Here is a 111210-nt window from a genome sequence, read left to right as displayed (position 1 = left end):
GTGTTCCAGGCAGGTCTGGTGATCGGTCCGGCGGTTGGCGGCGCACTGGTCGGTGCCGGCAGCGTCGTCGTCGCGTATGCCGTGGCGATGGCGCTCGCGCTCGGCGCGGCGCTGTCGGTGGTCTCGCTGCGTGTCACCGAACCGCCGCAGCAGATGCAGCGCGGGCCGATCTTCCGCAGCATCGGCGAAGGCATCCGTTTCGTCTTCAGCCACCAGGTGCTGCTGGGTGCACTCGCGCTCGACATGTTCGCGGTGCTGCTCGGCGGCGCGATTTCGCTGGCGCCGGCATTCATCCGCGACGTTCTGCATCGCGGCCCGGAAGCGCTCGGCATCCTGCGCGGCGCACCGGCGCTCGGTGCGGTGCTGGTCGGTCTGTATCTCGCGCGCCGTCCGCTGGAGAAGCACTCCGGCCGCATCCTTCTCGCATCCGTCGCCGGCTTCGGCTTGTGCATGATCGGCTTCGGCCTGTCGACGTCGTTCTGGCTGTCCGCCGCGATCCTGATGCTGTCGGGCATGTGCGACGGCGTGTCGGTGGTGCTTCGCTCGACCATCCTGCAGCTCGCGACGCCGGACGACATGCGCGGCCGCGTGTCGTCGATCAACGGCATCTTCATCGGCTCGTCGAACGAGCTGGGCGCGTTCTGGTCCGGCGCGATGGCGAGGATGATGGGGCTGGTGCCGTCCGTCGTATTCGGTGGCGTCATGACCATCGCGGTCGTCGCATCGACCGCCTGGCGTGCGCCCAAGCTGCGCCGGCTGGATCTTCGCGAGCTACGCTAGGCCCGGCGCCGCTCCCGGCGTCACGGGAGACGTGCAATGCGCATTCGACCGAAATGGCTTCGCCCGGTGGCGATCGTCGCCGTGATCTGGAACGTGCTCGGCTGCCTCGCATTCGCGGCGGATGCACGGCTGAAACCCGGCGACATCGCGCGTCTTCCGCTGGATCAGCAGCACTTCTATGCCATGCGCCCGGGCTGGTCGGTCATCGGCACCGCGGTGGCGGTGATCGCGGGCGTGCTCGGGTCGGTCGCACTCACGCAGCCGCATCGCATCGCGTGGCCACTGCTGCTGGCGTCGCTGATCGGCGTGATCGTGCAGGACGTGGGCCTCGTCATCGCATCCGGTGGCGCGCCGGCGATGCCTGCGCTCGCCATGCAAGGGCTGGTGCTGCTCATCGCCATCGCACTCGCCGGGCTCGCGCATCGTTATGCGGCCCACGCGCCGAACGACTGACGCGACGCCACAAATACGAAGCCCCGCACTCGGCGGGGCTTCGACATCAACGCTTGGACGGACGAATCAATCGCCCATCTGCTTCTGCAGGTGCTCCCAGCGCTCCTGCGCGTCGATCGTGCGCTCGGCGGTGAGACGCGCTTCGAGGCGATCGAGGCCGATTTCCTCGCCTGTATCGGCGCAGTAGCCGTAGTCGCCCGAATCGATGCGCTTGAGCGTGCTGTCGATCTTGCTGATCAGCTTGCGGTAGCGATCGCGCGTGCGCAGCTCGAGCGAGTTCTCGGTCTCGCGCGTGGCGCGCTCGGCCTCGTCGCCGACGTCACGAACTTCCTCGCGGAGGTTCTCGATCGTCTGCTTCGATTCCTCGACCAGATCGCCACGCCATGACAGCAGGCGCTGGCGGAAGTACTCGAGCTGCAGCGGGTTCATGTACTCCTCGTCCGACTTCGGCTTGTAGCCGTCCGGAACGATGGGCCGACCCGTGGATTCGTCGGTCTTGTACTCGGGCATGCGGCGCGTCGTATTCGACGTGGCGTTGCCCCGGTTGGCCGTCACGGCGACGGCGACCTTGCCACTGGATGGGCGCTCGACCACGGCGGGTGTCCCGCTCGTAGCTGCGGCGGGGGCCGCGGCGCTCTTCTTGTTTGCGTTCCTGCTCATCGACTCCACCTGCGGGGACGGACGCGCCGCGGCAACCGCGGCCGACGATGTCCCGTTCTTCAACGCGCCCGCCGCCGCACCGGTCTTCCCGGACTGCGTCGGACGTTCATTCGTGCCTTCCCGTGCAACTGCCTGCGCCGCGGGCTGCGCCACTGCAGGCTGCTTCGCCGGAACCGGCGCTTTTTTCGCAACCGCGGGCTTACGTGCTGCCGCTGCTTCGATCGCACGCGACGGAGCCGCGGTCTTCGATGCAGCCTTCTTGACCGGCGCCTTGGCGACCGGCGCAGCCTTCTTCACCGGTGCCGCCTTCTTCGCGGGCGCCGGCTTTGCCTTCGGTGCGGGCTTCGGCGGCGCCTTCTTGGCCACCACCTTCTTCGCTACAGCCTTCTTCGCAGCCGGCTTGGCCGCGGGTTTCGCAGCTTTTTTCGCAGCCGGCTTCGCTGCGGACTTCTTGGCCGGCGAGGCGGCCTTCTTCGCGGTTTTCTTTGTCGCCACGAGCGCCTGTCCTTCTTCCCTTGAGGCGGGAAAGCGCGCTGTTATACCCTGCCCGCGTCAGCGGCGGCAACCACACATGATGCGTGTTCGTACAGGGAGTTCGAGCGTGCTTCGACGCTGATTGCATGGGTGCCGCGATTACGCCCTGACAGCGAGCAACCGCGGCGATGTGGCCGCCATCATGGTGAGCCGGAGCATCAAGATTCCGTGATCGACCGCGCCCTTATCGCACTTCTGCGCGGATACAAGCGCTGGATCAGCCCGCTTCTCGGCCAGCGCTGCCGTTTCCATCCCACCTGTTCTGTGTACGCGATGGAGTCGATCGCACGCTTCGGCGCGCTTCGCGGCTCCTGGCTGGCCGCGCGACGCGTGCTCCGCTGCCATCCCTTCCATCCAGGCGGGCACGATCCGGTGCCGCCGCGATGACTCAGCCGCGATTGGGCAAGCCGCGCCGATGATCGATACCTCTCGTTCGCGGAGGTACACGATGGCGCGACGCGTCCTTATCGCTTCGATGATCACGTTGCTCGCGGCCTGCGCGGTGTCGCCGCGGAGCACGTCGGCGCCCGTCACCGCGACATCGCGCATTTCCATCGAATTGCCTGCGACCGCATCCCAGGGCGCGCTGGTGATCGGCCGCGCTCCCGCGAATGCGCACGTTCGATTCGCAGGACGCGACATTCGCGTCGCGCCCGACGGGCATTTCGCGCTCGGCATCGCGCGCGACGCCAGCGGCAGCATGCCGGTGTCGATCGACGTGCCCGGCTCGTCGCCCGAAACCATCGTCCTGCAGATCGTTCCCCGCGATTGGCCCATCGAGCACGTCAACGGCGTGCCGCCCGCGACGGTGAATCCGCCGCCGGCGATCGCCGCGCGCATCGAAGCCGAACAGGCGCGCGTGGCCGCGGTGCGTACGCGCGACGACGAACGCGTCGATTTCCTGCAGCGCTTCCAGTGGCCGGTGCAGGGCCGCATCAGCGGGCGTTTCGGCAATCAGCGTGTGTACAACGGCAGCGCCGGCGCGCCGCATTCGGGCATGGACATCGCAGCCGCGAGCGGAACGCCGGTGCATGCGCCGGCCGCAGGAACGATCACGTTCGTCGATCCCGACCTGTACCTCACCGGCGGCACCGTGGTGCTCGACCACGGCCACGGCGTGAGTTCGAACTTCCTGCATCTCTCGCGCATCGACGTACACGTCGGCGATCGCGTTGCGCAGGGCCAAGCCATCGGCGCCGTGGGATCGACCGGTCGCGCAACCGGCCCGCACCTGCACTGGGGCATGAACTGGTTCGACGTGCGGATCGATCCGCTGCTGCTGGTGGACGTGCCTGCGCAGTAGCGCGGTTCGGCTGCGTCGCCCGCCCAAAACGCGCCGAACGTCAGGCGCCGGCGCCCTCGCCGCTCACCGATGCCACGGCATCGTGCGCATGCAGGCTTTCGAAGTGCGACACGCGCGCATCGAATCGCACCACGTGCGGATCGTGCGCAAGCGCATGCGCGACGCGACGCGCGGCGTCCTCGCAGAACATCAGGTTGCGCGCGTTGAGCGCGGCGAAGGCCTGCTCGTCCTCACGCTTCACCGCGGTCTGCACCGGTGTACCGAGCGCGGATTCGACGCGTTCGATGAGGTCGACGATCGGCAACGACGCGACGCCGGGTGCAAGTCGAACACGCACCTCCGCGCGGCTGCGCTGTGCGTGTGGTGTTGCGACCAGCCCGTGCTCGGAACGCAGCCAGTCGCGCACCGATGCGGCGTCGACTGAGCCGTCCGCGCCGAACGTCTGCGCGAATGCTTCGGCCGTCATCTGCCGTGACAGCGCGGCGGAGGCCGGACAAGTCGACGAATAATCGATCTCGACGCCGAGGTCGATCGAGACATTTCCGTCGACGATGTCGGCCGTGACTTGGACCGGATACGCCTTCCAGCCCGCGTTCGCGCTGGAGAGGGCCGGGCGCAGCAGCAAGTGATCGAAGCGGATCGCGAGATGCGCGGAATGCGACAACGCGCCCTGCGTTTCGACCAGCGCTTGGAGAACTCGCGCCAAGCCATCCGGCGTCATTTCTTCCGCGGCGAACGCATGCTGCAGACGCAGGTAAAGGCGCGACATATGGATGCCGCGCGCATCGGGATCACGCAGGTCGACGAAGACATCGACCTTCGCGGGCACGGTCATCGTCTCGCCGGTCGCCGAACGCGTGCGCACCGGCAGCGCGATGCCCGCCATGCCCACGCGATCGAGCGCGCGCGCAGTGGCGGCGCGGTCGAGCGCTACATCGGGCATGACGCGGGGCTGGGTCATCGACGGGCCGTGCAATCCAGTGAAGTCACGCATTCTACCGACGCCGTGTTTCGCGCCCGGGACCGCCCGCGGAACGGTCCGTGGCGCGTCAGCCGCGTGCGCCGCGCCAACCCGCCCACAGGGCCGACCACGGCGAGAGCGGCGCTGCGGCACGCCCAGTGGCAAGTCGCGCGCGGGCCAGCGACAGCACGACGCCGCGCGACGGCGTGAGTCCGCGCAACGACGGCCCATCGGCAAGCAATGCGCTCGCCCAGCGGCCGGACGCATCATGCTGCGACGCGATGTCGGTCGGCACCGCCTCGCCGGGATGTCGGGCCAGCCGCGCATGAAGCCATGTCGCGATCACCGCATCCGGACGTGACGGCCCCAACAGCGACTGCTCGGCCGCCGCGATCGCATCCGCCAACGGTTGAAGTTGCTCGCGCGCCTCGACCATGTCGCGCGGACGAAAACGCGCACTGACCAGCGTCGGCAACGCCTGCGCGACGCCACTCCACGCACCGGCCTGCTTCTGCAGCACGGCGCCGAGCGGATGACGTCGGATGCCTTTCGACCATCCGGCGAGCTCGTCGATCCACCAATGCAGTTTCGCCTCGCCCGGGCGCGCGTCATCGCCACGCCACGCCGCTTCCTGCCATTCGAACTGCAGCGCCTGCCAGGCGTCGACGAGTTCACGCTGCGATGCCGGCACAAAGCGTTCGACCAGCGTCCACTCGGGCCACGCACCGCGCCATTTCGCGACGAACGCGGACGCATCGCCGGCGGGATGTGCGTCGACCTCGCTCACTGCGGCATCCACTTCGACGGGTCGAGCATGTCGCGCGGAGTGTCGAGCATGACGTCGCCCTGCCACGACACCGGGTCGTCCTCGTCGAGCCGATAACCCCACAGTGCGACGACCGATCGCATGCCGGCCGCACGCGCAGCCGCGATGTCGCGCTCGTCGTCGCCGACGTAAACGCAGTCGCCGATAGCGACACCCATTCGTTCCGCCGCGACGCGCAGCGGCAGCGGATCGGGCTTGCGGGCGGGGAGTGAATCGCCGCCGATCAATACGGCGCAGCGCGTGTCCCAACCCAGGATCGGCATCAGCGCGACCGCGAGTGATTCGGGCTTGTTGGTCACGATGCCCCAGCGCGACCCCGATGCTTCGATCGCGGCGAGCAGCTCTTCGACGCCGTCGAATGGCGGGCCGTGTAGGCCGAGCTCGCGACGGTAGTGTTCGAGGAACTCGGGAATCCACGTCTCGCGCGTCGCGGCGTCGATGTGCGGAAACGCGGCGCCGACCATCGCGCGCGCGCCCTTCGAAACATGCGGACGCAGCGCATCGAGCGCCATCGGCGGCTCGTCACGCGCGGCGCGCATCGCATTCACCGCCGCGAGCATGTCAGGCGCGCTGTCGAGCAGCGTGCCGTCGAGGTCGAAGAGCACGGCCTTCGGAAACCGGACGTCGCTCATCCGGGCTTGCGCGCGCTGACGATGTAGTTGATCTCGGTACGACGCGTAAGCCGCGCCGAATGCAGCATCGGCAGGTACATCAGGCCGCTGACGTCTTCGAGCTCCATGCCGGCTGCGCGCAGCCATGCACCCAGCTCCGACGGACGCACGAAATCGCGGTACTGGTGCGTGCCCTTGGGCAGCAGCCGCGCGACGTATTCCGCGCCGACGATGGCGAATGCGAATGCGGCGGGCGTGCGATTGATCGTCGATACGAACAGGCGGCCGCCCGGCTTCAGGGCGTCCGCACATGCACGGATCACCGCGGACGGATCGGGCACGTGCTCGATCATCTCCATGCAGGTCACCGCGTCGAACGTGGCGGGCGATGCCGCACCGACTTCCTCGACGGCCTGCACGCGATAGTCGACCGTCGCGCCGCTTTCCATCGCGTGCAGTCGCGCAACCTTGACCAACTCCGGCGCCAGGTCGATCGCGGTGACGTTCGCGCCGGCGATCGCCATCGCCTCGCTGAGCAGGCCCGCGCCGCAGCCGACGTCGAGCACGCTCGCGCCCGACAACGGCACGCGATCGGCCACGTATTGGAGACGCACCGGATTCAGCGCATGCAGCGGCTTCTGTGGGCCGTGCGGGTCCCACCAGCGCGCAGCGAGCGCGCCGAAGCGATCAAGTTCGGATTGACGGAAATTGCCGGCGGTCGAGGTGGTCATCAGGCGGTCCGGATCTGGCGGATGCGATCGCGCCACCGTCGCGCATTCGCGCGCAGTGCATCGCGGTCCATGTCGACGAGTTCGCGATCGCGCAGCTTGCGGCGGCCCGCGATCCACACATCGGTGACCTGATGGCGACCGGTCGCGTACACGAGCTGCGAGATCACGTGGTACAGCGGCTGGCTTTCGATGTCGTCGAGATCGATACAGACGAGGTCCGCCTGCTTGCCCGCGCGAAGCGAGCCGATCTTCGACCCGAGGCCGAGCGTGACCGCGCCGCCGAGCGTCGCGGCGCGCAATGCGCTGGCGGCGTCGAGCGCGGACGCGTCGTCGGCAACCGCCTTCGCGAGCAGCGCCGCGGTGCGCGTTTCACCCACCATGTCGAGATCGTTGTTACTCGCGCAGCCGTCGGTACCGAGACCGAACGTCACGCCGGCGCGCTGGAGCTTGCAGACCGGACAGAAGCCCGACGCAAGCTTGAGATTCGACTCGGGGCAATGCGCGACGCAGACGCCGCGCTCGGCGCACAGCGCGATTTCCTCATCCGTGAGCTGCGTCATGTGCACAGCGATCAGGCGGTCGTTGACCAGCCCGAGCCGATCGAGCCGCGCGAGCGGACGCATGCCGAACTGCGCGATCGAATCGCGGATTTCCTGCGCGGTCTCATGCGTGTGCAGATGGACGCGGACGTCGCGGTCGCGCGAGAAGTCGCGCACGCGTTCGAAGTTGGCGTCGTTCACCGTGTACGGCGCATGCGGCGCGATGGCGGTGCCGACGAGCGCATCGTCGCGCCACGCGGCGTGCACGTCCGCGGCCTTACCGAAGTATTCGTCGGACGTTTTCGCCCACGCGGTCGGAAAGTCGATCACAGGCAGGCCGACCAGCGCGCGGAAGCCGTAGCGCTTGTACGTCTCGGCCTGCACGTCGGGGAAGAAATAGTTCTCGTTGGCGCAGGTGGTGCCGCCGCGCAGCATCTCGGCGATCGCCAGCGACACGCCGTCGCGCACGAAGTCCGGACCGATGACCGCGCCTTCGACCGGCCAGATGTGGCCCTGCAGCCATTCCATCAGCGGCAGGTCGTCGGCGATGCCGCGCAGCAGCGTCATCGGGTTGTGCGTATGCGAATTGACGAGGCCGGGAAATCAGCGCGGCGTTCGGGCGCGACACGACTTCCTTCGGCGCGAATCGCTCGCGCATCTCCGTGCGCGGGCCGATGGCGACGATGCGGTCGCCTTCGATCGCGACGGCATGGTCGTCCCAGACTTCCGCATGCGGCTCGACCGGCACGACCCAGCCGGCTTCGATCAGGACATCGCAGGGTTGCTTGGCGTCCTCGCCCATCCCATCACCTCGTGTCGGTTGCCGAAGGCTAGCCGCTGACGCGTTACCGCTGCGAAAGCGCTGGCCCGATACAGAGAAGCCCGCGGCGGGCCGCGGGCTTCGTCATGACGGCGACCGGTCGCCCGGTCGCGCGTTGGTCACTTCACGCGGCTGACGTAGTCGCCCGAACGCGTGTCGACCTTGATGATCTCGTCCTGGTTCACGAACAGCGGCACGCGCACGACAGCGCCGGTTTCCAGCGTCGCCGGCTTGCCACCGCCGCCAGAGGTATCACCGCGCACGCCCGGGTCGGTCTCGGTGATCTTGAGCTCAACGAAGTTCGGCGGCTGCACCATGATCGGCGTGCCGTTCCACAGCGTGACCACGCACTCTTCCTCGCCCTTCAGCCACTTCTCCGCGCCGCCCATGCCGTTCTTGTCGGACTGGAACTGCTCGAAGGACTCCGGATTCATGAAGTGCCAGTACTCGCCGTCGGCGTAGAGGAACTGCATGTCGGTGTCGACGACGTCCGCCTGCTCGAGGTTGTCGGTCGCCTTCATCGTCATTTCGACGACGCGGCCGGACTTGATGCTGCGGTACTTGATGCGGGTGAAGGCCTGGCCCTTGCCCGGCTTGACGTACTCGGTCTCCGTGATGACGCACGGGTCGTTGTTGACCAGGATCTTCTGTCCGGTCTTGACGTCGTTCATGCCGAGGCTGGCCATGCAAAACTCCTGCGGATGCGGGCCGGGCCCCGTGGGCGCCAGCTAGAATGGGTCGGTGCCGGGACGCGGATGCGACCGGCGAATCGAGCAGATCAGCCCGCAATGATACCCGCTGCCCTCTCCCCGCCGCACGCGCCCCCGGCCGTGCGCTGGCAACAGCTCTGGCGCGACGCCGTGCGGGACCCGCGCGAGCTGCTCGCGATGGTCGGGCTGGACGAGCTCGCGACGGGAATGTCGGAGGCCGCGGCCGCGCAGTTCGCGCTGCGCGTGCCGCGCGGATTCGTCGCCCGCATGCGCCACGGCGACCCCAACGACCCCCTGCTCCGCCAGGTGCTTCCGCTCGATGCCGAGATGCAGCCATCCCCTGGCTTCGCGCTGGACGCCGTGGGCGATTCGCTGGCCCGCGCAGGCCAAGGCGTCATTCGCAAGTACCGCGGCCGCGCGCTGCTCGTCGCCACGGGCAGCTGCGCGATCAATTGCCGCTACTGCTTCCGACGCCATTTCCCGTACGGCGACGAGACCGCGGCGGCCGCGGGCTGGCGCGAGGCGGTCGCGCTGATCGCCGCCGATCCATCCATCGACGAGGTCATCCTGTCCGGCGGTGACCCGTGGTCGCTGTCGACGCCCAAGCTGGTCGAACTCACCGACACACTCGCGCCGATCCCGCACCTGCGCCGCCTGCGCGTGCATACCCGGCTCCCGGTGGTACTGCCCGAGCGCGTCGACGACGAGCTGGTCGCATGGCTCGGCGGCCTGCCCTGGCCGGTGACCGTCGTGCTGCACGCCAACCACGCCAACGAGTTCGACGCTTCGGTGGATGCGGCACTGGCCCGCCTGCGCGCCGTCGGCGTGACGCTGCTCAACCAGGCCGTGCTGCTGCGCGGGGTCAACGACTCGGTCGATGCGCTGGCCGACCTGTCCGAGCGCGGGTTCCGGGCCGGCGTGCTGCCCTATTACCTGCACCAACTCGACCGAGTCCAAGGCGCTGCGCACTTCGAGGTCGAGGACGACCGCGCCCGCGAGCTGCACCGAGCGCTGGCCGCGCGGCTGTCCGGCTATCTGGTGCCGCGGCTGGTCCGCGAAGTGGCCGGCGATCCCGGCAAGCGCCCGCTCTGAAAGTTTCGGCCGGACCGGCCGATGGGTAGATAGCCGTACGCCGAAGTACGCCTCTCCGTCACAATCCGGGCGGCCGGGGCACCATTCGTCGCCCGGGAACGACCGCTCGGGGATGACGCCGACACGGCCGGCATGTCATAAAAGAGCGCGACCGCCAGGAGATGCGAATGCAGTTCGGGAAAGACGCGGCCCTGCGACTTCTGATCGTCGACGACAGCGTGGAGGCGGCCGAGGCCGTCGTCAGCACGTTGCGCAACGCCGGCATCGCGGTCCGCCCGTCGCGGCCGGAGAACGCCGACGAGCTCGCGCACCAGGTCGGCCAGCAATCGCCGGACCTCGTCCTGCTCGATCGCAAGGCCAAGCTGGTCTCCGCCGACGCGGTGCTGCAGCAGGTCGCGACCAGCGGCAAGGATCTCCCCGTACTGCTGCTCGTGGACGAGATCGACGAGGCCGGCGTGCTGGAGGCCATGTCGCTCGGCGCCCGCGGCGTGGTGCTGCGTCGTCGCAACGACCACATCGTCAACATCGTGCAGACCGAGTGGTCGGACCTCGAAGCGCGACGCGCGCTGCGCAAGCTCGAATTCCAGGTGCGCGAAACCGAACGCCGCTGCGACTCGCTGATCGAGTCCTCGCGCGATCCGATCGCGTACATCCACGAAGGCATGCACATCCGGGCCAACTCGGCCTACCTCGAGATGTTCGGCTACGAGACCTTCGACGACGTCGAAGGCATGTCGCTGCTGGACATGATCGCGCCGTCTCACGTCGAAGCATTCAAGGCGCTGCTGAAGAAGCTGTCGAAGGGCGAAGCGCCGCCGCCGCGCGTGGAAGTCGAAGCGCGCACGCCCGACGGCAACCAGTTCGCCGCGGTCATGGAATTCACGCCGGCGATGTACGAGGGCGAGCACTGCCTGCAGCTGGTGCTGCGCCGCCAGGAGCTCGACCCCGATCTGCAGCGCGAAGTCGAAGAACTGCGCCAGCGCGACCAGGTCACCGGCCTGCTCAATCGCGCGACATTCCTGCGTGCACTGGAAGACGCGGTTGCAGACGCCGCGCAGAACTCCACGCACCACGGTTTCCTGCTGATCGAGCCCGACTACTACGCGAAGTTGCTGCAGGACATCGGCCTCGACGCCGCGGACGATCTCGTCGCCGCCTGCGCACGCCGACTGCGGGACAGCGTGCCGGAAGACGTCGTGCTCGCGCGTTTCGGTGAGCACCAGTTCGCGGCGCTGTCGCGCGGCGCGAACCACGAAGTCACGCAGATGCTGGCCGAGCGCGTGCGCAATGCGTTCTCCGAGCACGTGGTTGACGCGGGCAACCGTTCGCTCAACGCCACCATCAGCATCGGCGGCGTGCAGATCGGCGAGAAGATCGCCAGCGTCACCGCGGTGCTTGCACGTGCGACGCAGGGCATCCAGTCGTCGGTCGGCATGGGCGGCAATCGCTCGGAAATCTTCGACCCTGGCGCGGCCGATCGCGCCGAAGAAGAACGCGTTCAGGCGTGGGTGGATCGCATCCGCGATGCACTCGATTCCGACCGTTTCGCCATGGCCTACCAGCCGCTGGTGAGCCTGCACGGCGAGTCCGGCGAGATCTACGAGGCCTATCTGCGCATGAAGGGCGACCAGGGCGAGCTCGTCGCGCCGCTGGCCTTCCTGCAGATCGCCGAGGAGAACGGCCTGCTGTGGGAGATCGATCGCTGGGTCGTCGGCCGCGCGCTGGAGGTCATCGGCGAGCGTATCCGCGCCGGCAAACGCACGACGCTGCTGGTGAAGATCACCGAAAGCTCGCTGCAGGACGACAGCCTGCTCAAGCACATCGAGGAGCAGATTACGCGGCACGGTGCGGACGGTAGCCTCCTGGTCGTGCAGCTTCCCGAGTCCAAGGTGTTCACCAACCTGCGCGCGGCACAGGAGTTCCAGGCGCGTGCGGCGCGATCGGGTGTGCGCGTCGGCCTCGAGCATTTCGGTGCAGGCCTGAACTCGTTCCAGCTGCTCGCGCACTTCAATGCCGACTTCCTCAAGATCGACCGCACCTTCATGGAGAACCTCGGCACGAGCACGGAGTACCAGCAGCGCCTGCGCGACATCACCGACAAGGCACGCGCGCTCGGCAAGCGGACGATCGCGGAACACGTCCGCGACGCGCAGAGCATGAGCGTGCTGTTCGGCGCGGGCGTCGACTACGCGCAGGGCTTCTTCCTCGCCGGCGTCAGCACGACGATGGACTACGAGTTCGGTTGATCGACCGATCGTCCCGAAAAGAAAAGCCCGCCAATCGGCGGGCTTTTTCGTTGCAGCGATTGACGCTTAGCGCACGACGCGCACCGATGGTGTTTCCGCGGGCATGCGGCGCAGCGCTTCGATGCGCTCGGTCAGCGGCGGATGCGTCATGAACAGGCGGCGCAGGCCGTGCGCGACGTCGCCACTGATGCCGAACGCTTGCACCTGCTTGGGCAGCGTGGTCGCCCCGTAGGTGCGCGACAGCTTCTCGAGCGCGGCGATCATTTTGTCGCGACCGGCAAGGCGCGCACCGCCGGCGTCGGCACGGAATTCGCGATGGCGCGAGAACCACATCGCGATGACGCTCGCCAGCAACCCGAACACCATGTCGAGCACCATCACCGTCATGAAATAGCCGATGCCGCCATTGCGGTTGTTGCCGCCGAGATAGCCGTCGACGATGCGGCCGACCACGCGTGCCAGCACGATCACGAACGTATTGAGCACGCCCTGCACCAGCATCATCGTGACCATGTCACCGTTCGCGACGTGGCTGATTTCGTGGCCGAGCACTGCTTCGGCTTCGTCACGGTCCATGTTGCGCAGCAGGCCGGTCGACACGGCGACGAGCGCATCGTTGCGGCTCGGACCCGTCGCGAATGCGTTGATTTCCGGGCCGTCGTAGATCGCGACCTCCGGCATGCCGATGCCCGCGGCGTCGGCTTGGCGGCGCACGGTGTCAAGCAGCCAGCGTTCGGATTCGTTGCGTGGCTGTGCAATCACCTGCGCACCGGTGGTGCGCTTGGCGATCCATTTGGACATCATGAGCGAGATGAACGAGCCGCCGAATCCGAACAGCGTCGCCATGACGAGCAGGCCGCCACTGGTTTGCGGGTTCACGCCGAGGAGGCGCATGACCACGCTGAGCAGCAGCAGGACGGCGAGGTTGGTCGCGAGGAACAGGGTGATGCGCTTGAGCATGGCGTCGGGCGTCGAAAGATTGGCGTTGCGAGTTGTTGAACGTGGCGCGTGCACGGCCGCTTTTCAATCCCCGCGCGACGCATCGTGCAGCGACGCTTCATCCGCATGACGGGCAGCGGATATCGCGGTCGGTTCGCGCCCTCGCCGACCGGTGACCTGCACGCGGGCTCGTTGCTTGCCGCGCTCGGCAGTTGGCTGTTCGCTCGACGCGCCGATGGCCGCTGGCTGGTGCGCGTCGAGGACGTCGATACACCGCGCGAAGTGCCGGGCGCCGCGCAACGCCAGCTCGACGCCCTGAAAGCCTTCGGTCTGCACGCGGACGAGGCGGTCGAGTTCCAGAGCGATCGGTACGCGCTCTACCGCGCCGCGCTCGAGGATCTCGCCGACCGCGGCCTGGCGTTCCCGTGCTGGTGCAGCCGTAGCGACTTGGCTGCGTTCGGCGGCGTGCATCGTGCCTGCGTGCGTGCGCCCGACGCGCATCGCAGCCCCGCGGTCCGCCTGCGCGTCGCCGACGGAACGCGCGTTCGTTTCGACGACGACCTGCTCGGCCCGCAGGTGCAGGACGTCGACGTCGAGGTCGGCGATTTCGTGCTGTATCGCGCCGACGGGCTGTGGGCGTACCAACTCGCGGTGGTGGTCGACGACGCCGCGCAGAACATCACGCACATCGTACGCGGCGCCGATCTGCTCGATTCGACGCCGCGACAGATCCTGCTGCAGCGTGCGCTCGGCCTGTCGACGCCCGGCTACGCGCACCTGCCCGTCGTGCTCGACGACGAAGGCCGCAAGCTGTCGAAGTCGCTGGCGTCGAACCCGGTCAACCCGCGCGACCCGATGCCGGCGCTGCATCGCGCATGGCAGGCGCTCGGTCAGGTTGCACTGCAACATTCCAGCGATGACACGCCACGCGACTGGCTCGAACGCGCCGTTGCTGCGTTCGATCCCGCGAAAATCCCGCGCATCGCAACACGCGCTTAAAGCATTCGTGCCTAGAATCACGTGAGAGGCGCAGGTCGCGCCGGCACGGAGCAACTCATGCAAAGTCGCGTAGCACTCGTCACCGGCGGCACCGGTGGCATCGGAACGTCGATCATCGAAAGCCTCGCCAACAAGGGCCATCGGGTCGCCACCAACTACCGCGACGAGGCCAAGGCCCGCGCCTGGCAGCAGAAGCTGCGCGACAAGGGCATCGAAGTGTTCCTGGCGAAGGCCGACGTCGCGCATCCCGACCAGTGCGAAGCGATGGTGAGCGAGATCGAAGGCGCACTCGGCCCGGTCGAGATCGTCGTGAACAATGCCGGCATCACGCGCGACACGACCTTCCACAAGATGTCGTCGGCGCAGTGGAACGAAGTCATCGCGACGAACCTGGGCTCGGTGTTCAACGTCACGCGACCGGTCATCGACGGCATGCGCGCGCGCAAGTGGGGCCGCATCATCCAGATCAGCTCGATCAACGGGCAGAAGGGCCAGTACGGGCAGGCGAACTACGCGGCGTCGAAAGCCGGCATGCACGGCTTCACGATTTCGCTGGCGCAGGAGAACGCGCGCTTCGGCATCACCGTCAACACCGTCTCGCCCGGCTACATCGGCACCGACATGGTGATGGCCGTGCCGGAAGAGGTGCGCAACAAGATCATTCAGCAGATCCCGACGGGCCGCCTGGGCTCGCCCGAGGAGATCGCCTACGCGGTGTCGTTCTTCATTCCCGACGAAGCGGGCTGGATCACCGGCGCCAACCTGGCGGTGAACGGCGGGCAGTACATGGGCTGGTGACCGCCGCCGCTGAAGCGGTCAGCCCGTGCGGCGGGCCGCTCCGGCGTCGCGGTTGCGTGGCCTGCCGCACTGCGTCATTCTCGGGACATCCCGCTTTCCGGTGTTCCGCAGATGGCTTCTCCGCGCGTCATCAAGAAGTATCCGAACCGACGGCTCTACGACACGGAAATCTCGAGCTACATCACCATCGAGGACGTTCGCCAGCTCATCATCGACGGCGAAGAGTTCGAAGTACGCGACGCACGCTCCGGCGACGACCTCACCCGCCAGGTGCTGCTGCAGATCATCTCCGAGCACGAGCAGGACGGCGAACCGCTGCTCTCGACGCAGCTGCTCAGCCAGATCATCCGGTTCTACGGCGACTCGATGCAGGGCTTCATGGCCACGTACCTCGAGAAGTCGATGCAGGTCTTCCTCGACCAGCAACAGCAGTTCCGCACGCAGATGGGCGGCCTGCTCGGCCAGACGCCGTGGACGCTGATGAACCAGCTCACCGAGCGCAACCTGCAGATGTGGAAGGACTTCCAGCACAACCTCGCCGGCAGCATGGGCGCGCCGACCACGCGCAAGAGCGAGACGCAGAAGTAAAAACGGGCCGCGCGATGCGGCCTGTCGATCATTGCGGCGGATTCGCGCCGCAGAACTTCTTGTAGAACGCCTCCGCCTGCGGCATCAGCGCCTGCAGGTGGGCGATGCGGTTCTCGGGATCCGGATGCGTCGACGCGAATTCCGGCGGACGCTGGCCGCCACCGACCTGCTCCATGCGCTCCCACAGCGGAATCGCCTCGTGCGGGTTGAAGCACGCAGCCGCGGCGAGCATCAGGCCCACCTGGTCGGCCTGCGATTCGTGGTTTCGGCTGTACGGCAAGAGGAAGCCGTACTGCGCCCCGGCGCCCAGCGCGCCCATCACGGCACGCTGCTGATTCGGGTCCATGCCACCCAGCGCGGCGCCCGCGGCCATCTGGCCCATCTGCACCAGCTTCTGCTGCTCCATGCGCTGCGAACCATGACGCAGCAGCGCGTGCGCGATCTCGTGGCCCATCACCACCGCCATCGCGCTCTGGTTCTGTGTGACGGGCTGGAGCCCCGTGTAGACGGCGATCTTGCCGCCCGGCAGGCAGAACGCGTTCGCCTCGTCCGATTGGATGGCGACCGCCTGCCACTGGAAGCTCTTGTAGTTGTCCGGCGCCGCGGTGCCGTTCTGCTGCGCGAGGTCGTTGGTGACATCGGGCACGCGCTGGATCAGGCGCTGCGCGATGTCGCGGATCTGCTGGCTGAAAGGCGAGCTTTCCGGCAGCAGCGCGTTCTGCGCCTGCGCGTCGCCGACCACCTGCTGGAAGGCCTGGTCACCGAGCTGCACTTCCTCGTCGGTGGACGCGCCGTAGTGCGCGGTCTCGCCGGTGTACGGGTCTTTCTGCGCGCTGCCCATCCACGACACCGCGGCGTAGATCGCGAAGCCGAGCAGGATCACCCAGCGGATCGCGCCGAAGCCGAAGCCGCGGCGCTGCATGCCGGCACCCTGTCCCAACGGATCGATGCGCATCAATTGAACTCCCGATTGCGACGTCAGAGGTCGCGCACCACCCGGAAGCCGATGCGCGCGTTCGTGGTGTCGGCGTCCAGCCCGCTACGCCAGGCCGACCGCGTCTGTGCCGGTGCGCTGGCCCAGGAACCGCCGCGCAGCACGCGTTGCCTGCAGCCCGGGTTGAACCAGGCCCGCTGATCGCGTGGCGCGCGTCGGTAGCTGGAATGCCAGCAATCCGCCACCCACTCGCTGACATTGCCGGTTACGTCGTGAAGGTCGAATCGACCGGCCGCATACCGCGCGACCGGCGTCGGCCCCCAGGAGCCATCGGCGTAACCCGCGAACGCGTTCTGCCACGGGCGCCCTGTCGGCGATCGATCGCCCGCCCCGGTGTAGTTGCCTGACCGCGCCGGCGGCGTTCCGGCGCCCCACGGATACGGCGCCTGCGAGCCCGCACGTGCCACGTATTCGAATTCCGCTTCGCTCGGCAGCCGATAGCGATGACCCGTTTCCTCCGCGAGCCATTCCGCATACGCCGTCGCGTCCTTCGCGCTGACGTGCACGACGGGCAGGTCGTCGGTCGCCGGTCGGCCGAGATAATCCTGTTGCCAGTCCACGTTGCCGCGTCGCACGAAGTTGCCGCTGCGCAGGTCGTACACGATCGAATAACCGCGACGCGTCGAACGCGCGCGGTATTTGGTGGCGTCGACGAAACGACGGAATTGCCCGACGGTCACTTCCGTCATCGACACGGCGAGTCCGCGCTCGAAATGGATCGCACGCGTCGGGCGTTCCGCGTCGGTCGCGCCGCGCTCGCCGGGCGGCGCACCCATCGTGAAGTCGCCATAGGGAATGACGACCATCGTCGGCGAGCGGCCACCGCCCTGCAGGCCGTCGGTGAATCGCTGGCCGGGCTGGAAGAGTCCGTAGTGCACCGCGAAGTCGATGCGTCGACGCAGCTCCGCCGCGGTCGGATCGGCCGCGGGTGCGATGCGCAGGATGTGCGCGAGGAAACGTCGTGCAGTCTCGATGCCGTGCAATTCGGGCAGCGCCGCGATGCCGGCGTCGCGCAATTCGCCGATGCGCGCGGCGCGCTCGAACGCGATGCGCGCACGTGCTTCCGCGACGACGCCCGCCTGCGGTCGCACGCGACCGGCGAGCACCAGCCAGTGTTCGGCGCCCGCATAGTCCTCGCGCGACGCCGCATCTTCGGCGCGACGGATCAGCGCACTCTCCGCTGCGGCAAGGCCCTGTCGCGCGCGTGCATCGGTCGAACGCAGCGCGATTGCACGACGGAACCATGCGATCGCGCCGTCGTGGCCGTCCTCGCCGATGCGGCCCGCCGCGAGGTCCGCCTCGCCACGCTCGCTGTCGCGCTGTCCGTCTTCGACGCGATCGACCTGCTGCAGGAAGCGCTCGACGTCGGGCCGCTCGAGCGCCACGACGCGCAGCACCGAGGCCGCGTGCCGTATGCGCTGCAATGCATCGGGATCGTCATCGATGTCGGCCAGCGACTCGCGCGCCTGCAGCACCAGCCCGGTGATCGAATGATCGACACCGGCTTCGGCCCGCTCGCGCATCGGCGGGTAGTCGCGCAGCGCCATAAAGATGGGCAGCGAGGATGTGTCGTCATCGGCGAAACGACCTGCGGCCAACGCCGTGTCGGCCTGCTTCGCCAGCGCCTGCGCATTGCGACGATCGACCGCGATCTGCGCCGGTCGCCATGCCGGGAGTCGCGCATCGGCCTCGCCCACTGTGACGGTCGGCGCGCTGCGCGGCTTCGCCGGGCCGGCGTCGTGGTCGCCGTGGCAGCCGACGAGCAGCGCGGCGCCCATCGCGACACCTAGCGCGACGGCCTTCGCGAGCCTCGTCTGGGCCTTACTGCGCAAGTCGCCTCCTGCCTGCGGCCGCTGCCGCCGGGTCCACGGAAAGTAGGCTATTGTCGCCCGCTCCCGCAAACCCGGCACCCGTCTTGGCCCACTGGATCGACAGCCCCGACGCACTCCGCGCGCGCCTCGCTGCACCGCCCTCGCGCGTGGGCCTGGACACCGAATTCGTCCGCGAACGCACCTACTGGCCGAAGCTCGCGCTGGTGCAGATCGCATTGCCCACCGACGACGGTGGCATCGACATCCTGCTGGTCGACCCGCTCGTGCCGGGCATGAACGAAGCACTCGCGCCGCTGCTCGCCGACGAGTCGGTGCTGAAGATCATGCACAGCCCGAGCGAGGACCTGATCGCGCTGCGCGAGACCTGCGGTCAGGTGCCGCGCCCACTGTTCGATACCCAGGCCGCCGCAGCGCTTGCAGGCGTCGGCGCGGGCCTGGGCTACCAGAAGCTGGTCGCCGAGATCACCGGCGTCGCGCTGGAGAAAGGCGAGACGCGTTCGGACTGGATGCGTCGTCCGCTGTCGGCATCGCAGCTGCAGTACGCCGCGGAAGACGTCGCGCATCTGTTCGAACTGCACGACACGCTGGTCGGCAAGCTCGAAGCACTCGGCCGTCGCGAATGGCTCGGTGCCGACATGGCGCGCACCGTCGCGCTGGCGATCGAGGATCCGACCGACCCGTGGCCGCACGTATCGATGCGCAGCGCGCAGTTCCTGGACCGCGACGGACAGGCGCGCATGCTCCGGCTGCTGCGCTGGCGCGATGCGCACGCACGCGTCGCGGACCTCCCGCGCAGCTGGGTGCTCGACAACGAACTGGCCGCCGCCCTCGCCCGTCCCGAACCGACCGATCGCGACGTCATCGCCGAAACGATCCGCGCGCATCCCAAGGGCCCGCGCAAGCTGGTCGATGCGATCTGGAACGCGCTGGTGACGCCGCTGCCTGATGAAGCCGACGCGCCGGATGCCGCGCAGGCGGAGCGTCGCGACAAGAGCCGCATCAAGGCGATGCAGGACGCGGTGTCCAAGCGCGCGGCCGAACTTGGCGTCGCCGATGCCGTGCTTGCATCGCGCCGCATGCTGGAGCCGCTGCTGGATACGGGCGAGTGGCCGGAGTCGCTGCAAGGCTGGCGTCGCGAGCAGCTGGAACCGGCGCTGGCACCGCTGCTCGCCAAGCGCTGAGCGACCCATTTCGCGCATAAAAAAACGGCGCCCGAGGGCGCCGTTTCAGTTTCGTGGTGGAGCGGAGGGGGATCGAACCCCTGACCTTCGCGATGCGAACGCGACGCTCTCCCAGCTGAGCTACCGCCCCACGAAAGGACGCGCAGTGTAGCGGCACGGCGGCTGTCCTGCCAAGCGTGCAGCGGCCGTGCGGCCGTCGCGGCCTGTGATTACCGGCACAGTCCGCGTCCGTGCGAAAATCCGCCGCTTGGGCCCCGTAGCTCAGCTGGATAGAGCGTCCCCCTCCTAAGGGGAAGGTCGCACGTTCGAATCGTGTCGGGGCCGCCACAGGAACCCTCGCCGCCTTGCCGCGCCTGCAGCCGATGCCGACGTCCACGTCGCTCGGGCCGCATGCGTCGGCCGATCATGGAGCACCACGATGACCCATCCCGTCCTCACCGCCCTCGGCCTGACCGAGCTCGAATCCGGCACGTACATCGGCAGCGGCGAGTGGTCGACCACGCGCGACGCCGGCGTGCTCGAGTCCGTCAGCCCCGCCGACGGCAACGTGCTCGCGCGCGTGCAGGCGTCCTCGCAGGACGACTACGACACCATCGTCGAGCGTGCGCAGGCGGCGTTCAAGGTGTGGCGCACGGTGCCGGCGCCGCGTCGTGGCGAAGCGATCCGTCTGTGCTCCGACGCGCTGCGCGCGAACAAGGACGCGCTCGGCACGCTGGTCGCGCTGGAGATGGGCAAGTCGAAGGCCGAAGGCGACGGCGAAGTGCAGGAGATGATCGACATCGGCGACTTCTCCGTCGGCCTGTCGCGCCAGCTCTACGGCCTGACCATGCACTCCGAACGCCCGGGCCACCGCATGTACGAGCAGTGGCATCCGATCGGCATCGTCGGAATCATCTCGGCATTCAACTTCCCGGTCGCGGTGTGGGCGTGGAACGCGTTCGTCGCGGCCGTCTGCGGCGACATCTCGATCTGGAAGCCGTCGCCGAAGACGCCGCTTTCAGCGATCGCGTCCATGAAGATCTGCAACGACGCGCTGAAGGCCGGCGGCTTCCCGGACATCTTCTTCCTGTTCAACGACGCCGGCTCGGACCTCGCGCAGCAGTTCGTCGACGATTCGCGCGTCGCGCTGATCAGCTTCACCGGTTCGACCAAGGTCGGCCGCATGGTCGGCGAGCGCGTCGCGCGCCGCATGGGCCGTTCGCTGCTGGAACTCGGCGGCAACAACGCGATCATCGTCGACCCGACCGCCGAGCTGAAGCTCGCGATTCCCGCGATCGTCTTCGGGGCCGTCGGCACCGCGGGCCAGCGCTGCACCACAACGCGCCGCCTGTTCGTCCACGAGTCGATCTATGACGACGTGTTGGCCAAGCTCGTCACCGCGTACAAGCAGCTCGAGACCAAGATCGGCGACCCGACCGATCCGTCGAACCTGATGGGCCCGCTGAATTCGCGCGACGGCGTGCAGGCCTACCTCGACGCGATCGCCGCGGCGAAGGCCGCTGGCGGCACCATTGCAACGGGTGGCGCCGCGCTCGATCGTCCCGGCAACTTCGTGCTGCCGGCGATCGTCACCGGCCTGACGAATGACGCGGCGATCGTCCAGCACGAGACGTTCGCGCCGATCCTGTACGTCATGAAGTACTCCACACTGGATGAAGCGATCGAACTGCAGAACGCCGTGCCGCAGGGCCTGTCGTCGTCGATCTTCACCACCAACCTCAAGGCCGCCGAGCAGTTCCTGTCGGCATGGGGTTCGGACTGCGGCATCGCGAACGTCAACATCGGCACGTCCGGTGCGGAAATCGGCGGCGCGTTCGGTGGCGAGAAGGAAACCGGCGGCGGTCGCGAGTCGGGTTCGGACGCGTGGAAGGCGTACATGCGCCGCCAGACGAATACGATCAACAACTACTCCGACTCCATGCCGCTCGCGCAGGGCATCAAGTTCGACCTCTGAGGCCATCGCATGAGCTCGCAGTCGATCAATGCGCCGTCCAGCCAACTCGCGGTCGCGAGCCTGGTGCTCGGCCTGCTGTCGTGGGTGCTGATACCGGTGCTGGGCGGCTTCGGCGCGGTGATCTGCGGGCATATGGCGCGGCGCGATATTCGTGCCGCGCGCGGCGCGCTCGGCGGTGACGGGATGGCGGTCGCGGGCCTCGTGCTCGGCTACCTGCATCTCGTCGTACTGATCGTCGGCGTGATCATCGCGCTCGTGTTCTTCGGCGGCCTGCTCGCCATGCTGGCCCACTTCGCGCACTGATGTACGGCCTGCTGCGTCCCCTGCTGTTCCGGCTCGACGCCGAGACCGCGCATGGCATCGGGCTGCGCGGGCTCGACGCGCTGGAACAGGCGGGGCTGCTCGGCCTCGTCGCGCGACGTCCCGAGCAGTCGCCCTACCCGGTCAACGTGTTCGGTCTCGACTTCCCGAACCCGGTCGGACTCGCGGCGGGCCTCGACAAGAACGGCGAGCACATCGACGCATTGTTCGGGCTGGGGTTCGGTTTCGTCGAAGTTGGCACGGTGACGCCGCGTCCGCAGGCGGGCAATCCGAAGCCGCGTATGTTCCGCTTGCCGCAGCATCGCGGCATCGTCAATCGCCTCGGCTTCAACAACCTCGGCGTCGACGCGCTGGTGCGTAACGTCGAGGCACTGCGCAGTCGTCGCGGCATCCTCGGCATCAACATCGGCAAGAACAAGGACACGCCCAACGAGTCCGCGCAGGACGATTACCTGCACTGCCTCGAACGCGTCTATCCGCTCGCCGACTACATCACCATCAACATCTCGTCGCCGAATACCGCCGGCCTGCGCGAGCTGCAGGAAGAACAACAGCTGCGACGCCTGATCGGCACGCTGCGCGATGAGCAGGAGCGCCTCGGCGCGAAACACGGAAAACGCGTGCCGATGCTGGTGAAAGTTGCGCCGGATCTTTCGGACGACGACATCGAAGCGGCGGCGCGCGTGTTGGCGGACTTGCAGGTCGACGGTGTGATCGCGACCAATACGACGATCTCGCGCGAAGGCGTCGAGGACTCGCCGCATGCGGAGCAGACCGGTGGTCTGTCGGGTGCGCCGCTGATGCCGCAGGCGACCTACGTGCTGCGTCGGCTTCGAACGCGTATGCCCGAGTCGATCCCGCTGATGGGCGTGGGCGGCATTCTGTCCGGCGCCGACGCAGTCGCAAAGATGGCGGCGGGCGCGAGCCTGGTGCAGTGCTACACGGGCTTCATCTATCGCGGGCCGATCCTCGTGCGCGAATGCGTCGCCGCGATCCGCCGCCGCAAGGAAGCGCCGAGCCGCGGGCACATGCCGCCGACATGACCGATCCGATCCCCGGCGTGCGCATCACGCGCGACGCTGATCTGCGCAAGCTCAATACCTTCGGCGTCGACGCACGCGCGCCTTGGCTCGTCGAAGTCGACGACGCCTCGCGCCTCGCGGACGTCTTCGCAGACATTCCTTTGTCCGGCACGACGCCGCTGGTGCTCGGCGGTGGCAGCAACGTGCTGTTCGTCGGCGCACCGAGCGAGCCCGTGCTGCGGCTTACCGGCACGCGCATCCGCCTGATCGACGACGACGGCACGACCGTCCGCATCAAAGTCGACGCAGGCTTCGGCTGGCACCAACTCGTCATGCGCACGCTCGACGACGGCCTCACGGGCCTCGAGAATCTCGCGCTGATTCCAGGCACCGCGGGCGCCGCGCCCATCCAGAACATCGGCGCGTACGGCGTCGAAGTCCGCGAGCTGATCGACGCGGTGCATGCATTCGAACCGGCGACCGGCCGGCACGTGCGGCTGTCGAACGAGGAATGCGGCTTCGCCTATCGCGACAGCGTGTTCAAGCACGAGCCGTCGCGATACATCGTCACGGCGGTCGAGTTCCGGCTGCGCGGCGGCGGCGCGCCGAACCTCAGCTATGCCGGCATCGCGGACGAACTTGCGGAGCGCGGTGTCAACTCGCCGACAGCGCGCGATGTGGCCGAGGCGGTCATCGCGATTCGCCGTCGCAAGCTGCCGGACCCGGCGATCGTCGGCAATGCGGGCAGCTTCTTCAAGAACCCGATCGTGTCCGCGGATGTCGCCGACACGCTGCTCGCCGAGCATCCGCAGCTGCCGGCTTTCGCGGCGGGTGACGGGCTGCGCAAGTTGTCCGCCGCCTGGCTGATCGACAGTGCCGGACTGCGCGGTTATCGCGATGGTGACGCGGGTGTGTCGCCGGGCCACGCCCTGGTGCTGGTGAATCATGGCGGTGCCAGCGGCGCGGATCTGTTGCGTGTCGCACGGCATGTGGCATCGACGGTGCGCGACCGCTACGGCATTGCGCTCGAGCCGGAACCGAGATTGATCGGCGGCAGCTGGGCCGAGTGACGCTACGTGCGGCCCGCGTCGTTGAAGCGCTGCCACCCTGGCCCGTGCCTTTCGACGCGCCCAAGTCCCACAACGTGATGCACCGTCGCGATCGCGCGCAGTGTATCGGCCATCCTTGCCGCCCATGACGTCCTCCCCCCGCACCACGCCGGTCATGCGCGCCGCGCTGCTCATGTTGGTGAGCACGCTGTTCTTCGGTCTGATGGCGATCACGATCCGCTATGCGTCGCGCACGCTGCCGGCATTCGAGATCGCGTTCTGGCGCAACAGCTTCGGCCTGATCGCGCTGATGCCGCTGCTGCTTCGAAGCGGCGCATCGATGCGGACGCGTCAGCTGCCTAAATACCTCGTGCGCAGCGCGATCGGCATCGGTTCGATGCTCTGCTCGTTCTGGGCGATCGGCCACCTGCCGCTGTCGCAGGCGATTTCGCTTTCCTATTCGACACCCTTGTTCGTCACGATCGCCGCGGTGATCTGGCTCGGCGAAGTGGTGCGACGACGCCGCTGGACCGCTGTCATCCTCGGTTTCATCGGCGTCATGGTGATCGTGCGCCCCGGCACCAGCGGGTTTACGCATGCGTCGCTGATCGCGCTCGCCGCCGCGGTCCTGAGCGCGGTGGTCGCGATCCAGATCAAGCAGCTCTCCCGCATCGATTCGCCCGACACAATCGTCTTCTACACCTACGTGTTCTGGGTGCCGCTGTCGCTGATCCCCGCGTTGTTCGTCTGGGTGTGGCCCGCGCCCGACGTGTGGGTCTGGCTCGTCCTCACCGGCCTATTTGGCACCGGAGGGCAACTGCTGTGGGCGCGCGCATTGAAGATCGGGGACGTCTCCGCGTTGACGCCGATCAGCTTCATGCAGCTGCCCGTGGTCAGCGTCGCCGCGTACTTCCTGTTCGGCGAGAAGCTCGATCGCTACACCGTCATCGGCGCGCTGATCATCTTCGGCGCGAACGCCTACATCGCACGTCGCGAAGCACAGCTCGCGCGGCGGGCTGCGACGACGGCGCCGGTCGAGGCGGCGCATCCGCAGGAATAGTCAGACCTTCGTCGTTCCCGTCAGCAACCCCCGCCGAAACGCGATGAACCGCACCCCCAGGGTCCAGGCGATCGCGGCCGACCAACCGGCGAGTACGTCTGACGGGTAATGCACGCCGAGATACACGCGCGACACGCCGACACCGATCGCGAACAACGTGCCGAGCACGACCACCGGCCACCGCCAGCGCGTGTCCCAGACGAGGCAGGCCAGCACGCAGGCGAGCGTCGCCGAACCCATCGCATGTCCGCTGGGGAAGCTGTACGTCGCTTCCGGCGCGATGGGGATCCACAGCGACGGACGCGCACGCGCGAACACGTGCTTGGCCGCGACGTTCAACAGCGCGGAGCCGCCGAGCGCGATGGCGGCGAAGGTCGCGCTGCGCGAATGGCGACGGAACGCGAGGAACAGTACGAGCGCGATGTCGAACGGCACGACGCCGCCGGAATAGCCGACGGCCGACAGCGCGAGGAACACGCGGTCCGCTGCCTGGCTCGACATCGCATGCAGCCCTTCGAGGATCGGCACGTCGAAGAAGAACGGCTGGCCGGCCGCGAGATCCTCGGCCAATTCGCCGAAGCCCCACAGGGGCAGCGCGACGCAGGCGAACACGAGCGCGAGGCGCAGCCCGTGGCGCTGGACAACCTTCTTGCCGACCTCGGCCTGTTCGGCCACGGCTGCGGCAGGACGCGGCGCCTCAGCCTTCGGCGGTGACTCCATAACGACGCTCCACGTATCGATCGATCAGGTCGACGAAATCGTCGGCGATGCGATCACCGCGGAGCGTGACGGTCTTTTCGCCGTCCTCGAAAACCGGTGCGGACGGCGCCTCGCCCGTACCCGGCAGCGAGATACCGATGTTCGCGTGGCGCGATTCGCCCGGGCCGTTCACCACGCAGCCCATCACCGCGAGCGTGAGGTTCTCCGCGCCCGGATGCGTGATCTTCCACTCGGGCATCTTGTCGCGAACATGCGACTGCACCTTCTGCGCGAGTTCCTGGAAGAACGTGCTGGTCGTGCGCCCGCAGCCGGGGCATGCGGTCACCATCGGCGTGAACGCACGCAGTCCCATCGTCTGCAGCAGTTCCTGCGCGACGATGACTTCGTTCGTGCGCGACTGGCCCGGCTCCGGCGTCAGCGAAATGCGGATGGTGTCGCCGATGCCTTCCTGCAGCAGCACGGCGAGCGCCGCGCTCGACGCGACGATGCCCTTGCTACCGATGCCGGCTTCGGTCAGGCCGAGGTGCAACGCGTAATCGCCGCGCGTCGCGAGTTCGCGATACACGGCGATGAGTTCCTGCACGCCGCTGACCTTCGCGCTCAGCACGATGCGTTCGCGCGGCAGGCCCAGTTCTTCGGCGCGTGCGGCCGAGTCGAGCGCGCTGCGGATCAGCGCTTCGCGCAGCACGCGGCCGGCATCCCAGGGATCAGCGCGTTGTGCGTTCTCGTCCATCAGCACGGCGGCGAGCGACTGGTCGAGCGAGCCCCAGTTCGCGCCAATGCGCACCGGCTTGCCGTAGCGGATCGCGAACTCGATGAGCTGCGCGAACTGCGTGTCGCGCTTCTTGCCGAAGCCGACGTTGCCTGGATTGATGCGGTACTTCGCGAGCGCTTCGGCACACGCCGGCTCGCCCGCGAGCAGCTGATGGCCGTTGTAGTGGAAGTCGCCGATCAGCGGCACGCCGACGCCCATCATGTCGAGCCGCTCGCGGATGCGCGGCACGGCGGCGGCGGCCTCGGCGGTGTTCACCGTGATGCGCACGAGCTCGGATCCCGCGCGCCACAGTTCGGCGACCTGCTTGGTCGTCGACGCGATGTCCGACGTGTCGGTGTTCGTCATCGACTGCACGACCACCGGCGCCCCGCCCCCGACGTGCACGCCGCCGATCACGACGTCGCGCGTGACGCGTCGCGGCTGGGGACCGAAGGCGGAGGAATCGTGCGGGGCGGGCGTCAGGCTCATGCCGCAATTGTAAGTCGCCGCCCACTGGCAGCTTGAACGGTGTGTCACATGCCTTGCCCTCACGCCCGCCCGACCTATCCTTGCGGCTCGCACGAGGTGCCCATGCCCGCCGCCCACGCCCGAATCGCCACCGAGGAAGCCAGCCGCCTGATCAAGCGGCTCTGCACCCACTGGCGCCACAAGTTCGCGGTCGAATTCGACGAAACGCACGGCCGCGTGCCGTTCGATGCGTCGACCGCCGCGACCCTGAACGCCCGCGACGGGCAACTGGACGTGCGTGTCGAGGCTGAGGACGCCGAGCGGCTCGCGCGGATGCAGGACGTCGTCGCCGAGCACCTTCAGCGCATGGCCCGCGCCGAGCAGCCGCTGCAGATCGACTGGCAGCCGGGAGAGCCGGATGTGGCGTGACGCCCCGGCCGACGACGCGACCCCGGCCCCGCGCGACGTCTTCACCCCCAGCCAGCTCAACACGCTGGCGCGAGACATGCTCGAGACCACGTTCGGCTCGGTGTGGATCGAAGGCGAGCTGGGCAACGTGTCGAAGCCGGCGTCGGGCCATCTCTACTTCACGATCAAGGACGCGCGCGCGCAGATCCGCTGCGCCATGTTCAAGCCCAAGAGCTCGTGGCTGCGTTTCCAGCCGCGCGAGGGCCTGCACGTGCTTGGTCGCGGCCGGCTGACGCTGTACGAAGCGCGCGGCGAGTACCAGCTGGTGCTCGACCACATGGAGGAAGCGGGCGAAGGCGCGCTGCGTCGCGCGTTCGACGAGATGAAGGCGCGGCTCGCGGCCGAGGGTCTGTTCGACCCCGACCGCAAGCGTCCCCTGCCCGCCTTCCCGGCGCGCATCGGCGTGGTGACCTCGCCCAGCGGCGCGGCGATCCGCGACGTGCTGAGCGTGCTCGCGCGACGCTTTCCGCTGGTCGAGGTCGACGTGCTTCCGGTGCAGGTGCAGGGCACGGGCTCTGCGCCGCAGATCGTCGAGATGCTGCAGCGTGCGGGCGCGAGCGGCCGCTACGACGTGCTGATGCTGACGCGCGGCGGCGGATCGCTCGAAGACCTGTGGTCGTTCAACGAGGAGATCGTCGCGCGCGCCGTGGCCGCCAGCCAGGTGCCGGTGATCTGTGCGGTCGGCCATGAAACCGACTTCTGCCTGGCCGAGTTCGCGTCCGACCGACGCGCGCCGACGCCATCGGTCGCCGCGGAATTGCTGGTACCCAATCGCGACGATCTCGCGCGTCGTGTCGATGCCTTGCAGCGTCGCCTGCATGCGCGGCAAGCGCAGATCCTGCGCGATGCCATGCAGCGCACCGATCGCGCGGCACTCAAACTCAATTCGCTGCGACCGCAGGCGTACGTGCAGATGCTCTGTCGTCGACAGGCTGAAGCATTCCGTCGCCTCGACGTCGCGTGGAAGCGTCGTCTCGAGCGCGAGCATGCGCGGTTGCGCCATGCGGATGCGATCCTGCGTGCGCGGCATCCGGAGCGCCGCCTTACGCGGTTGCGCGAACGCATGGCCGCGGTCGCGAATCGGCCGCAGGCCGCGATTGCACGCCGCCTTTCGCACGAAGCGATGCGCCTGCGCGGCATTGCGCGCTCACTGGAAGCGGTGAGCCCGCTCGCGACGGTTGCGCGCGGTTACAGCATCCTTCGACGAACGGATGGGACGATCGTCCGCCACGTTGCCGATGTCGCCGCCGGCGATGCGGTCACCGCACGCGTGCGCGACGGCGAACTCGGCTTGCGCGTCGAATCGCGCACCGCTCGGGAATGACGCCCGCGGCTTGACGCTATCCAACAACGACAGGTGCATCATCGGCGCTCCGCGACCGACCGGTGCCGCCATGTCTGCTCCGCGCCTTCCGATCTACATCGCCGGCCAGCCCATCACCACGGACGACTGGCTCGACGTCACCGACAAATACAGCGGCAAGGTCGCCGCGCAGGTCGCGCGTGCGAGCGCTGCGCAAGTCGAGCAGGCGATCGCTTCGGCGCACGGTGCGCGTGCGGCGATGGCGGCCTTCCCACCGGACGCGCGTCGCGACGTACTCGAGCATTGCGTGCAGCGATTCACCGAGCGTCGCGAGGAACTCGCCGACCTGCTCTGCACCGAAGCCGGCAAGCCGATCCGCGATTCGCGCGGCGAGGTCGACCGCCTGATCGACACGTTCCGCATCGCCGCTGGCGAAGCCACGCGCATCGGTGGCGACGTGCTGGAGATGCAGGTGTCGCCGCGCGCACGCGGCTTCCGCGGCATGACGCGACGCGTTCCGATCGGCGCGTGCAGCCTGATCACTCCGTTCAACTTCCCGCTCAACCTCGTCGCGCACAAGGTCGCACCGGCGATCGCGGCGGGCTGCCCGTTCGTGCTCAAGCCGTCGGAACGCACGCCGCTGGGCGCACGCGTGCTGGGCGAAATACTCGCGGAAACCGATCTGCCGCGCGAAGCCTGGTCTGTCCTCGTCTGCGACACCGCCGCGTCCGCGCCACTGGTCGACGATCCGCGCATCGCATTCCTGAGCTTCACTGGCGGTCCTATCGGCTGGGACCTGCGTGCGCGCGCCGGCCGTAAGAAGGTTGCGCTGGAACTCGGCGGCAATGCGGCCTGCATCGTTGACGAAGACCCAGGCGTGCCGTTCGACCACCTCGTCAAACGCCTCGTATTCGGCGCGTATTACCAGAGCGGGCAGAGCTGCATCAGCGTGCAGCGGATCATCGCGCACCGTGCCATCGCCGACCGCCTGTCGACGGCGCTTGCCGATGCCGTGCGCGCACTGCGTTGCGGCGATCCGCACGACGAGTCCACCGACATCGGTCCGGTGATCGACGATGCATCCGCTACGCGCCTCACCGAATGGATCGATGCCGCGCGCGCCGGCGGCGCACGCGTGCTCACGGAAGGCCGCCGCGATGGCACGATGGTCGCGCCGTGGCTGCTCGCCGACGTCGCGCACGATGCGAAGCTCTATCGCGAGGAAGCATTCGGCCCGGTTGCGGTCGTGGAAACCATCGACACCTTCGACGCCGCGCTAGATCGCGCCAACGACTCGCACTACGGCCTGCAGTGCGGCGTGTTCACCGCGAGGGTCGATCACGCGATGAAGGCCTGGGATCGGCTCGAGGTCGGCGGCGTTGTCGTGGGCGACGTGCCGAGCGTGCGCGTCGACAACATGCCCTACGGCGGCGTCAAGGATTCCGGTGTCGGCCGCGAAGGCGTGCGTTCGACCATCGACGAAATGACGGAAGTGCGGCTGCTCGTCATCAAGGATCCGCCGACGCAGTAACCATATCGGCCGTCAGCCGACGAGGCTGGCGACCGCGTCGATCTCGTGCACGAGTTCCGGCAGCGGACGGCCATACAGATAGCCCTGACCGAGCGTGCAGCCCAGCTCGCGCACCACGCGCTGCTGGTGCAGGTTCTCGATGCCTTCCGCCACCGTGTGGATGCCAAGCGATCCCGCAAGCGCCTGGATTGCACGCACCACCGCTTCGCTTTCCACGCGCGTCTCGCTGCCGAGGCCGGCGATGAAGCTCTGGTCGATCTTGAGGCATTCGATCGGGAAACGGTGGAGGTACGACAGCGCCGAGAAACCGGTGCCGAAGTCGTCCAGCTGCGCGAGCACGCCGTGTCCGCGCAGATGATTGAGCATATTCATCACGCGCGGTGCTTCGTCGAGCAGCGCGACCTCGGTGATCTCGATGCGCAGGCGGCGCGGGTCCGCCTTCGCCTTGTCCATCATGCGCAGAAGCCTGTCCGCAAATGCGCTGTCACGGAAGTGGCGCGGGGACACGTTGACCGAGATGTAGCCGCCGTCGGTATGTGCGATGCGGTCGGCGACCTGCGCGTACACCAGCCAGTCGACTTCTTCGATCAGCGAGCTGTTCTCGCCGACGCCGATGAACGATGCCGGCGTCAACAGGCCACTGCTCGAATGGCTCCAGCGCAGCAGCGCTTCGTGGCCGATGATGCTGCGATCGGAAAGCCGGACGATCGGCTGGTAGAACGCAACGAAACCGTCGCCATTGATCGCGCGGCGCAGGTCGGCTTCGAGGTCGAGGATGCGCATCGCTTCCTCGCGCATAGCCTCGTCGAACGTTGCCCAGCGACCGCGACCTGCAGCCTTCGCGCGATACATCGCGGCGTCGGCGTCGCGCAGCAGTTCGCTGCCGCTGCGATAACGCTGATGCCAGAGCGCGATGCCGATGCTCGCCGACGGAAAGACTTCGCGACCCGCCACCCACCACGGCTGGCCGAGTGTTTCGAGGATGCGACTTGCGAGGCGCTCGACGCTGGCCACGCTGTCGAGCTGGTGCACGAGCACCGCGAACTCGTCACCGCCCAGTCGCGCGACGACATCGCCCGGACGCACGCAGGCGGCGATGCGCCGCGCCGCTTCCATCAGCAATTCGTCGCCCGCGGAATGGCCGGCGCTGTCGTTGACCAGCTTGAAGCGGTCGAGGTCGAGGTAGAGCACCGCGAACACCGAATGCGGATGCGCGTGCGTCAGCTCGATCGATTCGCTCAGCGCGTCGACAAGATGCGTGCGGTTCGGCAGGCCGGTGAGCGAATCGTGCCGCGCCTGGTGCGTGAGCCGCTGCTCGGCCCGCAGGCGCTCGCCGATCTGCGACACCAGCTCGCGGTTGGCACGCGCGAGTTCGCGGGTACGCGCTTCGACGCGTTCTTCCAGCTCGGTGTGCGCGTGCATCAGCGCGTCCTGCGAACGCTTGCGCTCCAGGCCGATGCCGATGTGATGCGCGACGAACGTCAGCAGCTCCTGGTCGCGACGACTGAACGTGATGGTGTGCGAATAGCTCTGCACCGCGATCACGCCGACGACTTGGTCGTCGCGCCACAGGGGCACACCGAGCCAGCAGCAGGCCAGCGCACCGCGGCTGATCAGCTCGCCTTCGTGAGTCAGCGTTTCGATGTCCGCGCGTTCGACCAGCAACGGCTTGCGGCGCGTCAGCACGTATTCGGTGAGGCCGAAGCCGAGCGGGCGCGCGACGCGGCGGCCGTCGCGTTCGTCGATGGAATACGGGAATTCGAGGCGTTCTCCGTCCTCGGAAATCATCGCGATGTAGAAATTGCGCGCGTACAGCAGCTCGCCGACGATCGCGTGTACTTCGCGATAGAAATCGTCCAGCGACGGCGCGCTCATCGACAGCTCGGCGATGCGGAACAGCGCACTCTGCAACTGTTCGGCGCGCTGGCGTTCCTCGATCTCCGCCTGCATATCGTTGTTGAGCCGCTCCAGCGCATGCGTGCGCTCGCGGACGCGATGCTCGAGATCCTGCCGCGCGAGATGGCGTTCGAGCGCGGTCAGGATGTGCTGCGCGACGAAGGCGAGCAGCGCGCGTTCTTCCTCGCCATACACACCGGCGCGGTCGTAGCTCTGCACAACAATTGCGCCACAGACGCGATCGTCGCGACGCATCGGCACGCCGAGCCAGTCTTCGCTGTCGGGGCCGTGCGTCGGGTCGCGCACAACACCGAGCTGATCGCGTACCGCATCGGATGCGCCACGCACCGGCTCGCCACGTCGCAGCAGCGCGAGCGTCAGGCTGTTCGGCATTTCCGACGCGGGAATCTCGCGGTCGGGCTCCGCGACGTAGTCGTCGCGCTCATCGGCGAAGTAGACGAAGCGCACGGTGTCGAGCGCGTCGTCGTACAGCACGATGTAGAAGTTGGCGGCGTACATCAGGCCGCCGATCACGTGATGGATCATCCGCAGCATCGCGGACAGTTCGAGGCCGGAGCCCGCGAGGTCGGCGATCTCGTACAGCGCCTGCTGCAGGCGCTCGGATTTTTCAAGCGAGTCCGCGCGACGTTGCACGCGGTCGGCATCGAGATACGCGGCGATCAGCGCGCGCGACATCTCCGACCAGGTCATGCGCACGTCGGCGTCGAGCCCGCCGTGTACGCGCGCGGCGACCGCGCCATGACGACCGCCGGGCAACGGCCAGCGTTCGATTACGCAGCCGTCGGCGACATCGATCGGCGTCGCACCAAGAAGTGAATTGCGGACGACCTCGGCGAGCGTGTCGTCGGCATCGTCGGACGTGTAGACGGTGACGCCTTCGCGTTCGCGCCAACCGGCTGCAACCGCTGCGTCGTTTGGCAATCCCGCTTCCAACGCAGCAACGAGCTCACGCCGTCGGGCGCGACGCATCCCATTGTCCGTTGGATCGGGTTTCCGCAACGCCGACTCCCCCTGTCGCCATGCCGGGCCTGCGCCCGACCCACGCTCCGGGTCGGCCTTTCAGCCGGCTGCCGGTTCCCGCCCGCGGGGCGGGCCCGGACGAGAATACGTGATCGCAGCGCGCTTTGAAGGGCCTTGCCCAAAGGGGCGGCCGCACGCCGGGCTGTACCGCAACCGGCCGCCCCCGTACGCTGCCGCCGATGAATGGCGCGCCTGCGGCCACCGACGACGAGCTGATGCGCGCCTGGTGCGCCGGCGACGTGCGCGCGTTCGAGGAGCTCTACGGCCGCCACAAGGGCCCGCTCTACCGGTTCGTGCTCCGCCAGCTGCGCGATGCGGCCACCACCGACGAGATCTTCCAGGACGTCTGGCAGCGCGTCATCGCGGCCCGCGACAGCTGGCGCCCGGACGCGGCATTCAGCACGTGGCTCTACCGGATCGCCCACAATCGGCTCGGTGATCACTGGCGCGCGGCCAAGCACCGCCCCGCTGCGCCGGCCGACGCCGAACCCCGGATCGAGGCTTTGGCGGACCCCGAATCGCCCGAACGGACGTTGAGTGATTTCGAGCAGCGCCGTCGCCTTCGCATGGCGCTGGACGAGCTGCCGCCCGAACAGCGCGAAGTCGTGCTGCTCAGGCTCGAGCAGGAGCTCACCCTCGAGGAGATCGGGGAGATCACCGGTGCCGGCCGCGAGACCGTGAAGTCGCGCCTTCGATACGCGATGGACAAGCTGCGCACGAGACTCTCGACATGACCGCCCGACCGCCCGAGCCCGACCACGACGCGCTGTCCGCCGAGGAACGCGACCTCGCCGCGCGCCTGGCCCGGCTCGACGCCGCGTCCGGGCCATCGGCTGCGCTGGACGCGAGCATCCTTTCGGCCGCGCGTGCGGCCACGCCGTCGCGATCCGTGTCCCCGACATCGCGACGCGCGCGTCGCTGGCCGAGCGCGATCGGCGCCGCCGCGGTGTTGGTCGCAGCCGTCGGCCTTGCCTGGCAGCTGCGTCCGATGTTCGAGCTGCCAACGCCGCTGGTGACGCATGCCGAGCATGCGGGCGACGCGAACGGCGCTGGTGCCGAGTCCGACACGGTGGTGCAGGTCGAAAGCGTGCCGCGCCGCGAAGCGCCGGTCGCAGCGGTCGGTAACGCGCCCGCGCAGGCCGCACCCGCCGCGTCTGCGCGCAAGGCGTCGCCGGTTGCGGGCGGTGGCGCGCCTCGTGTCGCCGCTGCGCCCGCTCCCGCGCGCAAGGCGGCGGCGCATCCATCGGTGCACGACTTCGTCGACGAGGCGATGCCGCCTCCTCCGCCTCCGGCGCCACAGCCGGCTCAGGATTCCCGCGCGTTCTCGGCGACGTCTGCCAAACCCGAGGCCGACGCAGCCGGCATGCCGCAGGCCGCCGCTGCAGCGTCGCGCGCACGACGCGAAGCCGTCGCCGCCCCGCTTCCCGATGTCTCCACCGACGCCCGTCTTCCGACGCGCGACTGGCTGATCCGTATCCGCGCTCGCCGCGACGCCGGTGACGTCGCCGGTGCGCGCGCCAGCCTCGCCCGCTTCGTCATCGCGCACCCGCGCGTCGCCGTGCCCGCCGACCTGCGTCCGCTGCTGCGCGACGACGATCCCTGGTCGCCGTGACGCGTCGATGCTGACGCTCGCCGGCCCCGCGTCGGCGACGCTCGAGGTCAAGCACAGCCGGTTCATGGCGCATGCCGCGCCGGTGACGTCGCCCGCGGCCGCGCTCGCCTTCCTCGCAGAGGTTCGCGACGACGCAGCCACGCACAACTGCTGGGCGTATCGGATCGGCCAGGACTACCGCTCCAGCGACGATGGCGAACCTTCGGGCACCGCAGGCCGACCGATCCTCGCCGCCATCGACGGACAAAAAGTCGACGGCGTCGTGGCGGTGGTCACGCGCTGGTATGGCGGCATCAAGCTCGGCGCGGGCGGCCTGGTACGCGCTTACGGCGGCTGCGCTGCCGAATGCCTGCGGCTCGCCGAAAAAATCGAGCGCGTCGAAAGCGCCACGCTGCGGCTGCGCTTCGCGTTCGCCGACACCGGCGCCGTACACTCGGTGCTGGCGGCCGCGGGCGTCGAACGCATCGACGAACATTTCGACGGCGACGGCGTCGAACTCGCGATCCGCCTGCCCGCCGACCGCGCGGACACCTTGAAAGCGCACCTGCGCGACGCCACCCGGGATCGGGTCCGCCTGCTGGAAAATCCTTCCGATGCCTGACGCCCCCGCCGGCGCCGCCCCCGTTTCGCGCTTCGCCGGCCTGCGCGCGCTGTGGCCCTTCGTGCAGCGCCATCGTCCGCTGTTCGTCAGCTGGCTGGTCGCGCTCGGCATTTCATCCACGGCCACGCTCGCGCTGCCCGTCGCGTTCCGTCGCGTCATCGACCACGGCTTCGCGAACGGCACCGCACATTCGATCAACGTCGCGTTCCTCCCGCTGGGTGGCGTGGTGCTGCTGCTCGCACTGTTCACCGCCGCGCGCTTCTACTTTGTCTCGCTGCTCGGCGAACGCGTGGTTGCCGATCTCCGCGATCGTCTGTACACGCACCTGCTCAGCCTCGACGCCGCGTTCCACGACCGCACGCGTTCCGGGGAGCTGGTCTCGCGCCTCAGCGCCGATACCGAACTGCTGCGCAGCCTCGTCGCGTCGACGATGTCGATCGCATTGCGCAGTGCGGTGACGGTGGTCGGCAGCCTGGTGATGCTGTTCGCGACCAGCCCGCGGCTGGCGTCGTATGCATTGATCGGCATTCCACTTGCCGTCGCACCGATCGTGATCGGCGCACGACGTCTGCGGAAGATCGCGCGCACCAGCCAGGATCGTGTGGCCGACGCCAACTCCATCGCCGCGGAAACGCTTGGCGCCGTCGCGACGGTGCGTGCGCATGCGCGCGAGCCGTACGAGCGCCAACGATTCGTCGACGCCGTGACGGCTGCGGTTGGTGTCGCTCGCAAGCGCATCGGCGCGCAGTCGCTGGTCACTGCGGTCGCGATCACGCTGGTGTTCGGTGCGATCGTCACCGTGCTGTGGCTCGGCGCGCACGACGTACTCGCGCACCGCATGACGGCCGGCACACTGTTGCAGTTCCTGCTGTATGCGGTGGTCGGCGGCGGCTCCGTCGGCGCACTTGCGGAAGTGTGGAATGAACTGCAGCGCGCGACCGGCGGCATGGGTCGCATTGCGGAACTGCTGGAAGAAACACCGACGGTCACGGTTCCCGCATCGCCGCGCGCCCTGCCGTCGCCCGTCACCGGCGACATCGAATTCGATCACGTCGGTTTCGCGTATCCCGCCGAACCGGACCGCGACGTGTTGCGCGATTTCAGCCTTCGCGTGCGACCGGGCGAAACCGTCGCGCTGGTCGGCCCATCGGGCGCCGGCAAGAGCACCGTGTTCTCGTTGCTGATGCGTTTCCATGACGTCGGCGCCGGCGCGATCCGCATCGACGGCGTGCCGATCGACAGCGTCGACCCGGCCGCCCTGCGCAGCGCGATTGCGCTTGTCGCGCAGCACCCGACGCTGTTCGCGACCAGCGTGCGTGAGAACGTGCGCTACGGTCGCCTCGATGCGGATGACGCTGCGATTGAACGCGCGCTCAAAACCGCGCACGCGGCGGACTTCGTGCATGCACTGCCGCAGGGCCTCGATACGACCGTCGGCGAACGCGGTGCGCGCCTGTCTGGCGGCCAGCAGCAACGCATCGCGATCGCACGCGCCGTACTACGCGACGCGCCGATCCTGCTGCTCGACGAAGCCACGAGCGCGCTCGACGCGCAGAGCGAGGCTGCTGTGCAGGCCGCGCTCGACGAATTGATGGACGGCCGCACGACGCTGGTCGTCGCGCATCGACTCGCCACCGTGCTCAAGGCCGACCGCATCGTGGTGATGGATGGCGGCCGCATCGTCGCGGAAGGCACGCATGCCGACCTGATGGCGCAGGGCGGGCTCTACGCGGAACTCGCGCGCCTTCAGTTCATCGACTGACGTACGTCACGCCGCATCGGCGGCGGGCAGGATGCCGAGCGCGAGCAACGTCTCGAAATCGAGCACTTCCAGCGGGCGACTGTAGAGATAGCCCTGCACGTCGCGGCAACCGTGCGCGTCGAGCATCGATGCCTGCGCGAGCGTTTCCACGCCTTCGGCCACCACGTGCGCTTCCAGCGCGTTGGCCATCGCGATGATCGCCTGCACCACCGCGCCCTGCTTCGCGTCGCCCGGCAGTCCGCTCACGAACGAGCGATCGATCTTGATCGTGTCGAAGCGATGGTTGGCGAGGTAGCCGAGGCTGGAATAACCCGTGCCGAAGTCGTCGATGGCGATACGCACGCCGAGCGCATGCAGGCCGGTGATGAGCCGCTCGGCTCGCTCGCGGTCGGCGAACATCTGGCTTTCGGTGAACTCGACTTCGAGCAGTTCGCCGGGCAACTGCGTGTCGCGCAATGCGTCGGCGACGGTTGCAAGCAGGCGGTCCGCGTCGAAGCGCGCAAGCGAAACGTTGACCGACACCGGCCCCGGCAGCTGGCCCGCGGCGCGCCAGAGCTGCGCCTGTCGGCAGGCTTCGCGCATCACCCAGCGGTCGACTTCGGTGACCAGGCTGCTCTCTTCCGCGATCGGAATGAACTCCATCGGCGGGATGAGCGTGCCGTCGCTGCGACGCCAGCGCACCAGTGCTTCCATGCCGATGATCGTGCCGTCGGGCCGCCGCACTTTCGGCTGGTAGACGAGGAACAGCCCACCGTGCGCGAGCGCGTCGCGCAGGTCGTGTTCCATGCGCAACCGACGCTCGACACGCTCGCTCATGCTGCGCGCGAAGAAGCTGTGCCGCGCGCGACCGGCATGCTTGGCGTGATACAGCGCGGCGTCGGCATGTCGCATCAGGCCGCGCCGATCGGTGGCGTCCTGCGGATAGAGCGCGATACCGACGCTCAGCGACACATGCAGCCGATGGCCTTCGACCTCGACCGGCCGACGCATCACCTCGATCATGCGTTCGGCGATGCGCGCCGCGCCTTCGGGATCGGGCAGGCGTTCGAGCAGCACGACGAATTCATCGCCGCCCTGCCGGCTCACCGTGTCCTCCGGCCGCACGGTCGACTGCAGGCGCTTGGCGACTTCCTGAAGCACCACGTCGCCGACCTGGTGGCCCAGCGAATCGTTGATCGTCTTGAAATGGTCGAGATCGACGAACATCAGCGCGCCGCGTCCGCCGTGCGGAATGGCGGCGACGGCGTGTTCCAGCCGGTCCTGCAGCAGCACGCGGTTCGGCAGGTCGGTGAGGTGGTCGTGCTGCGCCTGGTGCGCCATGCGCAGTGCCATCGCGCGTGTTTCGCTGATGTCGTGGATGACCATGACGCCGCCGATCACGCGGCCATCGCCGTCGTGGATCGGCGCGGCGGAGTCCTCCACCGCGAAACGTTCGCCATCGCGCCGCAGCAGCGCACGATCGAACTGCGACGACACGATGCGATCGTCCGATAGCGCGGTGCGCATCGGCGATGCGACTTCAGTGCCGCTGTCGTCATCGACGAGCCGGATCACCTCGTCGATCGAACGGCCGAGCGCGTCGGTTTCCGCCCAGCCTGTCAGCTCTTCCGCCACCGGATTGAGCAGCGTGATGCGCAGCTGCGTATCGCAGGCGACGACGGCGTCGCCGATCGAATCCAGCGTGACGCGAATGCGCTCCTTTTCCTCGTGCAGTGCGTGCTCGGCCTTGACGCGCGCACTCACGTCGATCGCGAGCACGAAGAAGCCTTCGCGGCCGTCGTCGGTGAAATTGGGGACGTAGTGGATCTCGAGGTCGCGGCCGAGGACGCGCGTCTCGAACGTGGCGCGCTCACCGGCCAGCGCGCGACTGACGGGCGCATCGACGCTCTCGGCGTACGCATCACCCAGCACCTCACGCTGCGTCCGCCCGAGCATGGCGGCGGGTTCGCGGCCGAGGAACTCGGCGTAGCGGCGATTGATCAGCTGGTAGCGGCCCTCCGCATCGATGAGGCCGATCGCTGCGGGCACGTGGTCGTGCAGCACGCGCAGCTGATGTGCCGTCTCGCGCAGTTCGCGTGCGGTGGCGCGCCGGCGCTCGGTCTGCACGGCGACCAGCAACGGCGCGAAGAGGCCGAATGCCGCCGACGCCGCGAGTTCGGTGAAGCCCAGCCCCGCCAGCGCACCTTCGCGTGCCCCGGGCAACCAGCGATGCACGGCGAGCAGCGCAAGGATCGCGACGAGGTCGAGCAGTGCTGTACCAAGGATGCCGAGGCGCAGGCCTGCGACGAGCAACGGCAGCAGCAGCACGATCAAGGGCTGCCGCAACCACAGCGACGCCGCGGCCGCGCCCGCGATCGATAGCGCCGCCAGCAGTGCGAACAGAGCGAGCGAACGCGGCTGGCGGAAGCGTCGCCACTCGTCCGGCGTCGACGCGAGCACCGCCGGCAGCAGCGTCAGCATCCCGAATGCGCCGCCGAGTGCCCAGTCGCGCCAGATCGACCATGCATCGGCCTGCGCGCCGGGGATCAACGTCGCCACCAAGCCCGTTGCCGCGGGCACGGCGACCACCGCGATGCCAGCCAGCCACGCGAGGTCCGATACGCGGCGCAGGCCACGCGGGTCGCAACCGGCCTGCACCAGCAACACGTAGGCGACGGCGGCCTCGGCGACACGCAGCATGCTGTGCGCGAGCACCACCGGCACGCGCGCCGGCGGCACGAACACGAAGACCAGCGCGCCGAGCACGACCGCGCAGGCGAGCAGCACGGTAGCGGCCAGCCTCGGCGATGCGCGCCGCAGCAGCAGCATGCCGACCAGCCACGCACCCGCGAGGCGGATCGCCGGCACCTGCGTTGCGTGGATCCAGCTCAGTGCCACCGCGGCGTACGACAGCACCACGGCGCCAACAACCGTCGCCGCCCCCCACGCGGCGTCGCGTGCACCGAACGTCGACGGGGCGGTGGCGTCGGACATACGCGGAGGTGGAGTCCCCTTGATAGCGCGAGGGTTCACGATGTCGATATACCCGGGCACCGCAGCGCCGCGTGAGTGAAGAAGTCCGCGCGACGAACCGCGTCGCGGGGGCAATAAAAAGGCCCCGCCGGAGCGGGGCCTCGGGACACGGTATGCAGCAAACCGTCAGGCCGGAACGACGCCCGATGCCTGCATGCCCTTCGGGCCCTGACTGACCTCGTAAGACACGCGCTGCCCTTCCTTGAGACTACGAAAACCCTTGGAGCTGATCGCCGAGTAGTGCACGAACACATCCGCAGTTCCGTCTTCGGGCGAAATGAAACCGAATCCCTTCGCATCGTTGAACCATTTCACGGTGCCGTACTGCATATCCTTGATGACCTCATGCTGTGAGCGTAGGCGCGCCGCGGTGGCCCGTATGGGTCGCAGCCGCGCGGCCGAGTATGCAAACGCCGCAGCCGGTTGACAATCGTCCTAGCGGGTATCGCCTGACGTGCGGTCGAGCAGCGCGCCGAGCAGTGCGGGCAGGTGCGCGGACGCCGCGGCGACGTTGTCGAGCACGTCCTGCAGCGTGATCACTTCATCGACCTGCGGCCCCGCGCCCGCCGCCCAGTTCGCGATGATCGCCAGACACGCGTACTCGAGTTCCATTTCGCGCGCGAGCCCGGCTTCGGGCATGCCGGTCATGCCGACTAGGTCGCAGCCGTCGCGACGCATGCGCGCGATCTCCGCACGCGTTTCCAGTCGCGGGCCTTGCGTCGCGCCATAGCAACCGCCGTCGACCAGCGGCACGCCTGCGTCCTGCGCGGCGGCGAGCACGGCGTTACGCAGCGACGGCGTGTACGGTTCGCCGAAGTCGACGTGCAGCACCTCGGTTCCGGGCTCTTCGCAGATCGTCGAAATGCGACCCCAGGTGTAATCGATGACCTGATCCGGGCACGCGAGCACACGCGGACCAAAACGCTCGGTGATCCCGCCCACCGTGTTGAGCGCGAGCACGCGCTTTGCGCCGAGCGCCTGCAGCGCCGCAAGGTTCGCGCGGTAGTTGACGAGGTGCGGCGGTACCGAATGACCTTCGCCGTGGCGGGCGAGGAACGCGATGCGATGCCCGGCCATCGTGCCAACGCGCACCGGCCCGGACGCGCGACCGAAGCGCGTATCGGGCTCGTGCGATTCGACATCGTGCAGTTCGGCGAGTCGGTACAGCCCGGTGCCGCCGATGACGGCGAGTGCGATGTCGCTCATGTCGTGTCCGTGCGAAGTCGTGATGCGAAGCGGTGCGGCGTCAGAGCGCTTTCAGCGCCTCGTCGGTCAGCGCGTGGACCGCCGGCAGGTTGCGGCCCTGCTCCTGGAAATCCATGCCGTAGCCGAAGACGTACCGATCCGGCACGTCGACACCGAAGTAATCCGCACGCACGCCTTCGACGCAGCGGTCGTGGCGCTTCACTGCAAGCGCCGCGATGCGGATGTCGACCGCGCCTTCCTCGCGGCACCACTGCGCGATCGCGCGCAGCGTGTGGCCCTCGTCGAGGATGTCGTCCGCGAGCAGCACGCGACGGCCGGCAAGCGGCGTCGCGGGACGATGCTTCCACGTCAGATCACCGCCGCTGGTGGCGCCGCGATAGCGCGTTGCGTGCAGGTAGTCGAACTCGAAATCGACGCCGAGCGCGCCGACTTCCATCGCCAGCCGGCCCGCGAACGGCAGGCCGCCATGCATCACCGTGAGGTAGACCGGCACGCCGCCGGCGAAGTCGCGCGCGATCGGTTGCGCCATGCGCGCGATCGCCTGTTCGAGCGTGTCGCGATCGTGGATGACGTCGCTGTTGGCCAGCGCCCAGGCGAGGTCGCGCGCCATGTCAGGCGAGGCCTTCGATGCGCTGCTTGGTCGTGCCGTAGCGATCGTCCGCCAGCAGCTCGCGCCAGCCGAACGGGCCGCGTCCGATCAGCGACGCCATCGACGCGGTATTGAGCTTGCGACCTTCGACCGCCGCGAGCGATTCGGGCACGAGTTCCGGATGGCAGACCAGCACGACGTCGCAGCCGGCGTCCAGATGCGCATCGATACGCGCCTTGATCCCACCCGCGGAGAACGCCGCCGCCATGCCGATGTCGTCCGAAAACACGACGCCACGGAAACCCATTTCCTTGCGCAGGATGCCTTCGATCCAGCGCTTCGAATAACCGGCCGGATCGGGATCGACGGCCGGATATTTGACGTGCGCCATCATCACCGCGTCGGCACCGGCATCGATGCCCGCAACGAACGGAACGAGGTCGAGCGCGCGGATCTCCTCGAGCGGACGCGGATCGACCGCATCGTCGAAATGCGTGTCTTCCAGCACCGAGCCGTGGCCGGGGAAATGCTTGAGCGTGGCGGCCATGTCGGCGGCGTGCATGCCTTCGACATAGGCGCGGGTGAACTCGGCGACGACCTGGGGGTCGGCGGAGAACGCGCGGTCACCGATCGCGCGATTGCCGCGACCGAGGTCGACGACGGGCGCGAAGCTGAGGTCGACGCCGGTCGCGCGCACTTCGCTGGCCATCAGCCACGCATGCTCGGTCGCGAGCTTGGTCGCGCCTTCGGGATCGCGACGGTACAGCGCGTCGAACTTCTCCAGCGGCGGAAACGCGGAGTAGCCGTCGCGGAAACGCTGCACGCGCCCGCCTTCCTGGTCGACGCAGACCAACTGCGGCCGCGGCGCCGCTTCGCGGATCGCCTGGCTGAGCTCGGCGACCTGCTGCTTGGATGCGAAGTTGCGGCTGAAGAGGATCACGCCGCCGCAGGCATCGTGCTGCAGCCAGTCGCGTTCCTGCGCGGTGAGTTCGGTGCCGGCCACGCCGATTACGAGCATGTCGCAACACTCCGGTTTTCGATTCGGGCCGGCATTGTGCCCCGGACGGCGTCGACGCGCAGCGGCGGGCCTACCAAGCCGAATACGGCCGGCTGGCGAGCGCGAGGTTGTAGTAGCGCGGCTGGTCGGTGACTTCCTCGCCCAGCCACTCCGGCCGCTCGTAGGCGGCATCGGCGTCATCCAGCTCGAGTTCGGCGACGACGAGGCCGACGTTGTCGCCGAGGAACTCGTCGACCTCGAAGGTGCGGCCGCCGAACTCGACGTAATGCCGCACCTTTTCGATCTTCCCGCCGACCGACAGTTTCAGCAGCGCCCGCGCGTCGTCGACGGGGATTCGATAGTCGAACTCCTGCCGCGTGGTGCCGAGCTCGCGGGACTTCATGTTGAGGAACGCTTCGGTGCCCTGGATGCGGACGCGCACCGAAACGTTCATCGCGCCGGCGTCGAGCGTGGCGAGGTCGTTGAGGTAGGCCTGTGCCATCTCGACACGCTTCGACGCTTGGGCGCGCCAGGCGTCGGAGGTCACGAGGAATTTGCGTTCGATTTCGAGGGGCATGGCGATCGCCGGTGACGGATGCGGCGCACACGTTACGCCTTCTATCGGTTTCGCTGCGCCGATGCCGGTAACCAGCGGATGCACCCTGCAGGCGATGGCGGGACCGCGCTTGCCGCTTCTGACAGCCGCAACAGCCGAGGGAATCGTGAAGACCCCGAAGGGGCGGCGCGCAGGAAGCGCGCCGTCGCCACCCGAGCCATCGATGGCGAGTGTGGCGATCGCAGAAGGGCGGCCGGTCGCCGGCTGTAGATTCGTCGGGGAAGGCGCTTTCTTTTGGGTACTTTTCTTTGCGCCAACAAAGAAAAGTACCTCGGGCGCGTCAGCGTCCGAAAGGCTGTTGATGTTGCTTCTGAAGAACGTCGCGATCGAAGGCAAAGGCGTTTCGTCCGCTGTCGCGGCCGAGTCACTTTTCTTTGCTCGTGCAAAGAAAAGTAACCAAAAGAAAGCGCTTTTCCCCGACGGATCTACAGCCCGCGATCGGCCAGATCATCTCGATCGCCACACTCGGCATCCTGCCTCGGGTGGCGACGGCCGACATCGTGTCGGCCGCCGCTTCGGGGTCTTTACGGTTGGTCTGGCTGTCGAAGCGAAAGCAAAGCCCTTGACCGCACTACGTCGCCGAACGCTGCGCGGTTCGCCAGCGGAACGACTACTTCTTCTCGAACACGGCAATCGACTCGACATGCGCCGTGTGCGGGAACATGTCCATCACACCTGCAGCCTTCAACGTCCAGCCCTTCTCTTTGACGAGAAAGCCCGCATCGCGTGCAAGCGAAGCCGGGTGGCAGCTGACATAGACAATCCGCTTGAACTGCTTCAACGGCAGATGCGCGAGGACGAAGTCCGCGCCGGAACGTGGCGGGTCGAGCAGGAGCTTGTCGAACGACTCGCGCATCCACGGTTCGCCGGAAAGATCCTTCGCGAGATCCGCGGCGTGGAATTCGACGTTGCTGATGTCGTTGTGCGTGATGTTCTCGCGTGCGCGACGCACCAGGCCCGCGTCACCTTCCACACCCACCACTTCGCGCGCATAGCGCGAAAGCGGCAACGTGAAGTTGCCAAGCCCGGCGAACAGGTCGAGCACGCGCTCGTCCGGCTGCGGGTCGAGCAGTTCGATCGTGCGCTGGATCATGCGGTGGTTGAGACCGGCGTTGACCTGGATGAAATCCAGCGGCCGGAACACCAGCTCGACGTTCCACTCGTCCAGGCGGAACGCGAGCTTCGGCTCGTCGGCTTCCAGCGGATGCACCGTTTCCAGACCGCCCGGCTGCAGGTAGATCGAGAAACCCTGTTCGCGTCCGAACGCGGCGAGCTTCGCGCGGTCGCCTTCGCTAAGCGGTGCGAGGTGGCGAAACGTCAGCGCGATGGCGTCGTCGCCGGCGATGAATTCGATCTGTGGGATGTCGCGGCGCCCGTCCATGCCGTCGATGAGCGCGGACAGCGCGCCGATCTTCGAGCCGATCGACGGAATCACCGTGTGGCATTCGGCGATGTCCGCGACGAAGCGCGGATCGGTTTCGCGGAAGCCGACCAGCGTCTTGTCCTTCTTCTCGACGCGGCGCACCGAGAAACGTCCCTTGCGGCGATAGCCCCAGGCATCGTGCGTCAGCGGTTCGAGCACGGATTTGGGTGTGACGTGGCCGATGCGTTCGAGGTTTTCCATCAGCACGCGCTGCTTGGCGACGATCTGCTTCGCTTCGTCGTAGTGCTGCAACGCGCAGCCGGCGCAGGTGCCGAAATGAGCGCAGCGTGGTGCAACGCGCTCGCTAGCGGCGTCGATCACTTCGACCGTGCGCGCCTCGTCGAACGTGCGGTGTTTGCCGGTGCGGACGGCGACGACCTTTTCGCCCGGCAGCGCGCCGGCGACGAAGACGGCCTTGCCGTCGGGCAGGCGCGCGACGCCGCGGCCGTCATGCGTGAGGTCGGTGATGTCGACGGAAAACGGGGTGAGATCGAGACGGGCCACGGCGTAAGCAACGGGAAGACAGCCGCGAATTGTCCCAGAAACGCCCGCCGCGCCCTGAACCGGGTCCGCAAAAGGCGACGGCCCGCCGAAGCGGGCCGCCGTTCGGCGCCCCGGGGCGCCTCTCGAAAACGGGTTACTTCTGCTTCCAGGCCGCGCCGGACTGGTACCACCAGCCGCCGTGCGCGCTGTCGATCCATTGCCGCGCGAACTCCTCACGGATGCGCGATTCCCACTCCGCGTGCCCGTTGGCAACGGCGATCTCGCGATACACGGCGGCGCGGTCGCGATTCTCGTCCGCGACGGCCTGGTTCACCGCGACGCGATCCTTGAGCGCGAGCTTGGCCGCGTCGCGCACGGTGACCATGCCGTCGGCCGTGAAGCCGAGCGCACCCGCGTCGAACGCCGCGCGCAGCTGGCTGTCGAAGCGCTGCTCCATGCGCGCCTGGATGGCCTGGATGGCCGGCGTCTGGATCTTGAAGTTGGGCTGCGACTGCGCGTACGCGCTGCCGATGCCCATGACCGACGCGAGGTCGACGCGCGCGAGCTGGGAGGCGACGCGCTCGGACCACGGCGCCTGGATCGACGCGCTTCCACCACCGGGCTTCACTGGCTCCACCGTCTTCGCGTTCGGATCGTTGATCACCTTCTCGACGAACTGCTTCGCCGCCTCACGCGCCTCGGCGGCCGGGAAATACACGTTGATGGTCACGCACGCGGTGAGCGCGACGGCGAGGGGCGGCAGCATCATCCAGCGGCGCATGGGTGTTTCTCCAGTCGGTTGAGGCGATCGTGCCGAAGCATGCGTGAAGCGAGGCGAAACGTGAACAGGGGCGTCACTGCACAACCGGTTTGGCCTCACCCTTCCCCACCGCCACGAGGCGTTCGACCAGCGTCGGCCAGTCCACGCGACGATTGATGCCGACCACCGTCAGCCACGGGATGCCACCGCCCTGCACGATGGTGAAGCTGTTCGGGCCGCGCGCGCCGAGGCCGCCCATTTCGCAGACCTCATCCGCGAGGCGACAGTCGATGCCGATCGCGGAGTACGCGAAGTCGTCGAACAGGCCGATCAGGCGCGCCTGCAAGCCGGCGCCGAACGAGGCATCGCCGACGCTCGACAGGTCCTGCACCGCGCGCTGCGAGATGCGCTGGTGGGTGCCGATGTGGCGATCGGTGCGCAGGTGCGCGTCGAAGGCGACGGGCTGCCAGTCGACCAGGCGAAGGCCGGCGATGCGGCCATCGAGCTTGCCGGTGATGCTGCCGAAACCGAGCACGCCGGTGAGCGATTCGAGGTCGAGGTCATCGAACGCGATGTCCGCGCTCAGCGTCGGCGCGACGCCGAACGGGCGCTCCATCGATAGCGCCGATACGTCGAGCCGTCCACCGAACAGCGCCATCGACAGGCCGCCGTCGAACACGAGTTGCTGCGCCGCGTAATGCGCGCTGGGAATGCGGCCGGAGAGCTGACCGGTGAACGCGGGAAGGCCGAGTGCCTTCGCGAGCTCACCGATGTCGAGGTTCTGCACGTCGAGGCCGAAGTCCGCGCTCGCGCCGGTCGCACCACTCGACGGCTGGATCGCGAGGTGATCGAAGTGCAGGCGTCCGCCGAGCATCGGCACGTCGACCGGTTGCGCGAACGCGAGGCGCCCCTGTTCGCTCCGCATGGGCAGCGTCGATGCGCCGAACGCGAGCCCGTACAGATGGCCGGATGTCCAATGCAGCTCGCTGTCGACCCGCGTTGTCGCCGAATAGCGCACGTCGCCGGCGAGGTCGTGGAAGGCGAAGCGTCCCTTCGGATCGTCGAGTTCGACGGCGTTGAAGCGCGCATCGACCGCATGCAGCGCGCCGTCGCCCATGTCGACGTGCGCATCGACGCCGCCACGCAGTGCGAGGTCGCCGAGGCCCGCGGCACCGAGCCAACCGGTCAGGTACGGCGCTTTCAATCCCGCAAGATCTGCACTGCGCACGTCCGCCTGCAACGCGCGCACGCTTGCATCCGGACCGAACGCAGCGCTGCCCGACGCCTGCAGCACGCCGTCGTCGCGCCACTCGAAATGCGGCACCTGCCAGCAGCAATCACCGTGCTGCACGGCGTCAATCGACAGGTCACCCATGCGACCGGCGAGTGCGACATACGCAGTGCCGAACAGTGCTTCGCCGCCGCCGAGGCGGCCTCGCAATGCGACGCGATCGGTCGCGCCCAATGTCATATCGAGGTCGAGACGCGCGTCGAGACCTTCCGCCGCGATGGTGCCATCCGGCGTGTCGAACGAAACGTCGCGCAACGTCATCGGGCCGACAATGCGCAGGTCGTGGTTCGGCGTGGTGACGGCGAAGGTCGCGTCGCCCGCGCCTGTCTTGAGCTGCGCGGCGGGCCAGGCCTTTGCGAGCAGGCTGCGCATCCAGGCGAGCGGAATCGCGGTCAGCTCGACGCGCGTGGCGTCGCCGGTCGTGTCGTCGTGTCGAACGCGGATCGCGGTTCCGCCGCGCGTGAGCTGCGCCTGCACGCCGGAGTCGGCGAGATCGATGCGCAGCTGCATCGCGCCCTGTCGCGTCACCGCCGGGCCGTCGCAATGCCAACCGCTCCAACCGTCGCGACGCAGTGCGCAATGCCAGTCGACAGCCGTGAAGTGATAGCCGAGGTCGGGCGCATCGACTTTTTCGGCACGAAGGCGCAGCAAGCCCTGCTTCGCAGTCGGCGGCCAATCGAGATCGATGCGCACGCCGTGCATCTCGCCACCCGGCAGCGTCATGCGTGCGATGCGGGCGTGCGCCGACCGCGCGTGCGCAGGCGCGGCCGCCAGCAACGTGGCGGCCAGCAGCACCGCGACGATCGCGCGTACGATGGGCATCGCCGCGAGCATACCGACAGGACGCCGACTCACGATGACGGACCATCGACACCACCGCGCGCTGCTCGTCGAGGACGATGCGGTCAGCGCCGCCTTCCTCGAAGCCGCGCTGGCCCGCGTACCGCTTCACGTCGACGTCGCGCGCAACTGCGCCGCGGCGCGCGAGCTGGCAGCGTCGACCCGACACGATCTTTGGGTTTTCGACGCGAATCTTCCCGATGGTCGGGGTGACGCGCTTCTCATCGCCTTGCGCGAGCAGGGGCTGATGACGCCTGCGATCGCTCACACGGCTGCACGTGAAGCCGAAGAACACGAACGCCTGCTCGCAGCCGGGTTTCTCGAAGTTCTCGTCAAACCGTTGTCGACCGCTGAAACCGCGGCTGCCGCCCGCATGGCGTTGGGGCTCGATGCCGCGTTGCCGTCGCCCACCCCGGCCGACCCGGCATTACCGCTCTGGGACGACGCGTCGGCGCTGTCCGCGCTGCTCGGCGATCGCGGGCATCTCACTGCATTGCGTGGGCTATTCCGGCCGGAGCTCGACGTCGTGCATCGCTCGCTCGCGGATGCCGTGGATACCGATGACCGCGGAGAGATCCGCTCGCTGCTGCACCGCCTGCGCGCGAGCTGCGGGTTTGTCGGTGCCGCGCGTCTAGGCGATGCCGCTGCGCGACTCGCCACGCAGGAGCCATCCGAAGGTTGGGCAGCGTTCGACGCCGTCCTACGGGCAACGCGCGATCAGTTCCCCGAAGGCTGATCACCCGCGCCGACGCGCGACAACTCGCCGAGCATCTGCCACGAGGTCAGCCCGCGTGGCCCGACATGGTGTTCGAGCACGCGACGCATGCCGCGTCGCAACGCGGCGAGGTCGCCGGGTGCCGGCATTTCATCCTGTGCAAGCGCGAGCAATGCCTGCCCGCTCGGCGCATCGCTGCGATCGGCGGCGCCGCGATCACTGAGCAAACGTCGCGGACCGTTCTCGGCATCGAGCCGATACCGCGCCATGGGATCGATCGGCTGACCATCGCCGTCGAATGACCAGTCGAAGCCGAGACCCAGCGCTTCGAGCAGGTCGCGTTCGTAGCGACGCAGCGTCCACGCCAATGGCTCGCCGGCGCGCAGTCGTTCGCGGGCACGCGCGTAGGCAGTGAACAGATCCGGTTGCGGGTCGTGGCGTGGCGCGAGGCGCAGCGTCAGCTCGTTGAGGTAGAACGCCGCGAGCGCGGCATCGCCGATCAAGCGAGGCGCCGCGTCGACAGCCTCGGCATTCGCCATCTGCGCGAGTTCGCCGCGCTGCACGGCGTCGAAGCGGATCCACTGCAACGGTTGCAGCGCCGCACGAAGCAGTTGTCGACGCGGGCCGGTGACACCGCGCGCGAGCATGCCGATGCGGCCGTACTGCGCGGTCAGCAACTCGAGCAGCAGGCTGGTCTCGCGATACGGCCGCGCGTGCAGGACGAAGGCGTTTTCCTGGGCGTAGCGCATGGCGGCGTCCGGGCGTCGGCCTAGCGTGCCGTAGTCGACGCGAAAGTCATCGCGCCGCGATCAGTCGTGATAACCCAGCGACTTCAGCGCCGCCTCGTCGTCCGACCAGCCCTCGCGCACGCGCACCCAGGTCTCGAGGAACACCTTCGAGTCGAACAGCTTTTCCATCTGCTGACGGGAGCGTGCGCCGATCTCGCGCAGGCGTTCGCCGCCCTTACCGATCACGATGCCCTTCTGCCCCGCGCGTTCGACCCAGATCACTGCGCCGATACGCAGCAGTGCGCCGTCGACTTCGAAGCTTTCGATCTCGACGGTTGTCGCATACGGCAGTTCATCGCCGAGCTGGCGCATCAACTGTTCGCGCACCATTTCGCCGGCAAGGAATCGCTGGCTCTTGTCGGTGATCTCGTCCTCGCCGTACAGCGCGTCCTGCTCGGGCACCAGCGCGAGCGCGGCACGCACCAGGCCCTCAAGGCCCTGCGCCTTCAGCGCGGACACCGGATGCACCGACGCGAAGTCGCGCCCATTGCTGACCTTGGCGAGATACGGCAGCAGCGCCGTCTTGTCCTTCATGCGGTCGACCTGGTTCACGACCAGCACGACGGGCACGCCCGCGGCCTTGATCGCGTCGTAAGCGAGGCCGTCCTCGTCATCCCAGCGACCGGCCTGCACGACCAGCATCACCGCATCGACGCCTTCCAGCGCACCACGCGCGGCGCGATTCATCATGCGATTCATCGCACGCTTCTGCTCGCGGTGCAGGCCCGGCGTATCGAGCAGCACCAGCTGGCCTTCGGGGAAGGTCGCGATGCCCAGAAGTCGATGGCGCGTGGTCTGCGGGCGGTTCGAGGTGATCGAGATCTTCGCGCCGACGAGCGCATTGACCAGCGTCGACTTGCCGACATTCGGGCGGCCGATGACGGCGACGTGGCCGGCACGGTGGGATTTGGCATTCATGCCGCGATTGTACGGGCCGTGCGTCGCAGCCCGTGGAAACGCGGCGGCCTCAGGCCTTGCGATCGGCCTGCATCGCGTCGATCCGCGCCATCGCGGCCTCGGCGGCCGCCTGCTCCGCGATGCGGCGCGAGGTGCCCTCGCCCTCCGTCACCAGCTCCGGCTGCACGAGCGTGCAGCTGACGTGGAAGATGCGCGCGTGTTCCTCGCCGTCCTCCGACAGCAGCGCGTAGACCGGCAGCGGCCGCTGGCGCGCCTGCAGCCATTCCTGCAGCCGCGTCTTGGCGTCCTTGCCGACCTTGTTCGGCGGCGGCAGCGCGGCCATCGCGGGCTCGAACCACGGCAGCACGGCGGCGCGGCAGGTTTCAAAATCCGAATCGAGGTAGATGGCTGCGACGAGCGCCTCGACGGCATCGGCCAGGATCGAATCGCGCCGATGCCCGCCGGACTTCATCTCGCCGGGCCCGAGCGTCAGCTTCGTGCCGAGGTCGAGATCGCGCGCGATCTGCGCCAGCGACGACTCGCGGACCAGCTCGGCGCGTGCGCGCGTCAGCGCGCCTTCGTCGACCTTTGGCCATCGCAGGTACAGCGCCTCGGCGACGAACAGGTTGACCAGCGCGTCGCCGAGGAATTCCAGCCGCTCGTTATGCGGCGTGCCGGCGCTGCGATGCCGCAGCGCCTGTTCCAGCAGCGCAGGCTGCTGGAACGAATGACCAATAACGCCCACCATCAATCCGCGATGCGCTTGAATTCCTTTTCGGCGTTGAAGTGCCCAACGACGTCGAGGTTCGAAATGAGCGGACGCCGGACCTCGTAGTCCACGGTCATGACCCAGCCAGCTTCTTTCCGCGCGATTTTGATGTTTTCCGGCTTGATGTCGTCGCCATAGTCCACGTCCATTCGACGGAAAAAGAGATCCTTGATCTTTTCGGGCTCGTTCTCGGCCATGCCGGGTTCTCGCGCCATACCTTCGAGCGCCTTCTTCACCGAGAAAAATTCCGAATACATTGGAATCAGTTTCATCGCCATAAAGATGAACACGCCGACTACGGCGAGAACGATGATAAAGCTGGCCAGGGTCATGCCCTGCTGTTGGCGTCTCATGACTCTCTCCCCAAGGGTCTTCACGCGGACGATATCACCGGATCGGGGTGCCGATGCGCGAGGCATCGAACGCACCCGAGCAAACCCAGCCTTCGCAGTTCAACCAGATCAGGAAGGCCTTGCCGCGCAGGTTCGCTTCCGGCAGGAAACCCCAGTATCGGCTGTCTTCACTGTTGTCGCGATTGTCGCCCATCACGAAATAGTGCCCCGCCGGAACGGTCCACTCGCCGTCGCCGTCGGTGCGGATCAGGTCGCTGCGCGCAAGGATGTGGTGCGGACGGCCCGGAAGTGCTTCCTGCATTTCCTCGGCGCCGGTCATCTCCGCGCCGTTGGCAACACCCTGGTACACGCCGATCGGCTGCGCCTGCACGGGCTTTCCGTTGAGGAAAAGCTGATGGTCGTGATACGCGATCTGGTCGCCGGGCAGGCCGATGATGCGCTTGATCCAGTCCTGCTCCGGATGGTGCGGCGGCTTGAACACGACGACGTCGCCACGCTGCGGCTCGCCAACCGGCACCACCTTGGTGTTCGTGATCGGCAGGCGCAGGCCGTAGCTGAACTTGTTGACGAGGATGAAGTCGCCCGTCAGCAGCGTCGGCATCATCGAGTTCGACGGGATGCGGAACGGCTCGGCGACGAAGCTGCGCAGCAGGAGCACCGCGGCGAGCACCGGGAAGAACGATTTCGCGTAGTCGACGAGCATCGGCTCGTCGTCGCTGTCGAGCAGGCCACCGCGCGCCGCGCGGCGCTTGGCGAAGAACAGCTTGTCCAGAAGCCAGATGACGCCACTGGCGAGCGTCAGCACGACGAGGATGATTTCGAACCAGCGCATGGCAGTCCCTGCAAACGGAATTCGTGACGGGAGCTTGGATCGTGGACGGCCGCCGGGGTTCCCGAAGTCCCGGCCTGCCCGACGGCACTTGCGTTACTGGTCGACCTTCAAGACCGCGAGGAAGGCTTCCTGCGGAATCTCGACGCGCCCGACCTGCTTCATGCGCTTCTTGCCTTCCTTCTGCTTCTCGAGAAGCTTCTTCTTTCGCGAGATGTCGCCGCCGTAGCACTTGGCGAGCACGTTCTTGCGCAATGCCTTGACCGTCGTGCGCGCGATCACCTGCGCCCCGATGGCTGCCTGGATCGCGACGTCGAACTGCTGGCGCGGGATCAGTTCCTTCATCTTCTCGGTCAGGTCGCGACCGCGGCGGTCGGCATGGCTGCGATGCGTGATGATCGAGAGCGCGTCCACCTTGTCGCCGTTGATCAGCGTATCGACGCGCACGAACGGGCCGGCCTGGAAACGCAGGAAGTGGTAGTCCAGCGACGCATATCCGCGCGACACCGACTTCAGCTTGTCGAAGAAATCGAGCACCACTTCGGCCATGGGCAGCTCATAGCTGATCTGCACCTGCTGGCCCATGTAGGTGATTCCGATCTGCACGCCGCGCTTTTCCTCGCACAGCGTGATCACGTTGCCGACGTAATCCGGCGGCGTGAGGATGTTCGCGCGAATGATCGGCTCGCGGATCTCGTCGACCATGTTGACCGCCGGCAGCTTGGCCGGGTTGTCCATGGGGATGATCGAGCCGTCGGTCTTGAGCACTTCGTAGATCACCGTGGGTGCGGTGGTGATCAGGTTGAGGTTGTACTCGCGCTCGAGGCGCTCCTGCACGATTTCCATGTGCAGCATGCCGAGGAAGCCGCAGCGGAAGCCGAAGCCCATCGCTTCCGAACTTTCCGGCTCGAAGCGCAGCGCGGCGTCGTTGAGGCGCAGCTTTTCAAGCGCTTCGCGGAGATCCGGATAGTCCTCGGCGTCGACCGGGAACAGGCCCGCGAACACGCGCGGCTGCATTTCCTGGAAGCCCGGCAACGGCGACAGCGCGGGCTGTGCGGTATGCGTCAGCGTGTCGCCGACCGGCGCGCCGTGCACGTCCTTGATCGATGCAGTCACCCAGCCCACCTCGCCTGCGCGCAGCGCGTCGAGCGGCTTGCGCTTGGGCGTGAACACGCCGACGCCCTCGACCTGGTGCGAGCGGCCCGTCGACATCACGAGCAGCTTGTCGCCCGGTTTGATCACGCCCTGCATGACGCGCACCAGCGACACCACGCCGAGGTAGTTGTCGAACCACGAGTCGATGATCAGCGCCTGCAGCTTGTCGGTATCGCGTGGCTTCGGCGGCGGAATGCGCAGGACGATCGCCTCCAGCACGTCGATGACGTTGAGGCCGGTCTTCGCGCTGATCGCGACGGCGTCCTCGGCATCGATGCCGATCACCGCTTCGATCTCCGCCTTCGCACGCTCGATGTCGGCGGTCGGCAGGTCGATCTTGTTGAGCACGGGCACCACTTCGAGACCCTGCTCGACCGCTGTGTAGCAGTTGGCGACCGACTGCGCTTCCACGCCCTGCGCCGCGTCAACGACTAACAGCGCGCCTTCGCACGCGGCGAGCGAACGGCTGACTTCGTAGCTGAAGTCGACGTGGCCCGGCGTGTCGATGAAATTGAGGAAGTACGTCTGCCCGTCTTTTGCCTTGTACGGCAGCGAGACGGACTGTGCCTTGATGGTGATGCCGCGCTCGCGCTCGATCGGATTCGAGTCGAGCACCTGCGCTTCCATTTCGCGCGCTTCGAGGCCGCCGCAGATCTGGATGATGCGATCGGCGAGCGTCGACTTGCCGTGGTCGACGTGCGCGATGATGGAAAAGTTGCGGATCTGCTGCATGAAGCGGGCTGCGCCAAGGCGAAATAACGCGGAATTATCGCATAGCGCCTGGTCCCGCCCCGGCGACCGCGGGATTTCCGCGGTCGCCGTCATGAAACGTCAGCTGCCGGTCGGATCGACCGCCACGAACTGCGTGGAAGTCCCGCGTCGAACGAGAAGCATGATCGCCTGGCCGCGCGGCAGCGCCGACACGGCGCGCGACAGGTCCGCCGCGCTGCCCACGGCGCTTCGGCCGACCTGCAGGATCACGTCGCCCGGCTGCAGGCCCGCATCGCGAGCCGGCGTGCCATCGACGCGACCGATCTTGACGCCTTCGCCGTTGCCGAGGCCGAGACGCTTGCGCTCCGCAGGCGTCAGGTCCTGCACGGCGATACCGAGGCTGGCATTCGACGATGGCTCGGCGACGGGCGCGCGCGCTGGCGCCTCGTCGCTCGCATCCGCGGCTGCGACGCTGAGCGCATCGAGCACCACCGGAACCTGCACGGTCTTGCCTTCGCGGATGACGGTGAGCTGCGCCTTGCTCTTGGGCGGAAGCGCGCCGATCAACGGAGGCAGGTCGCCCGAATCATTGACTGCGCGACCGTTGACCGCGCGGATCACATCGCCGCGCAGCAGGCCGGCACGCGCCGCGGCGCTGTTGGGCAGCACGTCGGCGACGAGCGCACCCGATGCGCTCGGCAGGCCCATCGAATTCGCGAGGCTCGCGGTCATCTGCTGCACCTGCACGCCGAGCTGGCCACGCGATACGCGCCCGGTCGTGCGCAGTTGCTGGACGACCGACGCCGCGAGATCCATCGGAATCGCGAAGCTCACGCCCTGGTAGCCGCCGGAACTCGAGAAGATCTGCGAGTTGATGCCGACCACCTCACCGCGCGTATTGAGCAGCGGGCCGCCCGAATTGCCGCGATTGATCGCAACGTCGGTCTGGATGAAGGGCACGTACTGCTGGTTGGCGTATGGGTTCGAGCGACCGACGGCGCTGACGATGCCGGCCGTCACCGAATGATCGAGGCCGAACGGCGAACCGATCGCGACCACCCACTGGCCGGGCTTGGGCGGGTCCGTCGCAGTGCGCAGCGCTGGCAGGCCCTTGCCTTCGATCTTCAGCAGGGCGACGTCCGACTGCTCGTCGCTGCCCACCAGCTTGGCCTTGAACTCGCGGCGGTCCGACAGGCGCACAGTGATCGTGCTGGCGCCGTCGACCACGTGGTGGTTGGTGAGGATGTAGCCGTCGTCGGAGATCAGGAAGCCGGTGCCGAGCGAGATGCCCTGCAGGCTGTCGTCCGGGCCCTGCGGCTGCTTCGGGCCGCCGCCGGCACCGGGCGGGTCCTCGCCGAAGAAGCGCTTGAAGAACTCGGGAATCTGGTCATCTTCGTCGGCCAGGCGACGGTTGTTGCCGCCGCGAATCTCGGCGGAAACGTTGACCACGGCCGGGCCGACCTGCTGGACGAGGTTGGTGAAGTCCGGCAGGCCGGACACCATCGACACGGCCGGCGGCGCGGTCGACGGAACGGGCAGCGACGCGGCGGCTTGCGGCTGCTGGGCGGTGCAGGCGGCGGGCAGCGCGAGCGCGATCGCGCCGACGAGGGCGAGCGTGTGGAGCGGTCGGTTCATCGAATCGGCCTCAGGAACAGTCGGGAGGGCCGGCGATGCCGGCCTCGAATCTTGGAAGGGATCAGGGCGTGACCGTCTGCCCGTTCGCTTCGCCGTGCAGGCGCGGCTCGAACGGATAGAACGACGGTGACTCGCCGCGAGTCTCGCCCACCGTGCCATAGCTGGCAGTGAGCGCACCCGTGCCGAGCGCGGCACGCGGCCACGGACGCGAGGTCAGCGGGTCGGTCGCGGGCACGTGGAACGGGTTGCCCGCATCCGGCGGGGTGAACGCGGCGACAGCGACCCGCGTCGGCGCTTCGGCTTCGCCACGCGTCACGGCGTCGACGCGACGTGCGGGACGCGACACCGGCGCACGGGCCTGCGGACGTTCGACGGACGCAAGCTGCTGGCGCGGCGCGGTCGGTGCGAGATCGTCTGCGGTCGTCGACGCCGCGACTGCCGGGGTTTCGATCGAGGGACTCGTCGCGACCGGCACGCTCGGCGTCAGCGCAGGCGCTGCAGTCGTCGTAGCAACCCCAGGCACGGACGGCGCGGCAGCACGCTCAGGACCACGCGTCGCCACCACAGCGACCAGTGCCAACGATGCGGCCAGCGCACCGCCCACCCACAAGCGGGCCGGACGACGCGTCGGCGCGGCGATGGTCGCAACCGCCGGCGCCGGCGCGAGCACCGGCGCCTCGCTCGCCACCGCAGCGCGAACACGCCACGCGAGATCCGCCGGCGCGGCGATCGGTGCCTGCTTGCGCATCGCGTCGCCGATCAGCTGCCATCGGCCGCAATCGTCCTGCCAGCCGTTGTCGTGCGAGAGGCGACGCATCGCGAACAGGCGCGCTTCGCCTTGCAGCTCGCCGTCGAACAGCGCGCTCAGGGATTGACGGTCTTGGTTGTCGTTCGGCTTCATCGCTGCCGCTCCCGGGTTCGGGTTTCGCGTTCGGGGTCGAGAAGGGGCTTGAGCTGCACGTCGATCGCTTCGCGGGCGCGGAAAATGCGCGAGCGAACCGTTCCGATCGGGCAACCCATGCGCTCGGCGATCTCGTCGTAGCTGAGGCCTTCGACCTCGCGCAACGTGATCGCTTCGCGCAGCTCCACCGGCAACCGGTTCACCGCGTCCATCACCGTGGTTTCGATCTCCTGCCGAAGCAACTCGTGCTCGGGCGTGTCGGTATCGCGCAGGCGCAGCGACGCGTCGAACTGTTCGGCGTCCATGACGTCGATGTCGTCGGTCGGCGGCCTTCTGTGTTGCGCGACGAGATGATTCTTGGCGGTGTTCACGGCGATCCGGTGCAGCCACGTGGAGAACTGGGCGTCACCCCGGAAGTTGCCCAGCGCGCGGTAAGCACGCATGAAGACTTCCTGTGCGACGTCCTGGCATTCGCTCCAGTCATGCACGTAGCGCCCGATCAGCCCGATGATCCGATGCTGGTACTTGCGCACCAGGACATCGAACGCGGAGCTGTCGCCGCGCTGCACGCGCTCGACCAGCTCCCGGTCCAGGGACTCGCGTCCCGGGCCGGAATCCATTGCAGACCCTTCCTCTTCGGCCATGTCGGGCCGGCACTCCTGTATCGGCCCGGCATCGCCGAGCACTGGGACAACGCCATCGCGGAAAAGTTCATCGGCCGCGGCAGGCGCGGGGCGCGGAACAGGGCGCGGATTGACGCACGCGAAACAACTCGCATGATAGCCGGATGCTCCATACGTGAACGGATGGTCGTAATGCCTGCCCCCTCCCGCTTTGACGGCCTGCCGATGCACCACTGGCGCGCCGAGTCCCGTGACGACGGCGTCGTCGTGCTGTCGTTCGACAAGGCGGAAAGTTCCGTCAACACGTTCTCGCAGGACGTGCTCATCGAGCTCGACGGCCTGCTCGAGCGCCTGCTGCTCGAACCGCCGAAAGGCCTGGTGATCCGCTCGGCCAAAACCAGCGGATTCATCGCCGGCGCCGACATCAAGGAGTTCCAGGTCTTCGACCAGCGAGGCACGGTGAACGACGCGATCGCACGCGGCCAGCGTGTGTTCCAGCGCATCGCCGACCTGCCCTTCCGCACGGTCGCGGCGATCCACGGCTTCTGCATGGGCGGCGGCACCGAGATCTCGCTGGCCTGCGACTACCGCGTCGCCAGCGACGATGCGTCCACGCGCATCGGCCTGCCCGAAGTGAAACTCGGCATCTTTCCGGGCTGGGGCGGCAGCGTTCGCCTCCCGCGCCTGATCGGCGCACCCGCCGCGTTCGACCTGATGCTCACAGGCCGCACCGTGAGCGGCAAGGCGGCGAAGGCGATGGGCCTGGTCGACCGCGTCGTGCCGGTCGATCAACTGATGGAGGCGGCGATCAAGCTCGCGACGCGCGGCACGGAACGCACGTTCCAGCAGCGCGCACTCGCGTGGGCAACGAACACGTGGCCCGCGCGACAGGCGATCGCGCCGCAGCTGGTGAAGCAGGTGTCGCGCAAGGCGAGGAAGGCGCACTACCCCGCGCCGTATGCACTGATCGAAAGCTGGCGTCGCGGCAGCGGTTCGACGAAGCAGTTGCTCGACAACGAGCGCCGCGCCGTCGTGAAAATGTCGTCCACGCCGACCGCGCGCAACCTCATCCGCGTGTTCTTCCTGCAGGAACGCCTGAAGTCGCAGGGCGATAAGAACCACGGCATCAAGCGCGTGCATGTCGTCGGCGCCGGCGTGATGGGCGGCGACATCGCGGCGTGGTCGGCCTACAAGGGCTTCGAAGTGACGCTGGCCGATCGCGAGCAGCGCTTCGTCGACGCGGCGATGCAGCGTGCGTCGGAACTCTTCGCCAAGCGCGTCAAGGACGACAGCAAGCGCCCGGAAGTCGCGGCGCGTTTGCGCGGCGATGTCGCGGGCGAAGGTGTCGCCGATACCGACCTGCTGATCGAAGCGATCATCGAGCGACCCGACGCGAAGCGCGCGCTGTACGGCGACGTCGAGCCGCGCATGAAGCCCGACGCATTGCTGACGACCAACACCTCGTCGATTCCGCTCGACGAATTGCGCGAAGGCCTGCAGCGACCGGCGCAGTTCGCCGGCCTGCACTACTTCAATCCGGTCGCGCTGATGCCGCTGGTGGAAATCATCCGCCACGACGGCATGAACCCGCGCACCGAGCAGCGCCTCGCGGGTTTCTGTCGCGCGATCGACAAGTTCCCGGTGCCGGTCGCGGGCACGCCGGGCTTCCTCGTCAACCGCGTGCTGTTCCCGTACATGCTCGAAGCCGCGACGGCCTACGCGGAAGGCATTCCGGGTCCGATCATCGACAAGGCTGCGGTGAACTTCGGCATGCCGATGGGGCCGATCGAACTCGTCGACACGGTCGGTCTCGATGTTGCCGCGGGCGTCGGTCGCGAACTCGCGCCCTTCCTCGGGCTGCCGATTCCTGCCGCACTGGCGACGCCGCCGGAAGCGGGACGTCGCGGCAAAAAGGACGGCCTGGGCCTGTACAAGTGGGAGAACGGCAAGGCGGTGAAACCCGAGATTCCGCAGGGCTACACGGCGCCGGACGATCTCGAGGATCGACTGATCCTGCCGCTGCTCAACGAGGCGGTCGCGTGCCTGCACGACGGCGTGGTGTCGGATGCCGACCTGCTGGATGCCGGCGTGATCTTCGGCACCGGCTTCGCGCCATTCCGCGGCGGCCCGATCCAGTACGTCCGCGAGACCGGTGTCGACGTTCTGCTGCAGCGTCTGCGGCAGCTGGAAGCTAGGCACGGCGCGCGGTTTGCGCCGCGTCCGGGTTGGGACAATCCGGCGCTGCGTGCGTGATCGAGAGTCCGACGCGCGCTGTACTGCCCGCGGCGGACTCCGCTTAGTTCGTAATCGACTGATCGAACGCGACGGTGTGCTGCACCGTCGCAGCGAAGCTAGTTCGTCGTCGGTTGCGACAGATCGATGCCGACTTCGCACACGGTCGGCGGCAGCTTGCGAACGATCGGCAGGTCCGACATGAAGTCGGCATCGCCGACCGGATAATCGTCCGGCGAATCCGACGGTTCGCAGAGCGTCACCGGGCCGACGAAGCGCCCGTCATTCGACAGCTTTCCGCCCTTCCAGTCGGTGACCACGCCGCCGTAATCCCAGCCGAAACCGGCGAACTCGAACGGCCGACCGTTGAGTCGCTCGAGTTCGACCGTGGTGATGCCGGTACGCACGCCGTCGGCGCGCGTCCACACGGACGGCTTGCGCACGTACAGGGCTGACGGATGCTCGCCCTTCTCGTCGAGATGCACTTCGATGCGGCGCGTTGCGTCCTTCGGGAACAACACCCAGCCCGGCGCTTCCGCACCTTCGGCGCCGTGAAGTGTTTCGTGTGCGATCGATGTATCGCCGTAGCGTTCGCGCAACGAGTCGTAGGTATCGGTCGCGGTCGCGACGTCGTCGAGTCGCGCGGGCAGCGTCGATGCGGACGACGGTGCGCGCTGTGCGGCGATCGTGGAGCGCGGCGCACGCGGTTCGCGTGCGGATGGCGACACCGCCGCGGTCGTCGACGGTGCGGCCGGCGTCGATGGCTCCGGCGCAGGCGCACACGCTGCGACCGCAACGACTAACGCAATCGCAAGGGGACGATGCATAACGGACGGACGCAAGCGACGCGTCGCGCCGGTCACATCGTGTGCGTCGAGCGGTCGCCGGTAAGCAGGCCCGCCAGCAGCGTCTCGATCTTGCCCTTCACCGAATCGCCTTCCGGCGTTTCCGGGAATTGCACGCCGATGCCGGCCGGGTGCCCGCCCTGCGCGCCGACCGGCGTCAGCCAGACGACCTTGCCCGCGACCGGCAGGCGTTCGCCCGATTCCGGCAGCGTGACCAGCAGGAAGACCTCGTCGCCCAGCGTGTAGCGCTTGGGCGTCGGCACGAAAATGCCGCCGCCTTTCAGGAACGGCATGTACGCCTGGTAGAGCTGGGACTTGTCCTTGAGGACCAGCGACAGGATGCCCTGTCGCGCGCCGCCGGGAGTAGCACTCATCGGTCGCGGATCTCCTGGCCCGCACGCGATGCCGCGCGCCAGGCCGTCAACAGTTCGATCAGCACGAGGTCCGCGCGGACGGTGGTCCGCAACAGGTCGCGACTGCGGTTCGCTTGGTCGAACCAGGTCGCCAGACTGCGCGCGGCGTGCGGGTCGGTCAAGCCGCGCGCCCGTTCGACCGCCAGGTCGGCCGCGTGGCGCAGGCGCAGGGCGGCCTGGTCGTCGGCTCCCCATTGCTGGGCGATTTCCTGCGACGTGGCGTCGCCGCGCGAGAGCTTCTGCAGGTCGGCGGCGACGCGGCGGCGGATCTCGAGACCGCCATTGCGCAGCCAGTCGTTGGCGAGGCCCGGATGCCCGTTCGCGGCCTGAAGCGCCTCGTCGACATCCTTCGCCGAATGGCCCTGCGCGAGCAGCCACGCGCGCGCTTCGTCCGCGGGCGGCAGGCGAAATTCCACGCGCTGACAGCGGCTGCGGATCGTCGCCGACAAGCGCGCGGGATGCGCGGACACCAGCCACAGGTAGCGGCCCGTCATCGGCTCTTCGAGCGTCTTCAATAGCGCGTTCGCGGCCGAGGTGTTGATCGCATCCGCGGGGTCGACGATCGCGACCTGCGCGCGCCCGTACTGCGGCGTCAACGCCAGCGCGGCGGACAGTTCGCGCATCTGGTCGATGACGATCTCGCTGCGCAGCTTGGTGCCTTCGCGATTCGGGATGAAGCTGATGAAGCGGTAGTCCGGATGCGTGCCGGCATCGAGCAGGCGACAGCTGCGACACACTCCGCAGGCGTCAATACCGTTGGGCGTCTCGCACAGCACGCGCCGCGCGAGACGGATCGCGACGTCGCGTTTGCCCAGCTGCGCCGGGCCGCAGAACAGCTGCGCATGACCGAGGCGGCCCGACTCCAACGTCGCCGCCACCTGCGCGTACATGCGCGACTGCCAGGGCGCCATCGCGCTCATGCCAGCGACGCGCGATGACGACGCAATGCGTCGACCGCGGCCGCGCTGACGGCGTCCGGCGACTGCGATGCATCGATCACCACGAAGCGATGCGGATGCGCCTTCGCACGCGCGAGATACGCGGCACGCACGCGCTCGAAGAACCCGACCTGCTCGGACTCGATGCGATCCGCGTCGCCGCGGCCGCGCATGCGTGCAAGGCCGACGTCGACCGGCACGTCCAGCAGCAACGTCAGCCCCGGCTCGATGCCGACGAACTCACGCTCCAGCACGTCGATCAGATGCGGATCGCATCCGCGGCCGCCGCCCTGGTAGGCGTGGCTCGCGTCGGTGAATCGATCGCTCAGGACCCAGTCGCCGCGTTCGAGTGCGGGCGCGACGACCTGCGCGACCAGCTGCGCGCGCGACGCAAACATCAGCAGCAATTCAGTGCGGTCGCACGGTGCTTCACGCGTCGGGTCGAGCAGCAACTCGCGGATGCGCTCCGCAAGCGGCGTGCCGCCGGGTTCGCGCGTGCACGTCACCGCGCCGTCGCGTTCGAGTTCGCCGCGCAATGCGGCCAGCACGGTCGACTTGCCCGCGCCCTCTCCGCCCTCCAGCGTCACCAGCTTCGGTTCGCGACGCAGCACGACCGCTTCCGTCATTGCGGTGCGGCCTGCGCGGCGCGGTAATTGACGAGGTACTTCTGCACGTTCTGCTGGTGCTCGGCGAGCGACTTCGCGAAGAAGTGGTGCCCACTGCCGTCGCCGCGCGCGACGAAGTACAGCGCATCACCGGGCGCGGGATTCGCGACCGCCTGCAACGCGGCCACGCCCGGCATCGCGATCGGCGTCGGCGGTAGGCCGACGCGCGTGTACGTGTTGTACGGGCCGTCGGTCAGCAGGTCGACCTTGCGGATGTTGCCGGCGTACGTGCTGCCCATGCCGTAGATCACGGTGGGATCGGTCTGCAGCATCATCCCGAGCTTCAGGCGACGCGAGAACAGGCCCGCGATCTCCGGGCGCTCCTCGGCGATGCCCGTCTCCTTTTCGACGATCGATGCCAGCGTCAGCATCTCGTCCGGCGTCTTCACCACACTGTCGGCGCTGCGCGAACGCCACGCGGCATCCAGCGCCTTCTGCATCGACTTGTAGGCGCGACCGAGCACGTCGAGGTCGGTATCGCCGCGCGTGTAGATGTACGTCTCGGGCAGGAAGCGCCCTTCCGGATGCTGTCCCGGATGGCCGAGCTTCGCCATCAGCGCCGTGTTGTCGAGCTGCGCACTGTCGTGCACCAGCGCATCAGCCTTCGCGAGCGCATTGCGCACGTCGCGGATGTTCCAGCCTTCGACGATCGTCACCTTGTGCTGGATGACGTGGCCGTCGCGCATGTCCATCAGCAACTGCCGCGCCGTCATGTTCGGTTCGAGGCGGTATTCGCCGACCTGGATGCGACCCGCAGCGCCGAGCTGTTTCGCAAGCGCGGTCCATTCCAGCGTCGAACCTTCGACACCGGCTTCGTGCAGCTTGCGCAACACCTTCGGCAGCGAATCGCCCTGCCGCACGACGAGGCTGCTGCCGGGCTTGACGCCGCGCATCGGCGCGTCGGCGAAGTCCGCGTACAGGTACCAGGCGCCGGCAAGCGCAGCGACCAGCGCGACGAGCAACAGCAGGCTGAAACAACCACTTCGGCGCTTGCGCGAACGGCTCACGGCGACTCCGGTGTGTGTGCGAAGGCGGGATGTTCGGTCGCCAGACGGCCCCGAAGCCGGGCGACCTGCGGATGCGGCGACCACACGCGATCGCCTAGTCGCGCGACTTCGAGGATACCGCGCACGGCATTGCAGACGAACAGAGCGTCGGCGGATTCGATGTCGCGCGGCGTGACGCGGGTCTCGCGCGCCTCGAGTGCGGCGATCGCCCAGTCGCGGCAGACGCCACGCACGCCGCAGCGATCGATCATCGGCGTCGACCAGCCGTCCCTGTTCAGCAGGAACACATTGCCGGCGACCGCACTGACGACGTGGCCGTCGGTGTCGAGCATCAGGCCTTCGTCGGCGGTGTCGTCCGGCGCCCATTCGCTGCGCGCCAGCACCTGTTCGAGGCGATTGCAGTGCTTGATGCCGGCGAGTCGCTCTTGGATCGTCAGGCGCGTCTCGCACCAGCGCAGGGTGATGCGTTGTGGCGATGCGGGGATGTCGTGACGCGACAGCATCCAGAAGGGATCAACTTGCGACGGCGCATAGCCCCGGCCGCCAGCGCCTCGCGTCACGATCAGCTTGGCTACGCCGTCGCGGCCGTCGAGCAACTCGGCGAGTTCCACGCGCACCTGCGATTCGTCTGGCAGACGTAACGCAAGCACCTCCGCCCCGCGACGCGTGCGTCCCCAGTGGCGATCCCACCACGGCACGTCGCCGTCGAATGCGCGCATCGTCTCGAACAGGCCGTCGCCATACGCGAAGCCGCGATCGTTCGGCGCGATCGCATCGACGCGCGTCGACCCGGAGAACATGCGCACGTCCACGTCAGCCCTCGACGCCGAGCGCACGCAACATGCCGCGCGCCTTCGCCCGGGTTTCGTCGAGCTCACGCTGCGGGTCGGAGTCGGCGACGATGCCCGCGCCCGTGCGGAAACGCACTTCGCGACCTTCGACTTCCGCGCTGCGGATCAGGATGTTGAGGTCCATGTCGCCGTTCGGCGCGAGCCAGCCCATCGCGCCGGTGTACGCGCTGCGACCGACGCCTTCCAGCTCCGCGATGATCTGCATGCAGCGCACTTTCGGGCAGCCCGTGATCGTGCCGCCCGGGAACACCGCGCGGATGACCTCGCCCGGCGTTACGCCATCGCGCAGACGGCCGCGCACGTTGCTGACGATGTGGTGCACGTGCGCGTAACTCTCGACCGTCATCAACTCGTCGACCTCGACCGTACCGGCGCGACACACGCGCCCGAGGTCGTTGCGCTCGAGGTCGATCAGCATCACGTGCTCGGCGCGTTCCTTCGGGTGGCCGACGAGTTCCTGCACACGCGATGCGTCGTCGTCGCCGGCAATGCGCGGACGCGTGCCGGCGATCGGGCGTGTCTCGACGAGATCGCCCTGCACCGACACGAGCCGCTCCGGCGATGCGCTCACCACAGACCATCCGTCACCGGCGAACAGACCTGCGAACGGCGCGGGATTGTTGCGACGCAGCTGCGCGAACAAGGCCGCGGGTTCGACGTCGGCATCGAAGCGAGCACTCCACGCGCGCGACAGATTGGCCTGGAAGACGTCCCCCGCGGCCAAGTAGTCGAGGATGCGGCGGACGCCGTCGGTGAAGCGATCTGGCGCTTCTTCGTCGATCGCAACGGGCTTGCGCCATTCGGGCAGCGGTGACATATCGCTCGCGCGCTGCAGATCCGCGTGGGTGGAATCTGCTGTTGTGTCGTCGACAGCGTGCAGAACGCAGCTGCCGTCGACGCGATCGCGCTCGATCGCGGCGTCGATACGCAATGCGATCGCGATGGGGAGCGAGCCGGGCGCAGACGGCAGATGGAGAATCGGCTCGACCTGCGCCGCGGCTTCATACGCGATCAGCAAAGCCCAACCGCCGACGGGCGACCGATGCGTTCGCGAGGTCGCGGCGAATGCGTCATCCAGCGCGGCGAAGAAATCGTTGCCGAGGTCGCGCCCGCCACCGTCGCGAACGCGACCGTCGTGGTCGAGCACGATCTGTTCGCCACTCGTCGCGAGCAGCAGGTCGCGGCGCCCGATGCGCGTGCCCGACGCGCTGGACTCGAGCAGCACGGGGTAGCGCGCAGGCGCGAGCCGGTGCAAGTCGAGCAGATCTCCGGCACGCTCGAGGACGCGTCGGACGGGAGGCGGCGAAGGCATGCGTCGGTGCGGAGACGTCGGGAACGCGATTATCGCCGGGTAATGCCCGTGGCGTCCGATCGCTACAAACGACGAAGCCCGCGGCGGGCGCGGGCTTCGATCGTCCACGCTTACGCGCAGTCAGATCCGGCGGAACACCAGCGAGCCGTTGGTGCCGCCGAAGCCGAAGCCGTTCGACAGCGCCACATCGACCTTCGCCTCGCGCGCCGCGTTCGGCACGTAGTCGAGGTCGCAACCTTCCGACGGATTTTCGAGATTGATGGTCGGCGGGATGATCCCGGTGTGCAGCGCCATCACCGAGAAGATCGCTTCGACGCCGCCGGCAGCGCCCAGCAGGTGGCCGGTCATGGACTTGGTCGAGCTCACCATCGTGCGGTAGGCGTGATCGCCTAGCGCACGCTTGATCGCCATCGTTTCGGCGAGGTCGCCCAGCGGCGTCGAGGTGCCGTGCGCATTCACATAGCCGACCTCGTGCGGCGCGATGCCGGCGTCCTTCAGCGTCATCGTCATGCAGCGTGCGGCGCCCTCGCCGTCCTCGCTGGGTGCGGTCATGTGGAACGCGTCGGACGTCGCGCCGAAGCCGGCAAGCTCGCAATAGATGCGCGCGCCGCGGGCCTTCGCATGTTCGTACTCCTCGAGCACGAGGATGCCGGCGCCGTCGCCCAGCACGAAGCCGTCGCGCTCGCTGTCCCAAGGGCGCGATGCGCGCGTCGGATCGTCGTTGCGCGTGCTCATCGCCTTCATCGAGCAGAAGCCGCCGACCGACGTCGGCGACGAACCGCGCTCGCCGCCGCCCGCGATCATCACGTCCGCATCACCGTACTGGATCATGCGCATCGCCATGCCGATCGAATGATTCGACGTGGCGCAGGCCGACACCGCGGAGAAATTGGGGCCCTTCATCCCGGTAAGCAGCGACACCTGCCCCGGCAGCATGTTGATGATCGTGCTGGGCACGTAGAACGGCGAGATTTTGCGCGGGCCGCCCTCGTTGTACTTGATCGCGGTTTCCTCGATGCCGAGGATGCCGCCAATGCCCGACCCGATCAGCGCGCCGATGCGCTCGGCGTTGCTGTCATCGATCGTGAGACCCGAATCCTCGATCGCCATCAGCGATGCGCCGACGCCGTAGTGGATGAACGGATCCATCTTCTTCGCGTCCTTCGGATTCACCCACTTGGTGATGTCGAAGTCGCGCACTTCACCGGCAATCTTGGTGGTGAAGTTGGTGGTGTCGAAATGCGTGATCGGGCCGATGCCCGAACGTCCGTTGACGATGCCGTCCCACGTCGTCGCCAGGTCGTTGCCCAGCGGAGAGACGATACCGAGACCTGTGATCACGACGCGGCGTTTGGACATGACTTCGACCTCGAACTGCACCGGTTGCCCGGTAGATGGCTGGCGGCGATACGTCGCCGTAGGGCGTGGCATCAAAAACACGGGGCCGCAATGCGGCCCCGTCGGTATTGCGCGGAAGACGGAAGCGCCACAGCCTTCCGTCTTCCCGTCAGCGGCTTACGACTTGACGTGCGACTTCACGTAGTCGATGGCCTGCTGCACGGTGGTGATCTTCTCGGCTTCTTCGTCCGGGATCTCGCACTCGAACTCTTCCTCGAGCGCCATGACGAGCTCGACGGTATCCAGCGAGTCGGCGCCCAGATCGTCAACGAACGAGGCGTTGGTGGTGACGTCTTCTTCCTTCACGCCGAGCTGTTCGACGACGATCTTCTTGACGCGCTCTTCGATGGTGCTCATTGGATCTCTCTCCTCCCGGGACGGGATGCTAGATGGACAAGTCTAAATGAATCGCGGCGGGCCGGAGTATAGCGGCCGGTGCCGCGTGAAAAAGTCGTTGGAACTACGGGTTCCGCGGCCTTACGGCATGTACATGCCGCCGTTGACGTGGATGGTTTCGCCGGTGATGTACGACGCGGACGGACCCGCGAGGAACGCCACCGCACGCGCGATGTCGGCTGGCTCGCCAAGGCGGCCCAGCGCGATCTGGTCGAGCATGCCCTTCTTCGCATCCTCCGGCAGTCCGCGCGTCATGTCGGTATCGATGAAGCCCGGCGCGACGACGTTGACCGTGACGCCACGCGAACCGATCTCGCGTGCCAGCGACTTGCTGAAAGCGATGATGCCGGCCTTCGCCGCCGCGTAGTTCGACTGGCCTGCGTTACCGGTCACGCCGATCACCGACGCGATGTTGACGATGCGGCCCTTGCGTGCCTTCATCATCCCGCGCATCACCGCCTTCGACGAGCGATACACGCTGGTCAGGTTGGTGTCGATGATCGCCTGCCAGTCTTCGTCCTTCATGCGCATCAACAGGTTGTCGCGCGTGATGCCGGCATTGTTGACTAGGATCGAGATGGGGCCGATGTCCTTCGCGATCGCGTCGACGAGCTCTTCGATCGCACCGGGCGCGGTGACGTTGAGCACGCGTCCGCTGCCGCCCTTCGATGCAAGGCGCTCACCGATCGACGCCGCGCCCGATTCGGACGTCGCCGTGCCGATCACCGTCGCGCCCTGCGCCGCGAGTTCGTCGGCGATCGCCGCGCCGATACCGCGCGTTGCGCCGGTGACCAGCGCGATCTCGCCCTTCAGTGCTTCCGTCATCGTGGATCTCCGTTGCTGCGCGCGGACGCGCCGGTCGCGTAATGCATGTCGCCGGTTATTGGCGACGTCGTGGAATCAGGCGCGCCACTCGACGCGCGCGGCGTCGAGGTCGGCGATGTTTCCGAGCGCGCGTGCGTCGACCGACTTGTCGATGCGCTTCACCAGGCCCGTCAGCACCTTGCCCGGACCGCACTCGGCGATGCGCCCCGCACCACGCGCGATCAGCGCTTCGACGCATTGCGTCCACTGCACCGGCAGGTAGAGCTGGCGCACGAGCGCATCGCGGATCGATGCGATGTCGGTGCGCACCTCTGCGTCGACGTTCTGCACGATCGGCAATTGCGGCGCCGACCACTGCAGGCCGTTCATTGCCTCGGCGAGGCGATTGGCCGCTTCGCGCATGAGCGGCGTATGCGACGGCACGCTGACGGCGAGCTTCACCGCCTTGCGCACGCCGCGTTCGGCGAGCATCACCAGCGCGCGTTCGACGGCATCCGCATGTCCGCCGATGACGATTTGCCCCGGCGAATTGAAATTGGCGGGCACCACGACTTCGCGACCGCTGCAGGCCTCGCAGACTTCGAGTACGAGCGCGTCGTCCGCACCGAGCACCGCGGCCATCGCACCGGTACCCGCAGGCGCCGCGGCCTGCATCAGCTGACCACGCAAGCGCACGAGCTTCGCAGCGTCGGCCAGCGGCAACGCACCGGCAGCGACGAGCGCGCTGTATTCGCCAAGGCTATGGCCCGCCAGCTGCGACGGCATCGCGCCACCGCGCGCCTGCCACAGGCGCCACACGGCGATACCGGCAGCGAGCAACGCCGGCTGGGTGAATTCGGTGGTGTTGAGTTCGGTGTCGGGACCGTTCTGGCTCAGCGCCCAGAGGTCGACGCCAGCGCCTTCGCTGGCCTCCGCGAACGTGGTCGCGATGATCGGCTCGGCCGCAGCGAGGTCGGCGAGCATGCCAACGGACTGCGAGCCCTGGCCGGGAAAGACGAATGCGAGTTGCGTACCGGTCACGCGACAGCCCGTTTGGAAGAACGCGCCATCATACGGACGAAGGCTTCGCGCTGTCTGTACTCCGGCGTACGCCGCTGATCGGCGCATCCCACAGCCGTTTGCCGAAAATGCGAACGCCCGCCGGAATGCGGCGGGCGTTCGATGGCTGCGGCGCGCTACCCGATCAGTAGCGAACGAGCGCGCTGCCCCATGTGAAACCGCCGCCAAACGCTTCGAGCAGCAGCAGCTGGCCGCGCTGCACCCGACCCGAACGCACCGCTTCGTCAAGCGCCAGCGGCACCGAGCCGGACGACGTGTTGCCGTGCTTGTCGACGGTGACGATGACGCGCTCCATCGGCATGTCGAGGCGCTTGGCCGTCGCTTCGATGATGCGCAGATTGGCCTGGTGCGGAATCAGCCAGTCGATGTCATGGCGATCGAGGCCATTGGCTTCGAGCGTTTCCTCGACGACGGAATCCAGGGCCTTCACCGCGTACTTGAAGACGTCGTTCCCGGTCATCATCACGCGCACGCCGGCGTTGTGTTCCTTGGGCTTGAAGCCCACAGACACACCGACCGGGTTGTACAGCAGGTCGCGCTTGGTGCCGTCGGCGTGCAGGTGCGTGCTGAGGATGCCGGTGTCCGTGTCGGCCTTGAGCACGACCGCACCCGCGCCATCACCGAACAGCACGCAGGTCGAGCGGTCGTTCCAGTCGAGCATCCGCGTCAGCGTCTCGGCGCCAATGACCAAAGCGGTCTTCGCGGCGCCCGAACGGATGAACTTGTCGGCCACCGTCAGCGCGTAGACGAAGCCGGAGCAGGCGGCGTTGACGTCGAACGCCGGGCAACCGATCGCGCCGAGGCGTGCCTGCAGCAGGCAGGCGGTGGACGGGAAGATGATGTCCGGGGTGGTCGTACCGAGGATGATCAGGTCGATGTCGGCGGCCGTGACACCCGCAGCTTCCATCGCACGTGTTGCCGCATGGAATGCGAGGTCGCAGGTCGTTTCGCCTTCAGCGGCGACGTGGCGCTCGCGGATGCCGGTGCGCGATGCGATCCACTCGTCGCTGGTTTCGACGAACTTCGCGAGGTCGGCGTTGGTCAGCACTTTCTCCGGCAGGTAACTGCCGGTGCCCGCGATGCGCGCGTAAATGGTCTGGGTCATCCCCTGCCTCGCCGGGGTCCGGGGAGCGCGAGGCGTCCACGGACGCCGCCGTATGTACGGCGGCCTGAAAAACGGCGATGCGACCCGGAGGTCGCATCGAGATCGGTGGCGGGATCAACCGCCGCCCGCGCCGGAGGCCAAGCCATCGACGCGGACCGTGTCGTCAGGCGCCGGGGCGCCCGTCGATCACTCCTCGTCGGCGACCTTCGAGCGGACGTCGATGACCTTCTTGCCACGGTAGTAGCCGTCGGCCGTGACGTGGTGACGCAGGTGCGTCTCGCCGGTGGTCGGATCGGTCGCCAGCTGCTTCGGGCTCAGCGCGTCGTGGGCGCGGCGCATGCCACGGCGGGAGGGAGAAACGCGGGACTTCTGAACGGCCATCGGGGTGCTCCGGTGAAACGTGTGGCGGCGTCGGGCAGCTCGCCCGGGCCGAAAGAGGGAAATTATCGCCCAGCCCGGCGGCGCATGCCACCGGCGGACCCGTCCGGAGCGTTACTCCGGCTTGTTCTTCAGCGCGGCGAGAGCGGCGAAGGGATTGGGACGGCCGGTTTCCTCCAGCTCACCCTCACCCCATTCGCTTTCGACCGCTTCCGACCCCGGCTTCACCGGCACGACCGGCACCGCCAGGATCAGCTCGTCCTCGACCAGCGCGAGCGTTTCCAGCTCCCCCGACTCGTCGACCAGCAGCGCCTCGTAGCCCGGCGGCAGGGCCGATTCCTCGGCCTCGTCGCGGATCAGGCCCATGCGCTGGTCGATATGGACCGGCAACATGAACCGTTCGAGCGTGCGCTGGCAGACCAGCGGCAGTTCGGTTTCGACGCGAACCTCGACATACGCGATGCCGAAATTGTCACGATCGAAATCGAGCGAGAACACCGCGTGACCGTCGGGCGACTCGAGCAGGCTCGCGAGCCTGCGAAGCGACGCCAGCGGAACGCGACCCTCGTAACCCGACCGCGCGGTGACCTGGCGCCAGGCGTCCAGGGTCGCGGGTACAGACTGGCGTGGCGCTTCCGCGGACATAAGCCGCGAAATGTTAGAGAGGCGCCCGCGCGGTGTCAAACCGGCGACGGCCGTCACGCCGCGTGCGTTGCCGCGCGCCGGGGCTGCGGGTCAGACTGCGAGGCCTCAGCCGGAGATCGCCGTGACCGTTGTTGTGTCCCTGCTTGCCGTCGTCGCGGTCCTCGCCGCCATCTTCCTGCTGCTGCGTGCCCGCCGCCTCTCGCCGCACCAGCGCGCGGTGCGCGACGTCCTCGACGCAGCCGACGCCTTGGAAGATCGCCTGCGCGTCGCGAAGGCCGAGATCGAGGCGGTTGCCGGCGAACACAGCCCCAATGCTGTCGGCGACGCGATGCGCGAAATGCTCCGCCAGCGCCTGTGGCTGCGGGACCACGGCCACGACGCGACGCCCCAGCAACTCGCCCGCGTGCGCGATGCGATCGACGAGGCACGCACTCGCATCGATCATCAGCTGGTGCAGATCGAGGAAGCGAGGTTGCCGCGTGACTGAGTCGCGGCTCGTCCTGGCTTCGACGTCGCGCTATCGGCGCGAACTGCTGGAACGACTAGGCGTGACGTTCGACTGCATCGCGCCGGGCGTCGATGAAACGCCGTTGGACGACGAGTCGCCGGAGGTACTCGTCGAACGACTCGCACGCGCGAAGGCCGGCGCAGTGGCCCGCGCCGTGCCCGAAGCCTGCGTCATCGGTTCCGACCAGCTGGCCGAGTTCGACGGTCGCATCCTCGGCAAGCCCGGTTCGGCGGAGCGTGCGATCGCGCAGCTCGCGTCGATGTCGGGCCGCAGCGTCACGTTCCTTACCGCGCTGTGCGTCATGCGCGGCGAACACGAGTTCGGCTTGCATATCGATCGCACGCGGGTGCGTTTCCGCGAGCTGTCGACCGCCGAGATCGAGCGCTACGTCGACGCTGAACGTCCGCTCGACTGCGCCGGCAGCTTCAAGTCGGAAGGTCGCGGCATTGCGCTGTTCGACGCGATCGAAACCAATGACCCGACCGCATTGATCGGGCTTCCACTGATCGCGACGACGCGCCTGCTGCGCGACGCCGGCTTCGCCCTGCCCTGACTCAGCGCGAGATTACGACCGGGACTTCCGGCCATTCTTCGACCGCGCCGTCGTCGCCTTGCAGGCGCAAGCCGAGCCAGTGGCGCCCCGGGTGCGCAATGCCCGCGTCGACCGATCCTGAGAAACCGAGCGCCGGAGCGTTCGGCTCGACGAGCCCGGGCCACGACTTCGTCAATCCCTCGTACGGCAGGCGATAGCGCATTTCGCCGACGACGTGCCCGTCCAATGTCGCCTCCACGCGCTGCAAGCCGACGCCGTGCCGGAATGCCCAGCCCGATACCTCGAACTTGCGGCCGACTTTCGCATTGATCGCGGGGCGGTCGATCCACGCCATCGCGGGCGTCGTGCACGGACCCTGCGTGGGTTTGTCGAGGCGGAACAGCGCGAGTCGCTGGCGACCGTGATCGATATTAAGAACCTGCGGCGCCGGCAGGGGGCCAACGTGCTGGCAGAGCTCGAGGTAGCGATGATGCAGGTCCTTGAAGTCGACCTCGCTGATGCCGACCGCGAGCAGCACCGGCCCACGCGCGAGCAACGTACGCGGATCGGCGTCGAGGCCCCACAGATGCAACTGCGGCGCGCGGCCGTGCTTGCGGTTGAGCGGATGGTCGAGAACGACGATGTCGGGATCGCCGAGCGCGAAACCGAGTTCGGCGCCCAGCTTGAAGTTGTCGGCGACGACGCGTGTCCCCGGCGGCATCTGCTGCAGTCGCGCTCGCGCCGCATCGCCGACCTCGTCCCAACCGGCGAAGTTCGACGGATACCACTTCTCCGCCGCGGTTCGGGCGCGCACGTCGGGAATCGACACGGCGACGTAGTAGCCCATCACCGAAATCAAACCGAGCCCCGCGACCACCGCGGTCGCGCGCCGCCACATCGGCGGCCAGCCGGCGAGGAAGCGCGGGAGTAGCGGCATCAATGCGACGAAACCGGGCACCGGCCAGTGGAAGCTCACGCGCTCGGTGTCCGCGAAGAAGCCGAGCACGAAGAAGCCGGCGACGACGAGCAGACCCAGCATCGCGCACCATCGCGCGGTGAGCAGCGGGCTACGTAGGCCGTTGCGCCCCGCCTGCAGCAGCGCGACGAAGAGCAGCGGCGTGACCAGCAGCGCCTGGATCGCGATGAACCACAGGCCGCTCGCATGGAAGGCCCACGGATGGCGCTCGACCAGCTGGAAACGCAGGCCGGCGTCGGCGTTGTCGTAGTTCCACCAGACCAGCGGCGACCACGCGGCCGCGCCGAGGATGACGGCCATAATGACGCGCACGTCCTTCAGCAGGCGGCGGCCGTCGGGCGTGGCGAGGAGCACGAGAAAGCCAACGCCAATCACTGCGATGAAGCGGTAGTGGCTCAGCGCGCCGATCGCGAGTCCAGCCGCAAGTTCGAGCGCGTGCCCTGCGTCGACGCGGCGCAGCAGGCAGGCGCCGGCGTCCATGCATAGCAGGGTCGCCAGCGCGAGCAGCGGATCGGGCACGGCGAGCAGTCCGAGCGTCCCCACCAGCGGCAGCAGCAGCGTGAACGCACCGGCCTGCCAGCCTTCGGTCTCGCCGAACGTGCGTCGCGCGATGCGCATGACGAGCAACGGCACCAGCATGGCCACGACGAGGAACGGCATGCGTAGCGCGAGCGTATGCGCGCCGCCGATCGCGACGCCCAGTCGCGTCAACCACGCGGTCAGGCCGGGCAGATCGGAATACGCCGCCGCGGGGTGCTGGCCCTCCTGCCAGTAGAAGGCTTCGTCGACGAACAGCGGCAAATGCGCCGCGACGACGATCTTGACGACGAACACGACCGCCCACAGCGCCCAGAACTGGCGCCGCGCACGCGTCGCCACGGGCTCCGACTGCATCCTCATCCGACCTCGCTACACTCGGGTTGCGGCGGGATGCCGCCCGATTCCATTGCGCGGAGACAACATGGCCTCAGGCACGACGGCGAGCATGCTAGCGCAACACCACCGCGACGCCCTTGACCGCGCGCAGACGCAGGTCAATGCGCTCGTGCTCGGCAAGGCGCATGAAGTGCGTCTTGCGTTCGTCGCGCTGCTGTCCGATGGGCACATCCTCATCGAGGATCTTCCGGGCCTAGGCAAGACGACGCTTGCGCATGCGCTGGCCGCGACCGTCGGCCTCAAGTTCCAGCGCGTGCAGTTCACGTCGGACCTCTTGCCCGCCGACATCCTCGGCGTGTCGATCTACGACACCACGCGGCAGGCGTTCGAATTCCATCCCGGCCCGGTGTTCACGCAGGTGCTCCTGGCCGACGAGATCAACCGCGCGCCGCCACGCACGCAGAGCGCGCTGCTGGAAGCGATGGCCGAGCATCAGGTGACGGTCGACGGCGTCACGCGTCCGCTGCCCTCGCCGTTCTTCGTCATCGCGACGCAGAACCCGGTGGATCTGTCCGGCACGTATCCGCTTCCGGATTCGCAGCTCGATCGATTCCTGCTGCGGCTCTCGCTCGGCTATCCGGGCGAGGACGCGGAACGCGAACTGCTCGCGGGTGCGGATCGCCGCCAGCTGATCGCGGAACTGACACCACAGTTCGCCGACGGCGAGTTCGACGCTGCGCGCCATGCGGTATCGCAGGTGCACGCCAGCGAGGCGTTGATCAGCTACGTGCAGGCCTTGCTCGCACGCAGTCGCCGGCATCCGGGCGTGCGCGTCGGGCTCTCGCCGCGCGCGGGGCTCGCGCTACTGCGTGCGGCGCGCGCGCATGCGCTGCTGCTCGGTCGCGCGCATGCGGTGCCGGAAGACGTGCAGGCATTGTTCGCGCCTGTCGCCGCGCATCGTCTGGTGATCGATGCGGACGCCGGAAGCGACGACGCGGCGGCGAAATCCATCCTGCATTCGGTCCCCGTCGACTGATGGCAAAGGCGCGTGGCCTCCGTCGGCGGCTGCTCGCGCTGGCGCGACCGCGCGATCCCGAATCGTTGCCCGTCCGCTTCGACCGGCGACGCATCTACGTGCTGCCGACGCGCTTCGGCCTGTTCTTCGCGGCGCTCATCGCCGCGATGTCGGTGGGCGGCCTCAACTACAACAACAATCCCGCACTGCTGATGGCGTTCCTGCTCGCGGGCGCCGGCATGGCGAGCCTGGTTTCCGCGCAGCTGCAATTGAGCGGCGTGTCGATCGTTGCGGTCGATGCCGAACCGGTGCACGCGGGTCGCACGCTGCACCTTCGCGTGCATGCCCGCAACGCGGATGCGCGCCCGCGATCGGGCCTGATGGTCGACTACGAGAACATCGACGCGGTGCCGCTCACGCTGCGCGACGGCTCGGGCGAAGTCGTGCTCGACGTCGCGACCCAGCATCGCGGCTGGCTCGACGTGCCGCGCATCCGCGTGCATACGACGTGGCCGCTGGGGCTTGCGCGCGCATGGTCGTACGTCTGGCCGGACACGCCGGTGCTGGTGTATCCCGCGCCCGAAGCCGTGTCGCCGCCATTGCCGACCGGCTCGGGCGATCCCGCTGCGCGTCGGCTGCATGCCGCCGGCGACGACGTCCACCATCTGCGCAACTACCGCGCCGGTGATCCGCAGCGCGCGATCGCATGGAAGCCTTCCGCGCGGCGCGGCACGCTGCTGGTGCGTGAGTTCGAGCAGCCGACCGGCACCGACATCGAACTCGATTGGCGCGAGCTGCACGGGCTGCCGCACGAAGCTCGCATCGCCCGGCTCGCACGCTGGGTCGAGGACGCCGAACGCGATGGTCGCCGCTATCGCCTGTGGTTGCCGACGCAAGCCGTCATCGGTCCCGACCGCGGCCCCGCGCAGCGTCATGCGTGCCTGCGCGCTCTCGCGCTGATGCCGCATGGCTGACGCGATCGCCCGCCCGCTGGACGAAGGCAGCCGTCGCTGGACGCTGCTGGTCGCCGCGCTCTGCCTGTTGCCCTTGCTGCTGCAACTGCCAGGGCCGACTGCGCTCGCGATCGGCGCGACCGCCGTCGTGATCGCGATGTTGTCCTGGCGCAAGCCGCTATCCAACTTCGTGCGCGCATTGCTCGCGATCACGATCGTCGTCGCCATCGCGGCGCAGTTCGGCTTCCACTTCGGCCGCGATACCGGCTGCGCGATGCTCGGCGCGATGCTCGCGCTGAAGCCGGCCGAAACGACGAGCCTGCGCGACGGTCGAAGCCTCGTAGGCTTCGCGTTGTTCGCGCCGTTCTCCACGTTCCTGCTCGACCAGGGGCCATGGACGCTCGCACTCGGCCTGCTCGGCGCGATGCTGGTACTCGGCGCGCTGCAACGCCTCGCCGCACTCGAAGGCGAGATGCCCGCGCCCGGCCTGTTGCCGCCGATGCGACAGGCGATGCGCCTGCTGATGTTCGGCATCCCGCTGGCGCTGGCGATCTTCTGGCTGTTCCCGCGCGTCGGTTCGCCGATGTGGGGCGTGCCCGATCGCGCCGCCGCGAAGGTCGGGCTTTCCGATTCCATGTCGCCCGGCGACTGGATCGACCTGCTCGCGGACGACAGCGTCGCGGTGCGCGCGCGCTTCATCGGGCCGACGCCGCCGAAAAGCGCGATGTACTGGCGCGGGCCGGTACTCTGGGACTTCGACGGCCGCACATGGCGGCGCGCGCGTGACATCGGCATCTGGTCGCTCGATCGCGCGCAGCCGTCGACCACGCGCTGGACCTACACACTCGAAGTCGAGCCCACCGATCGCAACCAGCTCGTCGCGCTCGACCTGCCGCTCGCCGCGCCCGACGGCGCGTCGCTGACGTGGGATTACAGCCTGCATGCCGCGCGACCGCTCGCGAGCCTGACGCGCTGGCAGATGACGTCGTCGCCGCCGGCCGTCATGCAGACGCGGCTGCCCGATGCATTGCGTCGTCGCGCGCTCGCACTGCCGGACGGCTACAACCCGCGCACGGTCGCACTCGGCCGCGACCTGCGCGCGCGCCTGCATGACGACAACGCGATCGTCCAATACGCGCTGAACTGGATCCGTCGCGACTTCTCGTACTCGATCTCCGCGCCACCGCTCGGCCGCGACACCATGGACGAGTTCCTCTTCCAGACGCATACCGGCTACTGCGAACACTTTGCCGGCGGCTTCACGATGTTGATGCGCGCCGCGGGCATTCCGACGCGTGTGGTCACCGGCTATGTCGGCGGGCAATGGAACCGGCTCGGCGGCTACTGGATGATCCGTCGCATGGACGCCCATGCGTGGGCTGAAGTCTGGTTGCCGGAGCGCGGCTGGGTGCGCGTGGATCCGACTGCCGCGGTCGCGCCCGAGCGCATCTACGACACCGTCGACGATCGCCTTCCCGCCGGCGGGCTGTTCGAAACCCTGCAAGGGCCGCGCGGGTTCGCGCAGGTCGGCGACTGGATGCGGCAGAACTGGAACGACCTCGTGCTCGGCTTCAATGCCGACCGCCAGGAACGCCTGCTCGCGCCGTTCGGCCTGGGGCGACTGAGCGGCATGCAGCTGGTGCTGATGTTCGCGATCGCCGCGTCGCTCGCGGTCGGCCTCATGGTCTGGCTCAGCCTGCGCGCACCGCGCGAGCAGGACCCGGTGATGCGCGCGTGGCACGTACTGGGTCGACGCTACGCGCGTGCCGGCCTCGGACGCGCACCGTACGAGCCGGCGAGCGCTTGGGCTGAACGGATCTCAAAGGCACGTAGCGATGGCGCGCACGAGTTGCTGGATCTCACCGCCCGCTTCACGGATTCGCGATACGCTGCCGATGTCGCGGACGAGGCGTCCGCGCGGAGGCTGGCACGCGATCTACGTGCGCATCGGCCTTCTTCATAAGACTCATGCGCTGGACGCGCTCCCGTCCGGAGGCCGCAATGAAACGACGCAACACACTCGTTCCCGGCGCGCTCGCCATGGCCCTCGCGGCCTGCGCGACGTTGCCGCAACCGCTGCAGGGCCAGTACGCACCGATCACGCCGCGCGAGGCGTCCGACCACGACAGCGCCGGCACCACCGTGCGTTGGGGTGGCCGCATCGTCGAGGTCGAACCGCAGAGCAATCGCACCTGCTTCCAGATGATCTCCACGCACCTCGACGAATCGGGCCGCCCGTACTGGGCGAGCGACGACGTCGGCGGTCGTTTCATCGCCTGCCGCAACGGCTTCTACGACCCTGCGGTGTTCGAGAAGAACCGCGAAGTGACCTTCACCGGCCACATCGACGGTTATGAGAACCGCCGCATCGGCGCCTACGACTACCGCGTGCCGCGCGTCGCCGCCGACGTGGTGTACCTGTGGCCGGTACGTGAGCACGTCGACGTCGTCGAACGTCCTGCGCCGTGGCCGTGGTGGGGTTGGTGGTGATCGCGACGCGCTAGCGTCGAAAGCAAAAACGCCCGGGAATTCCGGGCGTTTTTCATTGTGCGGCGATCGCGCACACGGCTAGGGGTTTTCGTTAGCGATGCGTTCCGAACCCACCGAGCGCCGCACCCGCGAGCAGATGCAGATGCACCTGGAACACGGTCTGCCCCGCATGTGCATTGGTGTTCATGACGACGCGATAGCCGTCCTGCGAAAACCCCTCGCGACGCGCATAAGCAGCCGCGGCCAGCATGAGTTTGCCGAGCAGTTCGGCGTGCTCGGGTTTCGCCGCATCGAGCGACGCGATAGGCGTCTTCGGCACGAACAGCACATGCACGGGCGCGCTCGGTGCGATGTCGCGGAACGCGATGAGGTCATCGTCTTCGTACACGATGTCCGCTGGAATCTCGCGACGGATGATCTTGCCGAAGATGGTCGTATCGGTCTCGGTCACGCGCTCACTCCTTGATTTCGCTGCGGCTGCCGAACGCATGCGACAGCGTGCCGCGGTCGACGTATTCCAGCTCGCCACCCAGCGGCACCCCGTACGCGAGACGACTCGGCACAACGCCCTGCTGCCGTGCGAGCTGCGCGACGTAATGCGCGGTCGCCTCGCCTTCGACCGTCGGGTTCGTCGCGATGATCAATTCGCGTACTTCGCCTTCGCCAAGTCGCGCGCTCAGGCGATCGAGACCGAGTTCGCGCGGGCCGATGCCATCGAGCGGCGACAACCGCCCCTGCAGCACGTAGTACAGACCGCGATAGCCAGTCGCCTGTTCGATCGCGAGCCGATCGGCTGGCGTCTCGACCACGCAGAGCTGGTCGGCATCGCGCGATGCGCTCGAGCAGACGTTGCAGACCTCGCTCTCGCTGAAGTCGCGGCAGCGTTCGCAGTGACCGATGCGCTCCACCGCTTCGGCGAGCACCTGTGCCAGCTGGCGCCCGCCCGCGCGTTCGCGCTCGAGCACGTGATACGCCATGCGCTGCGCGGACTTGGTGCCGACGCCCGGCAACACACGGAACGCCTCGATCAACTGGTCAAGCAGCGTGCTCATCGCGATACGTTCCGCGAACGGTGGAAGCTCAACGCGAACACCTGCTTCAGAAGCCCGGAATCTTCATGCCCGGCGGAATCGGCATGCCCGCGGTGGCCGCCGACATGCGCGACTGCGATTCGGCATTCACCTTGTTCACTGCGTCATTGAACGCAGCGGCGATCAGGTCTTCGGCCATCTCGGGATCGCTGATGACGCTCGGATCGATGCGCACCTTGCGGCACTCCATGCGGCCGGTGATGGTGACGCTCACCATGCCCGCGCCGGCGTTGCCGGTGACTTCGATCTTGGCAAGGTCTTCCTGCGCTTTCGCGAGGTTTTCCTGCATCTTCTGCGCCTGCTGCATCAGCTGGGCGATGTTTCCACGCATGAGGTTTTCTCCGTAGCGAAAAGTTGGCGTCAGCGTTCGAGCGGACGCACGGATTCGGGGACGATGCGGCCGCCCGCGGCGACAAGGCGCTGCACATCGGGATGCTGTTCGAAGTCGCGCTGCGCAGCAGCCTGCTTCGCATCGCGCGCGCGCTCGACATGCACGCGCACCGAGTCGACCGGACGCGCCGGCGCTTCGAAGCGAAGCTGCGGCGCCTGGCCGAAACGTGCCGCAAGCGCGTCGGTAAGCATCTTCACCATCAACGCGCCCTTGAGGTGCTCGTCCGACGGCTCGATCGACAGGCTCAGCACGCCATCGCGACATGCGACAAAGCCGACGTGCTCGGCGAGCAGTCGCGCGGGACCGCGCAGGTCGCAGGTTTCGACCCAGTCGCGCCATGCATCGGCGTCTGAAAAGCCGCCGTCATTTGTCGTCGCGGATGCAATGGACGCCGCCGCGGGTTCCGGCGTCGCTGCGCGCGGAGCCTCCAAAACCGGTGCGGATACAGGCTCGACCTTTGCCTCCGCGACCGGCTTCGATTCGGTCACCGGCGGCGCGACCTTGGTTTCGACCGCCGGCGCGCGTGGCGGTGGGACCGCGGGCTCGGCTGCACGCGGAGACGGCGAGGCATCGAGCGCCGCACGTGCCGCGGCGGCTGCATTACCCGAAGCACGCGTCGGCACCGACGCCCGCTCGGGACGCGTTTCACCCGTCGACGTCGCACTACTCGGGCCCGGACGGAACGCCAGCATGCGCAGCATCACCATCTCGAACCCGGCGCGCGGGCTCGGAGCGAGCGGAAGGTCGCGTCGACCGTTCAACGCCATCTGGTACCAGAGCTGCACGACTTCGGCCGGCAATGCATCGGCCAGCGCATCGATATCGACACCATCGACCTCGATCGCCGCGCCCGGCACCAACTGTCGCAACTGCACGTGATGCAGCGCTTCGGCGGCGGCTTCGAGCACGTCGTCCCAATCCGGTGAGAACTCGCCAAGGCGTTCGACTTCCGCCATCAGACCCGCGCCATCGGCCGACGACAACGCGTCCAGCAACGCACCGACACGACCGCGGTCGACCGTGCCGAGCATCGCGGCGACGCCTTCATCGGTGAGTTGCGAGCCGGTGTAGGCGATCGCCTGGTCGAGCAACGAAAGCCCGTCGCGCAACGAGCCATCGGCCGCGCGCGCGAGCTGCTTCACCGCGCCGTCTTCGACGGCAATGTCCTCGGCTTCGAGGATCTTGCGCATCTGCCCGCGGATCTGTTCCTCGTCCAGGCGCTTGAGGTTGAACTGCAGGCAGCGCGACAGCACGGTCACCGGCAGCTTCTGCGGGTCGGTGGTCGCCAGCAGGAACTTCACGTGGCCCGGCGGCTCTTCCAGCGTCTTCAGCAGCGCGTTGAACGCCGACTTCGACAGCATGTGCACTTCGTCGATCAGGTAGACCTTTACCCGGCCTCGCGACGGCATGTACTGCGCGTTGTCGATGACCTCGCGCACGTCGTCGACACCGGTATTGCTGGCGGCGTCGATCTCGAGCAGGTCGATGAAGCGGCCGGCGTCGATGTCGCGGCAGGAATTGCACTCGCCGCAGGGGTCGGCGGACGTGCCGCGTTCGCAGTTGAGCGACTTCGCGAAGATGCGCGCGATGGTCGTCTTGCCGACGCCGCGGGTGCCGGTGAACAGGAAGGCGTGGTGCACGCGGCCGCTGTCCAGCGCGTTGGTCAGCGCGCGTACGACGTGTTCCTGCCCGACCAGTTCAGCGAAGCGCTTCGGGCGCCATTTGCGGGCGAGGACGAGGTAGGACATTCGATTCCGGCGCGTGCCGCCGGCGTCTCCGGCGTGGTGAAAGGATTGTGCCAGAGCCCCGTCGCACGCCGTGCGCGCCTTGTGGCTGCCGACCCCCGCGGCGTAGAATCACCGGCCCTGAAGACGGCCGGACGCCCGACTCAGGCCCAGGTGCGGAGAGGTGTCCGAGTGGTTGAAGGAGCACGCCTGGAAAGTGTGTAAGCGTCTAAACCGCGCTTCGGGGGTTCGAATCCCCCTCTCTCCGCCATAACACCGCAGCGCTTGCGGTGCGCTCCATGCAAGTCTCTATGGTGGCCCCGTCGGCCCCTCGCGACGCTAGGTCGAAAACCCCGCCAGGGCCGGAAGGCAGCAACGGTATCGACTGACGCGGGTGCCGAGGCAAGCCGGCGGGGTCATCGCCCATTCGGGCGACGGCCTTTCGCGATCAATCCGCGTACAGCGACCCGAACGCTTCGAAGTCGGCGGTTTCCAGCACCGCGGAAATGCAGTGATGCGGCACCGACAGGTGCACCTCGACGCTCTCGTCGTCATCGCCCTGCAGGTCCAGGCTCAGTTCGACGTAGGCGCCGTCCAGGTCGACCTTGCGGCATTCGACATATGCGCCGAACGCGGAACCCACGCGCATCCACGGCGTCAGCAGGGTGCCCAGCTCGATTCGACCGGGCTCGGTGAGGAACACGCGCAGGCGGTGGCGACGCTTGGACATGGCAACCTCGCAAATCGGATCGCGAAGATTAACCGGCCGCCCGTAAGAACGGTGCGACGGTCAGCCGGTCCAAGGCGTCGCGCGCTCGGCGGTCGGCTCGGCGAGCGGGATCACCTCGCCCGGTTGCCCGACGCGGTAGCCGCGCGCGGCAAGCGCTTGGCCATCAGCCACGCTTGCGTAGTGGTAGAGCACGCAGCGGTCGAGCAGCTCGCGCGGGTACTCGCGTTCGAGATCGTCGATGCCGCTATGCGACGGGTTGCCGTGAAGGCCGCAATCGTGCGCGACGAGTTCACCCTCGCCCGCATGACAGGCGAGCATCTCGGGAATCGGACGCGTGTCGCCGGTCCACACCACGCTGCCGCGCAGGCGCAGTCCGAATGCAGTGTCGGGCCAGTGGTGGCGCACGGGAAATACGTCGACGCGAATGCCGTCATGCCAGAACGCATCGCCGACTGGCACCAGCCGGAACGCATCCCAGAAATTGACGCCGCCTTCGGCGAGCACGTTCGGATACGCGGCGACGCGCTGCTGCAGCAACGGCACCAGCGGCGCCGGCGCATAGATCACGACGTTGCCACGTCGCGCATCGTTGAAAAACGTATCGACGAACAGGCGCTCGAAACCCGCGACGTGATCGAAGTGCGTATGCGTGACGAACAGGGCGCGCGGTGATTCGCCGTAGGTCGACTGATACGCCGTCAGCCCTTCGCCGCCGCAGTCGATCGTCAGCCACGGGCGACCGCCGCGTTCGATGGTCGCCATCGCCGAACCCAGCGTCACCGCCGATGCATTACCGACGCCGTGCAGGCGCAGCGACCACTCGCTCACGCGGCGCTCCACGCGTCTTCGTACGCTTCCTGTAGACGCGTGAAATCTTCTTCGACTTCGCCTACGTCACGCACACCTCGTCGCTTCAGCAACGAACGATGCAGGCGCGAAAGATTGCGGTGACGCCAACCATCGCCGATGGTGCGGAACACGCCGCGATCGAGGTCGATGACCCAGCCGCCACCGTTGCGATCGAACAACAGGTTGTCGGCGTTGAGGTCCGCGTGATCGAGTCCCGCGCGATGCATGCGCGCGACGAGACGACCCGCTTCACGCCACGGTGCAGCACCTTCGATCGCCAACGCTGCGAGCGTCTCCACTCCAAGCAGACGCTCGACCAGGATCGCCGCGCGATAACGAAGCCCGCGCCGCTCGTACATCGCCGCGAGCGGCGTCGGCACCGGAACACCACGACGCCGCGCTTCGCGCGTGAGTTCGTATTCGGCGACGCTGCGCACGCGGTCCTCGCCATTCCAGAGGTAACCAGCGCTGCTGACACGTGCGGCGAGTCCGCCACGCCGGTACTGTCGCAGCACGCAGGCGCCGAACGGCGCGTCGACGAACCAGGCTGCACCGCGCCCCCCGGTTGCGACCGGTCGCGCGCCCTCACCCCATGCCACCGGCGAGAACCATTCGGGCTTCGCTTGTCCCGTGCGCTCGGGGTCGAACACAATCACGCCACGGCCTTCGGGGCCGTGGAACTCGATCCGTGCGTCGTTGGCATGCGCGGTCGCCATGACCGGAGTCTATCAGCGCATGACACGCCCCCTTCCGCTTCCGCCCGGCGCGCGCGTCTGCCTGCTGCGCCTGTCGGCGCTGGGCGACGTGACCCACGTGCTGCCTTTGATCAATACGCTGCGCGCCGGCATTCCCGACGTGCGCATCAGCTGGATCATCGGACGCGGCGAGCACCGCTTGCTCGATGGACTGCCGGATGTGGCGTTCGTCGAATACGACAAGAAGAGCGCGCTCGCGGGTATGCGGGCAATGCGGCGCGGCTTTCAACAACCATTCGATGCGTTGCTGCAGATGCAGGTGGCTGCACGCGCGAATCTGCTGTCTGCATTCGTCCCGGCGCGACGACGCATCGGCTACGACCGCTCACGATCGAAGGATCTGCACGGCCTATTCGTGCGTGAACGCATTGCCGATCGACCCGGTATGCACGTACTCGATGCGATCGGCAGCTTCGCCGAGCCGCTCGGTCTGACGCCGCTGCCCGTGCGCTGGGACATGCCGGTGCCCGCCGACGCGTTCGAATGGGCCGCGGCACAATGGCCCGACGACGGCCGTCGCACGCTGATGATCTCGCCGTGCTCAAGCCACGTGCGACGCAACTGGCGCAGCGAGCGCTATGCCGCAGTCGCGGACCACGCGGTCGAACGCGGCTGGCGCGTGGTGCTATGCGGCGGTCGAAGCGAACTCGAACGCACGACCGGCGACGCGATCCTCGCGGCGATGAAGCAGCCGGCGCTCGACCTCATCGGCAAGGACACGCTCAAACAATTGCCCGCGCTGCTCGCACGCGCCGATCTGGTGATGACGCCCGACTCCGGGCCGATGCACATCGCCAACGCGATGGGCACCAAGGTGCTGGGCCTGCATGCCGCGAGCAACCCGCTGCGCAGCGGACCGTACAGCGACGTGCGCTACTGCGTCGATCGTTACGACGACGCGGCGCGCCAGCACCTCAAGCGCCGGGCGAGCGAGATCAAGTGGGGCACCAAGATCGAGTACGACGGGGTCATGGACCTCGTTACCGTCGATGACGCGATCGCGGCATTCGAGCGCTACGTCGCCGACAACGCCTGAGACAGGTCAGGCCGACGGCTGCCGGTAGTCCTCGTACGACTTCTCCTCGACGTAGGACGAGCCCAGCGCGAGGTTGATGTCCTTCTTGATGCGGGCGCGCTCGTCGTTCTCGAAGTACACGGCGCGTGCCAAGCGGACGAACTCGCCGTCGAACTCCTGCCGCTTCTCCTTGACGCGGATGTCGTCCTCGATCTCCCAGAGCCGCTCGTTGACGGCCTTGAGTTCCGCGCGCAGGCGGACGATGTCGTGCCCGGCCGCCGGATGCGCCATCCACGTCTTCTCCAGCGCCGACAGCTCCTTGCGGACGTTGGCAAGCTTGGCTTCGTCCTTCATGCGCTCGGACTTGATCTGCAGGATCGCGATCTTGTCGAGCAGCTCGCCGAACGACACCGGCACGAGGATCTCGGACATGGGCAGCCTCGAATTCAGGGGGCGCCAGTGTAAACCCGTGACACGGTCGGCCTTGTCGGCCGCCCCACCGCCGCCGTATCATTCGCGGCCCGCCGGTACGCCGGTGGGGACCACGGAGAGGTGGCAGAGTGGTCGAATGCGCCGGATTCGAAATCCGGTTTACGGTTTCGCCGTAACGTGGGTTCGAATCCCACCCTCTCCGCCAGATACGAAAAGGGCTCCCTCGCGGGAGCCTTTTTCGTATCTGGCGAGCGGGTGGTCTTTCGAGAACCCACCGGGTTCGACAAATCGGCAGGACAGCCGATTTGGACGGCCGCATGGCCGCCCGCGCGACGCGCGGGTGCGGGCCATGGATGGCCCGCATCCATCCCACCCGACGCGACGTACTGCGCGCACCGCCGCGACGCACCACGTCAAACCCCACGAATACCGGCCGCGAACCACCGCCCGAGGCATTAGGTGTTTCCCCGCCTTGCCCTATTGGACCGTCGCGCCGATGATTCGACAGGCCACCGCCCGCGCGTGACCCAATGATCGAATACGGACATCTGACCCACGCAGGATTGCGTCGCGAACTCAACGAGGACACCTACTACGCCGACGGTGAGCTCGGCCTGTGGCTCGTTGCCGACGGCATGGGCGGTCACGAGTACGGAGAAGTCGCGAGCGCGCTCGCGCGCGAAACCATCGTTCGCGAAGTGCGCGACGGCACGCCGCTCGCGCAGGCCATCCGCATCGCCGACGAGGAAATCATCGCGATGTCGCGTCGTCGCAACGATGCGCTGCCGATGGGCACCACCGTCGTCGCCGCGCGCATCAAGGGCGAACGCTTCGAAGTCGCATGGGTCGGTGACAGTCGCGTCTACCTGTGGCGCGAAGGCCAGCTGCTGCAGCTGTCGCAGGATCACAGCTACGTGCAGGAACTCATCGCCAACGGTGCGCTGACGCAGGAACAGGCGCGCAGCCATCCGCATCGCAATGTGGTCACGCAGGCGCTCGGCGTCACCGACCCGAAGAGCCTCAATGTCGAAACGATGACGGGCGAGCTGCGTCCTGGCATGCAGTTGCTGCTCTGCTCCGACGGCCTGACGGAAGAAGTCGACGACCGGTCGATCGGCAAGGTGCTTGCGCGCATGGACTGCAGCGCGCAGGAATGCGCCGACACGCTGGTCGCCGCTGCGCTCGATGGCGGCGGCTCCGACAACATCACGGCGGTACTGATCCGCCGCGGCTGATTCACGCGGGCGCGAATGCGCCGTCGTCGTCCGTCGCGTTTTCGATCACGCGATCCCACACCGCGCTGCCCGCCTTCTTGCGCAAAACCGCAAGGCGCGATTCGTGCGCAGCGAGTTCTTCGTCCGACACCACGATGCGCGGACGCGGACGGCTCAGGTCGATCTCGAACGGCAATGCATCGCCCGACGATTCCGACGCCACTTCGCCGAACCCGAGATCCGTCTGGCCCGACGTCAGGCCGATGTAGACCTCTGCGAGAAGCTGCGCGTCGAGCAGTGCGCCGTGCAGCTGGCGATGCGCATTGTCGACACCGAGTCGACGACACAACGCATCAAGCGAATTGCGCTGGCCCGGATAACGCTTGCGCGCGAGCAGCAACGTGTCTTCCACGCGACAACGCGACGCGATGCTGCCGTGGTGCGCACCGCACTTGCGCAGTTCGTTATCGAGGAAGCCGACGTCGAAGGTCGCGTTATGGATGACGAGCTCGGCGCCGTCGATGAACTCGAGGAATTCCTCGATGACTTCGTGGAAGCGCGGCTTGTCGGCGAGGAACTCGAGCGTCAGGCCGGTGACTTCCGACGCGCCCGGCTCGAAGTCGCAATCGGGATTCAAGTAACGATGGAACGTCCGACCAGTCGGACGACGTTCGACGAATTCCACGCATCCGATTTCGACGACGCGGCAGCCGCGTTCCCAGCTGAGGCCGGTGGTTTCGGTATCGAGGATGACCTGGCGCATCGATAAGTCCGTACGTCGTTGCGGGTAAGCGTAGCCGGGCCGCGTCTCGGAGACGTGTGCGCGAACTACGCGCGCGTCACGATTCGATCGGTGCGCTCGCGCCCTGCTTGATCGCGAGCGCCTGCGTGCGTGCGAGCACGTCGACGCGTTCGTTGTCGGGATCGCCGCTGTGGCCTTTCACCCAATGCCATGCAATGCGATGACGCTGCGTCGCTGCGTGCAGCCGTTCCCACAGGTCACGGTTCTTGACCGGATCGCCGCCCGCTGTTTTCCAGTTGCGACGAACCCATCCCGGCATCCATTCGGTGATGCCCTGCCGCACGTACTGCGAGTCCGTATAGAGGTCGATCGCACACGCTTCGGTCAGCGTTTCGAGCGACTGGATCGCCGCCATCAGCTCCATGCGGTTGTTGGTGGTCGCCGCTTCGCCGCCGGAAAGTTCGCGTTCTCGGCCCTTGTAGCGCAGCAGCGCACCCCAGCCGCCCGGCCCGGGATTCCCCAAGCAGGCGCCGTCGGTGTGGATCTGGACGGCCTTCAGCTCGTTCATCTAGTCGTTCATCGGAATTTGACGCATCGGGCATTGTGCACGGACCCCGGCCTCGACCGCTCGTCGGGACGGAACCATACGCTTCAGTATGCGATTCGGCGCCTAGGAATCAGTCATTTAGGGACGATTGCTCAAGGTCTCCGGCCGGTGAGGGGCGTTCGTCACGGTCACCGCGGGTTGACGGGGTGGACCGAGGCCGGCAAGGTCGCCGCTTCCTCGGGACCAGCACCGCAGCCGTTCAGCGTATTCAGGAGGCATCACGCTGAGGTGGCACTAACCGAACGGAGGTGTTTGCCAATGCGATTGCAGCCGCTGTCTGCGCGCGTCGACAACTACATCTGGGTACTTCGCAACGATCAGGGCCGAGCGCTGGTGGTCGATCCCAGCGAAGCCGGCCCGGTAGTCGACGCAGCGAACAACGAGGATTTCTCGCCGGCGGCGATTCTCCTCACGCACCACCACGCCGACCACGTCAGTGGCGCCGCGCCTCTCCTCGAGCGCTGGCAGGGCACCCCGGTCTACGGACCGGACGACGACCGCGTCGATCTTGCGATGAACCGCCCCGCTGACGGGGACACGTTCGAAGTCGACGACTGGTCCATCCGCGTGATGCACGTTCCCGGGCACACGCGCACGCACATCGCTTTTTTCGTCGAGACGGCCGGCAACGATCCGGTGCTGTTCTGCGGCGACACGCTCTTCAGCCTGGGATGCGGCCGCCTGTTCGAAGGGGACGCCGCCCAGATGGAGACCTCGTTGGGGAGGCTTGCAGCGCTACCACCCGAAACCCGGGTCTGCTGCGGGCACGAGTACACGCTGGCCAATGCCGCTTTTGCGGCGGTGGTCGATCCCGACAACGCGGCGCTTCGGCGCCGCATGAAGGAGGCCCAGACCATGCGCAACGCCCAACAGCCCACGCTGCCGAGCACCATCGGTAACGAACTGGCGTGCAACCCGTTCCTTCGCTGCGACCAGCCCGCGGTCGTCGATGCCGCCACGCGCCGCCTCGGCCGTGCACCGGCCGACCGTGTCGAGACCTTTGCCACGCTTCGAGCGTGGAAAGACGGGTTCGCGGCATGAATACCTATTCCATGAAGACGGGCGCCCTGGCGCTCGCGGCCGCGTTCGGCCTGGCGACGACCGCCGCCCACGCCGCCGACTCCCGCAACGGCCGCGAAGTGTTCGAGCACTTCCGCGCCGGCCTCGCCGAACCCACCTGCCCGGCCGAGCCGTCGCGCTGGACGAAGCAGTTCTCCGGCGCTCCGGACCGCCTTACGGATCGCAACTCCAATACGTTGGAGCTGTTCGGTCACGTGGTCGAGTCGGTGCGCGCCGCGCACCTGCCCAGCGAATACGCGCTGATCCCGTTCGTCGAAAGCGGCTACAAGCCCAGCGCCCGCAGCGGCGCCGGCCCGGCCGGTCTCTGGCAGATGATCGCCACGACCGCACGCAACCACGACGTCCCGATGCGCGCCGGCTACGACGGCCGCATGTCGGCGGTCGACTCGACCAAGGCGGCGGTCCGTTACCTCAAGACCCTGCACGGCATGTTTGGCGGCAACTGGCGCTTGGCGGTCATGGCGTACAACGCCGGCGAGTACCGCGTCTTCGGCGCGATCAAGCGCGCCGGCCAGACGCCGCGCACCGCGAACCCGCAGACGCTCGCTGGCCTGTCCGGCATCACCAATTCCTACGACGACAAGCTGCACGCGATCTCCTGCGTGATCGCGCAGGCGCAGCAGCAGCCGCGCTTCCTCGCCGCGCTCGACCGCCCGATCCGCACGCTGGGCCCGACGCCGGCGTCCGACACGATGATCGCCATGGTGCCGAGCAAGCCGGCACCGACCGCCATGCTCGCCGGGCTGTCCACGCCGTCGATCCTGGCCCCGGGTTCGGCTGCCGCGGCACTCGGTGCGCCCGCGCCGTCGCCGGCGACGACGCCTGAGCCTGCCACGGTCGCCGCGACGTCGACACCCGCCGTTTCACCGGTCGCCCCCGCGTCCACACCTGCGCAGAGCCTGACCGCGCCAATGGCCGCGCTGACCTCCGCGGTCGTCGCGATCTCGAACGGCCCGCGCAAGCACACGGTCGCGGTCGGCGAGAACCTTTGGACCATCGCCCGTCGCTACGGCATTTCGGTGGCCGACCTGGTCAGCCGCAACGGCCTGAAGACCGGCAAGCTGCTCGCACCCGGCATGGTGCTGGCGGTCGACTCGCTCGCCGCGAAGTAGCCTCCCGGCGCCGCCGCGGGCACACTACGGCGCCCGCCCGCCGCCTGGCGGGCGCCAGAACGGAGAGCACATGGGTTTCCTGCAGGGCAAGCGCGCACTGATCACGGGCATCGCGAGCCAGCGCTCGATCGCCACCGGCATCGCCGAGGCGATGCGGAACCAGGGCGCGGAGCTCGCGCTGACGTACCAGAACGACAAGCTCAAGTCGCGCGTCGAGTCCGCCGCCGCCGAATACGGCAGCGACATCGTGCTTCCGCTCGACGTGACCTCGGACGAGCAGATCGCGCAGTGCTTCGAGCAGCTCGGCCAGCGCTGGGACGGCTTCGACATCCTCGTCCACTGCATCGCCTACGCCCCGCGTGAAGCGATCGAAGGCGAGTTCCTCGACGGCCTGACCCGCGAGAACTTCGGCATCGCGCACGACATCTCGGCGTACTCGCTCGCCGCGCTCGCCAAGGCGGCGCGTCCGATGATGGCCGGCCGCAACGGCTCGATCCTGACGCTGAGCTACCTCGGCGCCGAGCGCGCGCTGCAGAACTACAACGTCATGGGCGTGGCGAAGGCGAGCCTGGAAGCGACGGTTCGCTACCTCGCGCTCAACCTCGGCCCGGAAGGCACGCGCGTCAACGCGATCTCCGCCGGCCCGATCAAGACGCTCGCCGCCGCCGGCATCGCGAACTTCCGCAAGATGCTCCACCACTTCGAGACCTACGCGCCGATGCGCCGCAGCGTCACGATCGAGGACGTCGGCAACACCGCCGCGTTCCTGTGCTCGGACCTTGCGCTCGGCATCACCGGCGAAGTCACGTACGTGGATTCGGGCTACAACATCCTCGGCATGACCGGCATCGGCGACGACGACTGATCGTCGCGATTCTTATTAATACGTTTCATCGAAAGCCCGGTTCCGACCGGGCTTTTTTTCGCCTTGCGCGCGGCAACCGTTCGCCGAAAACGCGAACGGCCCGCATGAGCGGGCCGTCCGGATGAGCCGAGTCGTGACCGTTACAGGTTCGACTCGTTGACCTCGATCTTGTAACCGCGACGCAGCGTGCGAACCGCGGCGTCGAAGTCGACCAGCCCATGCAGCTGCGCGATCTGGCGGCCGAGCATCGAGATGTCGCCGCCGGCCTCCGCAGCCGTGCCCGGCTTGACCGCATCGACGACGAACACGAGCCCGCGGCCGTCGGGCAGCACCTTCGAACCCGCGGCGACCTTGCCCTTCGGCGCATAGGCGGCGAAGAACGCGTCGGTGACGCCCGGCGCGGCGACCTGCGCATTGCGCGGCACGCCGATCACCGGCTTCGGTGCGGCCAGGCCCTGCGCCGTCGCGACCTGGGCGAGCGGCTGGCCGGCCCGGACCTGCGCCAGCACCGCCGCAGCGCGCTGCTGGGCCGCCTTGAGCGTGCGATCGGCGTGGATCGCGGCGATCACGCGGTCGCGCACCTCGGCGAGCGTCAGCTGGCGCGCAGCGGAATGCGCGGTCACGCGCAGCAGCACGCTGTGGTTGGTGCCGACGTCGATCGGGTCGGACACCATGCCCTGCCCGATCGCCGACTCCGAGAACGCCGTGCGCTGAACCATCGGGTTGGCGAGCACGCCGGTGCCCTGCCCGCGTGCCAGCGGGCCGGCGGTCAGCACCGGAACGCCGACGACGCGTGCGGACGGGCCGAGCGACGACGGATTCTTGAGCACGGCGTCGACGATCTTCGACGTCGTTTCGTTGAACTGGTGCTCGCGGCCGGCGTCGACCAGCTCCTTCTCGAGCGTGGCGCGCGCCTGCTCGAAGGTTTCCTGATTGCCCTGCTGGATCCGGCGCAGCTGGATGACGTGCCAGCCGAACTCGGTGCGGACCGGATCGCTGACCTGGCCCGGCTGCATCGCGAACAGCGTCTTCTCGAACTCAGGCGCCAGCGCACCCTTGGCGACGAAGCCGAGATCGCCACCCGCGGCCTTCGAGCCGGTGTCGTCGCTGTTGGCGCGTGCGAGCGCGGCAAAATCGGCGCCCGGTGCCTTGGCCTGTGTAGCGAGCTGCGTGGCCTTGTCCTTCGCCGCCTTTTCGACCGCGGCGCTCGCGCCAGCCGGCACGGCGATGAGGATGTGCGACGCCTGGCGCTGCTCGGCCGCGACGAAGCGCGTCTTTTCCTGCTCGTAGCGCTGACGAAGCGCGGCCTCGTCGACGACCGGCGGCGGCAACGTCGAGGCATCGAGGTCGACGTACTCGAGGTTCACCGTCTCCGGCGCGCGGTAGTCGTTGCCATGCGCGCGATACCAGGTGTCGATTTCCGCACTGCTTACCGGCGCGACGTCCGCTGCAGGTGCAGGGATCTCGACGATCGACAGGTCGCGCTTCTCACCGAGCAGCGCCACCATGCGATCGACTTCCGACGGCGTCGCGAATGCCGAGGCACCGACGCTCGTGCGCATCAACGACTGCGCGAGCCCATCGCGGATGATCTGCTCGAACTGCGTTTCATTGCGCGGCGGATTGAGGTTGCGCAGCGCAAGGCGGTACTGCTGCATGTCGAACTTGCCGTTCGCCTGGAAGGCCGGCACCGCCATGATTTCCTGCTGCACCATCGCGTTGCTCACGACGATGCCCTGGCGCTTGGCCCACAAGGACTGCGTGCGTTCGTCGATCAGATCTTCGAGCACCTTGCGCTTGCTCGCGGCGCTTTCAAACTCGCGCGCGTCGAACTGCGCACCCTGCTCCTGACGCGCGCGCTGGCGTTCCTGCTCGAAGCGCTCGCGGAAATCGCGCTGGTTGACGTCCTCGTGCTGCCACAGCAGCGACACCGGCCAGAACGACGGCGCACCGGCCCACCATGTCGGTGGCGCGCTGACGATTGCAACGGGCATCTCGCGCGAGCGCTGGAAGTAATCCTGGACGCCGAAGAAGGCGAACGGAATGACCATCAGGCCGAGCACCACGGTGGCGAACCAGCCGGAAGTCTTGTCGCGTAGGGTCTGCAGCATTGCGGAGACGGCGTTGGGCGAAGCCCGACAGTGTAGCCGCTTGCATGCGCCGTGAACGCGTCGCGCCCGCCGTGCATGAACCCTTCGGACAAAAGAAAAGCGCCGTTTCCGGCGCTTTTCGAAGATGGCGGAGCGGACGGGACTCGAACCCGCGACCTCCGGCGTGACAGGCCAGCATTCTAACCGACTGAACTACCGCTCCATTTGAAGCGACAACCGAAGTTGTCCGCAGCATTCGCGAAATGCGCCCGGTGCTGCGATCCGGAAAACGAAGGCGCCGCGAGCGGCGCCTTCGGAAAACATGGCGGAGCGGACGGGACTCGAACCCGCGACCTCCGGCGTGACAGGCCAGCATTCTAACCGACTGAACTACCGCTCCGCGTTCAAAACTTTTCGCCTGCCGGGCCGCTGTGTGGTGGGTGCTGAGGGTTTCGAACCCCCGACCCTCTCCGTGTAAAGGAGACGCTCTACCACTGAGCTAAGCACCCGGTCTTACCAGCCACAACCGGCGCTGGCGGGCGAGCTGTTTAGTTTACAGCGTCCTTAAGGGCCTTGCCAGCCTTGAACGCGGGATTCTTCGAAGCGTCGATCTTGATCGTCTCACCCGTCTTCGGGTTGCGACCCTGACGCGCAGCACGCGCGCGTACTTCGAACGTGCCGAAGCCAACGAGGGTCACGGTGTCGCCCTTCTTGAGGGTCTTGGTGATGACGCTGACCATCGCATCGACGGCATTCGCAGCTTCCGTGCGCGACAGTTCGGCGGCGTCAGCGACGGCCGCAACAAAATCGGCTTTGTTCATTCTTCTACTCCGTGGGCGGCGCGAAGCCGCAGATGTACTGAGAACCGGACAAACCCCTGACCGGCAGAGTCCCCTGTTCGACCTTGCCGCGATGCCCTTCACCGGGCCATGACGCGGACGGCGCTCGTTATACCAGCGCGCTCGCGACAGGCGCAAGCCGGAAAGCCAATAACGACGCGGCTTTCCGGCTATGTGCGCATGTCCGTTACGTATGTCTCAGTGCGTTATTTCCACGGGCGTCGACGCGACGGGCGGCTCGAGCACCGGCATTTCTTCCGGTGTCGGCGTGGGTGCCGCGGCGGGCGTTACCGGGTGCTCCAGCGCGACGTCGAGCACTTCCTCGATCCACTTCACCGGCACGATGCGCAGGCCCTTGGTGACCGACTTCGGCATGTCGACGAGATCCTTCTTGTTCTCGTCGGGAATGATCACCGTCTTGATGCCACCGCGCAGCGCGGCGAGCAGCTTCTCGCGAAGTCCACCGATCGGCAGCACGCGACCGCGCAGCGTGATCTCGCCCGTCATCGCGACATCCGCCTTGATCGGATTGCGCGTGAGCAGCGACACCAGCGCGGTGACCATCGCGATACCCGCCGACGGACCGTCCTTCGGCACCGCACCTTCCGGCACGTGGACGTGCAGGTCGTGCTTGGTCAGGAAGTCGATGTCGATGCCGAGGCGTTCCGCACGACCACGCACCACCGACAACGCTGCCGACGCCGATTCCTTCATCACGTCGCCGAGCTGACCGGTGAGCAGCATCGCGCCCTTGCCCGGCGCGAGTGCGGCTTCGATCTGCATCAGATCGCCACCGACCTGCGTCCACGCAAGACCCGTCACCAGGCCGACTTCGCTCTGCTCTTCGGCACGACCGAAGTCGAACTGCTGCACGCCGAGATACTTCTCGAGGTTCTTGGTGTTGATCAGCATCGGGCCCTTGCGGACCTTCGCGCCCGCGAGCGCGACTTCCTTGACGACCTTGCGGCACATCTTCGCGATCTGTCGCTCGAGGTTTCGCACGCCGGATTCGCGCGTGTAGTAGCGCACGGTGTCGCGCAGCGCGTCCTCGGTGACCTTGATCTCGTCGTCGCGCAGGCCATTCGCCTTGATCTGCTTAGGCAGCAGGTAACGCTCGGCGATGTTGAGCTTCTCCTCTTCCGTGTAACCTGGAATGCGGATGACTTCCATGCGATCGAGCAACGGGCCCGGGATGTTCAGCGAGTTCGACGTCGCAACGAACATCACTTCCGACAGGTCGAGATCGACTTCGAGGTAGTGATCGTTGAACGCGCTGTTCTGCTCGGGATCGAGCACCTCAAGCAACGCGGCCGACGGATCGCCACGGAAGTCCATGGCCATCTTGTCGATTTCGTCGAGCACAAATAGAGGATTCTTGCTGCCGACCTTGTTGAGGTTCTGCACGATGCGACCCGGCATCGAACCGACGTACGTACGGCGATGACCGCGGATCTCGGCTTCGTCGCGCACGCCGCCGAGCGACATGCGTACGAACTTGCGGTTCGTCGCCTTCGCGATCGATTGGCCGAGCGACGTCTTGCCCACGCCGGGCGGACCGACGAGGCAGAGAATCGGGCCGCGCATCTTCTGCACGCGTGTCTGCACCGCGAGGTATTCGAGGATGCGTTCCTTGACCTTCTCGAGGCCGAAGTGATCGGCGTCGAGCACTTCCTGCGCGGCCTTCAGTTCCTTGCGAACCTTCGTGCGCTTCTTCCACGGCACGCCGAGCAGCCAGTCGAGATAGTTGCGCACGACGGCGGATTCCGCCGACATCGGCGACATCTGCTTCAGCTTGTTGAGCTCGGCCTTCGCCTTCGCCTCGACATCCTTCGGCATGCCCGCTTCCGCGATCTTGCGCGTCAGCTCATCGATATCGTTCGGCGCATCGTCCAGCTCACCCAGTTCCTTCTGGATCGCCTTCATCTGCTCGTTGAGGTAGTACTCGCGCTGGCTGCGCTCCATCTGCGACTTCACGCGGCCGCGGATGCGCTTTTCCAGTTGCTGCACGTCGATTTCGCCGTCGACGAAACCGACCAGCATCTCCAGGCGCGCGCCGATGCCGTTGGCCTCGAGCAGTCGCTGCTTTTCGGAAATACGCACGGACAGATGCGCGGCAATGGTGTCGGCCAAGCGGCCCGGCTCATCGATGCCCGATAGCGTCTGCATCAGTTCCGGCGGCAGCTTGCGGTTCGACTTGACGTACTGCTCGAACAGGCCGAGCAACGTACGCGTCACCGCCTCGACTTCGCGCTCGTCGCGGTCCTGATCGGGTTCGATCACGCGGGCGCGACCAAGCAGCGCGCCATTACGCTCGCTCACCTTATCGACGCGCGCACGCGACACGCCTTCGACCAGCACCTTGATCGTGCCGTCCGGAAGCTTCAGCAACTGCAGCACATGCGCGAGCGTGCCGACCGAATACAGGTCGCTTCCCGACGGGTCATCGACATCCGCGGACTTCTGCGCGACCAGCAGGATCCGCTTGTCGGACTCCATCGCGTAGTCCAGCGCGCGGATCGACTTCTCGCGCCCGACGAACAGCGGGATGACCATGTGCGGAAAGACCACGACGTCGCGGAGCGGCAGGACCGCCAGGTCCAGGTTCTCGCGGGCGGTGGATTCGGTCATTGAAAGTGCTCCCGGGGTCATGGCGCTGGCCAGCATGAGACCGGCGCCGAAAAAGGTGCGTGGAGGAGGATCACGCTTACGCCCTTAATGGGGCTCGACAGGGGTGTTGCAAGCGTCATACCACGCTGCGACGCGCCGCAAGTCGCTGATTCGTGAGGGCGATCGCCCAGCGGCCGCGGCTTTCCGACAACGCGCTTGCGCGACGCGATTCGGCCGAACCATCTTCACGCGCATGCGTCTCTGAGGTTACGACCGCGCGATCTGCGCGGATGCGGCCGCCAGAACGCGAACGGGCGACCCGCTGGGCCGCCCGTCCGTTTACTTCTGCTGCCGGTCCGGTCACTCGCCGGACGCCGCCTTCGCCTGCGGCGCGGGCGGCGTCTGGTAGATCAGGTACGGCTCGGCCTTGTGCTCGATGACCGTCTCGTCGACGACGACCTTGCTGACGTTTTCCTGCGACGGCAGGTCGTACATCGTGTCCAGCAGCACCTGTTCGACGATCGTGCGCAGGCCGCGCGCGCCAGTCTTGCGCTTGAGGGCCTTCTTCGCGATCGCCGACAGCGCGTCCGCACGGAACTCGAGCTCGACGCCTTCCATCTCGAACAGCTTCTTGAACTGCTTGGTGATGGCGTTCTTCGGCTCGGTGAGGATCTTCACCAGCGCCGGCTCGTCGAGCTCCTCGAGCGTGGCGATCACCGGCAGGCGACCGACGAACTCGGGGATCAGGCCGAACTTGATCAGGTCTTCCGGCTCGACTTCCGCCAGCACCTTGCCGATCTCGGCCTTGCGCTCGGAGCTCTTCACCTTCGCGCCGAAACCGATACCGCTGGAATCGGTGCTGCGCTGCTGGATGATCTTGTCGAGGCCCGCGAATGCACCACCCACGATGAAGAGGATGTTGCGCGTGTCGACCTGCAGGAACTCCTGCTGCGGGTGCTTGCGGCCGCCTTGCGGCGGCACGCTGGCGACGGTGCCTTCGATGAGCTTCAGCAGCGCCTGCTGCACGCCCTCGCCCGACACGTCGCGCGTGATCGACGGGTTGTCCGACTTGCGCGAGATCTTGTCGATCTCGTCGATGTAGACGATGCCCTGCTGCGCCTTCTCGACGTCGTAGTCGCACTTCTGCAGCAGCTTCTGGATGATGTTCTCGACGTCCTCGCCGACGTAGCCGGCTTCGGTCAGCGTCGTCGCATCGGCCATGGTGAACGGCACGTTGAGCAGGCGCGCGAGCGTCTCGGCGAGCAGCGTCTTGCCGGAGCCCGTCGGGCCGACCAGCAGGATGTTCGACTTCGCAAGCTCGACGTCGTCGTTGCGCTGACGGCTCTCGATGCGCTTGTAGTGGTTGTAGACCGCGACGGCGAGCGTGCGCTTGGCGCGCGACTGCCCGATCACGTACTGGTCGAGGACGTCGAGGATCTCCTTGGGCTTCGGGAGATGGCTGCGCGTGGACTGCGCCTTCTCCTGGAGCTCCTCGCGGATGATGTCGTTGCACAGTTCGACGCATTCATCGCAGATGAACACGCTCGGGCCGGCGATGAGCTTGCGCACCTCGTGCTGGCTCTTTCCGCAGAACGAGCAGTAGAGGATCTTGCTGCTTTCGCCCGTGCGGCCCTGTCGGTCGTCGCTCATGTTCTGCCTGGCTTACTCGGAAAAGCAGTGTGGAGCCACACCGCTGAATGGCGGCCCGAGGATAGCACAGCGTCCCGAGGCCCTTGGGGGCCCGGGACACCGGCATTTCCGGGGGATGTGAAGGCGGTCCGCATGCGTTGCGGACGAGTCCTCAGCTTGCTTGGATCGACTCGTCCGGACGACGCTCGAGCACCTGGTCGACCAAGCCATATTCCTTCGACGCCTGGGCGCTCTTGAAGTTGTCACGCTCGGTGTCGCGGGCGATCGTCTCGATCGGCTGGCCGGTGTGCTTGGCCAGGATCTCGTTGAGGCGCTGGCGCAGGGTCAGGATCTCGCGAGCATGGATGTCGATGTCCGACGCCTGGCCCTGGAAGCCGCCCAGCGGCTGGTGGATCATCACGCGCGAGTTCGGCAGCGCAAAGCGCTTGCCCGCGGCGCCCGAGGCCAGCAGCAGCGCGCCCATCGACGCCGCCTGGCCGACGCAGATCGTGCTCACGTCCGGCTTGATGTACTGCATGGTGTCGTAGATCGCCATGCCGGCGGTGACCACGCCACCCGGCGAGTTGATGTAGAGGTTGATGTCCTTCTCGGGGTTTTCGGCCTCGAGGAAGAGCATCTGCGCCACGATCACGTTCGCCATGTGGTCGTCGATCGGGCCGACGAGGAAGATCACGCGCTCCTTCAGCAGGCGCGAATAGATGTCGTACGCGCGCTCGCCGCGACTGGTCTGTTCGACCACCATCGGCACGAGATTCAGGGCGTGGGGGCGATTGTCCATGGGTGCGTCGATCTCTCAACTATGTGTTCGGTCCGGCCAAGGGTGGGGCCGGCCGGACCGCGACACAAGGCCTTACTGGCGGATCGCGTCCGCAAAACTCAGCGACTGTTCCGTGTGCTGGGCGCGTTCGGCGATCCAGTCGATCACCTGCTCTTCCATCACGCGGTTCTGCAGGCTCTGCATCAGGTTCTGGTCGTTGCGGTAGAGCTCGATGACCTGCTGCGGCTCTTCATAGGTCGACGCGATCAGCCGCATCGTCTCGTTGACGCGACGCGGGTCGAGGCGCAGTTCGTTGCGACGCGCGATCTCGCCCACGAGCAGGCCGACCAGCACGCGCTTGCGCGCCGGGTCCTGCACTTCGGCGATCAGTTCGTCATTGAGCTCGGCCGGCTGCCCTTGGCGACGCGCGTTGTCGACGGCCTGCGCGGCGATGGCGCGGGCTTCGTTCTCGACCAGCCGCGGCGGAAGCTCGACGTGCTCGTACGCGGCGATCAGCTGGTCGCCGACTTCGCGACGCAGGCGGTTCATCAGCGCACCCTTGAGCTCGCGCTCGAGGTTGCTGCGGATCTCGGTGCGGAAGTGCTCCGGGTCGCCACTTTTCACGCCGAAGCTCCTGATGAAGTCGGCATCGATCTCCGGCATCACGGCTTCCGCGACGCGGTCGACCGAAACGTTGACCTTTACGGTGCGGCCCGCGAACTCGGCGACGCGCCAGTCGGCCGGGAAGTCGACGTCGAACGCCTTGCTCTCGCCCGTGCGCATACCCGTGAGCTGCTGCTCGATCGTCTCGAACATCATGCCCGAGCCGATCACGTCGGCGCCGTGCTCGACGCCTTCCGCCGGAACGCGCTGGTCACCGGCCTGCGACCAGGTCTGGAACTCGACGAGGTCGCCGGTGAGCGCGCCGCGCTCGACGTTCTGCCAAGTGCGGCGCTGCAGGCGCAGGTTCTCGATCATCGTGTCGATGTCGGCGTCGCTGACTTCCGCGGTGTGGCGCAACACGTTGAGCTTGGCGACGTCGATGTCGCCGAAGTCCGGCACGACTTCGAAGTTGGCGACGAACGCGATCTTGCCGTCGTCATCGGTCGACGGCTCGATACGCGGCTGGCCGGCGATCTGCAGCGCGTTGTCGCGCACGGCGTTGCGGAAGCTGTCGCCGAGCATGCGGTCGAGGATTTCGGAGCGGACCTGCGCGCCGTAGCGCTGCTCGATCACCTTCGCCGGCACCTTGCCCGGGCGGAAGCCCTTGAGCTTGGCGGTGCGCGCGATCTCCCGCAGCTGCGTCTCGACCGCCGAGTCGAGCTGGTCGGCCGGGAGGCTGAGGGTCATGCGGCGCTCGAGGTTGCCGACGGATTCGACCGAAACTTGCATATCCACTCCTGCGACCGCGGCTCCGCCACGGCACGTATCTGACTGACGATTCGGGACGACAGGCGGGATCGCCGGCCGTCAAGGTAAGAACGGGATAGTTTGGCGGATCGGGCGGGGGCGCGCCAGCTGGCGTGTTTTACGACGGGCGCGGCAGACCAGACCGTGCGGCCGCGCATCGCGGGACGGACGCCATGCGCCGATGTCTCCGGCAAAGACGCACTCGGCAATCTGGGAAGCGAGTGCCGTCCCGCGCCAGCGCGCGTTGGGTTGAGCCGCGACCTGAAACTCCTCGCGGGCTGGTGCGAAAGGCGGGACTCGAACCCGCACGCCTTGCGGCGCTGGAACCTAAATCCAGTGCGTCTACCAATTCCGCCACTTTCGCGCATGCGGCAAGGCTCGCCGCAAAAGAAAAAAGCACCCGGCGAACCGGGTGCTTTCAAGATGGTGGGCCGTCAAGGATTCGAACCTTGGACCTATTGATTAAGAGTCAACTGCTCTACCAACTGAGCTAACGGCCCGCACTGCAATTTTAACAGCTATCGCGAAAAAGACACAACCGCGAGAGCGAAATGGGGTGGCTGAGGGGACTCGAACCCCCGACATCTGGAATCACAATCCAGTACTCTAACCAGCTGAGCTACAGCCACCGTAGAACGTGTGGTGAGCCGTCGAAATGCAACGGCACACCGGCAAATCAGTATCGCATCGCGCAGCGTGTTCTTTCCCGCCGACGCTCTGAATTTCATTACTGCGTGGCGCGCCCGGCAGGAATCGAACCTGCAACCACCGGCTTAGAAGGCCGGTGCTCTATCCGGTTGAGCTACGGGCGCGTATCCCGAGCGGTACCGTCTGCAGGCCCGGAGGCCGGATGGTCGGGGCAGAGGGATTCGAACCCCCGACCCTCTGGTCCCAAACCAGATGCGCTACCAGACTGCGCTATGCCCCGGCCGGACCTTCCGTCGCGCGCCAGCGCCGCGAAAGGCTGAGCATTCTCGACGGGCACCCCGCCGCTGTCAATGCGCGGAAGCCGTCGCGACGCGAGCTATCCTCGTGCTTTCCATCACAGGGCTCCACCATGCGAAGCGGCAATCCCGCACTGCAGTCGTCGGCATTCCTCGACATCGCATCCGGCGGCGTCGTCAGCTCGCCCGCCGAGCGCATGACCCTGAACGGAACGGTCAACCGCACGGCACTGCTGCTCGTGCTCACGCTCGGTGCCGCGCTGTATCCGTGGACGCAGTTCTTCGCATCACCGAAGACGTTCAACCCGATGCCGTTCCTGCTCGGCGGCTCGCTGGGTGGATTCGTCGTCGCGATGGTGACGATCTTCCGCAAGCAGTGGTCGCCAGTGACGGCGCCGATGTACGCGCTGCTAGAAGGCCTGTTCATCGGTGCGATCTCCGCCGTGTTCGAGCAGCGCTACCCGGGCATTGTGATCCAGGCGGTCGGGCTGACGTTCGCGACGCTCGCGGCGTTGCTCGTGGCGTACCGAAGCGGACTGATCCGCGCGACCGAGAACTTCAAACTCGGCGTCGTCGCAGCGACTGGCGGTATCGCCCTGCTCTACCTCATCAACATGGGCATGCGCCTGTTCGGTTTCTCGGGCATGGGGTTCATCCACGACAGCGGCACGGTCGGAATCATCTTTTCGCTGTTCGTCGTCGTGGTCGCCGCGCTCAATCTGGTGATGGACTTCGACTTCATCGAACAGGGCGTCGAGCAGGGCGCACCGAAGTACATGGAGTGGTACGGCGCGTTCGGCCTGCTGGTCACGCTGGTGTGGCTGTACCTCGAGATGCTCCGACTGCTGTCGAAGCTGTCGCGCCGCTGACATAGCGACGACGAAACAAAAAAAGGCCGCCCGAAGACGGCCTTTTTCATGCGCGATACCGAATCACAGGCGACGCGTGATCGCCTCGGCGAACGTGGTCGTCGTGCCGGTGCCGCCGAGATCCGGCGTCAGCGAATCCTTGGCTTCCAGCGTTGCGACGATCGCCTTGCGCAGGCGCTCGGCGTCATCGACCTTGCCGAGATGATCGAGCATTTGCGCAGCACCCAACAGCAGCGCGCAGGGGTTCGCCTTGCCCTGCCCTGCGATGTCGGGCGCGGTGCCGTGTACGGCTTCGAAGATCGCCGCGTCGGTGCCGATGTTCGCGCCCGGCGCCAGGCCAAGGCCGCCAACGAGGCCGGCGCATAGATCCGAAATGATGTCGCCGAAGAGGTTCGTGGTGACGATCACATCGAACTGTTCCGGCTTCATGACCAGCTGCATGCAGCAGTTGTCCACGATCATCTCGTTGCATTCGATGTCGGTGTATTCCTGCGCGACGATGCGGGCGGTCTTGAGGAACAGGCCCGACGTCGACTTCAGGATGTTCGCCTTGTGCACCACCGTGACCTTCTTGCGGCCGGTGCGGCGCGCGAGTTCGAACGCGTAACGCACGATGCGCTCGGAACCGCGGCGCGTGACCTTTTGCGTGAGTAGCGCCGTTTCGCCGTCCTCCGACACCGACTGGCCTTCACCGATGTATGCGCCCTCGGTGTTCTCGCGGACGGTGATCAGGTTGACGCCGCTGCCGAAGCGCGACTTGGTGTTCGGGAACGAGATCGCCGGGCGCACGTTCGCGTACAGGTCGAAGCGCTTGCGCAGCTCGACGTTGATCGAGCTGAAGCCTTCGCCGACCGGCGTGGTCAGCGGGCTCTTGAGCGCAATGCGGTTGCGATGGATCGATTCCATCGTCGCGGCCGGCAGCAGCTCGCCGGTCTTCTCGTAGGCGACGAGGCCGGCGTCGGCGAATTCGTACGTCAGGCCGAGGTTCATCGAATCGAGAACCTTGAGCGTGGCATCCATGATTTCCGGGCCGATGCCGTCGCCGCGGATGACCGTGATCGTTTGCGTCATTTCTGATTTCCGGGAAATGGCGGCCGAACGTGGCTGTACGGCGCCGAATTGAGCCGCCCATTATGCCGAAGGCCCGGCTCAAAGCCCGGGCCCTCGTCGCATACGGCCGCTGGGCGCCGCTCAGCCGTGGTCGTGCGCGGCCGGCGCAGCCTCGCCCTGCTCCAGCCGATCGAGGAAATCGACCGCGCGACGCAGGTGCGGAATGACGATCGATCCACCGACCACCAGGCCGACCGAGAACGTCTCGAACATCTCTTCGCGGGTGACGCCGGCTTCCTTGCATTGCGCGACGTGGTAGCTGATGCAGTCGTCGCAGCGCAGCACCATCGATGCGACCAGGCCGAGCAGCTCCTTTGTCTTCACGTCCAGCGCGCCGGCCTGGTAGGTCTGCGTGTCGAGGGCGAAGAATCGGCGCACGACCTGGTTGGGCTCGGCGAGGATGCGTTCGTTCATGCGCTTGCGGAACGCGGTGAACTCGGCGACGCGGTCCTTCTCGGTCGGCGCGCTCATGCGCGGCCTTCCAGCAGCGGCTCGAGCCCACCCTTGCGATGCAGCGCGATCATGTCGTCGTAGCCGCCGACGTGGGTGTCGTTGATGAAGATCTGCGGCACGCTGGTGCGCCCGGTGGTCGACATCATCTTCTGGCGCTCGGCCGGGTCGGTGTCCACGCGCACTTCCGTCCATGTCTGGCCCTTGCTCTGCAGGAAGTTCTTGGCGGCCACGCAGTAGGGGCAGACGGCGGTGGTGTAAATGACAATGTTGGCGCTGCTCAAAACGGCTCTCCTGCAGGAATCGCGGAGGACTATGGACGCCGCGACGGGCCATTTCCACCCCTTGCGGTGGAACACAGCGATGGAACGATCCAGCGGCGGCGGGGTCCAACATCCCGCTTAACAGACGATTCACGCCTGACGGCCGCCGTCGCGGCATCCTCGCGATGCGCGGCGGCACCGTCGCGCGCCCATGGGGAATTCCGCTTGCGTCGCATCTCGCTCCTGTCTGCCGCCCTGGTCGCCGTCCTCGGCCTCGCTCCCGTGCATGCACAGGAGACACGCCTGCCCGACATCGGCTCGTCGGCGGGCGAGCTCATCACGCCGGCGCAGGAGGAGTACTACGGCGCGATGACGCTGGCGCAGCTGCGCCACATGGATTACGTGCTCGAAGACCCGCTGATCGACAGCTGGCTCGACACGCTCGGGCATCGACTTGCCGGTGCTAGCGACGACACCAAGCGCCACTACACCTTCTTCATGCTGCGCGAGCGGCAGATCAATGCGTTCGCGACATTGGGCGGCTATGTCGCGGTGAACTCGGGCCTCGTACTTGCCGCGGATCGCGAGGACGAAGTCGCCGGCGTACTCGCGCACGAGATCTCGCACATCACGCAGCAACACGTGCTGCGCGCGGTCGAGAAGCAGAAGCAGGACCAGCTGCCGACGCTGCTGGCGATGCTCGGCGCGATCGTCGTCGCGCAGCAGGCACACGGCAATTCGTCGGGCGATGCGAGCCAGGCCGCTGTCGTCGCTGCGATGGGCCTGGCCCAACAGCGCGCGATCAACTTCACCCGCGCCAGCGAAGCCGAGGCCGATCGCGTCGGCATGCAGGTGCTCGCGCGCAGCCATTTCGATCCGCGCGGTATGGCGGACTTCTTCGAGAAACTGCAGACCCGTTCACGCACCAACGAAGCCAGCGCTTACGGCGACGAATCGCCCGACTACCTGCGCAGCCACCCGGTCACGCTGTCGCGCATTACCGAAGCGAAGGACCGCGCCGAGCGACTGCGCACGCAGCCGAACTACGGCGGCACGTTCACCACCGACAACCCGCTTCTTCCCGGCGGCCTGCATGTCGACGCCAGCACCGGCACCGGCCCGACCGGCCTCTTCGACTACGCACGCGAGCGCCTGCGCGTCATGAGCGCGGACACGCCGGCACAGGCGATGCGCGAATACGAGGGCGTGCGTCATGCGCGCGCGCTGACGGCACCCGAGCAGTACGGCCTTGCCGTCGCGCACCTGCAGGCGGGCCAGGCGAAGGCCGCGTTGCCGCTGCTGACCAGCGTCGCTGACCAGCGCCCGGCGGACATCTGGCCGCAACTCGCGCTCGGCGAGGCGGAAGCCGCGACGGGCAATTCGACGTCTGCCGACGCTCGCTTCGAAGCACTGGTGAAAAAAGCGCCAACCAGCCGCGCGATCGTATTGACCTACGCCAAGGTGCTGGCCGAACGCGGCAGCGCGACCGCCGGCAAGCGCGCGCAGGCCATCCTTCGACCGCTGATGCCGACGCTGTCGGATGACCCGCTGTTCCAGCGCACCTTCGCGCGCGCCAGCGAACTCGCCGGCGATCCCGTCCGCGCGGGCGAAGCGCATGCAGAAGCGGCATACCTAAGCGGTCGTCCCGAACTCGCGCTCGCACAGCTGAACAACCTGAAGAAGCGCGGCGACCTCGACTACTACGCGCGTTCGCGCATCGATGCGCGCATCGCCGAGATCACGCCGACCGTGCTCGAGCTCAAGCGGCAGGGCATCCGCGACGAGGACCTCAGGCGCTAACGTTCCGCACTGTCATGGACGTGTAACCAAACGGTAGTGTAGTGCGGTCATCCGAGGGACCCGGTGGCCGAATGCACAAGCGCATCCTGATCGTCGAAGACGAACCCGCGATCCGGGACATGGTCGCGTTCGCCCTGCGCAAGGGGGAATTCGACCCCGTGCATGCCGGTGACGCGCGCCAGGCGCAGGAGGCCATCGCCGATCGCGTGCCCGACCTGATCCTGCTCGACTGGATGCTTCCGGGCACCAGCGGGCTCGACCTCGCCCGTCGCTGGCGCCGCGAAACGCTGACCCGCGAAGTGCCGATCATCATGCTGACCGCGCGCGGTGAGGAGAACGATCGCGTGGGCGGGCTCGAAGCGGGCGTCGACGACTACGTCGTGAAACCATTCTCGGCACGCGAACTGCTCGCACGCATCCGCGCCGTGCTTCGCCGCACGCGCGAGGACGACGAGGACGGCTCGATCGCGGTCGGCTCGCTTCGCATCGACGGCGCGGCGCATCGCGTAATCGCGCGTTCCGACGCAGGCGACCAGCCGGTACAGATCGGCCCGACCGAATACCGCCTGCTGCACTTCTTCATGACGCACCCGGATCGCGTGTATTCGCGGTCCCAACTGCTGGACCACGTCTGGGGCGGTTCGGTCTACGTCGAGGAACGCACGATCGACGTGCACATCCGCCGCCTGCGCAAGACGCTCGAGCCCTACCTGCTCGACGGCATGGTGCAGACGGTGCGCGGCGCGGGCTACCGGTTCTCCGCCTCGCCCGAAATCTGAGTACCGCGGTCGTGGCGACGTATTCCGCGGCCGGGCGGCGGCCGCTGCCGTTTAGACTGCTCGGCATGACGTCCAGCGCCCGATCCGCCTGGTTGCGCACGCTCGGACTGGTCGCGATCCCGACCGGCGCGGGCCTGCTGTGCGGCGCGATCGCGCATCACCCCGCGGCGGGGCTCTCGATCGGCGCGATGGTGGCGATCGCCTGGCAGATGTGGCGCATCGCTGGACTCGTCGCGCGGCTCACGAACGGTCGCCATGCGCGCCCCGATGCTTCGTCCGACATTTACGGCGAGATCGAGCGCCTGCTGCACGGTCGACAGGCGAGCGCGCGCGTTCGCAAGCGTCGTCTGGTCGGCATGCTGCGCGCCTACCGCGCTGCGGCGACGGTGCTGCCGGATGCGGTGATCGTGGTCGAGCGCGACACCCAGCGCGTCGTGTGGTTCAACGAGGCCGGCACGACGCTGCTCGGTCTGCGCTACCCGTCCGACGTCGATCGATCCATCGTCGAAAGCCTGCCCGCGTTGCCGCTGGCATCGTGGCTGGCGCGCGGCCGGCATGCGGAGCCGCTCGAGATCGCGTCCCCACTCAACGCCAACGTGACGCTGAGCCTGCGCCTGCTGCCCTACTCCGACGAGCTGTGGCTGCTGGTCGCGCGCGACGTCAGCCGCCTGCTTCAGCTCGAACAGGTTCGACGCGACTTCGTCGCAAATGTCTCGCACGAGCTGCGCACGCCGCTGACGGTGCTGCACGGTTATCTCGACATGCTCGACCCGGCCGACCAGCCGGAATGGGCGCCGATGGTCGCGGAGATGCAGCGCCAGTCGTCGCGCATGACGCAGCTGGTCGAGGACCTGCTCACGTTGTCGCGGCTGGAATCGCGCGACGAGCTGCCGTCGGAAGAAGTGGTGCCGATGGCGGGCATGCTCGCTGCGTTGCGGCGTGAAGCGCTGGCGATCGGGCTGTCGCGGCACGAGATCGAAGTGGACGACCGCGCGGACGTCGACCTCTTTGGTTCGCCGAAGGAACTGCACAGCGCGTTTTCCAACCTGGTCGCGAACGCGGTGCGCTACACGCCGGCTGGCGGTCGCATCCGTATCGGCTGGGAACTCGAACGCGATGCCGACGGCGCGACCGGCGTGATGCTCTCGGTCACCGACAGCGGCTACGGTATCCCGGCCGCGCACCTGCCGCGCATCACCGAACGCTTCTACCGGGTTTCGACCAGCCGCTCACGCGAGAGCGGCGGAACCGGGCTCGGCCTGTCCATCGTCAAACACGTGCTCCACCTGCACCAGGCGCGGCTCGACATCCGCAGCGAAGTCGGCGTGGGCAGCACGTTTTCCTGTCATTTCGGCGCGGCGCGCGTGCGCGATCGCCAGCCGCTGGAGCAGATTGCATGAACGCGGAAACCGACGTCTCCGAGGAACTCCTCCGCGACCCGTCGCTGTACTTCAACCGCGAGCTGTCGCAGCTCGACTTCAACTTCCGCGTGCTCGCGCAGGCGCAGGATGATTCCGTGCCGCTGCTCGAGCGGCTGCGCTACCTGTGCATCAGCTGCACCAACCTCGACGAATTCTTCGAGATCCGCGCCGGCACTTTGCAGCATGCGCAGGAACTCGGTCTCGCCGCCGGCCCCGATGGTTTGGTGCCGTCCGCGACGCTCGCGCGCATCCACGAGCGCGCCGCAGACCTCGTCAAATCCCAGTACGAATGCTGGAACGACGTGCTGCGCCCCCAACTCGCCAATGCCGGCGTGCGCGTGCTGCATCGCGATGCATGGACCGACGAGCAGACCGCATGGCTGCGCGCGCATTTCCGCGACGAGATCCTGCCGGTGCTGTCGCCGCTCGGCCTCGACCCCGCGCATCCGTTCCCGAAGATCCTCAACAAGTCGCTGAACATCGTCGTCGTGCTCGACGGCCGCGATGCGTTCGGTCGCGCCGGTCACCTCGCCATCGTGCGTGCGCCCCGTTCGCTGCCGCGCATCATCCAGTTGCCTGAAGGCGTTTCAGGCGGGCCGACCGACTTCGTTTTCCTCTCGGCGATGCTGTCCGCGTTCGTCGACGAACTCTTCCCCGGCATGACGGTGAAGGGCGCGTACCAGTTCCGCGTGACGCGCAATTCGGAACTGCTGGTCGACGAGGAAGAAGTCGAGAACCTTGCGTTGGCGTTGCGCGATGAACTGCTCGGTCGCGGCTACATGCGCGCCGTGCGGCTGGAGATCGCCGAACAGTGCCCGGACGACATCGTCGGCCTGCTGCTGCAGAACTTCGAGCTCGACGCGTCCGCCGTGTATCGCATCAACGGGCCGGTGAACCTCAACCGCGCGATCCAGGTCTACGACCTGGTGCGTCGCCCAGACCTCAAGTTTCCGCCATTCACGCCGCGCATGTTGCCCGGCGTCGAATCGATGTTCGAGACCATCGCCGCGCACGACGTGGTGCTGCACCACCCGTTCGATGCATTCACGCCCGTGCTCGAACTGCTGCGGCAGGCGGCGGAAGACCCGAACGTGCTCGCGATCAAGCAGACGCTGTATCGCGCCGGCAAGGATTCGCAGATCGTCGAGCACCTGATCCAGGCGGCGCGCGCCGGCAAGGACGTCACCGTCGTCGTCGAGCTGCGTGCGCGGTTCGACGAGGAAGCCAACCTTGGTCTCGCCGACCGACTGCAGGCTGCCGGCGTGCAGGTGGTGTACGGCGTCGTCGGTTACAAGACGCACGCGAAGATGATGCTGATCGTGCGGCGCGAAGGCCGGACGCTGATGCGCTATGTGCATCTCGGCACGGGCAACTACCACCCCGGCACCGCGCGTGCCTACACCGACATCGGCCTGCTGACGGCGGACGCCGACATCGGCCACGACGTGCACCTGATGTTCCAGCAGATCTCAGGCCTCGCGCCGTCGCTGGAACTGCGCCGCATGCTGCAGGCGCCGTTTACGCTGCACAGCGGAATGCTGATGCGCATCGAACGCGAGGCGCGCAACGCACGTGCGGGCAAGCCGGCGCGGATCATCGCCAAGATGAATGCGCTCAACGAGCCGCAGGTGATCCGCGAGCTGTACAAGGCCTCGCAAGCCGGTGTACGCATCGACCTGATCGTGCGCGGCGCGTGTTCGCTGCGCCCGGGCGTGCCCGGCGTGTCGGACAACATCCATGTGCGTTCGATCGTCGGGCGCTTCCTCGAACATTCGCGCGTCTACTGGTTCGAGAACGGCGGCGAGCCCGAGCTTCTCTGCGGCAGCGCGGACTGGCTGGAACGCAACCTGCTGCGTCGCGTCGAAACAGGGTTCGTGATCGTCGATCCACGCGTCGCGCGTCGCGTGTACGCCGAAGCGCTCGAGAACTACCTCGCCGACAACTGCAACGCCTGGGAACTGCAGGCCGATGGCCGCTACGAACGCGTGGTGCCGGCCGAAGGCGAAGCACCGTATTCCGCGCAGGCCAAATTGCTGACGAAGTTCTGCGGCTGATGCGGTGATGAACGGACTGCTTCATACCGCGCGACTTCCGCTGCAGGATGGCGACCTGCTCGCGGCCGTCGACCTCGGCTCCAACAGCTTCCACATGGTGGTGGCGAGCTACGTACTCGGTCAGCTGCGCATCGTCGATCGCATCAAGGAAACCGTACGGCTAGCCGAAGGCCTGGATTCCGCGGGCGGGCTGTCGGCGCCGGTGCGCGAACGCGCGCTCGAATGCCTCGCGCGTTTCGGTCAGCGCCTGCGCGATATTCCGCCGCAGCATGTGCGTGCGATCGCGACGAATACCGTGCGACGCCTCGCGATGCCGCAAGCGTTCCTTGCGCCCGCGGAAAGCGCACTGGGCCATCCGATCGAAGTGGTCGCCGGCCGCGAAGAGGCGC

The 111210-nt window shown here is 67.5% G+C and carries 105 protein-coding genes, 12 tRNA genes, 1 other RNA gene and 1 pseudogene (2 of these 119 only partly in view); 45 read left to right on the top strand and 74 right to left on the bottom strand.

All coding sequences use genetic code 11. The features are described 5' to 3' along the window. Positions 1-780, top strand: the 3' portion of a protein-coding gene (locus tag ACVWWW_RS06370) for an MFS transporter (protein WP_027082673.1). The gene continues 456 nt to the left of window position 1, outside the view; only the last 780 of its 1236 coding nucleotides appear in the window; its start codon lies off the left edge, out of view; the stop codon is at positions 778-780. A 36-nt stretch (positions 781-816) separates the two neighbouring features. Next, positions 817-1233, top strand: a complete 417-nt coding sequence (locus ACVWWW_RS06365; RefSeq protein WP_027082672.1) for a hypothetical protein — start codon at positions 817-819, stop codon at positions 1231-1233. A 66-nt stretch (positions 1234-1299) separates the two neighbouring features. Here the strand turns inward: ACVWWW_RS06365 and dksA are convergent, their stop codons facing one another. After that, positions 1300-2388 (bottom strand): RNA polymerase-binding protein DksA, encoded by a 1089-nt coding sequence (dksA, locus tag ACVWWW_RS06360; RefSeq protein WP_027082671.1) that lies wholly within the window; start codon positions 2386-2388, stop codon positions 1300-1302. Between the two features lie 207 nt (positions 2389-2595). On the opposite strand from dksA, the gene yidD reads away from it, so the two are divergent. Continuing rightward, positions 2596-2814 carry a membrane protein insertion efficiency factor YidD gene (yidD, locus tag ACVWWW_RS06355; RefSeq protein ID WP_081672013.1) on the top strand — a complete coding sequence of 73 codons (219 nt, stop codon included), beginning with the start codon at positions 2596-2598 and terminating at the stop codon, positions 2812-2814. A 61-nt stretch (positions 2815-2875) separates the two neighbouring features. Then, positions 2876-3730, top strand: a complete 855-nt coding sequence (locus ACVWWW_RS06350; RefSeq protein ID WP_081672011.1) for a M23 family metallopeptidase — start codon at positions 2876-2878, stop codon at positions 3728-3730. 40 nt (positions 3731-3770) lie between these two features. Here ACVWWW_RS06350 and folE2 read toward each other — a convergent pair whose 3' ends face one another. The 6 genes and pseudogenes from folE2 to efp all read right to left on the bottom strand — a co-directional run bounded on the left by folE2 (position 3771) and on the right by efp (position 8904). After that, on the bottom strand, positions 3771-4691 hold the full coding sequence (gene folE2 / locus ACVWWW_RS06345; RefSeq protein ID WP_036141818.1) for a GTP cyclohydrolase FolE2: 921 nt from the start codon (positions 4689-4691) through the stop codon (positions 3771-3773). Positions 4692-4779: 88 nt separating this feature from the next. Continuing rightward, on the bottom strand, positions 4780-5478 hold the full coding sequence (locus ACVWWW_RS06340) for a hypothetical protein (protein WP_155914237.1): 699 nt from the start codon (positions 5476-5478) through the stop codon (positions 4780-4782). Beyond that, on the bottom strand, positions 5475-6149 hold the full coding sequence (gene gph / locus ACVWWW_RS06335) for a phosphoglycolate phosphatase (RefSeq protein ID WP_027082666.1): 675 nt from the start codon (positions 6147-6149) through the stop codon (positions 5475-5477). The genes ACVWWW_RS06340 and gph overlap by 4 nt, the downstream gene beginning before the upstream one ends. Then, a complete protein-coding gene (ubiG, locus tag ACVWWW_RS06330; RefSeq protein ID WP_027082665.1) occupies positions 6146-6859 on the bottom strand; it encodes a bifunctional 2-polyprenyl-6-hydroxyphenol methylase/3-demethylubiquinol 3-O-methyltransferase UbiG in 714 nt (237 codons plus the stop codon). The genes gph and ubiG overlap by 4 nt, the downstream gene beginning before the upstream one ends. Further along, positions 6859-8200, bottom strand: a pseudogene (locus ACVWWW_RS06325) (TRZ/ATZ family hydrolase). Before ACVWWW_RS06325 ends, ubiG begins: the two are co-directional and overlap by 1 nt. 137 nt (positions 8201-8337) lie before the next feature. Continuing rightward, on the bottom strand, positions 8338-8904 hold the full coding sequence (gene efp / locus ACVWWW_RS06320; RefSeq protein WP_027082663.1) for an elongation factor P: 567 nt from the start codon (positions 8902-8904) through the stop codon (positions 8338-8340). 102 nt (positions 8905-9006) lie between these two features. On the opposite strand from efp, the gene epmB reads away from it, so the two are divergent. Next, complete coding sequence (epmB, locus tag ACVWWW_RS06315; RefSeq protein WP_027082662.1) at positions 9007-10020, top strand: EF-P beta-lysylation protein EpmB; 1014 nt, start codon at positions 9007-9009, stop codon at positions 10018-10020. 167 nt (positions 10021-10187) lie between these two features. Continuing rightward, positions 10188-12266, top strand: coding sequence for an EAL domain-containing protein (locus ACVWWW_RS06310; protein ID WP_027082661.1), 2079 nt, complete (start codon positions 10188-10190; stop codon positions 12264-12266). 66 nt (positions 12267-12332) lie between these two features. Here ACVWWW_RS06310 and htpX read toward each other — a convergent pair whose 3' ends face one another. Next, positions 12333-13226: a protease HtpX gene (htpX, locus tag ACVWWW_RS06305; protein WP_027082660.1), complete on the bottom strand. Its 894-nt coding sequence runs from the start codon at positions 13224-13226 to the stop codon at positions 12333-12335. A gap of 105 nt (positions 13227-13331) precedes the next feature. Here htpX and gluQRS point away from each other — a divergent pair, with 105 nt between their 5' ends. The 3 genes from gluQRS to phaR all read left to right on the top strand — a co-directional run bounded on the left by gluQRS (position 13332) and on the right by phaR (position 15590). Beyond that, positions 13332-14204 carry a tRNA glutamyl-Q(34) synthetase GluQRS gene (gluQRS, locus tag ACVWWW_RS06300; RefSeq protein WP_027082659.1) on the top strand — a complete coding sequence of 291 codons (873 nt, stop codon included), beginning with the start codon at positions 13332-13334 and terminating at the stop codon, positions 14202-14204. Between the two features lie 57 nt (positions 14205-14261). Beyond that, a complete protein-coding gene (gene phbB / locus ACVWWW_RS06295) occupies positions 14262-15002 on the top strand; it encodes an acetoacetyl-CoA reductase (protein WP_027082658.1) in 741 nt (246 codons plus the stop codon). A 111-nt stretch (positions 15003-15113) separates the two neighbouring features. Next, positions 15114-15590, top strand: coding sequence for a polyhydroxyalkanoate synthesis repressor PhaR (gene phaR / locus ACVWWW_RS06290; RefSeq protein ID WP_036141815.1), 477 nt, complete (start codon positions 15114-15116; stop codon positions 15588-15590). Between the two features lie 28 nt (positions 15591-15618). On the opposite strand, the gene ACVWWW_RS06285 is transcribed toward phaR, so the two are convergent. Then, positions 15619-16545: a M48 family metallopeptidase gene (locus ACVWWW_RS06285; RefSeq protein ID WP_027082657.1), complete on the bottom strand. Its 927-nt coding sequence runs from the start codon at positions 16543-16545 to the stop codon at positions 15619-15621. Between the two features lie 23 nt (positions 16546-16568). After that, complete coding sequence (locus ACVWWW_RS06280; RefSeq protein ID WP_027082656.1) at positions 16569-18416, bottom strand: SUMF1/EgtB/PvdO family nonheme iron enzyme; 1848 nt, start codon at positions 18414-18416, stop codon at positions 16569-16571. 83 nt (positions 18417-18499) lie between these two features. Between ACVWWW_RS06280 and rnd the strand changes: the two genes are divergently transcribed. Next, the gene (rnd, locus tag ACVWWW_RS06275; protein WP_027082655.1) at positions 18500-19597 is read left to right on the top strand and encodes a ribonuclease D; all 1098 of its coding nucleotides are present in this window, start codon (positions 18500-18502) and stop codon (positions 19595-19597) included. 54 nt (positions 19598-19651) lie between these two features. On the opposite strand, the gene ACVWWW_RS06270 is transcribed toward rnd, so the two are convergent. Continuing rightward, positions 19652-19727, bottom strand: a tRNA-Ala gene (locus tag ACVWWW_RS06270). A 120-nt stretch (positions 19728-19847) separates the two neighbouring features. On the opposite strand from ACVWWW_RS06270, the gene ACVWWW_RS06265 reads away from it, so the two are divergent. From ACVWWW_RS06265 to ACVWWW_RS06240, 6 genes are all read left to right on the top strand, one after another. Then, positions 19848-19924: transfer RNA gene (locus ACVWWW_RS06265), tRNA-Arg, on the top strand. A gap of 91 nt (positions 19925-20015) precedes the next feature. Beyond that, positions 20016-21551 carry an L-piperidine-6-carboxylate dehydrogenase gene (gene amaB / locus ACVWWW_RS06260; protein ID WP_456998656.1) on the top strand — a complete coding sequence of 512 codons (1536 nt, stop codon included), beginning with the start codon at positions 20016-20018 and terminating at the stop codon, positions 21549-21551. A gap of 9 nt (positions 21552-21560) precedes the next feature. Continuing rightward, positions 21561-21854: a DUF4190 domain-containing protein gene (locus ACVWWW_RS06255; RefSeq protein WP_027082653.1), complete on the top strand. Its 294-nt coding sequence runs from the start codon at positions 21561-21563 to the stop codon at positions 21852-21854. Next, positions 21854-22915 (top strand): quinone-dependent dihydroorotate dehydrogenase, encoded by a 1062-nt coding sequence (locus ACVWWW_RS06250; RefSeq protein WP_027082652.1) that lies wholly within the window; start codon positions 21854-21856, stop codon positions 22913-22915. Before ACVWWW_RS06255 ends, ACVWWW_RS06250 begins: the two co-directional genes overlap by 1 nt. Continuing rightward, positions 22912-23964 carry a UDP-N-acetylmuramate dehydrogenase gene (murB, locus tag ACVWWW_RS06245; RefSeq protein WP_027082651.1) on the top strand — a complete coding sequence of 351 codons (1053 nt, stop codon included), beginning with the start codon at positions 22912-22914 and terminating at the stop codon, positions 23962-23964. The genes ACVWWW_RS06250 and murB overlap by 4 nt, the downstream gene beginning before the upstream one ends. A gap of 124 nt (positions 23965-24088) precedes the next feature. Next, positions 24089-25003: a DMT family transporter gene (locus tag ACVWWW_RS06240; protein WP_027082650.1), complete on the top strand. Its 915-nt coding sequence runs from the start codon at positions 24089-24091 to the stop codon at positions 25001-25003. Here ACVWWW_RS06240 and ACVWWW_RS06235 read toward each other — a convergent pair whose 3' ends face one another. Further along, the gene (locus ACVWWW_RS06235) at positions 25004-25723 is read right to left on the bottom strand and encodes a phosphatase PAP2 family protein (RefSeq protein WP_051234995.1); all 720 of its coding nucleotides are present in this window, start codon (positions 25721-25723) and stop codon (positions 25004-25006) included. It lies immediately after the preceding gene. Further along, the gene (gene ispG / locus ACVWWW_RS06230; protein WP_027082648.1) at positions 25701-26966 is read right to left on the bottom strand and encodes a flavodoxin-dependent (E)-4-hydroxy-3-methylbut-2-enyl-diphosphate synthase; all 1266 of its coding nucleotides are present in this window, start codon (positions 26964-26966) and stop codon (positions 25701-25703) included. The genes ACVWWW_RS06235 and ispG overlap by 23 nt, the downstream gene beginning before the upstream one ends. Positions 26967-27068: 102 nt before the next feature. Here ispG and ACVWWW_RS06225 point away from each other — a divergent pair, with 102 nt between their 5' ends. The 3 genes from ACVWWW_RS06225 (at position 27069) to ACVWWW_RS06215 (ending at position 30247) form a co-directional block, all read left to right on the top strand. Beyond that, positions 27069-27374, top strand: a complete 306-nt coding sequence (locus tag ACVWWW_RS06225; RefSeq protein WP_027082647.1) for a DUF2218 domain-containing protein — start codon at positions 27069-27071, stop codon at positions 27372-27374. Beyond that, positions 27364-28737, top strand: coding sequence for an exodeoxyribonuclease VII large subunit (gene xseA, locus ACVWWW_RS06220; protein WP_051234993.1), 1374 nt, complete (start codon positions 27364-27366; stop codon positions 28735-28737). The genes ACVWWW_RS06225 and xseA overlap by 11 nt, the downstream gene beginning before the upstream one ends. A gap of 70 nt (positions 28738-28807) precedes the next feature. Continuing rightward, entirely contained in the window at positions 28808-30247 is a 1440-nt protein-coding gene (locus tag ACVWWW_RS06215) for an aldehyde dehydrogenase family protein (protein ID WP_027082646.1), read from the top strand. Positions 30248-30259: 12 nt separating this feature from the next. On the opposite strand, the gene ACVWWW_RS06210 is transcribed toward ACVWWW_RS06215, so the two are convergent. After that, the gene (locus tag ACVWWW_RS06210) at positions 30260-33133 is read right to left on the bottom strand and encodes a GGDEF domain-containing protein (protein WP_051234991.1); all 2874 of its coding nucleotides are present in this window, start codon (positions 33131-33133) and stop codon (positions 30260-30262) included. 230 nt (positions 33134-33363) lie between these two features. Between ACVWWW_RS06210 and ACVWWW_RS06205 the strand changes: the two genes are divergently transcribed. The 4 genes from ACVWWW_RS06205 to ACVWWW_RS06190 are packed head-to-tail and all read left to right on the top strand — an operon-like array spanning position 33364 to position 37159. Next, positions 33364-33918, top strand: coding sequence for an RNA polymerase sigma factor (locus tag ACVWWW_RS06205; protein ID WP_027082645.1), 555 nt, complete (start codon positions 33364-33366; stop codon positions 33916-33918). Beyond that, positions 33915-34796, top strand: a complete 882-nt coding sequence (locus ACVWWW_RS06200) for a hypothetical protein (RefSeq protein WP_027082644.1) — start codon at positions 33915-33917, stop codon at positions 34794-34796. The genes ACVWWW_RS06205 and ACVWWW_RS06200 overlap by 4 nt, the downstream gene beginning before the upstream one ends. A 7-nt stretch (positions 34797-34803) precedes the next feature. Then, positions 34804-35397, top strand: a complete 594-nt coding sequence (locus ACVWWW_RS06195; RefSeq protein WP_027082643.1) for an IMPACT family protein — start codon at positions 34804-34806, stop codon at positions 35395-35397. Then, positions 35390-37159 carry an ABC transporter transmembrane domain-containing protein gene (locus tag ACVWWW_RS06190; RefSeq protein WP_027082642.1) on the top strand — a complete coding sequence of 590 codons (1770 nt, stop codon included), beginning with the start codon at positions 35390-35392 and terminating at the stop codon, positions 37157-37159. Before ACVWWW_RS06195 ends, ACVWWW_RS06190 begins: the two co-directional genes overlap by 8 nt. A gap of 6 nt (positions 37160-37165) precedes the next feature. Here ACVWWW_RS06190 and ACVWWW_RS06185 read toward each other — a convergent pair whose 3' ends face one another. From ACVWWW_RS06185 to ACVWWW_RS06145, 9 genes are all read right to left on the bottom strand, one after another. Continuing rightward, complete coding sequence (locus ACVWWW_RS06185; RefSeq protein ID WP_051234989.1) at positions 37166-40132, bottom strand: EAL domain-containing protein; 2967 nt, start codon at positions 40130-40132, stop codon at positions 37166-37168. Between the two features lie 165 nt (positions 40133-40297). Continuing rightward, on the bottom strand, positions 40298-40501 hold the full coding sequence (locus ACVWWW_RS06180; RefSeq protein ID WP_027082641.1) for a cold-shock protein: 204 nt from the start codon (positions 40499-40501) through the stop codon (positions 40298-40300). 105 nt (positions 40502-40606) lie between these two features. Further along, a complete protein-coding gene (locus ACVWWW_RS06175) occupies positions 40607-41377 on the bottom strand; it encodes an S-methyl-5'-thioinosine phosphorylase (protein ID WP_027082640.1) in 771 nt (256 codons plus the stop codon). A 40-nt stretch (positions 41378-41417) separates the two neighbouring features. Further along, complete coding sequence (locus ACVWWW_RS06170; protein WP_027082639.1) at positions 41418-41987, bottom strand: hypoxanthine-guanine phosphoribosyltransferase; 570 nt, start codon at positions 41985-41987, stop codon at positions 41418-41420. Position 41988: 1 nt separating this feature from the next. Beyond that, positions 41989-42984, bottom strand: a complete 996-nt coding sequence (gene nagZ / locus ACVWWW_RS06165) for a beta-N-acetylhexosaminidase (RefSeq protein WP_027082638.1) — start codon at positions 42982-42984, stop codon at positions 41989-41991. A 70-nt stretch (positions 42985-43054) separates the two neighbouring features. Continuing rightward, positions 43055-43540: a CYTH domain-containing protein gene (locus tag ACVWWW_RS06160; RefSeq protein WP_027082637.1), complete on the bottom strand. Its 486-nt coding sequence runs from the start codon at positions 43538-43540 to the stop codon at positions 43055-43057. Positions 43541-44189: 649 nt separating this feature from the next. Then, positions 44190-45506 (bottom strand): 23S rRNA (uracil(1939)-C(5))-methyltransferase RlmD, encoded by a 1317-nt coding sequence (gene rlmD / locus ACVWWW_RS06155; RefSeq protein WP_027082636.1) that lies wholly within the window; start codon positions 45504-45506, stop codon positions 44190-44192. Between the two features lie 133 nt (positions 45507-45639). Then, on the bottom strand, positions 45640-46266 hold the full coding sequence (locus ACVWWW_RS06150; protein ID WP_027082635.1) for a DUF1318 domain-containing protein: 627 nt from the start codon (positions 46264-46266) through the stop codon (positions 45640-45642). A gap of 73 nt (positions 46267-46339) precedes the next feature. Next, positions 46340-48358, bottom strand: a complete 2019-nt coding sequence (locus ACVWWW_RS06145) for a hypothetical protein (RefSeq protein WP_196804345.1) — start codon at positions 48356-48358, stop codon at positions 46340-46342. Positions 48359-48392: 34 nt separating this feature from the next. On the opposite strand from ACVWWW_RS06145, the gene ACVWWW_RS06140 reads away from it, so the two are divergent. Then, on the top strand, positions 48393-49112 hold the full coding sequence (locus tag ACVWWW_RS06140) for a hybrid sensor histidine kinase/response regulator (protein ID WP_027082633.1): 720 nt from the start codon (positions 48393-48395) through the stop codon (positions 49110-49112). On the opposite strand, the gene recO is transcribed toward ACVWWW_RS06140, so the two are convergent. From recO to rpoE, 9 genes are all read right to left on the bottom strand, one after another. Beyond that, positions 49094-49840, bottom strand: a complete 747-nt coding sequence (gene recO / locus ACVWWW_RS06135) for a DNA repair protein RecO (RefSeq protein ID WP_027082632.1) — start codon at positions 49838-49840, stop codon at positions 49094-49096. The two genes, ACVWWW_RS06140 and recO, sit on opposite strands and share 19 nt — an antisense overlap. 60 nt (positions 49841-49900) lie before the next feature. Then, positions 49901-50797 carry a GTPase Era gene (gene era / locus ACVWWW_RS06130; RefSeq protein WP_027082631.1) on the bottom strand — a complete coding sequence of 299 codons (897 nt, stop codon included), beginning with the start codon at positions 50795-50797 and terminating at the stop codon, positions 49901-49903. A 49-nt stretch (positions 50798-50846) separates the two neighbouring features. After that, on the bottom strand, positions 50847-51521 hold the full coding sequence (gene rnc / locus ACVWWW_RS06125) for a ribonuclease III (RefSeq protein ID WP_456998655.1): 675 nt from the start codon (positions 51519-51521) through the stop codon (positions 50847-50849). Positions 51522-51523: 2 nt separating this feature from the next. Then, a complete protein-coding gene (locus tag ACVWWW_RS06120) occupies positions 51524-51898 on the bottom strand; it encodes a DUF4845 domain-containing protein (RefSeq protein WP_027082629.1) in 375 nt (124 codons plus the stop codon). A gap of 34 nt (positions 51899-51932) precedes the next feature. Next, positions 51933-52730: a signal peptidase I gene (gene lepB, locus ACVWWW_RS06115; protein ID WP_027082628.1), complete on the bottom strand. Its 798-nt coding sequence runs from the start codon at positions 52728-52730 to the stop codon at positions 51933-51935. A 93-nt stretch (positions 52731-52823) separates the two neighbouring features. After that, positions 52824-54614, bottom strand: coding sequence for a translation elongation factor 4 (lepA, locus tag ACVWWW_RS06110; protein WP_027082627.1), 1791 nt, complete (start codon positions 54612-54614; stop codon positions 52824-52826). Between the two features lie 99 nt (positions 54615-54713). After that, the gene (locus ACVWWW_RS06105; RefSeq protein WP_027082626.1) at positions 54714-56228 is read right to left on the bottom strand and encodes a DegQ family serine endoprotease; all 1515 of its coding nucleotides are present in this window, start codon (positions 56226-56228) and stop codon (positions 54714-54716) included. A 61-nt stretch (positions 56229-56289) separates the two neighbouring features. Then, on the bottom strand, positions 56290-57129 hold the full coding sequence (locus ACVWWW_RS06100; RefSeq protein WP_051234987.1) for an RseA family anti-sigma factor: 840 nt from the start codon (positions 57127-57129) through the stop codon (positions 56290-56292). Continuing rightward, a complete protein-coding gene (gene rpoE, locus ACVWWW_RS06095; RefSeq protein ID WP_027082625.1) occupies positions 57126-57749 on the bottom strand; it encodes an RNA polymerase sigma factor RpoE in 624 nt (207 codons plus the stop codon). Before rpoE ends, ACVWWW_RS06100 begins: the two co-directional genes overlap by 4 nt. A 195-nt stretch (positions 57750-57944) precedes the next feature. On the opposite strand from rpoE, the gene ACVWWW_RS06090 reads away from it, so the two are divergent. Further along, entirely contained in the window at positions 57945-60005 is a 2061-nt protein-coding gene (locus ACVWWW_RS06090) for a 3-hydroxyacyl-CoA dehydrogenase NAD-binding domain-containing protein (RefSeq protein ID WP_155914228.1), read from the top strand. Positions 60006-60103: 98 nt separating this feature from the next. Here the strand turns inward: ACVWWW_RS06090 and ACVWWW_RS06085 are convergent, their stop codons facing one another. From ACVWWW_RS06085 to ACVWWW_RS06020, 14 genes are all read right to left on the bottom strand, one after another. After that, a complete protein-coding gene (locus tag ACVWWW_RS06085; RefSeq protein ID WP_155914226.1) occupies positions 60104-60712 on the bottom strand; it encodes a hypothetical protein in 609 nt (202 codons plus the stop codon). Between the two features lie 131 nt (positions 60713-60843). After that, positions 60844-61203: a PilZ domain-containing protein gene (locus ACVWWW_RS06080; protein WP_027082623.1), complete on the bottom strand. Its 360-nt coding sequence runs from the start codon at positions 61201-61203 to the stop codon at positions 60844-60846. After that, complete coding sequence (locus tag ACVWWW_RS06075) at positions 61200-62162, bottom strand: DNA polymerase III subunit delta' (protein WP_027082622.1); 963 nt, start codon at positions 62160-62162, stop codon at positions 61200-61202. Before ACVWWW_RS06075 ends, ACVWWW_RS06080 begins: the two co-directional genes overlap by 4 nt. Beyond that, a complete protein-coding gene (gene tmk, locus ACVWWW_RS06070) occupies positions 62159-62806 on the bottom strand; it encodes a dTMP kinase (RefSeq protein ID WP_027082621.1) in 648 nt (215 codons plus the stop codon). The genes ACVWWW_RS06075 and tmk overlap by 4 nt, the downstream gene beginning before the upstream one ends. Then, the gene (gene mltG / locus ACVWWW_RS06065) at positions 62803-63852 is read right to left on the bottom strand and encodes an endolytic transglycosylase MltG (protein ID WP_036141806.1); all 1050 of its coding nucleotides are present in this window, start codon (positions 63850-63852) and stop codon (positions 62803-62805) included. The genes tmk and mltG overlap by 4 nt, the downstream gene beginning before the upstream one ends. Continuing rightward, entirely contained in the window at positions 63849-64652 is an 804-nt protein-coding gene (gene pabC / locus ACVWWW_RS06060; protein ID WP_155914224.1) for an aminodeoxychorismate lyase, read from the bottom strand. Before pabC ends, mltG begins: the two co-directional genes overlap by 4 nt. A gap of 13 nt (positions 64653-64665) precedes the next feature. Then, positions 64666-66015, bottom strand: coding sequence for an aminodeoxychorismate synthase component I (locus tag ACVWWW_RS06055; protein ID WP_051234981.1), 1350 nt, complete (start codon positions 66013-66015; stop codon positions 64666-64668). Between the two features lie 120 nt (positions 66016-66135). Next, a complete protein-coding gene (fabF, locus tag ACVWWW_RS06050) occupies positions 66136-67374 on the bottom strand; it encodes a beta-ketoacyl-ACP synthase II (protein ID WP_027082619.1) in 1239 nt (412 codons plus the stop codon). 156 nt (positions 67375-67530) lie between these two features. Continuing rightward, complete coding sequence (gene acpP / locus ACVWWW_RS06045; protein WP_027082618.1) at positions 67531-67770, bottom strand: acyl carrier protein; 240 nt, start codon at positions 67768-67770, stop codon at positions 67531-67533. A gap of 120 nt (positions 67771-67890) precedes the next feature. Next, positions 67891-68634, bottom strand: a complete 744-nt coding sequence (fabG, locus tag ACVWWW_RS06040; protein WP_027082617.1) for a 3-oxoacyl-ACP reductase FabG — start codon at positions 68632-68634, stop codon at positions 67891-67893. A 75-nt stretch (positions 68635-68709) separates the two neighbouring features. Then, on the bottom strand, positions 68710-69654 hold the full coding sequence (gene fabD / locus ACVWWW_RS06035) for an ACP S-malonyltransferase (protein ID WP_027082616.1): 945 nt from the start codon (positions 69652-69654) through the stop codon (positions 68710-68712). 163 nt (positions 69655-69817) lie between these two features. Continuing rightward, the gene (locus ACVWWW_RS06030) at positions 69818-70798 is read right to left on the bottom strand and encodes a beta-ketoacyl-ACP synthase III (RefSeq protein WP_027082615.1); all 981 of its coding nucleotides are present in this window, start codon (positions 70796-70798) and stop codon (positions 69818-69820) included. Between the two features lie 186 nt (positions 70799-70984). Beyond that, positions 70985-71179: a 50S ribosomal protein L32 gene (gene rpmF, locus ACVWWW_RS06025; RefSeq protein ID WP_027082614.1), complete on the bottom strand. Its 195-nt coding sequence runs from the start codon at positions 71177-71179 to the stop codon at positions 70985-70987. Positions 71180-71290: 111 nt separating this feature from the next. Beyond that, positions 71291-71821: a YceD family protein gene (locus tag ACVWWW_RS06020; RefSeq protein ID WP_027082613.1), complete on the bottom strand. Its 531-nt coding sequence runs from the start codon at positions 71819-71821 to the stop codon at positions 71291-71293. 121 nt (positions 71822-71942) lie between these two features. Between ACVWWW_RS06020 and ACVWWW_RS06015 the strand changes: the two genes are divergently transcribed. Both ACVWWW_RS06015 and ACVWWW_RS06010 read left to right on the top strand, forming a co-directional pair. Then, a complete protein-coding gene (locus ACVWWW_RS06015; RefSeq protein WP_196804343.1) occupies positions 71943-72308 on the top strand; it encodes a hypothetical protein in 366 nt (121 codons plus the stop codon). Continuing rightward, complete coding sequence (locus ACVWWW_RS06010; protein WP_027082611.1) at positions 72301-72882, top strand: Maf family nucleotide pyrophosphatase; 582 nt, start codon at positions 72301-72303, stop codon at positions 72880-72882. Before ACVWWW_RS06015 ends, ACVWWW_RS06010 begins: the two co-directional genes overlap by 8 nt. A gap of 1 nt (position 72883) precedes the next feature. On the opposite strand, the gene ACVWWW_RS06005 is transcribed toward ACVWWW_RS06010, so the two are convergent. Beyond that, positions 72884-74731 carry a glycosyltransferase family 39 protein gene (locus ACVWWW_RS06005; protein ID WP_027082610.1) on the bottom strand — a complete coding sequence of 616 codons (1848 nt, stop codon included), beginning with the start codon at positions 74729-74731 and terminating at the stop codon, positions 72884-72886. Positions 74732-74822: 91 nt separating this feature from the next. Between ACVWWW_RS06005 and ACVWWW_RS06000 the strand changes: the two genes are divergently transcribed. From ACVWWW_RS06000 to ACVWWW_RS05985, 4 genes are read left to right on the top strand one after another with little or no spacing between them, the layout of a single operon-like run. Beyond that, on the top strand, positions 74823-75749 hold the full coding sequence (locus ACVWWW_RS06000) for an AAA family ATPase (protein ID WP_027082609.1): 927 nt from the start codon (positions 74823-74825) through the stop codon (positions 75747-75749). After that, positions 75746-76702 carry a DUF58 domain-containing protein gene (locus ACVWWW_RS05995; RefSeq protein ID WP_027082608.1) on the top strand — a complete coding sequence of 319 codons (957 nt, stop codon included), beginning with the start codon at positions 75746-75748 and terminating at the stop codon, positions 76700-76702. The genes ACVWWW_RS06000 and ACVWWW_RS05995 overlap by 4 nt, the downstream gene beginning before the upstream one ends. Continuing rightward, positions 76695-78644 carry a DUF3488 and transglutaminase-like domain-containing protein gene (locus ACVWWW_RS05990; protein ID WP_027082607.1) on the top strand — a complete coding sequence of 650 codons (1950 nt, stop codon included), beginning with the start codon at positions 76695-76697 and terminating at the stop codon, positions 78642-78644. The genes ACVWWW_RS05995 and ACVWWW_RS05990 overlap by 8 nt, the downstream gene beginning before the upstream one ends. Before the next feature lie 38 nt (positions 78645-78682). Next, positions 78683-79171, top strand: coding sequence for a Slp family lipoprotein (locus ACVWWW_RS05985; protein WP_027082606.1), 489 nt, complete (start codon positions 78683-78685; stop codon positions 79169-79171). A 91-nt stretch (positions 79172-79262) separates the two neighbouring features. On the opposite strand, the gene ACVWWW_RS05980 is transcribed toward ACVWWW_RS05985, so the two are convergent. From ACVWWW_RS05980 to dnaX, 4 genes are read right to left on the bottom strand one after another with little or no spacing between them, the layout of a single operon-like run. Beyond that, positions 79263-79622, bottom strand: a complete 360-nt coding sequence (locus ACVWWW_RS05980) for an HIT domain-containing protein (RefSeq protein WP_027082605.1) — start codon at positions 79620-79622, stop codon at positions 79263-79265. A gap of 4 nt (positions 79623-79626) precedes the next feature. Continuing rightward, a complete protein-coding gene (gene recR, locus ACVWWW_RS05975) occupies positions 79627-80223 on the bottom strand; it encodes a recombination mediator RecR (RefSeq protein ID WP_027082604.1) in 597 nt (198 codons plus the stop codon). 46 nt (positions 80224-80269) lie between these two features. Further along, the gene (locus ACVWWW_RS05970; protein ID WP_027082603.1) at positions 80270-80593 is read right to left on the bottom strand and encodes a YbaB/EbfC family nucleoid-associated protein; all 324 of its coding nucleotides are present in this window, start codon (positions 80591-80593) and stop codon (positions 80270-80272) included. Between the two features lie 29 nt (positions 80594-80622). Further along, positions 80623-82401, bottom strand: a complete 1779-nt coding sequence (gene dnaX, locus ACVWWW_RS05965; RefSeq protein WP_027082602.1) for a DNA polymerase III subunit gamma/tau — start codon at positions 82399-82401, stop codon at positions 80623-80625. A 154-nt stretch (positions 82402-82555) separates the two neighbouring features. On the opposite strand from dnaX, the gene ACVWWW_RS05960 reads away from it, so the two are divergent. Both ACVWWW_RS05960 and ffs read left to right on the top strand, forming a co-directional pair. After that, positions 82556-82648: transfer RNA gene (locus ACVWWW_RS05960), tRNA-Ser, on the top strand. A 49-nt stretch (positions 82649-82697) separates the two neighbouring features. Next, positions 82698-82794, top strand: an RNA gene (gene ffs, locus ACVWWW_RS05955) — signal recognition particle sRNA small type. 31 nt (positions 82795-82825) lie between these two features. Here the strand turns inward: ffs and ACVWWW_RS05950 are convergent. Genes ACVWWW_RS05950 through ACVWWW_RS05940 form a run of 3 tightly spaced genes read right to left on the bottom strand, consistent with a single transcriptional unit; the run spans position 82826 to position 84672 of the window. After that, entirely contained in the window at positions 82826-83107 is a 282-nt protein-coding gene (locus ACVWWW_RS05950) for a hypothetical protein (RefSeq protein WP_027082601.1), read from the bottom strand. 60 nt (positions 83108-83167) lie between these two features. Further along, entirely contained in the window at positions 83168-83935 is a 768-nt protein-coding gene (locus ACVWWW_RS05945) for an MBL fold metallo-hydrolase (RefSeq protein WP_027082600.1), read from the bottom strand. Then, positions 83932-84672, bottom strand: coding sequence for a 3-deoxy-D-manno-octulosonic acid kinase (locus ACVWWW_RS05940; protein WP_051234977.1), 741 nt, complete (start codon positions 84670-84672; stop codon positions 83932-83934). The genes ACVWWW_RS05945 and ACVWWW_RS05940 overlap by 4 nt, the downstream gene beginning before the upstream one ends. Before the next feature lie 19 nt (positions 84673-84691). On the opposite strand from ACVWWW_RS05940, the gene ACVWWW_RS05935 reads away from it, so the two are divergent. Then, positions 84692-85747: a glycosyltransferase family 9 protein gene (locus tag ACVWWW_RS05935; RefSeq protein WP_036142328.1), complete on the top strand. Its 1056-nt coding sequence runs from the start codon at positions 84692-84694 to the stop codon at positions 85745-85747. Positions 85748-85753: 6 nt separating this feature from the next. Here the strand turns inward: ACVWWW_RS05935 and ACVWWW_RS05930 are convergent, their stop codons facing one another. Further along, positions 85754-86158: a DUF6165 family protein gene (locus tag ACVWWW_RS05930; protein ID WP_027082597.1), complete on the bottom strand. Its 405-nt coding sequence runs from the start codon at positions 86156-86158 to the stop codon at positions 85754-85756. 114 nt (positions 86159-86272) lie between these two features. Here ACVWWW_RS05930 and ACVWWW_RS05925 point away from each other — a divergent pair. Beyond that, positions 86273-86363 (top strand) — tRNA-Ser (locus ACVWWW_RS05925). A gap of 325 nt (positions 86364-86688) precedes the next feature. After that, positions 86689-87393, top strand: a complete 705-nt coding sequence (locus ACVWWW_RS05920; RefSeq protein ID WP_027082596.1) for a protein phosphatase 2C domain-containing protein — start codon at positions 86689-86691, stop codon at positions 87391-87393. Position 87394: 1 nt separating this feature from the next. Here ACVWWW_RS05920 and dnaQ read toward each other — a convergent pair whose 3' ends face one another. Together dnaQ and rnhA are read right to left on the bottom strand one after the other, a co-directional pair. After that, positions 87395-88135 carry a DNA polymerase III subunit epsilon gene (gene dnaQ / locus ACVWWW_RS05915; RefSeq protein ID WP_027082595.1) on the bottom strand — a complete coding sequence of 247 codons (741 nt, stop codon included), beginning with the start codon at positions 88133-88135 and terminating at the stop codon, positions 87395-87397. A 76-nt stretch (positions 88136-88211) separates the two neighbouring features. After that, entirely contained in the window at positions 88212-88682 is a 471-nt protein-coding gene (gene rnhA, locus ACVWWW_RS05910) for a ribonuclease HI (RefSeq protein WP_456998654.1), read from the bottom strand. 297 nt (positions 88683-88979) lie between these two features. Here rnhA and gloB point away from each other — a divergent pair, with 297 nt between their 5' ends. From gloB to ACVWWW_RS05895, 3 genes are all read left to right on the top strand, one after another. Continuing rightward, positions 88980-89762 (top strand): hydroxyacylglutathione hydrolase, encoded by a 783-nt coding sequence (gene gloB, locus ACVWWW_RS05905; protein ID WP_027082593.1) that lies wholly within the window; start codon positions 88980-88982, stop codon positions 89760-89762. Next, the gene (locus ACVWWW_RS05900) at positions 89759-90913 is read left to right on the top strand and encodes a lytic transglycosylase domain-containing protein (RefSeq protein WP_051234975.1); all 1155 of its coding nucleotides are present in this window, start codon (positions 89759-89761) and stop codon (positions 90911-90913) included. The genes gloB and ACVWWW_RS05900 overlap by 4 nt, the downstream gene beginning before the upstream one ends. 70 nt (positions 90914-90983) lie before the next feature. Then, positions 90984-91778 (top strand): enoyl-ACP reductase FabI, encoded by a 795-nt coding sequence (locus ACVWWW_RS05895; protein ID WP_027082592.1) that lies wholly within the window; start codon positions 90984-90986, stop codon positions 91776-91778. A gap of 140 nt (positions 91779-91918) precedes the next feature. Here the strand turns inward: ACVWWW_RS05895 and ACVWWW_RS05890 are convergent, their stop codons facing one another. From ACVWWW_RS05890 to ACVWWW_RS05825, 14 genes are all read right to left on the bottom strand, one after another. After that, entirely contained in the window at positions 91919-93889 is a 1971-nt protein-coding gene (locus ACVWWW_RS05890; RefSeq protein ID WP_027082591.1) for a SurA N-terminal domain-containing protein, read from the bottom strand. Between the two features lie 125 nt (positions 93890-94014). Next, a tRNA-Asp gene (locus ACVWWW_RS05885) sits at positions 94015-94091 on the bottom strand. 100 nt (positions 94092-94191) lie between these two features. Continuing rightward, positions 94192-94268, bottom strand: a tRNA-Asp gene (locus ACVWWW_RS05880). Between the two features lie 34 nt (positions 94269-94302). Continuing rightward, a tRNA-Val gene (locus ACVWWW_RS05875) sits at positions 94303-94377 on the bottom strand. A 39-nt stretch (positions 94378-94416) separates the two neighbouring features. Beyond that, the gene (locus tag ACVWWW_RS05870; RefSeq protein ID WP_027082590.1) at positions 94417-94689 is read right to left on the bottom strand and encodes an HU family DNA-binding protein; all 273 of its coding nucleotides are present in this window, start codon (positions 94687-94689) and stop codon (positions 94417-94419) included. Between the two features lie 216 nt (positions 94690-94905). After that, a complete protein-coding gene (gene lon, locus ACVWWW_RS05865; RefSeq protein ID WP_081672001.1) occupies positions 94906-97335 on the bottom strand; it encodes an endopeptidase La in 2430 nt (809 codons plus the stop codon). Positions 97336-97674: 339 nt separating this feature from the next. Beyond that, on the bottom strand, positions 97675-98964 hold the full coding sequence (gene clpX / locus ACVWWW_RS05860) for an ATP-dependent Clp protease ATP-binding subunit ClpX (protein ID WP_027082589.1): 1290 nt from the start codon (positions 98962-98964) through the stop codon (positions 97675-97677). A gap of 151 nt (positions 98965-99115) precedes the next feature. Beyond that, positions 99116-99742 (bottom strand): ATP-dependent Clp endopeptidase proteolytic subunit ClpP, encoded by a 627-nt coding sequence (gene clpP / locus ACVWWW_RS05855; protein WP_027082588.1) that lies wholly within the window; start codon positions 99740-99742, stop codon positions 99116-99118. 72 nt (positions 99743-99814) lie between these two features. Further along, positions 99815-101113 (bottom strand): trigger factor, encoded by a 1299-nt coding sequence (tig, locus tag ACVWWW_RS05850; RefSeq protein ID WP_027082587.1) that lies wholly within the window; start codon positions 101111-101113, stop codon positions 99815-99817. A 297-nt stretch (positions 101114-101410) separates the two neighbouring features. Further along, positions 101411-101495, bottom strand: a tRNA-Leu gene (locus ACVWWW_RS05845). A gap of 60 nt (positions 101496-101555) precedes the next feature. Further along, positions 101556-101631: transfer RNA gene (locus ACVWWW_RS05840), tRNA-Lys, on the bottom strand. A 52-nt stretch (positions 101632-101683) separates the two neighbouring features. Next, positions 101684-101760 (bottom strand) — tRNA-His (locus ACVWWW_RS05835). A 106-nt stretch (positions 101761-101866) separates the two neighbouring features. Next, positions 101867-101943: transfer RNA gene (locus ACVWWW_RS05830), tRNA-Arg, on the bottom strand. Positions 101944-101982: 39 nt separating this feature from the next. Beyond that, positions 101983-102059, bottom strand: a tRNA-Pro gene (locus tag ACVWWW_RS05825). Positions 102060-102188: 129 nt separating this feature from the next. Between ACVWWW_RS05825 and ACVWWW_RS05820 the strand changes: the two genes are divergently transcribed. Continuing rightward, positions 102189-102944 (top strand): Bax inhibitor-1/YccA family protein, encoded by a 756-nt coding sequence (locus tag ACVWWW_RS05820; RefSeq protein WP_027082586.1) that lies wholly within the window; start codon positions 102189-102191, stop codon positions 102942-102944. A gap of 63 nt (positions 102945-103007) precedes the next feature. Here the strand turns inward: ACVWWW_RS05820 and ACVWWW_RS05815 are convergent, their stop codons facing one another. The 3 genes from ACVWWW_RS05815 to grxC all read right to left on the bottom strand — a co-directional run bounded on the left by ACVWWW_RS05815 (position 103008) and on the right by grxC (position 104788). Then, positions 103008-104015 carry an isocitrate dehydrogenase gene (locus tag ACVWWW_RS05815; RefSeq protein WP_027082585.1) on the bottom strand — a complete coding sequence of 336 codons (1008 nt, stop codon included), beginning with the start codon at positions 104013-104015 and terminating at the stop codon, positions 103008-103010. A 120-nt stretch (positions 104016-104135) separates the two neighbouring features. Further along, positions 104136-104525 carry a carboxymuconolactone decarboxylase family protein gene (locus tag ACVWWW_RS05810; protein WP_027082584.1) on the bottom strand — a complete coding sequence of 130 codons (390 nt, stop codon included), beginning with the start codon at positions 104523-104525 and terminating at the stop codon, positions 104136-104138. Further along, positions 104522-104788, bottom strand: coding sequence for a glutaredoxin 3 (gene grxC / locus ACVWWW_RS05805; RefSeq protein ID WP_027082583.1), 267 nt, complete (start codon positions 104786-104788; stop codon positions 104522-104524). Before grxC ends, ACVWWW_RS05810 begins: the two co-directional genes overlap by 4 nt. A gap of 204 nt (positions 104789-104992) precedes the next feature. On the opposite strand from grxC, the gene ACVWWW_RS05800 reads away from it, so the two are divergent. The 5 genes from ACVWWW_RS05800 to ppx form a co-directional block, all read left to right on the top strand. Next, on the top strand, positions 104993-106567 hold the full coding sequence (locus ACVWWW_RS05800; protein WP_027082582.1) for a M48 family metalloprotease: 1575 nt from the start codon (positions 104993-104995) through the stop codon (positions 106565-106567). Between the two features lie 71 nt (positions 106568-106638). Then, positions 106639-107346 carry a phosphate regulon transcriptional regulator PhoB gene (gene phoB, locus ACVWWW_RS05795; RefSeq protein WP_027082581.1) on the top strand — a complete coding sequence of 236 codons (708 nt, stop codon included), beginning with the start codon at positions 106639-106641 and terminating at the stop codon, positions 107344-107346. Between the two features lie 65 nt (positions 107347-107411). Continuing rightward, the gene (gene phoR, locus ACVWWW_RS05790) at positions 107412-108746 is read left to right on the top strand and encodes a phosphate regulon sensor histidine kinase PhoR (protein WP_027082580.1); all 1335 of its coding nucleotides are present in this window, start codon (positions 107412-107414) and stop codon (positions 108744-108746) included. Continuing rightward, positions 108743-110821, top strand: a complete 2079-nt coding sequence (ppk1, locus tag ACVWWW_RS05785) for a polyphosphate kinase 1 (protein ID WP_027082579.1) — start codon at positions 108743-108745, stop codon at positions 110819-110821. Before phoR ends, ppk1 begins: the two co-directional genes overlap by 4 nt. A gap of 7 nt (positions 110822-110828) precedes the next feature. Next, positions 110829-111210, top strand: the 5' end (the start) of a protein-coding gene (gene ppx, locus ACVWWW_RS05780; RefSeq protein WP_036141799.1) for an exopolyphosphatase. Its footprint extends 1148 nt past the window's final position; only the first 382 of its 1530 coding nucleotides appear in the window; the start codon lies at positions 110829-110831; the stop codon falls past the right edge of the window.

The organism is Lysobacter sp. HA18 (assembly GCF_054057595.1).
The sequence above is the reverse complement of the archived record's forward strand: the minus strand, read 5'-3'. Positions and strand labels throughout refer to the sequence as shown.

Bases quoted from the DNA above. Each gene is read 5' to 3' on its own strand.
- ACVWWW_RS06365 (WP_027082672.1), top strand. From the start codon at position 817: ATGCGCATTCGACCGAAATGGCTTCGCCCGGTGGCGATCGTCGCCGTG.
- ACVWWW_RS06350 (WP_081672011.1), top strand. From the start codon at position 2,876: ATGGCGCGACGCGTCCTTATCGCTTCGATGATCACGTTGCTCGCGGCC.
- folE2 (WP_036141818.1), bottom strand. From the start codon at position 4,691: ATGACCCAGCCCCGCGTCATGCCCGATGTAGCGCTCGACCGCGCCGCC.
- gph (WP_027082666.1), bottom strand. From the start codon at position 6,149: ATGAGCGACGTCCGGTTTCCGAAGGCCGTGCTCTTCGACCTCGACGGC.
- ubiG (WP_027082665.1), bottom strand. From the start codon at position 6,859: ATGACCACCTCGACCGCCGGCAATTTCCGTCAATCCGAACTTGATCGC.
- efp (WP_027082663.1), bottom strand. From the start codon at position 8,904: ATGGCCAGCCTCGGCATGAACGACGTCAAGACCGGACAGAAGATCCTG.
- epmB (WP_027082662.1), top strand. From the start codon at position 9,007: ATGATACCCGCTGCCCTCTCCCCGCCGCACGCGCCCCCGGCCGTGCGC.
- ACVWWW_RS06310 (WP_027082661.1), top strand. From the start codon at position 10,188: ATGCAGTTCGGGAAAGACGCGGCCCTGCGACTTCTGATCGTCGACGAC.
- htpX (WP_027082660.1), bottom strand. From the start codon at position 13,226: ATGCTCAAGCGCATCACCCTGTTCCTCGCGACCAACCTCGCCGTCCTG.
- gluQRS (WP_027082659.1), top strand. From the start codon at position 13,332: ATGACGGGCAGCGGATATCGCGGTCGGTTCGCGCCCTCGCCGACCGGT.
- phbB (WP_027082658.1), top strand. From the start codon at position 14,262: ATGCAAAGTCGCGTAGCACTCGTCACCGGCGGCACCGGTGGCATCGGA.
- phaR (WP_036141815.1), top strand. From the start codon at position 15,114: ATGGCTTCTCCGCGCGTCATCAAGAAGTATCCGAACCGACGGCTCTAC.
- ACVWWW_RS06285 (WP_027082657.1), bottom strand. From the start codon at position 16,545: ATGCGCATCGATCCGTTGGGACAGGGTGCCGGCATGCAGCGCCGCGGC.
- amaB (WP_456998656.1), top strand. From the start codon at position 20,016: ATGACCCATCCCGTCCTCACCGCCCTCGGCCTGACCGAGCTCGAATCC.
- ACVWWW_RS06255 (WP_027082653.1), top strand. From the start codon at position 21,561: ATGAGCTCGCAGTCGATCAATGCGCCGTCCAGCCAACTCGCGGTCGCG.
- ACVWWW_RS06250 (WP_027082652.1), top strand. From the start codon at position 21,854: ATGTACGGCCTGCTGCGTCCCCTGCTGTTCCGGCTCGACGCCGAGACC.
- murB (WP_027082651.1), top strand. From the start codon at position 22,912: ATGACCGATCCGATCCCCGGCGTGCGCATCACGCGCGACGCTGATCTG.
- ACVWWW_RS06240 (WP_027082650.1), top strand. From the start codon at position 24,089: ATGACGTCCTCCCCCCGCACCACGCCGGTCATGCGCGCCGCGCTGCTC.
- ACVWWW_RS06235 (WP_051234995.1), bottom strand. From the start codon at position 25,723: ATGGAGTCACCGCCGAAGGCTGAGGCGCCGCGTCCTGCCGCAGCCGTG.
- ispG (WP_027082648.1), bottom strand. From the start codon at position 26,966: ATGAGCCTGACGCCCGCCCCGCACGATTCCTCCGCCTTCGGTCCCCAG.
- ACVWWW_RS06225 (WP_027082647.1), top strand. From the start codon at position 27,069: ATGCCCGCCGCCCACGCCCGAATCGCCACCGAGGAAGCCAGCCGCCTG.
- xseA (WP_051234993.1), top strand. From the start codon at position 27,364: ATGTGGCGTGACGCCCCGGCCGACGACGCGACCCCGGCCCCGCGCGAC.
- ACVWWW_RS06215 (WP_027082646.1), top strand. From the start codon at position 28,808: ATGTCTGCTCCGCGCCTTCCGATCTACATCGCCGGCCAGCCCATCACC.
- ACVWWW_RS06210 (WP_051234991.1), bottom strand. From the start codon at position 33,133: ATGCGTCGCGCCCGACGGCGTGAGCTCGTTGCTGCGTTGGAAGCGGGA.
- ACVWWW_RS06205 (WP_027082645.1), top strand. From the start codon at position 33,364: ATGAATGGCGCGCCTGCGGCCACCGACGACGAGCTGATGCGCGCCTGG.
- ACVWWW_RS06200 (WP_027082644.1), top strand. From the start codon at position 33,915: ATGACCGCCCGACCGCCCGAGCCCGACCACGACGCGCTGTCCGCCGAG.
- ACVWWW_RS06195 (WP_027082643.1), top strand. From the start codon at position 34,804: ATGCTGACGCTCGCCGGCCCCGCGTCGGCGACGCTCGAGGTCAAGCAC.
- ACVWWW_RS06190 (WP_027082642.1), top strand. From the start codon at position 35,390: ATGCCTGACGCCCCCGCCGGCGCCGCCCCCGTTTCGCGCTTCGCCGGC.
- ACVWWW_RS06185 (WP_051234989.1), bottom strand. From the start codon at position 40,132: ATGTCCGACGCCACCGCCCCGTCGACGTTCGGTGCACGCGACGCCGCG.
- ACVWWW_RS06180 (WP_027082641.1), bottom strand. From the start codon at position 40,501: ATGCAGTACGGCACCGTGAAATGGTTCAACGATGCGAAGGGATTCGGT.
- ACVWWW_RS06175 (WP_027082640.1), bottom strand. From the start codon at position 41,377: ATGAGCGACATCGCACTCGCCGTCATCGGCGGCACCGGGCTGTACCGA.
- ACVWWW_RS06170 (WP_027082639.1), bottom strand. From the start codon at position 41,987: ATGGCGCGCGACCTCGCCTGGGCGCTGGCCAACAGCGACGTCATCCAC.
- nagZ (WP_027082638.1), bottom strand. From the start codon at position 42,984: ATGCTCGTAATCGGCGTGGCCGGCACCGAACTCACCGCGCAGGAACGC.
- ACVWWW_RS06160 (WP_027082637.1), bottom strand. From the start codon at position 43,540: ATGCCCCTCGAAATCGAACGCAAATTCCTCGTGACCTCCGACGCCTGG.
- ACVWWW_RS06150 (WP_027082635.1), bottom strand. From the start codon at position 46,266: ATGCGCCGCTGGATGATGCTGCCGCCCCTCGCCGTCGCGCTCACCGCG.
- ACVWWW_RS06145 (WP_196804345.1), bottom strand. From the start codon at position 48,358: ATGCCCATCGTACGCGCGATCGTCGCGGTGCTGCTGGCCGCCACGTTG.
- ACVWWW_RS06140 (WP_027082633.1), top strand. From the start codon at position 48,393: ATGACGGACCATCGACACCACCGCGCGCTGCTCGTCGAGGACGATGCG.
- recO (WP_027082632.1), bottom strand. From the start codon at position 49,840: ATGCGCTACGCCCAGGAAAACGCCTTCGTCCTGCACGCGCGGCCGTAT.
- era (WP_027082631.1), bottom strand. From the start codon at position 50,797: ATGAATGCCAAATCCCACCGTGCCGGCCACGTCGCCGTCATCGGCCGC.
- ACVWWW_RS06120 (WP_027082629.1), bottom strand. From the start codon at position 51,898: ATGAGACGCCAACAGCAGGGCATGACCCTGGCCAGCTTTATCATCGTT.
- lepB (WP_027082628.1), bottom strand. From the start codon at position 52,730: ATGCGCTGGTTCGAAATCATCCTCGTCGTGCTGACGCTCGCCAGTGGC.
- lepA (WP_027082627.1), bottom strand. From the start codon at position 54,614: ATGCAGCAGATCCGCAACTTTTCCATCATCGCGCACGTCGACCACGGC.
- ACVWWW_RS06105 (WP_027082626.1), bottom strand. From the start codon at position 56,228: ATGAACCGACCGCTCCACACGCTCGCCCTCGTCGGCGCGATCGCGCTC.
- ACVWWW_RS06100 (WP_051234987.1), bottom strand. From the start codon at position 57,129: ATGAAGCCGAACGACAACCAAGACCGTCAATCCCTGAGCGCGCTGTTC.
- rpoE (WP_027082625.1), bottom strand. From the start codon at position 57,749: ATGGATTCCGGCCCGGGACGCGAGTCCCTGGACCGGGAGCTGGTCGAG.
- ACVWWW_RS06090 (WP_155914228.1), top strand. From the start codon at position 57,945: ATGCCTGCCCCCTCCCGCTTTGACGGCCTGCCGATGCACCACTGGCGC.
- ACVWWW_RS06080 (WP_027082623.1), bottom strand. From the start codon at position 61,203: ATGAGTGCTACTCCCGGCGGCGCGCGACAGGGCATCCTGTCGCTGGTC.
- ACVWWW_RS06075 (WP_027082622.1), bottom strand. From the start codon at position 62,162: ATGAGCGCGATGGCGCCCTGGCAGTCGCGCATGTACGCGCAGGTGGCG.
- tmk (WP_027082621.1), bottom strand. From the start codon at position 62,806: ATGACGGAAGCGGTCGTGCTGCGTCGCGAACCGAAGCTGGTGACGCTG.
- pabC (WP_155914224.1), bottom strand. From the start codon at position 64,652: ATGTTCTCCGGGTCGACGCGCGTCGATGCGATCGCGCCGAACGATCGC.
- ACVWWW_RS06055 (WP_051234981.1), bottom strand. From the start codon at position 66,015: ATGCCTTCGCCGCCTCCCGTCCGACGCGTCCTCGAGCGTGCCGGAGAT.
- fabF (WP_027082619.1), bottom strand. From the start codon at position 67,374: ATGTCCAAACGCCGCGTCGTGATCACAGGTCTCGGTATCGTCTCTCCG.
- acpP (WP_027082618.1), bottom strand. From the start codon at position 67,770: ATGAGCACCATCGAAGAGCGCGTCAAGAAGATCGTCGTCGAACAGCTC.
- fabG (WP_027082617.1), bottom strand. From the start codon at position 68,634: ATGACGGAAGCACTGAAGGGCGAGATCGCGCTGGTCACCGGCGCAACG.
- ACVWWW_RS06030 (WP_027082615.1), bottom strand. From the start codon at position 70,798: ATGACCCAGACCATTTACGCGCGCATCGCGGGCACCGGCAGTTACCTG.
- rpmF (WP_027082614.1), bottom strand. From the start codon at position 71,179: ATGGCCGTTCAGAAGTCCCGCGTTTCTCCCTCCCGCCGTGGCATGCGC.
- ACVWWW_RS06020 (WP_027082613.1), bottom strand. From the start codon at position 71,821: ATGTCCGCGGAAGCGCCACGCCAGTCTGTACCCGCGACCCTGGACGCC.
- ACVWWW_RS06005 (WP_027082610.1), bottom strand. From the start codon at position 74,731: ATGCAGTCGGAGCCCGTGGCGACGCGTGCGCGGCGCCAGTTCTGGGCG.
- ACVWWW_RS06000 (WP_027082609.1), top strand. From the start codon at position 74,823: ATGCTAGCGCAACACCACCGCGACGCCCTTGACCGCGCGCAGACGCAG.
- ACVWWW_RS05990 (WP_027082607.1), top strand. From the start codon at position 76,695: ATGGCTGACGCGATCGCCCGCCCGCTGGACGAAGGCAGCCGTCGCTGG.
- ACVWWW_RS05985 (WP_027082606.1), top strand. From the start codon at position 78,683: ATGAAACGACGCAACACACTCGTTCCCGGCGCGCTCGCCATGGCCCTC.
- recR (WP_027082604.1), bottom strand. From the start codon at position 80,223: ATGAGCACGCTGCTTGACCAGTTGATCGAGGCGTTCCGTGTGTTGCCG.
- ACVWWW_RS05970 (WP_027082603.1), bottom strand. From the start codon at position 80,593: ATGCGTGGAAACATCGCCCAGCTGATGCAGCAGGCGCAGAAGATGCAG.
- dnaX (WP_027082602.1), bottom strand. From the start codon at position 82,401: ATGTCCTACCTCGTCCTCGCCCGCAAATGGCGCCCGAAGCGCTTCGCT.
- ACVWWW_RS05950 (WP_027082601.1), bottom strand. From the start codon at position 83,107: ATGTCCAAGCGTCGCCACCGCCTGCGCGTGTTCCTCACCGAGCCCGGT.
- ACVWWW_RS05940 (WP_051234977.1), bottom strand. From the start codon at position 84,672: ATGGCGACCGCGCATGCCAACGACGCACGGATCGAGTTCCACGGCCCC.
- ACVWWW_RS05935 (WP_036142328.1), top strand. From the start codon at position 84,692: ATGACACGCCCCCTTCCGCTTCCGCCCGGCGCGCGCGTCTGCCTGCTG.
- ACVWWW_RS05930 (WP_027082597.1), bottom strand. From the start codon at position 86,158: ATGTCCGAGATCCTCGTGCCGGTGTCGTTCGGCGAGCTGCTCGACAAG.
- ACVWWW_RS05920 (WP_027082596.1), top strand. From the start codon at position 86,689: ATGATCGAATACGGACATCTGACCCACGCAGGATTGCGTCGCGAACTC.
- dnaQ (WP_027082595.1), bottom strand. From the start codon at position 88,135: ATGCGCCAGGTCATCCTCGATACCGAAACCACCGGCCTCAGCTGGGAA.
- rnhA (WP_456998654.1), bottom strand. From the start codon at position 88,682: ATGAACGAGCTGAAGGCCGTCCAGATCCACACCGACGGCGCCTGCTTG.
- gloB (WP_027082593.1), top strand. From the start codon at position 88,980: ATGCGATTGCAGCCGCTGTCTGCGCGCGTCGACAACTACATCTGGGTA.
- ACVWWW_RS05900 (WP_051234975.1), top strand. From the start codon at position 89,759: ATGAATACCTATTCCATGAAGACGGGCGCCCTGGCGCTCGCGGCCGCG.
- ACVWWW_RS05895 (WP_027082592.1), top strand. From the start codon at position 90,984: ATGGGTTTCCTGCAGGGCAAGCGCGCACTGATCACGGGCATCGCGAGC.
- ACVWWW_RS05890 (WP_027082591.1), bottom strand. From the start codon at position 93,889: ATGCTGCAGACCCTACGCGACAAGACTTCCGGCTGGTTCGCCACCGTG.
- ACVWWW_RS05870 (WP_027082590.1), bottom strand. From the start codon at position 94,689: ATGAACAAAGCCGATTTTGTTGCGGCCGTCGCTGACGCCGCCGAACTG.
- lon (WP_081672001.1), bottom strand. From the start codon at position 97,335: ATGACCGAATCCACCGCCCGCGAGAACCTGGACCTGGCGGTCCTGCCG.
- clpX (WP_027082589.1), bottom strand. From the start codon at position 98,964: ATGAGCGACGACCGACAGGGCCGCACGGGCGAAAGCAGCAAGATCCTC.
- clpP (WP_027082588.1), bottom strand. From the start codon at position 99,742: ATGGACAATCGCCCCCACGCCCTGAATCTCGTGCCGATGGTGGTCGAA.
- tig (WP_027082587.1), bottom strand. From the start codon at position 101,113: ATGCAAGTTTCGGTCGAATCCGTCGGCAACCTCGAGCGCCGCATGACC.
- ACVWWW_RS05820 (WP_027082586.1), top strand. From the start codon at position 102,189: ATGCGAAGCGGCAATCCCGCACTGCAGTCGTCGGCATTCCTCGACATC.
- ACVWWW_RS05815 (WP_027082585.1), bottom strand. From the start codon at position 104,015: ATGACGCAAACGATCACGGTCATCCGCGGCGACGGCATCGGCCCGGAA.
- ACVWWW_RS05810 (WP_027082584.1), bottom strand. From the start codon at position 104,525: ATGAGCGCGCCGACCGAGAAGGACCGCGTCGCCGAGTTCACCGCGTTC.
- phoB (WP_027082581.1), top strand. From the start codon at position 106,639: ATGCACAAGCGCATCCTGATCGTCGAAGACGAACCCGCGATCCGGGAC.
- phoR (WP_027082580.1), top strand. From the start codon at position 107,412: ATGACGTCCAGCGCCCGATCCGCCTGGTTGCGCACGCTCGGACTGGTC.
- ppk1 (WP_027082579.1), top strand. From the start codon at position 108,743: ATGAACGCGGAAACCGACGTCTCCGAGGAACTCCTCCGCGACCCGTCG.